We start from the raw sequence: 115,343 nt of genomic DNA, 5'->3' as shown, positions 1-115,343 counted from the left end.
GATCGTGAATCCGCTCATCTCGAACGATTCCCTTTTTACCGACATCATCACGCCCTGCTTCAAACTGTGGTTTGACAAGCGCAATGACATCCCCGCCCTCAGCTAAAATCGCCTTTAATGGCGGCAAAATCAATCTCAGTGAGATGAACGAGACATCGATGGTCGCAAAGCTCGGCTGAACAGGAAACATATCTGGCGTCGCATGACGGAAGTTGGTTTTTTCCATTGCCGTCACACGATCGTCCGACCGTAATTTCCAGTCCAGTTGATTGGAGCCGACATCCAGCGCATACATATGGGCAGCCCCGTTTTGTAAGGCACAATCCGTAAACCCGCCTGTCGAAGAACCGATATCAAGACCAGTCCGTCCGGATACATCGATATCGAATACCGCTAATGCTTTTTCCATCTTGTATCCACCGCGACCAACGTATGGCATGACTTGACCTTTGACCGTCAAATCGATGTCTGATTTTACTTTTTCACCGGCTTTCTCCAGCCGTTCCGTGCCACTGAATACAAGACCTGCCATAATGGTCCGTTTTGCTTTTTCACGTGTTTCACATAAACCGCGCTCGACGAGCAGAACGTCGAGGCGGATTTTTTTTACAGTTTCCATTAATCGTTACACACTCTGTTTCTTTCCTTGATTGACAAATGAGCGGACTTCTTCCGCAATTTGTCCAGGTAATAATCCGATTTCTTCTAACAATTCGTTGACACCGCCATGCTCGATATACCAATCCGGGATACCAAATCGTTTGACGCGCGGGAAAGCTTCCTGTTCATTGGCATGTTCGAGAACAGCTGAACCGAATCCGCCCTTGAGCACCGCTTCTTCAAGCGTTACGAGTGGAATACCTTCCGCGTATAATGCATTCAACATTTTTTCATCCAGTGGTTTGATCGTCCGGGCATTGATGACCCGTACCGATACATCCCCTTCTAGAAGTTCCGCAATTTTCAAGGCGTCCTGTACTTGTGGACCGAATGCCATGATGGCGACATCCGTTCCTTCGCGTTCGACGTCCCATGTATCAAGCGAAATTTCATGGAGTGTCTCATCCATCGGAACACCGATGCCTTCTCCGCGTGGGAAACGGACGGCAATCGGTCCTTCGTATTTAACAGCCGAATAGAGAAGGTGTTGCAGTTCATTCTCATCTTTCGCCATGACAATCCGGATATTCGGTACGTGACGCATGAAGGCGATATCAAAGACACCTTGGTGTGTTTCGCCGTCCGCACCGACGAGACCCGAACGGTCGATTGTGAACGTCACATCGAGGTTCTGGCGTGCGACGTCATGAACGAGTTGGTCGTATGCACGCTGGAAGAAGGTCGAATAAATCGAGACGACCGGCTTCATGCCTTGTGTTGCCTGACCGGCAGCAAATGTTACGGCATGTTGCTCCGCAATCCCGACATCAAACATCCGTTCCGGGAATTCTTTTTCAAAGCAGTCGAGTTTCGATCCGACACTCATCGCCGGTGTAATCAGAGTTAACTTATCATCCTCACGGGCCATCTTCGTCAACGTGTCTGCCACTGTGAACGAATAACTTGGTGCTTTTGATTTCCCTTTGATGACTTCGCCTGACTCGATCTTGTACGGTCCTAGACCGTGCCATGTGCCGATGCCGTCGTATTCAGCCGGACGGTAGCCTTTTCCTTTTTTCGTGATGACATGAAGCAGGACAGGCCCTTCTTCTTTCTTCACATAGTTCAGCTGTTCGATTAAGTCCGTTAAATCATGACCATCGACCGGTCCGTAATAATTAAAACCGAGTTCTTCAAAGAACATACCGGGAACGAGTGCTCCTTTGACCGCTTCTTTCAGCTTCTCGCCGCCTTTTTCAAGCTTTCCGCCGATTAACGGGATTTTTTTAATCAATGTTTCGAGCTCATCTTGCGCGTAACGGACTTTGCGCGAAGAACGGATTCTTCCTAACATCTGATGCATCGCCCCGACATTCGGTGCGATCGACATCTCGTTGTCGTTTAAGATGACGATGACGTTTTGTTGTTCCGCTCCGATATGGTTCAATGCTTCGAGTGCCATTCCGCCTGTCAACGCACCGTCCCCGATAATGGCGATCGCCCGGTCATCATTACCTTTTAGTTCATTCGACACAGCAATCCCCATCGCTGCCGAAAGTGAGGTCGAACTGTGGCCTGTTTCCCAGACGTCATGAACGCTCTCGTTACGTTTCGGGAATCCGCATAACCCTTTGTGTTGACGCAGCGTATCAAACTGACCTGCCCGTCCTGTCAAAATTTTATGCACGTATGCTTGGTGTCCGACATCCCAGACGAATTTATCGTTCGGACTGTCAAATTCGCGGTGAAGCGCCAATGTCAGTTCGACGACACCTAGATTCGGTGCTAAATGTCCACCTGTCGTTGCTAATTCTTCAATCAAAAAGCGTCGGATGTCACCTGCGAACAGTTCTAATTCCGAGACTGACATACGCTTTAAAAATGACGGATCCTGTATCTCTGTCAACTTCATACCTTACCGCCTCTTTCCCTTGCATTCTTATATGGTTTGTACCCTACATTGTACTAGAACAATCTTGCGAACGCCACATTCCCGGCGCATAAAAAAAAGACGGCTTACTACGCCGCCTCTCTTAATGGTCACGCTTGACGACGAAGTCGAGCAAATCCTTAAGCGGTGTCGCTTCGACGGAAAGAGCCTCGATTGCTTCATTCGCTGCCGTCACTTGGGCTGCAAGTGCCCTTTTCGCCCCGTCAAGACCCAACAGTTTCGGATAAGTTGCTTTGTCATTTCCTTCATCACTGCCAACCGGTTTCCCGATTTTGTCAGCATCTCCGGTCACATCCAGGATGTCGTCTTGAATTTGGAAAGCAATTCCGAGATGACGGCCGTACCGTTTCAACTGTTCGAGATCCTCATCTGCGACTCCGGCTAAAATGCCGCCTGCTTCGACTGCAAAAATCAACAAGGCTCCTGTTTTCCGGCGGTGAATCGATTCCAGTTCTTCCGCATCACTGATTCCTCCGCGCTCTCCAAGCATGTCATCCAGTTGACCGCCGACCATCCCGGCTGCACCCGCTGCTGCTGCGAGTCGCTCGAGTAATTTCACTTTAACTTCCGCTGCGGCCATCGTTTCGAGTAGACACGTAAAGGCATTCGTCAGTAACGCATCCCCTGCGAGAATGGCGGTCGCCTCATCGAATTCAATATGATTGGTCGGACGTCCGCGTCGCATATCATCATCGTCCATCGCCGGTAGATCATCATGAATCAAGGAATATGTATGAATCATCTCAAGCGCCGCCGCTGTTGCGTCACCCGTCTTACGATCGACGCCGTAAGCATCGAGGACAGCATAAATCAATGCCGGCCGGACACGTTTCCCCCCTGCATCAAGGGAATACAGCATCGCTTCCCGCAGACGATCCGGTGCTTCGAGACGGTTCATGAAAGTTTCCAGTGCTTGCTCCACCTGCGTTTTCCACTCTGTTAAGACAATCATTGTGATCCTCCTTTTTCACGTAACGTGCCATCTTGTTCCAAGATTTGATCGAGCCGTTTTTCTGCCGTCGACAGCTTTCCTTGACAGAGTGCCGTCAATTTCACGCCTTCCTCGTACAAATTCATCGCTTGCTCAAGCGGTGCTTCACCTGCCTCCAGTAGTTCGACGATTTCTTCCAACCGCTCTAAAGCGGCTTCAAAGGATTGTTCTGTTTCCATCTTCTTCATCCTCTCGTTTCGCTAGGATACTCCCGTCATGAAACTGAACCCGGAAGGTCTGATCTGACAATTCTGTTACGGAACGGACGAGTCGGCCGTCCTGCTCGACGTAAGTATACCCACGCAACATGACTTGCGTCGGGCTGACCGAGTCAAGGCGGGCAATCATTTGATGCAACCGGTCCTGCTTCGTGCGGAGGACGGTATGGATCCGTTCCAGCTGTTTCCGTGTCCGGACCAACTGGCGTCCTTGTTCCGCCAAACGTTCCTGCATCGCGATTCGGGCAAACCGGTTCACCTGATCCGTCAAGGCTTGTTGCTTCGACTGCAACACCTGTTTTCCAATCCGGTTCAGTCCCATCTCTGCCCGGTCCAACCGTTCCTGTTTCAAACCTAACAAGACACGAGGAGACTTCAAGCCGTAACTCGTTGCCAGCCGCTGGACTTGATCCTTACGTTCGGTGATGTACTGGGCGTAATGGCGCGTCAATCTCCGATTCAGTTCATTGAGACGCTTCGCAAGTTCCGCTGCTTCCGGCGTCACGAGTTCTGCTGCGGCAGTCGGCGTCGCCGCCCGGACATCTGCAACAAAATCCGCAATCGTAAAGTCTGTTTCGTGACCGACTGCTGACACGATCGGAATCCGCGACTGATGAATGGCTGTTACGACCGGCATTTCGTTAAACGCCCACAATTCCTCAATCGATCCGCCACCGCGACCGATGATCATCACGTCACATGCCTGATGTTCGTTCATCCATTCAATGGCACGGACGATTTGGGGTGCAGCCTCTTTCCCTTGAACGAGAACCGGCGCAAAAACAATAGCGGCTTGCGGATAACGGCGACGTAACGTCGTCGCGATATCATGAAGGGCGGCTCCCTTCGGCGAGGTTACGATGCCGATTTTTTGCGGGAAAGCCGGTAACGGCAGTTTCTGTTCCGCTTCAAACCATCCGCGGGCCTCGACATCCTCTTTTAGCTGGACATAGGCTTCGTAAAGGGCTCCTACACCGTCTTCCATCATCCGTTCGACGTAAAGCTGCATCTCACCCGATGCGACATAAACCGAAATCCGAGCCGTAATGATGACACGGGCTCCGTCCCGGATGTCCGTCTTGACACGACTGGCATCCCGGGCGAACATGACCGCTTTCATCCGCGACTGTTCATCTTTCAACGTAAAATAAAGGTGACCGGAAGAGTGTCGTTTAAAGTTCGACACTTCTCCCACCACCTGGACTTGTTGGAGCAACGAGTCGTTCTCGAGTTCCCGTTTCACATATTGGACGAGTTCGGAAACCTGGAGAGGATTCGTCATTTCGCTGCCTCGATCGTATTGTGAAGCAACATCGTGATCGTCATCGGCCCGACCCCACCAGGAACTGGTGTAATCATCGAGGCGACTTCTTTCACTGCTTCAAATTCGACATCTCCGACTAATTTTCCGTCGACCCGGTTGACACCGACGTCGATGACGACGGCTTCCGGCTTGACCATATCGGCAGTAATCAATTTCGGCACACCGACAGCGACAATCAGAATGTCCGCCTGACGGGTCATCGCACCGAGATCTGCCGTCTTCGAGTGACAATACGTCACGGTCGCTGATTCATTTAAAAACAGCATTCCGACCGGCTTACCGACGATTTGGCTTCGACCGACGACAACGACATGACGACCGGCAATCGGAACATTCATTTCCTTGACGAGATGCAAAATACCATTTGGTGTACATGGCAAGAAAGTAGGTTCACCGATCATCATTTTCCCGACCGAGACCGGATGGAAACCATCGACATCTTTTTCTGGAGCGATGGCGAAGATGACCTTACTCTCATCAATATGTTTTGGCAAAGGTAATTGAACGAGAATACCGTGTACGCTGGCATCGGCATTCAGCCGTTCAATCAAGTGAAGCAATTCCGATTCTTTTGTCTCTTCCGGTAATCGGATCAAATCGGAATCCATCCCAATCTCCTGCGCCGCTTTTTCTTTACCACGGACATACGATTGACTGGCTGGATCTTCTCCGATTAAGATGACGGTCAGTTTCGGTTGAATACGTTCTTCTTTCAGACGTGCGACTTCTTCTTTCAGTTTCAAACGATACGATTGTGCGACTTGTTTCCCATCGATTACGACTGCCATGATTTTGTCCACTCCCCCAAAAATATTCGCTTCACTCTTTGCCTGATCAAACTTCTCTGTTTTTAAGTTAGTTGCTTTGCGGGTTTTCTTTCAAACCGTTTTGTTCCACTTCTTGCGCTACTTTTCCGAGCACACCGTTGACGATTTTTGTTGCTTCTTCATCGGCAAAAGCTTTCGTTAATTCGATTGCTTCATTGATGGTTACCCGGACTGGAATCTTCGCTTCAAACAACAGTTCATACACCGCAAGACGAAGAATCGTCCGTTCGATGTTTCCGATACGCTCAAATGACCAGTTCACGAGCGCAGCACGCAGCTTTTGATCAATTTCCGGTTTGTTTGCTTCGACTCCTTCAACCAATCGTGTCACAAACGTATCATATTCTTTACCTTCTACTGCGAATTCAATGGCTTCTTGTGCAGACAGATCCGAGAGTTCCATTTGGAACAAAGACTGTACTGCCAGTTCGCGTGCCATATGTCTTTTCATCATGATTTTACGTGCTCCTTTTTTTATCGTTCTCAATCAATTAGTTTAGCACATTCTTTTTTCAAAAAACATAGAGAACGGCAAAAAGACGGGAGTTAAATACAATCGACTCCCGTCCACGATTACTTCACGATTTCTGCTTTTAGTTCACGTTCTGTAAATTTCGTCGTAAACGTTCCACGACGGAATACGGGATGTGCCAACACTTGTTGATGGAAAGGTATCGTTGTTTTGACACCTTCAATCCAAAACTCGGACAATGCCCGTTCCATCTTCGCACAGGCTTCTTCACGCGTTTCGGCATGAACGATCAGCTTAGCGACCATCGAGTCATAGTACGGAGGAATCATATACCCCGGATATACGGCACTATCAATCCGGACGCCCATTCCACCCGGTGCGACATATTGTGTGACGCGTCCGGCATGCGGACGGAAGTCATGATCAGGATCTTCGGCATTGATCCGGCATTCAATCGAATGACCACGGAATTCAATATCCTGCTGTTGAACAGCTAACGGGTGATCGAGTGCCACCTGGAGCTGTGCCTGAACAAGATCAAATCCTGTAATCATTTCCGTCACCGGATGTTCAACCTGGATTCGCGTATTCATTTCCATGAAGAAAAATTCTTCCGTTTCTTCCACAAAGATGAATTCGATCGTCCCGGCACCGGTGTAGTCAATCGCCTTCGCCGCTTTGACTGCCGCTTCGCCCATCTTCAGACGGGTTGCAGGGCTGACAGCAGGTGATGGTGCTTCCTCAATCAGCTTTTGCATCCGGCGTTGGACGGTACAATCCCGCTCCCCGAGATGGATCACGTTTCCGTGACGATCGGCGAGTACTTGAACTTCGACATGACGAAATTCTTCGATGAAACGCTCGAGATACACTTCACTGTTTCCAAACGCCTGCTTTGCCTCACGGCGTGTTTCATCCAGGCCGGTTACAAGTTCTTCTTGTGAACGGGCGACACGGATGCCTCGTCCGCCTCCACCGGCAGTCGCTTTGATGATGACCGGATAGCCGATCTCATCCCCCAATTGTAAGGCTTCCTCGTCCGTGACCGTACCGGCAGAACCGGGTACGACAGGTACGCCGCAGGCAATCATCGTTTGTTTTGCGACATCCTTGATTCCCATCTGACGGATAGCAGCCGATGTCGGTCCGACGAATTTGATGCCACATGCTTCACACATCTCGGCAAAATCAACATTCTCAGCCAGGAAACCGTATCCCGGGTGAATCATCGTGACGTTCCGATTAGTCGCGACCGCCAGGATATTCGTGACATTCAAGTAAGAAGCAGTCGAACTGACATCTCCGATACAATATGCTTCATCTGCTAAACGGACGTGCAAGGCATCCCGGTCCGCTGTCGAATAAACGGCGACCGTCTGAATGCCAAGTTCTTTTGCAGCTCGAATGATCCGGACTGCAATCTCGCCCCGGTTCGCGATTAAAAGTTTTTCCATTGCCATCACCCCGCTCAAGGACGAATCCGGAAGAGAGGTTGTCCGAATTCAACAAGGTCTCCATCTGCGACGAGAATCTCGACGACTGTTCCGGCTACTTCCGAGTTCAGATTATTAAATAGTTTCATTGCTTCTAAGACACAGACGACTTGACCGACTTCGATCTTGTCGCCGACTTTGACGAACGAAGGTTTGTCCGGATTCGGACGCGAATAAAACGTCCCGACCATCAATGCATTGATCGTTACCGTGTCGGCTTCAACGCTCTGTTCTTCCGGAGCTGGTTCTGCTGTGACTGTCGCAGCTTGCGGCGCCGGCGTTGCCACGCGGGCCGGTGCTTCGTGTGAGACCACGATATTATCATTTTGTTTTTTTAATTTTAACTTATACGTATCGGTTTCAAGAGAAAGTTCATTGACACTCGATTGGTCCAACATTTCGAGTACTTGCTTCAACTGATCGATTTTCATTTTTCTTCATCCCCTATCTCAACATTCACCTTTATTATTATACTTTAATATTATACCAGGTGCTAATGCCTACTCAAATACTAATATTAACTGGTCATACCAAAGGACGCAAGTTAAGACAAAAGGAAAAAACGCCCATCCGTCCAAGTCGAGGAGGAATAGGCGTTTCGAAAACTTGATTATCCGTTGTAACGCCCTGTGAAATCACCAGTACGTGTATCAACTGTTACTTTTTCTCCTGCTTCGATGAAGAGTGGTACATGGATAATATGTCCCGTTTCAACCGTTGCATTTTTCTTAACGTTTGAAGCTGTATCGCCTTTGACGCCCGGCTCTGCTTCAACAATCGTCATAACGATCGTGTTCGGCAATTCGATTCCGAGAACTTCACCGTTGTAGATCGCGATTTGAACTTCCATGTTTTCTAGAAGGAACGGGAGTGCCGCTTCAACTTGAGCCGTTGTCAATTCAAGTTGTTCGTATGATTCTGTATCCATGAAGACATATGTTTCCCCCATCGGATAGAGATATTGCATTTTGTTGCGTTCGATGTGGGCACGCTCGACACGTTCACCACCACGGAATGTCATCTCTTGAATGTTTCCGTTACGGATGTTACGCATTTTCGTCCGGACGAATGCTGCCCCTTTACCCGGTTTAACGTGTTGGAATTCAAGAACCTGCCAAATCATTCCGTCTGATGTTTTAATTGTAAGTCCTGTTTTTAAATCGTTTACTGATACCATGAAAAGTTCCTCCTAAATGTTGATCTTGCCGTTTTACAGTGTGATGAGTTCTTTTGGTGAAGACGAAAGAATTTCACGCCCTGACTCGGTGATCAAGACGTCATCTTCAATCCGACATCCTCCGACTTGCGGTACGTAAATGCCCGGTTCAACCGTCACGATCATCCCAGGTTGCAGTTTCGTTTCAGAACGGAATGACAATCCTGGTCCTTCATGTACTTCCAACCCGATTCCATGCCCCGTCGAATGACCGAAATATTCCCCATATCCTGCATCCTTGATGATGTCACGCGTCAAAGCGTCTGCTTCAATTCCAGTGATTCCCGGACGTAACCCGTCAACGCCTGCGAGCTGCGCTTTGAGAACTGTATCGTAAATCGTTTGTAACTCCGGACTGATCGGTCCGACGGCCACAGTACGCGTGATATCCGAAACATATCCGTTCAACAATGCACCGAAATCAAGCGTCACAAGTTCACCTGACTGGATTACTTTCGAACTGGCGACACCGTGTGGCAACGCTGAACGATATCCAGACGCAACAATCGTATCGAATGACGACGACGTCGCACCGTGTTTACGCATGAAGAACTCGAGTTCGTTCGAGACTTCAAGCTCTGTACGGCCAGCTTGAATATACGTCAAGATGTGGTGGAACGTCGCATCTGCTAAATCCACCGCTTCCTTAATCATCTTAATCTCTGACGAATCCTTAATCAAGCGTAGGTTTTCAACGATTCCAGTCGTCGGAACCAATTCCACGGAAGATGCTTGATCGAACGCTTCGAATGCGCCGAGTGTCATTGCATCTTTTTCAACGCCAACTGCACGCACACGGGCTCCAGCCATCAATTCGCCCATCGTTTCAGGGATCGACCGTTCAATTTGGACGATTTCCATTCCCTTCACTTGATCCGCCGCTTGTTCCGTGTAACGGAAATCCGTCACGAAATAAGCTTGTTCAGCCGTCACGAGACATGCACCGCTCGAACCGGTGAATCCAGAAATATATCGGATATTTTCTGCCTTCGTCACAAGAAGACCTGGTAAATCACGTTCTTTAAGAGCTGTTTGAAGTGCTTCAATACGATGTTTCATGTCTGTTTCCCCCTTTGATTATGTAGACGGTTGAATCAATGCTTCGATTGCGAGCAAGTAACCTGTCATCCCTAATCCGCTGATGACTCCTCGGCAAACCGGTGCAAGCATCGAATGATGCCGAAATGCTTCGCGTGCATGAACGTTTGATAAATGAACTTCAATCGTCGGTACATCGATTGCCGCGATCGCATCACGCAACGCAACACTCGTATGCGTGTAAGCCGCCGCATTGAAGACGATTCCGTCATATCCGCGCGCTCCGTGTAAATAGTCGATCAGTTCGCCTTCATGATTTGACTGGGCGAACTGAAAATCAACATCTTTAAAACGAGTCCTGACCAGACTTTCCAAATCCGATAATGTTTGCGTCCCATATGTATCCGGTTCCCGTGTCCCGAGCAAATTCAAGTTCGGTCCATTCAAGACTAAAATCTGCATTTCATCACCTCCAGATTGTCTCTATTATTGTATCATAAGTCGTTTTCCGCCTCCTAAATTTTCGACTGCTATTAACAGCTGAGCATAGTGTTTTTCTCCTAAATCGAGTAAAATGACGGTACACGATATTTTATTTGAAGATGGGATGCGTTGCTCTATGAAAACTGCTCAAGCGCCCGTCGGTGGACAAGCCATCGTCGAAGGGGTCATGTTCCAAAATGCCACACATGCCGTCTCAGCCATTCGTCGAAATGACGATACGATTGAAACGTTCGAACAAAAAAAACCGATCCGGCCACGAATCGCCGTCGGTAAAAAAATCCCGTTGATCCGCGGATTGTTTGCCTTAGTCGAATCGTCCGCGAACGGGGCAAGTCATATGAACTTTGCCAGTGACCGGTACGGGGTCAATCCGGGGGAAGAAGAGCCGGAAGAGGCTTCCCAAGGTCAACTGACGAAATGGCTTGGTGTCGCTGTCCTCGGTGTACTGTCGTTCTTTTTCGGAAAGCTGATGTTTACACTACTTCCGGCTTTTTTAGCTTCTCTGTTCAGTTACTTCCCGGCGCTGTCCGGTCATGTGATTCAAAATGTACTGGAAGCTGTAATCAAGTTGACGTTACTTTTCAGTTATCTTTATCTGATTTCCTTGACTCCGCTCGTCAAACGGCTGTTTCAATATCACGGTGCCGAACATAAAGTCATCAACTGTGTCGAAAGCGGAAGGCCATTGACGGTCGAAAACGTCCGGACCAGCAGTCGCCTGCATTACCGTTGCGGTTCAAGTTTCTTGATTTTCACCGTCATCGTCGGCTTTTTCGTTTATTTAATCGTCCCGACCGACCCGTTATGGTTACGTCTCGTTTGCCGGATTGCGTTACTTCCTGTCGTCATCGGTTTATCTTTCGAGGTTTTACAATTAACAAATAAAGCCCAAAATATTAAAGGTTTACGCGTCATCGCCTTGCCCGGCCTGTGGTTACAGTACTTGACGACAAAAGAACCGGATGATTCTCAGATCGAGGTTGCGATTTACGCGTTTGAAGCACTCGAAAAACAGGAACATAACCTACATGAGAATGCACTTGGTTAATTGATAACAGGGGTGATAATATGATTAGACAACGGATTGGTTCTACATTCGCACTTGTCGTGTTACTGTTTGCGTTCGTCGGCTTTGGATATAAGCTCGCCAATGATCCCGGTAGTCTGTTTTCACAATTACTGTTTTTTGCGATTACAGCTGGAATCATCTTCCTGCTGTTTAAATTTTTAACACGCAACAGCGTCAACAGCAGCACAAATTCTCAATATCGAAAATCTGTTGCGCAGTCTAAAAAAATGTACGCTAAAAACAATCCTTCACCCCGCCGGACCGATTTTAAGAAGAAGCCGGTTAAAACAACGAAAACGGCTGCTTCTAGTAAAGTCCGCCCCCTTCGCGACCGATCAAAAGCACCACATTTGACTGTCATCGAAGGAAAAAAAGGCAAAAAGAAAAAACGTGCTTTTTAAACAAATCAACAGTAGCTGTGCGCCTTCGAGGCACATAGCTACTGTTTTTTTAATCCGTTTCAACCCAACCCACATATGGCAGATTCCGATACTCCTCGGCACAATCAATACCATAACCAACCACAAAATAATCGGGAATCTCAAATCCGACATAATCGGCATCGAGCGGTACTTCTCGTCGTGCCGGCTTGTCGAGTAACGTACAAATTTTCAAGACACCTGGTTTATGCAGCTTCATGTGTTCACACAAGAAACTTAAGGTATGCCCGGTATCGATGATATCCTCGATGACGACGACGTATTTCCCTTCGACATCAAGATCCAAGTCCTTTTTCAACTGGACGCGTCCTGACGAGACGGTTTTGGCCCCGTACGATGAACAGGCAACCGTATCGATTTGGACACTACCTTTGATTTCACGCATTAAATCAGCAGCAAATACCATCGATCCTTTTAACACGACGACTAAAACAATTTGCCGTCCTGCCGCATCACGTTCAATTGCAACGGCAAGTTCTTTTACTTTGGCGGCAAGTTCTGACTCTGATACCAACTTTTCCTTAATCACGATTTCCATAACCGGATGGATCCCCATCCGTCACCCCCTTCGATGATTTCACGGTCAGTATAGCATATTCGATGCCGATTAACCGTACTATAACGATTTTTTATTATATATCGTTCGTCTTTTAAGAATTTCCATACAAAAAAACAAGTACACTTATTCTTCCGGGTGTACTTGCTGGTGTTTTTGAAATTCTTCTTGTAATTCAGGACGTTCGGCAAAAAATTGAATCATCCCGTTGATCTTATCGAGCGCTTCAATACTGATGTGATGTTCGATCCCTTCCACGTCTTTGTAGATCAATGATTCATCTACTCCGACCAGGCGCAGAAAATCTTCCAACAACGCATGCCGTTCGACAAGACGTTTTCCGATTTTCCGTCCTTTTGCCGTCAGCATCAATCCGCGGTACTTTTCGTAGACCAGATACTCTTCCCGGTCTAACTTCTGGACCATCTTCGTGACAGACGACGGATGAACGCCTAACAGCTCTGCAATATCGGACACACGGGCATATCCTTTTTCTTCAATCAACATATAAATCTGTTCTAAATAATCTTCCATACTCGGAGTCGGCACGACATCACCTTCCAATCCATCTCTTTAGCGCTTCCAGTTCCATTCTTCACTACGATACTTCTCTGCTAACCGTTCAATTTCCTGCCATTGGGTGCTGTTGAACTCCAGCGGTCTGAAGGTCAGTTGAAGTGCGTCTTCAAATCCTTTTACAAAGGCAAGGCGGACTTCTTCGAATGAAACGGAGCGTCCCGCCAACTCATTTAAGGCAACCGCTTTTCCGGCAAATCGCGCTTTCATTCGTTCACGCATCGTCTCATCTTCGTAAAGAAAGCAATCAAACAATTCCCCTTCATCCACTGACAGCGGAACGGAACCATGTTGCAACACGACTCCTTGATGCCGGACTTGTGCACTTCCGGCCACTTTTCGTTTCCCGACCGCAAGTTCGTAATACGATGCCGCATCAAAACAGACGGCAGACTTCGGTTTTCGTAATTCTTCTTTTTCTTCTTCTGTCATCGGAACCGAAAATTCAACGGGAATGCCTAAATGATGGTACCCTTTACGGATTCCTTCTGTCAGCATCCGGTAACTTTCAATGACGGTTTTCGGGACCCCTTCCATCTGTTCGGGAAGAATCACACTGTACGTCAATTCATCCGCATGCAGGACGGCCCGGCCGCCGGTCATCCGGCGAACGATCGGAATCCCCAGCGCCTCGATCCGGTTTCGGTCAATATCTTTGGTCGCCCGTTGAAAATGACCGACACTTAACCCTCTTGGTTCCCATGAATAAAAACGAAGTGTCGGTGCCACTTCGCCGCGACCGACAAAACCGATTAAAGCTTCATCAATTGCCATGTTTAATGCCGGTTCCATTCTTTCAGTCGTCAATACTTGCCACTCTCTGATCAAGTGAACACCCCCAGAAACGTTTCCGTATTAGTGTATCAGACCCTTTCTATCCTGCGCAACGACGAGTCGATTGCCGAAATCGATTTCGTTTACTATAATGGTAAAGATGTTATATGAACGAAGGGGTTGGAACTTAGATATGGAAATCAGTACAATCATCACGATCGTATTATGGGTGGCTTTGATCGCTTATATCATATGGCGCTTCATGCCGGTCAAAGGAATTACAAAACTTTCACAAGAAGAATTCCGGGCAAATTACCGGAAAGCACAAATCGTGGATGTCCGCGAGACACAGGAATTCAAAGGCGGACATATCATCGGAGCCCGTAACATACCGGTCAGTCAGATGAAAATGCGTGCTAAAGAATTACGCAAGGACATGCCGATCTATTTGTACTGCCAAGGCAACATGCGTTCGTCGCAAGCGGCCAAAGTCCTGAAAAAAGCAGGTTATACAAATCTGTATCAACTTAAAGGCGGCTTCAAGCAGTGGACTGGAAAAGTTAAACGCAGCTGATTCCTCTTATTTCATAACAAAAACCATCCCCGTCAACTGAGACGCGGGATGGTTTTTTGGTTTAAACGTGTACTTCTTGTTTCGGCTGATAACGTAAAATCGGCTTGCGGGCCGCTAATGTCTCATCCATTCGTTTAACGACCGTCGTATGCGGTGCGTTCAAGACGACGTCCGGTGTTTCTTCCACTTCTTTTGCGATCTGGAGCATCGCATCACAGAAGTCATCAAGCGTCTCTTTCGATTCGGTTTCCGTCGGTTCGATCATGATACACTCTTCGACATTCAACGGGAAGTAAATCGTCGGTGGATGATATCCGAAGTCAAGCAGACGTTTTGCGATATCGAGTGTCCGTACCCCAAGTGCTTTTTGACGACGGCCCGACAGGACAAATTCGTGTTTGCAATAGACGTCATAAGGGGCATCATATGCGCCTTTCAGACGTGCCAACATATAATTGGCATTCAAGACGGCTTCTTTTGAAACGCGGGCAAGTCCTGCGCCTCCCATTGTCCGGATATAACTGTAGGCCCGAACGTTGATACCGAAGTTTCCGTAGAACGGTTTGACACGTCCGATTGATTCCGGACGGTCGTAATCGAGTACAAAACCTTCTGCTGTCTTGGCAACAATCGGTTTTGGCAGATACGGAATCAAATCTTTTTTGACACCGACCGGACCTGAACCCGGACCGCCGCCGCCGTGAGGGCCCGTAAACGTCTTATGGAGATTCAAGTGGACGACATCAAAGCCCATGTCTCCCGGACGTGCAATTCCCATGATTGCATTTGAATTCGCGCCGTCATAGTACAGTTTTCCTCCGGCTTCATGGACCGCTTTCGCAATCTCAACGATATCCGACTCAAACAGACCGAGCGTATTCGGGTTCGTCAGCATCAATGCGGCCGTATCTTCCCCGACTTTACTCTTTAGGTCAGCTAGGTCAACTAATCCGCGCTCGTCAGATAAGACGGTCACCGTATCAAAACCAGCGACAGAAGCCGATGCCGGATTTGTTCCGTGGGCGGAGTCCGGGACGAGAACTTTCGTCCGTTTAAAATCACCCCGGGCATGGTGATAAGCTTTGATCAACATTAATCCCGTCCACTCACCATGCGCTCCCGCTGCCGGTTGCAACGTCACTTCGTCCATACCGGTAATGACCGCAAGTTTTTCTTGTAAATCGTACATCAGTCCGAGAGCCCCTTGAACGCTCTCAACCGGTTGCAACGGGTGGATATGGGCGAATCCAGGGAGACGTGCCATATCTTCATTGATTTTCGGATTGTATTTCATCGTACATGAACCAAGCGGATAGAAACCGGAATCGACCCCGTGATTTCGGTTCGAAAGCGCTGTATAGTGACGGACAAGATCGAGTTCGGACACTTCCGGCAACTCGACGTCTTCCTGGCGCAGCAAATGGGCAGGCAGTAATTCTTCCGCCGCTACTTCATCAACCGTCGGAAGCGGTAAACTGTAGGCGACACGACCGGCTTTTGAGATTTCAAAAATCAATGTCTGTTCACTAGTTTTATGCATGAGTCAGTCCTCCTAACGCAGTCACGAATTGATCCAATTCTTCTTTTGTCCGTAGTTCAGTCGCACAAACGAGCATTTGGTTGCTCCGGCTTTCGTCGAACGTACCAAGCGGCAGTCCACCGATGATCCCGGCTTGCAACAACTGTTTGCCGGCTTCTGTCGCATCAATTGGCAATTCCACCACAAATTCATTGAAGCTCGGACCGTCGTCCACGATGTGGAAGCCTGCTTGAATCAATGATTTTTTCAAGGCGTAGGCCGTCTGGAGGTTGCGGGTTGCCAGTTCACGGATTCCGCGTTTTCCCAGTGCACTCATTGCAATTGATGCAGCCAAAGCGTTTAAGGCCTGGTTCGAACAGATATTCGAAGTCGCTTTATCACGACGTATGTGTTGCTCACGTGCTTGTAACGTCAGGACGAACCCGCGTTTTCCGTCCTCATCGACTGTCTGACCGACAAGACGTCCCGGAATTTTTCGCATCAAGGCTTTTGTCGTCGTGAAGTATCCACATGTCGGTCCACCGAAGCTCTGCGGAATACCGAATGGTTGGCAGTCCCCGATCGTAATGTCGGCGCCGAGCTTACCAGGCGCCTCTAACAAACCGAGCGCAAGCGGATTGGCCGAGACAATGAATAGACCGCCTTTCGCATGTGTCGCGTCCGCCAGTGCCTGTAAGTCTTCGACACGTCCATAGAAGTTCGGATACTGTACGATGACGCAGGCGACATCCTCCAGTGCATCCAGGTTCGCAATCGCCGTTTCCCCATTCACGAGCGGCAGCGTCTCCACTTCAAGCCCGGGACCGTTTGCATATGTCCGTACGACATCGTGTGCTTCCGGATGGACACCATCCGAGAGAACGATTGTTTTTTTCTTCTTGTGGGCACAGGCAAGCATCGCCGCTTCAGCCAGTGCGGTGATCCCGTCATACATGGAAGAGTTCGCGACATCCATTCCTGTCAGTTCACAGATCATCGTTTGGTACTCGAAGATTGCCTGCAGCTCCCCTTGCGAAATTTCAGGCTGATACGGCGTGTACGCCGTGTAGAACTCAGACCGGAGTAACATATGGTTGACGACAGCCGGTGCATAGTGGTCATAAATGCCGGCACCGAGGAACGACGGGTACTGTTTCGTATTCATGTTTTGATCGGCAAGTTTCGAGAGCGTTCGAATCAAGTCAGTTTCCGGTAACGGAATGCCCACTTCTTCCAACGTCCCTTGGTCGCGTACACTTGCCGGAATATCGGCAAGCAGGTCTTCTATCGAGTCTGCACCAATCGTCTGTAACATTTCTTTTTCATCTTCTTGCGTCATCGGTAAATAACGAAAATCCATCTTTTATGTCCCCCTTATTTGCTCCGGCGATAGAATGGCGTATCAATTCGTTTTGCTGCCAGTTTTTTTCCGCGTACTTCGATTTCAAATGTTTCCTCGGTCGCATATTCCGTCGGCACAAGTGCTAACGCAATGGCTTTACCAATTGTCGGTGGTAATGTACCCGTCGTAACGAATCCGATAGTTTCCCCATTTACCAAAACAGGAGCATCTTGACGAGCGATCCCTTTATCCGTCAGTTCAAGACCAATCAATTGACGACGCGGTCCGTCTTCTTTCTGTTTCACCAAGACTTCCGATCCGACAAACGACTTCACTTGCGGTTTAACGGCAAATCCCATCCCTGCTTCAATCGGTGAAATCGTCGCTGATAACTCGTGTCCGTATAACGGCAGGCAGGCTTCAAATCGTAACGTATCCCGGGCACCCAGCCCACACGGTACGACATCCGCTTCCAATAACGCATTCCAGACCGCTGATGCGTCTGCTGACGGCATATACAATTCGAAGCCGTCTTCCCCTGTATAACCGCTGCGTGATACAAGCATCTCGACTCCAGCCAATTCTCCTTGCGCAAAGCGGAAAAATTTGATGTCTTCCAGCTTGAGTGCCGTCAGTTCCTGCAACACTTCAACAGCTTTTGGACCTTGAACGGCAATTTGACCGTAGGCATCCGATTGATTTTCAAGCAACACGTCCCCCGTCAGATACTGACGTAAGTGTGCTTCATCTTTCTCGATGTTGGATGCATTGACGACGAGCAGGTAATCCTGTTCGTCCAAACGATATACCAACAAATCGTCTACTGTCCCGCCGTCTTCTTGACATAAGACGTTGTATTGAGCCTGTCCGATCGCAATCTTCGAGATATCATTCGACAGCGTCTGTTGCAAAAACGCTAACGCATCTGATCCGGAAACAAATAACTCGCCCATATGGGATACATCAAACATCCCGACACGTTCCCGCACCGCTGTATGCTCTTCCTTGATGGATGAAAACAGAACTGGCATTTCAAACCCTGCAAAATCGACCATTTTCCCCGTTGGTGCAATGATGTCGAACAATGGCGTTCTCTTCAATGTCGTCTGACTCATACTTTTCCCCCTAATTACGAACATTTTCAATTCCTTTTCTCTTTATTGTTCAACTTTCAATTACATTCTACCAATTTCGAATCTTTTATTCTAGGTTTATTCGGAAATTGAACAAAAGGAAAGAGAGAAAGGACAAAGTCCCTTCTCTCCTATTGTTTCATATTCAGCCGATGAAAGCCATTTCAAAATGGTTTGAGTCCGGCAGTATGTTCAACTTCTGTTTTAAGACGTTGCCCTTCAGCAATGAGTTGACGTCCTCCTTGCTCGACACGCTTCCCTTCCGCGACCAAATGATCAATGTTTCCTTTAATTTGATCGATCCGGCTTGTCGTATGATCAATGCCCGTCTGCAACGTTTGTTGACGAATTGAAAAACGTTCCAGCAGTTGTTTGAGCACTGCCACATCTTTTGAAATTTTCTTCTTGTATAAGCTTAACCCGAAAATCACCAGACCGATGATGGCTAAGACGATAATTCCAAGATTGATCCAAATCATACATTCTCCTCCAGTATCGATTCAATTTCTTTTGCCAGTTCGCGGACGGTTTTTGTTCCGTCCAAGCGGATATTGGCCAACCGTGCGTAAACGGGACGCCGTCTCCGAAATAACTTTTCGACTGTCATCCGTGATTTGACAAGTGGACGGGATGGATCTGTCCTGATCCGATTCCAGACCAGATGGAACGGCGTATCAATCCAGATGATGAGTCCCGATTCTTGCATGAGCGTCCGATTTTCCAAACGCTCGATAATTCCGCCTCCCGTGATGACAATCTCTGCTTCGCTGTTCCGTAACAATTCGACTTCCCGATCCCGAAATCCTGTTTCGCCGTATTTTGCGAAGAAATCCGTAATCGAACCGTATTCCTGGACGAAGCGTTCATCCAGTTCCTCGACATCGTAACGTGTCTGAAGGTGACGTCCAATCGCTGTTTTACCAGTTCCCATAAAACCAATCAAATAAACCTTATCCATTCGAAACGACCGCCTCGATTCTCTGTCCGTTATCTAGTATCGCTTCCATTTTAAAGCCTTTATCTGTCCGTGTACAGATAACCCGGCCAATCGGATACCGAACGGTTTCATCTTGACGGCAGTCGTCCGTCGCGGCTCGTACCAGCGACTCGAGTTGTAACGCCTCTTTCTCCAGTTGAATCTGCTTGACCGCTTCATCCATCTGATGACAGCCTAACAAGATGGCCACACCTATCCCGAGCAGGAGTAACAAGGTTTGAATCAGGATGAACCCGTGTTCTTGCACTGAACGGTTCGTTGACGCTGATTGAGCTCGAAAATCAGCGTCCGTCCTTCCTGCCGGACCTGATAATGCGTTACATCGTGGGCATAAGTCAGTTCGCCTCCAAATTCTTTTTTTAATCGGATTTGATTTTGGACACGGACGAGCCGCCACTTGATCGGCTCCTCTTCCGGATCGACGTCCACGCCGTGAACCTCATCCCCCTGCTTCTCACAAGAAGTACTTCGCCACATCAGCCGTTCAATCGTATGAAAAAATAACTCTTCATCCATCCGTTGTTCCTGATGTGCGGTACTGACGATTTGTGTCATAGCAATCAGACTAATCAATAAGAGCGGGCTCAGCCAAAGGACCAACGAAATTTCGAGGAGTGTCGTTCCGGATTGAGCTCGCCAAACAGAGCCCCTCACTACACCACATCCCTTCCCGGATATCGTATCCCGTTCTTTTTTCTGCAATTTGATCGGATGCCATTTGATCGAGCCGCCGCGTTTCGACCAGCAATTGATTTTTCTGCTTTTGAACAGACAACACAGGATCGATTGCGAGTATCAGGAAAAACGCGATGGCAACCATTGACAAGACGACTTCAAGGAGTGTGAATCCCTGTTGCTGAACACTTATATTTTTCACGGTTTTCACCTCAATTTTTGAATCAGCATCTGATAGTTGCCGAGTAAAAATTTGATTTCAAATGCTTGTGTCGTCGATTGACAGACCCAGGTCGAGGCATACGTCGAATGATAACTTTTAAAATAAATGATCCGTCCGTTTGAAGGTACGACACAGGAATGCCCCGGTTGAAACGTCCGTTGCCATAACAGCCGGTCATTCGCCATGACCAAATAACCTTTCCCGTCATTTTTCCAACGAAGCTGCATCTGATTCTGGTCACTCGTTTTAGAATACTGAATCAGTCGAAGTGTTTGGATATCCTGCTCGAGTATTCCAATGTCCTGTTCCAACGTATACAAGGCCGGCCGCCGCTCAATGACGGTCGGCAACAGTAACACTAACAGGCATCCGATCATTACGAGGACAACCGTCATCTCAATTAATGTAAATCCGTCATTTGACTTTCGTAAGTTCCCCAGTCTTCGCATCATACGTATAGGTCTCCTGATCGCAAGCAAGCTCGTTCGGTTTTTCCGCCGTTCCTCGATTGATGGTTTGCAGTGATTCTGGATATTTTTTCTCCTTGGCATAGTAAAGATTTACTTCGGAACGGATGACACGGATGTTTGCTTCGCAACTGACTCCTTTCGCCTGATCTTTCCCGCTCGTCATCGTCGGAATCAATACGAGTAAAAGCAAAGAAATGATCAGCAGGACAGCTGCCATTTCGAGCAATGTAAACCCTCGTTGATTTTGAATAAACCGTTTCATTTAATCGACTCCTCGTCTCTTTAAAATGGAAGTTGCTGAATCGCGAGTTGGATCGGATAATACAGAATCAAGAATAGTGTGCCTGTCATCACGGTTAATCCTCCGTACAATGCCGGTTCAATCAGCAACAGTTTCTTTTCGACTTCTTCCTCAATCGATTCATGTAACAATGCTGCCTGTTCCAGTAATAAAGGGCCTAAATCACCACTTTCCCGTGCAATATGAACCAATCCGACAGTTTCAACATCAATGATGTTTTCATCCTGCATCGCTTCCGATAATGGTTGACCGCTTTTTTGACGGTGATGCAACATCTGGTACATCTGTTTCTTTTTACCGGTTTGCCCTTGTTCCAAGGCATGAAAAGCTTCTTCCAATGAAAATCCGGCATCGATGAAGGAGCCGACCTCGATTGTAAACAGATAGCTGTAATACAAACGAAGCATTTTTTGAATCATCTTCATCCGCAACAGTCGTTTTATCGGTATACGGCGGATCAGAAGAATCAGTCCGACCATCGTTGTCAGCGGAGCAAATGCCATGACGTATTTGGCGGAAGGATGAATGAGGGGACGGACGAACGGAGGTAAGGTAGCCGGATTCGACATCTCGAGCAGGGAAGGAAATACGTAGAGGGCATAAAACATGAATAGCAACAGCAGACTGACAGCCAAGACAATTGGATAACGGGCCATCTTCCAAAACTTCTTTTTCATCTGACTTTCAAGCTCAAGTAATCGGATGACTTGTCGTAAAATCATCAGCGGACGTTCCGTTTGATCTCCTACTCTAAGTAATTGTTGTAACGCGGTCGGCAGGTTTAACGGTTCGAGGGCAAACGAAAGCCGGTTGCCCTGTTGTAATCGTTCTTGAATCTCACGAATGACCGGAATAAGCAAAGGGTCTTCAAAACGAATCAGTATATCGAGTGCCTCTTTTGTTGAGATTCCTTTTGACAAGAGGCGATGGAATCGATTTAAGAACCGACCTTTGCTAGCGCTTGTAAGTTTTCGACGGTACAGCGCACGTTCCCCTCCTCCCGATATAGATGAATGATTTTTTTGCATACTGATAATTCTTCTTTCGTTATACCTAATGTCCTTAATCGCAGCATCGCCTCAGCAATCGATCCTGCATGTAGCGTAAACAACACGACATGACCGCTCAGTGCCGCATTGATGGTCAATCGTGCCGCTTCCGCCGTTCTCACCTCACCAAAAGCAATCCAGTCCGGATCAGCCCGGAGAATTTCTTCAAAGCACCGGGTCGCATCAAAACCAGCCTTCGCATTTAACTCCAGCTGTAAAATTCCCGGTACGCTGCATTCGATCGGATCTTCGACCGAAATAATCCGTTTCCCTTCCATCGAGGCCATCAACGAGTAAAGCATCGTCGTTTTCCCCGCTCCTGTCGTGCCCGAAATGATAATGCATCCATGTGTTTGTTGTTTCATCCAGATTAAATCGTCTTCAGGATCAAGCAAACCGGCCGCAACTTTGTCAGACACGACCGCCCGGTAAAATCGCCAGGACATGGCATCACCATATCGGCTCGGTAAGATGGAAACACGCATCCCGTTCTCTTCCAGAGGATAAAGACCGCTTTGAGGAATTCGTTCATTCTGTTCCTTTAGGTTGGCTTCATAGCGAACGTGACTGACGATCGACCGGTACTGGTCAATCGGTATCGAGGATTGTTCGTTTAACCCGCCATTCGCCCGACAGATGACTTGTGCCGTTTGGTCACCTGGAATAAAATGCACATCGGTCGCTCCAACCGTTTCAAATTGGTGAATCAATTGACTGATCTGTTCTCTCAACCCAACACCTCCTTAATCAAAAAATACAAAAAAAAAGAAGCCGAAACAAATCGGCTTCTTTAAGATACTTGGGCAATAATTCGGTTTTTACGTTTCGCAAGTGTCTCGAGTCCTGGTTTATCGTATCCGATTACAAGTTGTTTACCGTCAGTAATGATTGGACGGCGTAACAATTTTGGATTGTCACTCATCAAACGAAGTAGTTCGCTTAATTTCATGTCATCGACATCAATTCCCAAATCTTTAAATGCTTGGCTGCGTGTCGCCAGTAAACTTTCGATTCCATCTGTTGAAAGTTTAAGCAATTCCATCAACTCATCTACTGTTGGAGCATTTCTGAACAGATGACGTTCCTCTACATCAACATGTTCCTCTTTTAACCATGATTTCGTTTTACGACAAGATGTACAGCTTGGATACGTGAAAAATATCAACTCATTCGCCATTATTGCTCCTCCTCTCAAAATCTACGCTTTTCATTACAGAAACTATACCACGCATTCTTCCTTTTGTACACCTTTTGTACAACTATTGTACAAGTTTTTTTCAAACTTCATCTTTTGTTCACAGTTATTCCTTAACAAACACTAGAACATGATGGACGGATGATTGTTTGCTTGGTAAAATAAGTACGTATATTGACTATCTGTCGGATTTAGGGGGTTATATGAATGGGGAGAATGTACCGCGTACTCGGATTTTGGACTGGCATCATTGCAGTCATGGCATTTATCGGCGCTCTAGGTGGAGATGCCAGCTCAAGTGAACATACGGATTCATTTTTAGTTATGGGCTTCGTCTTCTTGGCACAAACAGTATTTTTTGCAGCATTAGGCTATCTTCGCCTAACTGAAAAAACGTATGTCTACATTTTTGCAGCGTACTTAACAGTATTCTTTATCGTCTTCACGTATTGGTCCAACTTCCAAATGTGAACAAAAATCCCTCGCCTTCGAATGAAGACGAGGGATTTTTTCATTTCTTCAGAAAAAAGGATTGTGCTTGATTTCCTGACGTAACGTCGTTTCCGGTCCATGTCCCGGATAAAATGTTGTATCGTGCGGTATTTCTGCAATGACACGATCGATGGACCGCATCAGTACGTCTTGATCGCCGCCTTCCAGGTCCGTTCGACCGACACTTCGTTTAAAAATCAGATCCCCTGCAAATGCAACCTGCTCTTTTTTAAAATAAAACGTCACACTGCCCGGTGAGTGTCCCGGTGTTTCCAAAACATGAAACTGAAACGGACCAATTTCCAAAGAACCGCTTACCAACAATTGTTCTGCCGGCTTCACCTTTAATGGCGGCATGTTGAACTTAATCGATCCATTCAGATTCGGATTCGACAACCATTTCGTTTCATTTGGATGAATGTATGCCGGAGCCGACGTAAAACGCCGCAACATATCGACACCGCCAATATGATCGAAGTGGGCATGTGTTAAAAGAATGGCTTCGACCTTAGCATCGCGTTTTTCAATTTCATCAAAAAAACGCATATCTTCCGTTCCCGGATCAATCACTAAACATTTTCCTTCTTTAAAAAGAAGATAGCCGTTTTCCGAAGCCATACCTGAAGTAATACTTACGATTTCCATCTCATCAAACTCCTTTGTTGATATTCTTCTCTACTATACACGAAATTGTCGAAAGTTCGTCGTCCCCCCTCTCGACTTTATTCGCTCAGTCGGCTAAACTAAAAAGTGAGATTTAAGTGAAATCTTCGTGAACTTCATAACGTGATTTTTAAGGGGGAATACGTCATGCATTTGGATCAACCAATCGGTTGGCTTTTCTTTATCGTTGCACTCGTCGGCGTGTGGGCCGTCTTGCGTTCACTTAAGAAACGTCAAATGTTTCCACTCGTATTTGCTGGACTGACTGTTATCTTATTCGGTTGGTTTGGTATTGCGACATTGATTTTCGGCGGAATTCCGTCATAATCATGGTTTACACAAAAAAGGTCAGCATTCCAAATCGGAGTGCTGACCTTTTTTGTAGCCTGACAGTGTGGAAGTAATACCTCAAAAAAAAGACGGGAACGATTACACATCGTCCCCGTCTTTTAAATTATTTAGAAGTTTGAAGGAAACGTAACAGATCACCATAGATGACTTTATCCGATAAACCGAGTTCTTTCTCAGACTGTTTGACGGACTCTTTACAGATAGCGCCGTCTTTCTCGTCTGTGACTTCTTCACCGGTCTTACGGTCATAACATGTCTCTTGCGTGTAGACTGTCTTATCCGTTACGACAGAACCGTCCCGGAACAACGCATAATCTTTATGTTCTTTCGAGAACAGATCCGTTCCGAACAATACTTCATCTTTGAAATCGTAACCGAGCAGATTTAACAACGTCGGCTTGATATCAATTTGACTTGCGACCTCATCGTGTTTGACACCTTTGTCTTGTCCAGGTAAGTGGATCAAGAACGGTACACGTTGTAATTGAGCAACATCATACGGTGTTAACTCGTCTTTTTTCAACAATTCCGCCATCGCAGCATTGTGATTCGTCGAGATTCCGTAATGATCACCGTATACCATGAAAATCGTATCATCCCAAGTGCCGTCTTTCTTTAATCCTTCGATGAACTTACCGAGCGCCATGTCTTGATAAGCGAGTGCTTGAACATAATGATTTAATGTCGTCGAACTCGTTTCAAGCGGCGGTACGAGTTCATCTTCCGGTTTGGGCATTTCAAACGGATAATGGTTCGTCAACGTGATGAACTTCGAGTAGAACGGGCGCGGAAGATCTTTCAGCATCGGTAACGATTGCTCAAAGAACTTATCGTCCAGTAAGCCCCACTCTGTTAAATCTTCCGGATTACCTAAATCGTAATCTGTTTCCGAGAAGAAACGGTCCACTCCGAAACTGTTGTAAACAATATCACGGTTCCAGAATGACTTGTTGTTTGCATGGAAAACAGCTGAATAATAACCGTCTTCTTTTAACATCTCAGGTGTGGCGCGGAATTCATTTTCTCCATTTGTAAAGAATGCGGATCCACGACCGAGTGGATAAATCGAGTTTTCCAAGATAAACTCGGCGTCCGATGTTTTTCCTTGTCCAGTATTGTGATAGAAATTATCCCAATAGTGCGAGTCTTTGATCAGTTTATTAAGGTTAGGTGTGACTTCCTGCCCATTCGGTGCTTTTAAGCCGACAGCAAACGATTGAGCTGACTCAAATGAAATCACGATGACGTTTTTCCCTTTATACTTCCCAAACATCGCCGGGTTCGGTTCAGCGTACTTAGAATCTACAAACCCTTGCACTTCAGAGAGCTCCGAGCTGTCCGCCATTGCTTTTTGTGCTGACGTTTTTGACTGGATCAACGCATCGTACATATGGAAGTTAAACGTCCCGATATTTTTAACGAGAAGCTCGCGGTCAAACGCACGTGTCAATAGTTCCGGCCGTTCTGTTTCAGCAAGTGCCAGGTTCCCAAGGAAAACGGCTGTTGCTGCGACGAAAGCGAGAATCGCACGTCCGCGTGATGCAATATTTTTCGACATATCCATTTTTCGAAGGAAGAATGGAAGAATCAACAAGTCACCGACAATCAGCAAATCTGCCCATGACAATAATGAAGTTAGTGAAGCGGATACTGTCTCTGCGTTCGATGTCTGGAACAGAACCGGTAATGTCAAATAGTCATTGAAGAAACGGAAGAAAATGATATCCGCATACAGAACAAGTGTCGCAACGACAAGAGTTCCGTAGATGAACCATTTTTGAACGTTTCCGCGGAAGAAGAAACTGAATCCAAACATAAACAGTGCCGAACTGATTGGATTGATCAGTAAGATGAATGCCTGGGCCGAATTGGTGACCGGCACATTAAAAAAGAGCGTATACGCCAAATATGTTTTTAACCAAATCAGAAGTGTCGCAATCCAAAAGAGCTTGTGCTCCTTATACGTACTGCGTACACCTTGACCCAGCTTTAGCCGCATACGCGACCAGATGCTTGAGTCTTGCTGCATAAAAACCTGCCTCCTAATATACGTGTGTCCTTTTTGATTGAACTTTTACACGTCTTACATGTCTTAATCTATTTATACCCGTATCACGTGAAAATTTTACGCTTACTTTTACAAAAATGCAACCGGAATCCGGTCGATACTTTACATTCACATACTTTTATTACGTTTGTAAATAAAAAAAAGATTCAAAATATCGAATCTTTTTTTTAAAACATTTACTTATTATTTTTTCAGAAACATTTGTTTCGCCAACCAAGCACAGCCGATGACACCTGCGTCATTACCCAGTTCAGCGATTTTGAAGGTCGTTGATCCGAAGACCCGCGGCAAAGCAAATCGCTTAAATGTCTCTTGTAATGGAGCCATCAGCGCCTCGCCTGCTTTTGAAACGCCGCCGCCAATGACGATGATTTCAGGATTAAAGCTGTTGGCTAAATTCGAAATGGCGAGTCCAAGGTGGAACGTTACTTCTTCCACGACCTCGTTCGCTACCGTATCCCCTTGCGAATACGCTTCAAACACATCTTTTGCCGTAACCGCTTTGATGTCGTTCAAAGAAGTGACCTGTCCTTTTCGTTTTTCAAGACCAAGCCGGGCGACACCTGTTGCGGAAGCAATCGTTTCCAAACACCCTTTACGACCGCAACCACACATGACACCACCTTCCGGCAACATTGTGATATGACCGATTTCACCGGCCATACCGACTGTACCGTGAACGATTTGACCGTTTGTGATCAATCCGCCTCCGACCCCGGTTCCGAGTGTAACGGCAAGCAGTTCTGTCGCTCCGCTTCCGGCCCCTTTCCACATCTCACCGATTGCTGCTGCGTTCGCGTCATTCTCGATCACTGCCGGTAATCCGGTTAAACGCTCGAATTCTCCGACGAGTTCGAAATTGTTCCAACCGATATTGACCGCTTTTTCGACGACACCCGTGTTAAAGTCGATGAATCCCGGTGCCCCGATTCCGGCTCCAACAAAATCTTCAACGCGTTTATTGCTTTGCTGGCATTTTTCAAAGAAAGAATGGGCGATGTCTCCCGGAATTTGTTCCCCATCATTTAAGATAACCGTTTCGATTTCCCATTTTTCCACGATAATTCCTTGTAAGTCTAAAATCGCCATCTTGACCGTCGTTCCGCCGATATCTACACCCAGTAACCACTTCATCGTCATAACTCCCTTATGATAAAAGATTCTTCCCTTTTATTTTAGCTGATTCATTCACCTGTGCAAAGGGTTGCACAATATTTTCATGATTTTCTCGATTGTTGCAACTCGTATGCCAAAATCACTTTTGCAGAATCATATTGTTTTTTCTCCAGTACACCCGCCTGCTCCAGCTCATCGAGTTCCAGCATCATCATCGCAATGTCCGATTCCCGGTCACCGAGATAAACGATTGTCCCGTATGATTTGAGCAATTGCTGGACGTCATAAAGTGTTTTCATCGTTCATCGGCTCCTTTACAAATGCGTCCAGTAAATCGTAGGTCGCTTGAAGTGACGTTTCATGTGTCCGCTCATAAGAATGACTCGATTCAATTCCAGGACCGAGTAAACCGTGTCGGACATCATGTCCGGCATGAACCGCTGCTGAAGCATCCGAGCTGTAATACGGATAGATATCCACTTTGTACGGAATCGAATGCTGTTGCGCTAAACGTGTGAACTGGTGACGTAAGGCAAGATCGTACGGACCTGAACCATCTTTTGCACAAATCGAAACCGTGTACTCATCCGAATGTTGTCCTTCTCCGAGTGCTCCCATATCGACTGCGATATATTCGGCGACATCTTCAGAAAAACCGGCATTACCTCCAAATCCAACTTCTTCATAGTTCGAAATCAGAATATGGACAGGATGTGGCAGCGTCAGGGTTTTCCATTTTTTGACGAGCTCCAGTAATAAAGCGACGGACGCTTTGTCATCAAGATGACGTGATTTGACGAATCCTGTCTCCGTATGGACGAATCGCGGATCGAACGTCACGATATCCCCTACTTCAATTCCGGAAACCCGCGTTTCTTCTGCCGTCGTCGAACGGATGTCAAGACGGACCTCGATATTCGTCGCGCTCCGCTCTTCCGTATTTGTCACACGTGACGTGTGGACGCTTGAATGATGGAACACGATCGTTCCGGAAACCGTCTGTCCGTCCATCTTGTGAACTAAACAGTTTTCCCCCTCAATTGCTGTCCAGGCATAGCCGCCGAGCTGCGAAAGACTGAGGCGCCCGGTCGGTAAGATTTCTTTTACCATTGCTCCTAGCGTATCGACATGCGCCGTTAACAGCCGGATTCGCGCCGACTCGCCCGGCAACATCGCAAGCAATGCCCCTTTTTCTAATTTTTTATATGAAATACCTTCTTCTTTGAACCGGTTTTCTACATATGTAAGTGCGTGAGCGGTGAATCCGGTCGGACTAGGAATCTCCACTAAGTCACGAATCGTCTGAACAACTGCCTGCATCTGTTCCACTCCTTTTCAAATGTTTTTTCCCTCTCTATGATACCAAAAGATGGAACAGGCGGATACTGATTCACCGCTTCAGCCGTCTGCCCTGTCAATAAAAAAAGTCGTAGAGTCAATGTAAATTGACTCTACGACTTTTCATACGTCTACGCATAGACGACAATCCGTCTTTCCATCAGACGTATTTCTTCATCCAAATATCATCCCGGTACGTCCCATCTTCCAATTTAACGGAATCCGGATCTTCCGCGTATACTTCGAATCCAAGTGATTCATACAGACTTTGCGCTGCCTCGTTACCGGAAAGTACCGCCAAAATGACTTGTTCGACATCAGGAAGTTGTTTTGCTTCTTCAATCAAAGCTTCCATCAAAGCACGACCCGTTCCGCCACGATAATCCGGTGAAACATATACGCCGGAAATCATCGCTTTATGCGACTCCCGTGATAATTCGAACGATTTGACCTGTCCGAACCCGAATAATTTTTCACCGTCAAATATTCCGAGCCATATTTCATCAGAATCCGGACCGCCTTCCAGTCCTTCTTGAACATCCTGAATCGGTGTTTGTTGTTCATCATCAAACGAATGACCAAACGCATCTGGATGATTTTTTAATCCTTCCAGTCGAAGACTCCAATACTGTTCTGCATCTTCTTTCGTTAACTTCCGAAATGTATACATGACTGTCTTTCTCCCCTTTATCAGAATTAGTCGAGAATACTCTCACCTCTAATTGTCTCAGGCGAAGCCCAGCGTAGGTGGGAGATGAATCGCCTTCGGGCAAGGCGTGTCTTACGACACGTCAATTGCCCGACACGTTCTCGGTTTGAAAACACTTAAAACCAGGAATAAATAATATGTCGTGTTCTTTAAAAACTGAAGGTATAAGGTTGTGACAGGAAGTTCGTCTGTCACGTAAAATCTTCAACGTTCACCTTGCGGATGACTGAAGTAGCGAAAACCAAGCAGAGTAGGCGTCCGCACAAAAGAAACTGGCAAGATTAAGATCCAACCGTCGGGACGACGGGGTTAGCCTGATAAATTTCCGACCAATAGGTTGGATAACTCAGGAATCCTTCACCTCTTAGCATAGCGTAGATGGAGATAGTTCAAGCGTTTTTACTATTGAATGCGATGCCATCAAAAACTCTTCTATCCTTTACATAACCTTTTTCTAGTAAAATAAAACCTAGTTTAATCGAGATTCTTCCATACAAAAAGATCAGTCCTTTTTGTATGGCTAAAATGGACTGATCTTTTCATTTCAGGCAGATCGAAAGCAACGGATGGAGCATTTGCCTTCCACTCAGCGAAGGACAGGTTCCATCGTTTGCCGTAACACTTCTGCTGAGTGATGGAATTTTTTCAATTCTTCTTCCGTTAAAGAAACTTCAATGATTTCCCGGACCCCTTGCCGGTTGATGATTGCCGGGACGCCGATATGAATCCCGGAAATTCCATACTGACCGTCGACGTGCGCACCGACCGTCAAAAGACAGTTCTCATTTCCAAGAATCGCCCGGACGATTCGAACGAGTCCAAGTCCGATTGCATAATACGTCGCACCTTTTCGTTCGATGATATGATAGGCTGCATCGCGGACATTGATATAAATCTGATCAAGATCCGCTTGCGAGTATCGGTCATCTTCCGCTAACAATTCATCAATCGTTTTACCATAGATCCGGGAGTTGCTCCAGGCTGCAAATTCGGTGTCCCCGTGCTCACCGAGAATATACGCATGGGCATTACGGGAATCGATGTGGAAGTATTCACCGAGCATTTGGCGTAAACGTGCCGTATCCAGAACCGTTCCTGAGCCAAAGACACGGGATTTCGGAAGACCGGAATATTTCCAAGCTAAGTGGGACATGATGTCAACCGGATTAGAGGCAACAACGATGATGCCATCAAAACCGGACTCCATGATTTGACGCACCATTTCTTTCATGATTAACGCATTTTTAGCAACAAGATCGAGTCGGGTTTCACCCGGTTTTTGTGGCGCGCCTGCTGTGATGACGATCACTTCCGCTTCTTTGCAGTCTGAATAATCCCCTGCCCAGATCCGCATCGGAGAAGAGCTGAATGGTGTTCCGTGATTTAAATCCATCGCTTCGCCTTCCGCTTTGGCTTTATTTACGTCGATGATAACCAATTCTTCACACAATCCTGCCGTTGACATCTGATAAGCAAAGCTTGAACCGACAGCCCCCGCCCCAATTAACGCTACACGTGTCACTTTCGCATGTAATTCCATCCTTTATATCCACCTTTCTGATAGGTAATTTAAAAGTTTGTTAACTACCTCACAATTAGATTGTAACATCTTTCACAAAGTTTAGGAATTAATGAAATCGTTCACATCTTGTCTAAATTGTGTCAATAATATCCTAACATAAGGAAAAATGACATCTTCCATTTCAACTTACCACATTCGATGCCCTATAAAACCAATCATTCCGGCTAACGTACTCGATAAAAAGTTGACGGCGTCATTCCCGAGCCATTTCCACCCTTTTAAATAAAGGGTCGGTTGGTTGTGGTGCCGGCGTTTCTCCGTTTCTTTCGAACAGACGACACACCGGAATTTCCGCTGGACCGTCCCCCCGAATACGGTATCAAGCAGACTACCTATGATGCCGCCTGCTGCGATCAATAGCCACGTCCCCGTTGGTAAATCAAACAACAGGTCTCCCGCTGTCGCAATAAATAGGGCGCCGACGATCGTTGCCGATGTCCCAAGAAACGAAACGGCACCGCTCGTCCCGGCCGGTACACGCCGTCCCGTAAACAGGAAAGGATCTTTTTTTGATAACGGACCGATTTCAGAAGCCCATGTGTCCGCATTGGATGCTGCAAGGACAACCAAAAATAAGACGAGAAACGACGTGTGTTCTGTCCAACTGAATCCTATGGAAGCTAATGCTGCGATGCCTCCATTTGCAAGAACCTGCCAGCCGTCACGCGGTCCATCTTTTTCGACAATTTGATCCACTGATTGTTTTCTTCGTTTCCCGAGTTTCGATAACAAACTGGAACTGCCAAAAAAGAGCATTAACATGACAAGTCCGGGGTATCCGAAACCAGCAAGGACAAGCGAACCGACGACCACCGTAAAGAGACTGCCGCTGACGGTCAATAGACGAAACCGGTAACCGATATATCCGAGCAGCAAACAAAATACGACACCGTATATTACCGACATACGATGACCTTAGACTCGGTTACGATTTTTTGGACCGGTTGATCAAACGGTTCCACCTCAAAATCAGAAACGAGCTGACAGTCAAACGTAACCGCTACCGTATGCCCCGGGTAGTCAGTTAATGCCCGGTCATAAAAACCGCCGCCCCATCCGATGCGGTATCCTGCACGTGTGAAAGCCCGTCCAGGAACAAGACAAAGATCGACTGAACGCAAAGATTGCTCGTTCGCCTGGTCATCCGGTTCACGAATACCCATCTTCGTTTCAATTAACGGACTGTTCGGTACGTATTCAAAAAATTTCATTTCCTGTTGTATGACTTTCGGAATGACTACCTGTTTTCCGAGTTGCCAGGCTTTTAAAATAATCGGATCCGTCGCACATTCATTACGAAACGACAGTGTGACAGCAATCGATTGAGCATTTTTCCACTCCGGTAATTCAAATAACTGATCATAAATCTGCTGTTGCTTTTGTTCCCGGTTTTCCAACCGGTTTAACTGATCGGTGATCCATCGCCGGATTTCCTGCTTTTCCATTCTGCCAATCCCCCTTATTCAACAAAAAAGCCATCACACAAGGTGACGGCTTCCATCTCAATTATTTTACTTCACGGTGAAGTGTGTGCTTACGGAGACGTGGGTTGTATTTCTTCAACTCAAGACGCTCTGGGTTGTTACGCTTGTTCTTCTTAGTGATATAAGTACGGTCACCAGTTTCAGTGCAAGCCAAAGTAATTTTAACGCGCATGGGATTCCCTCCTATCTAGCTCTCGATGTATCAAGTATTTTTGCTTTACATAAGGTTAAGCATACTCAAGTATCGTACCAAGAAAGGAAGTGAATTGCAACTGTTCATCCGTTCTTTTTTGGATTCATTATATGCTGGTATGGATTTTCAAGGTCCACCTGGAATGTACGCAGTTCTTTTGCGACATGATAATCCTGTTCGATCCCGTTTCTCGCTTCTTCTCGTTCGAGATAAATGACGTCCGAATGACGTAATGCTTCGCCTTCCAGTCGTTTGATTGCTACGACCAGTCCGCCTGTTCCTGACGGAGAACGTTCGCTTTCCAAGTCATACACGTTGCTTACAAGTGGCAATCCGTTCATTTCCGCAAACGATTGGGCTGCTGAAGCCGTCTCCATATTAAAGTTATGGACAAGACGGAACTCGACGATTTTATTCAACGCCTGCGCTTGACGCAAGACTGCCAAATTTAAGCCGGCCAATTGATTATACGTCTGAACAAGCGGTAGACCATTAACTTCGACAGAATAGACATGGATACCATCCTCATGTCGATAGCCCGTCGCGCCTGATGTGATGACGTACACATTTTCACCGGATGCAGCTAATCGTTTTGCGTATTCTGCAACCGGACGATTCGGATCATCATATTGAGTGGTCACAAGTAAAACGGCCTCACTGTTCCATGATGCTTCCCGTTGAACCGCCACGTAGTAATCGTGCGGCGTCAAGAAGACATCCGGTTCAATGTCTGTATCGGCGAGGAACGGGTATTCTGCATACCGTTCTTCCAACCAATCCAGTGTCAGCTCTTGTGCATCAAGGCGGCGTTCCGTCTCTTCAAAACGTTTGATGTGTTCACGGAAGCGGTTCGCTGCATACTGTGCTGTCGTCTGTCCGTCAAGAATAAACGGCCAGTCACTCGAAACGGCAAGCAGATACTCCCGAATCAATTGGCGTTTGGCTTTCACCGTCAGCTCATCTTGATGACGATTACGGGCAACGACACCTGCCAACCGTTTTTCAAGTTGATGCAGGTGACGGATCATCCAATCATTCCGCTCATTGATCCAGACGTCGGCATAACCTTTACGTCCCCATGTTCCCATGGCAATGTGAACCGTTTCAATATCCTGGAAGTGACGTTCTAAGAACATCGCCGGAGAAATCGACTCGATGCCGTAGTCTTCGAATCGTTCCATCGTTTTTCCGAGGAAGTCCGGCCCCTCGAACCACCAATGTCCGAATAACTCGGCATCGAATGGTGCCGTGACGAGGAACGGCGGGAAATCTTGTCCGCTCTGCTCATCTAAATGGTTCGCAAGTGCTTCCGCAAAATCGTTCGCATGGACATCCGTCCGTTTCCAGGCCCAATCACGGACATAATATTCTTTTTGGTCCGACTCGCCCGTTACCCGGTGAAGTTTTAAGCCCGTGTCGTAACGGAGTCCTTCCGGATGCATGAATTCAGCAATTTGATCCCATTCCCGGTCATAGGCGAGATCACGATAAAACTCACGGTAATCCGGGTGTCCCGGATAACCGATGACTGAACTCCAGATCCGGCCCGAGATGATTTGATCACGCGGGAATAAAGCGACACCATGCGGCGAATAAACCGGTGCTCCGATACCGTGTTTCGGCGTAGGATCGGCATTCAGGATCGAATGTTCGTCAACGAACGTGTAACGGATACCTTCTTCGTACATGATTTTATCAAGACCCGGCGTATATGCACATTCCGGCATCCATAGACCGGTCGGACGATAACCGTAATGGCGTTCAAAACAGTTTAACCCTGTCTGAATTTCAGAACGTGCCGCTTGTTCCGACAGCATGTGCGGACTGAATCCGTGTGTCGCGGTACAAGTCATCAATTCGAGATAACCTTGTTTCTTGTAATGGCGGAAAGCATGGTTTAAGTTACGCCCCCAGTGCTCGAACGTCACTTTTAAATCATGATAGCGTTCTTTGTAAAAGAGTAAGGCATCACGTTCCTCGTTCACCAACTCGCGTTGTAACTCCTGTTCAATCAATCGTAACGTATCGTCCAGATGCTCCACATAACGATCTTGAATGAGCGAGTCTGCCAACATCTCGATAACTGGTGGAGAGATACTGATCGTCCAGCCAAGCGGACGCTCCAAGCGGTCAATTTCCCATAGTAATGGAATATATGTTTCTGAAATGGCTTCGTACATCCATCTCTCTTCTAGACGATGGGCTTCCTGATGTCGGATGTATGGTAAATGGGCATGTAAAACAAGTGAAAAATAACCTTTGCGCATGTCTGTTCTTCCTCTCCTTCTGCTGTCTATCTATTTTCTTCAGCGAATCCGATCAAAATAGGAGTATGGACGTAATACTTCCACCCATTCCGGCTGCTCGACTTCTCCATACTGCCAGCGCGCGACGACTTCTGAAAAACGTCCGTCTACGACAGGCTCGTCACGTGGTGTCTCGACCGGTTTTGACCGGAGAACAGGAAGAAAATCACCGTCGATTGTTTGAATGCCCCATTCGATGATGTATGTAGTATTTGGCATCAACGGACGGACAAACCATGTATTCGTCATTTCCGGCAGTTCAAATTGATAAGAACGGTTGACTTCACCTTTTTCATAATCCCGCAACGTCACATCAATGATGCGCATTTCTTTCCGGAACGAGTCGAATGATGCATGGTAATGTGTCTCAAGCATCTTTCGGGACAATTCAGACAATTCCCAGTAGACATAGACCGCTGTCGGAGATTGGACGATTGCATGGATGATGTCATCTTCATAATGAGTCGCCATTCCAAACGCATCCCGCTCTAATGAAGGGACAGCTGTTAATGCAGGTACGATTTCATTTTGTTTCGGAGCACTCACGGTTACGCCTGCCTTCTTCTTTTTAGGTTTAGCGACCGGACTCGACTCTGTTGAAACTGCTTTATTTTCCGTTAATGACTTCCGGTATTTACTCCAGGCATATTTGACCTTACCTTCTGTCGATTCGATCTTTTCCGCAATTTGTTTGATTGTTAGTCCTTGTTCTTTTAATTTTATGATTTTTTCAAGCATTACCTATCACCTCTTTCTCTTTATTCACTTCTTTCTTATTCTACAAACTTGTTTCAAAATCCTTTACAAAAAAAGTAGGCCGAGGATTTCCCTCCAGCCTACTGTACTTAGCTATTTAAATCATAGTGCTTTCCTTTTGCCATGTAAATCAAATGCTCGCCGACGTTCGTTAAATGGTCACCCATCCGTTCGATGTACCGGCAAATATTCGTAAATTGCATGATTTCATCAACGACAACCGGTTGCAGGGACATATGCCGCATATATTGCCGCAATGCTTTGTACGTCGTGTCATCAATGATGTTATCGAGATCGGACAGGGCTTTTGCTTTTTCGATGTCACCGTCACGGTAGGCGACAATCGCGGTTTCCGTCATGTCGAGTAACGTTTCAAACGCTTCTTTTAATAACGAGATGTCAATGACGTAAGGGAACGTCTCGACACGCAAGACGGCTTTAGAAATGTTACCCGCGTAATCCGCGATCCGCTCCAAGTCGCTCGCGATTTTCATTGCTGTGACCAACCGTCGTAAATCGGTGGCGACCGGCTGTTGTTTCGCAATCAGTAAAATTGCATCATCGTTGATCTCCAGTTCGAGTGCATCGAGTTCATTATCATTTTCGATGACTTTAAGCGCAATCTCACGATCATATTTTTCGAGGGCTTCTGCCGTCGTTGCGATCTGTTGCATTGTCTTTCGGGCCAATAAAAATACTTTTTGATCAAGTACTGCCAGGTTTTCTCCAAAAATCGTCCGGTTCGCTGCCATTGAAAAGTTCCTCCTTGTTATCCGAATCGTCCTGAAATATAGTCTTCCGTCCGTTTGTCACTCGGATTTGAGAAAATACGATCCGTTTGGTCAAATTCAACGACTTCACCGTTCAAGAAGAATGCTGTTTTATCCGAGACACGTGCTGCTTGTTGCATGTTATGCGTCACAATGATGATCGAATAATCTTTTTTCAATTCCTGTACCAATTCTTCGACTTTCAACGTTGAGATCGGATCAAGTGCAGATGTCGGCTCATCCATCAAGATGACATCGGGTTCGATTGCCAGGCAACGGGCGATACAGAGACGTTGTTGTTGTCCGCCTGACAGTCCATAGGCGTTTTCGTTCAAGCGGTCTTTGACCTCATCCCAAATCGCTGCCCCGCGTAAACTGCGTTCAACAATCTCATCCAGGATTTTTTTATTTTTGACACCGTGGACACGCGGTCCGTATGCGATGTTGTCATAAATCGATTTTGGGAACGGGTTTGGTTGCTGGAAGACCATTCCGACCGATGTCCGCAATTCTTCGACTTCGTAATCCTTATCAAAGATATTACGGCCGTGGTATTCGATGACACCGTTCGTCCGTACGATCGGAACGAGTTCGACCATTCGGTTCAACGTTTTGATGAACGTCGATTTCCCGCATCCTGACGGTCCGATGATGGCCGTCACTTCATTTTGTTTAATGTCCAGATTAACATCTTTCAAAGCATGATCATCACCGTACCATAGGTTCAAATCATTGACACGGTATACACTTTGTCGCGCAGCTACTGGTTGATTCATTGTTTTTGCCCCTTCTTTGGCTGGTTTTGTCGTCAGCTTCGTATCCATCATCTGTGTTCCTCCTTCATGATTCAGAACGTAATTCGTTATATAGGTGTGATTAGTATCGTTTTGAAAAACGGTTGCGGATCCAAATCGCCAGTGAATTCATCGTCAAGAGGATGACCATCAGGATGATGATTCCGGCAGCAGCCAGACCTTGGAAGTCAGCTTGCGGACGGCTTGTCCAGTTGTAGATTTGAATCGGTAACGCTGTAAACTCTGAGAAAATCCCTTCCGGTGCACGGGCGATGAAGATGGCAGCTCCGACCATGATGAGTGGTGCCGTTTCTCCGATGGCACGCGAGACGGCAAGGATGATTCCCGTGATGACGCCCGGAAGCGACGCCGGTAAAACGACTTTAAACGTCGTTTGCCATTTCGAGGCTCCGAGGGCGAGTGACGCATGACGCATCGCTTGCGGCACCGCACGAATTGCTTCTTGCGATGAAACGATGACGACCGGCAAGCTCATCAGCGCAAGCGTTAATGCTCCGGCGATCAACGTCGAGCCGAAGCCCATGTTCCGGACAAAAAAGGTTAAGCCGAGTAATCCGAAAACAATCGACGGAACACCCGCCAAGTTTGAGATATTGACTTCGATGAACGATGTCATGCGGCCTTTTTTCGCATATTCTTCCAAATAAATCGCTGCTCCGACACCCAAGATGAAAATCATCGGAATGATCAGGAGCATTAGGAAAATCGATCCCATCAGCGCAGGATAGATTCCGGCACGATCCGGCCGGCGGGATGGTGCATTTTGTAGGAAGTCGAGTGATAACCAGGCCGCTCCGTCACGAATGACACCAAAGAGCAGAATACCAAGTACGACTAAACCGAATAACAGTCCAATTAAGAATACGACTTTCGTGACATTGTTTACGACAAGACGCTGGCTGATTGATTTTTTCACAGCAGCAGGATCAATAAACTTTTTCTGTACAGGTTGTTTTTCTGGTAAGGCCATCTTAGTACTCCTCTCTGAAACGACGCGTGATCCAGTTCGCGAGTAAGTTCATCAATAGAGTAAAGACGAACAACAACGTACCGACAGCGTAGATACTGTAATATTCAATCGTGCCATAACCGGCGTCACCGAGTGCAACTTGAACGATATAAGCCGTCATCGTCTGTACCGGCTCTAACGGATTTACTGCAGCCGTTGGGTTTGATCCACCTGCAATCGTCACGATCATCGTTTCACCGATTGCACGGGACATACCGAGAACGATTGAGGCAATGATTCCGGAAAGTGCTGCCGGAACTACGACTTTTAAAGCAACTTCGAGACGTGTGGAACCGAGTGCAAGCGCACCGTCACGAATTTTTTTCGGAACAGAACTCATTGCATCCTCTGAAATCGACGCAATCATCGGGATGATCATGATTCCGACAACGATTCCCGGACTTAATGCGTTATAAATCGCAAGACCCGGAATAAGTTTTACGAGTAACGGTGTGACAAACGTCAAGGCGAAGAATCCGAAAACGATTGTCGGAACGCCTGCTAAGACTTCAAGAATCGGTTTAAGAACACGACGGGCGCGTTCTGATGCATACTCACTCAAATAAATCGCAGAAGTGAGTCCGATCGGCACGGCAACTAGCATCGCAATCACGGTAATTTCAAGTGTTCCGACGACAAGCGGCCAAATTCCGTACTCCGGTTGAGAGTTCAGCGGGTACCAGCTTGTGCTGCCGAAGAATTCTTTAAACGAAACAACTTCAAAGAAGTGTTCTGTTTCAATAACTAACGTGAGAATGATGCCGATGGTCGTAACGACGGATACGAACGCACAGAGAAACAATACGATCGGCATAATACGTTCCATGATGTTTTTCATACTAAATTTTTGTTGTCGGTTCTTTTGGATCAGCTCGCGAACCGATTTGTTTGATGATGGATTCACCCTTCTTCGCTCCCTACTTCATCATACCTACATAAGAACGTGGCCCCAAAAAAGGGAGATTCCCCTTTTTTCGGGCCGTCCTCGTGTAATGATGGTTATTTCATTGCATCTTCGATGGCTTTTGTGTTTTCATCGTAACGATCTTGCGGCATTTTGATATAACCGACTTCTTCTGATAAGTCTCCAGCATTTTCATTTGTGAATTTAACGAAGTCCGCGACTTGTTTTTTGTCTTTCAACGACTTGTTGTTGACGTACGTATAAATTTCACGTGACAGCGGGTAAGAAAGATCTTGGATCGTTTCCGGTGTTGGATCGACTGCGTTTTTTCCTTCAGCCGAAAGCGGTACTTCTTTTAACTTATCTTTGTTTTCCGCGTAATAAGCGTATCCGAAGTAACCAATCGCACCTTTTGTTCCTTCGACTCCTTTGACAAGGACGTTGTCATCTTCTGAAAGCTGAACATCTTTACGCATATCTTTTTTCTCAAGAACTTTTTCTGAGAAGAAATCAAATGTTCCGGAATCTTTACCCGGGCTGAAGAATTTGATTGGTTCTGCTGGATAAGAAGAATCGACATCTTTCCATGTCTTCACATTCGGATCCAACCAGATTTTCTCTAACTGGTCGAGTGTCATTTCTTTGACCCATGTGTTCTCTTTACTGATTGCGACTGTTAATCCGTCGTAAGCAAGAGCTAATTTTGTGTATTCAATGCTATTTTTTTCAGCTTCTGCTGCTTCTTCTTCTTTAATTTCACGCGAGGCGTTTGAAAGGTCTGTTTCACCAACGACAAAACGTTTGAATCCGCCGCCAGTACCGGATACTCCGACCGTGACATCAACGTCTGGTTGTTCGATCGAATATTCTTCACCAACAGCTTCCATGATTGGGAAGACTGTTGAAGATCCATCAATAGCGATCTTTCCTGAAAGATCTGAAGAACTTGAAGAGCCGCCTTTGTCATTACCGCATGCCGCACCGACTACTGCGATTGAAGCTACCGTTGTGATAAGTGCTGTTTTTTTCATCCAAGACATGATTAATTTTCCTCCTCGAAGTATGTCGCTGGTCACGCTACGACTTTATATCCGTTTTCCTTACAAGACTTATACTACCGATGAACTATTAAACCAAAATGAATCCAACGTAAAAGAATTGTAAAGTCGTGTATTTCCGCGTTTACAAACTCAACTCCATTAGAAAAACAGGTCAATCCATACAAAAAAAAGCGAAGATGAGTTTCCTCACCTTCGCTTCACTAGTTAATTTGGCTTAGTCTGCCATGGAACGTCTTTCACATTAAAGTACGCTTTCACTAAATCATGACCAATTTTCGAGTTGACGGTTTCCTGCTCCATATATGGAAGGAACACGGCCCATGCCATCTCCGGATTGTCGTACGGTGCCCAGCCGACCAAGTTCGAGTTTAATGAACGAACCGGTTGTCCGCTGCCGTCCCGAAGCGCAATGCCGTCTTCGCCGTATACACTGACCTGAGCCGTTCCCGTTTTCGCTGCCGCATCAATGCCGGTTTGGGCGATGATTTTGGCTGTCCCGCGTTCCCCTTTGACAACGCGGTGGAATCCTTCGCGGACATGATCAATGTTCGCTTGACTGACTTCAATCCGGTTTAAATAGTTCGTTTTAAAGCTGTAATCGACTTTTTTCGTTTCGTCTTCAATCGAGTTCGAAGCCAAGACTTCTTTTAAGAAGTGCGGTTGCACCCGGTATCCGCCGTTTGCGAGTGTCGAAACATACTGCGCCACTTGAAGCGGTGTAAAAGCATCATACTGACCAATCACTCGGTCCATCAAGAGTGTGACACGGTCCGGCGTCCCTTGTACCCCTTTGGCTTCGTATGGCAAATCGATGCCTGTCGTCACACCGAGACCAAACTGACTGTAATAATTCTGCATGATCGCTGCCGCCGCATCGACGCTTGCACCGGCGACACCGTTACTCGGATATTTTGCCATCCGCATCGCAATGTTAAACATGTAGACGTTTGACGAACGCTCTAGTGCCGTTAAGTCCGTAATCGGTCCCATATTCACATACGATCCTTTTTTCGTACCACCAATCGTGATCGGTGCATCATTGATGACTTCGTTTTGACGGATAACGCCTTCTTCAAGTCCCATCGCGACCGTTGCCCCTTTAATCGTCGAACCGATTTGCAGGGAAGTCAACACGTTATTGATCGCAACATCACTGAATTTATTGGTTGCCGTATCGAGCTTTTGACCGGACATGGCCAAAATCTCACCGGTTTTCGGATTCATGACAACGGCATATCCTTCTTTCAGATAACCGCTTCCCATGCCGCGGCCCATCTTGATCGCCTGCTGCAGGATTTGATCAACTTGTTTGTTGTATTCTGCATCAACCGTTAAGACGAGGTCTTTTCCGGACTCGCCTTCTTCCCGGTTCGGCTCACCGACCGGTTCACCGTTAAACGTTTCATAGACATCGTATGCCGGTTTCCCGCGGAGCAGGTCTTCATACTGCTGTTCAAGGAATGACGTTCCGACCCGGTCATTTAAACTGTATCCTTTTGCTTTAAACTCCGCCTGCTGTTCAGCGGGAATTTTTGAGTACTTCCCGAAGATGTTCCGCAGCGTTCCTTCATACGGATAAGAACGTTCATAAAACGGCTCTACCGATACACCCTTTAAATCTTCAAGGTTCTCATCGATAATCGCCATTTCCTTGGCGCTCGCTCCTAATTTAACGAGCTGCGGGTCAAGCGCATAACCGACTTCCATGTTGTGTTTGATAGCGATGATTTCCATCGTCTTATCATCAAAGTCGATATCTTTTTTCGTAATCGTATCGAGACGGATTTGATCCTGTTCCGAAATCGACAGCTTGTTCTGCTTTTCCGCATCTGGATAACGTTTTTCTACCGCCTGCTTATAGCGTCGATCTGATTCTTCACCGTTAACGGCTACCCAGTAATCTTTCATGTCGCGTTCCGTTACTTTCCAATCGTCTTTCGGAAGATTGATAATCGCCGCAAGACGAGAGGCGATTTCAATCCGTTCGTCGACTTTCGTATTTTGGGAACGACGGTAGACAATTGAATATTTCGAAATCGTATCGACCAACAACCTTCCGTCCCGGTCATAAATCTTTCCGCGGGGAACTTCATATTTCGATGCAATCATTTCTGTCTTTTGAACTTCCCGTGAAATCTTTTCACCATTCACAATCTGGACGACACCTAAGCGAAAGATTAAAATCGCAAACAATAAAAATACTACAAAAAACATTAAGTTAAGGCGAAGCGGCAGATGATTCCGCCGTTTTCCCTTCACCGTGATTCGTTTCGCCATGGCGTACTCCCCTATCGTTCAAAAAGTCATCTTGTTTCATTATATAGAAGGAAACTTTCCATAACAACCTATCCCATCATTTTCCGCATTAAAAAAAACATCGATTCCCAGAACAGGAACCGATGTTTAATCTCACGATTATTTTGCGTCAGCGTAAAGTTTTGCCACGTGATCCCAGTCAACGACATTAAAGAATGCGTTGATGTAATCCGGACGACGGTTTTGATAGTTGAGGTAATACGCATGTTCCCAAACATCAAGTCCAAGAATCGGCGTTTTCCCTTCCATGACTGGTGTGTCTTGGTTTGGTGTTGAAACGACTGCTAATTTGCCGCCGTCAACGATGAGCCATGCCCAACCAGAACCGAAACGTGTTGTTGCTGCTTTTGTAAACTCATCTTTAAATGCATCAAATGAACCGAATGCTTCATCGATTGCTGTAGCGAGTTCTCCAGTTGGAGCTGCTCCGTCGTTCTTTTTCAAGAGTTTCCAGAAGAACGAGTGGTTCCAGTGACCGCCACCATTGTTACGGACAGCTGTTTGAATGTTTGCAGGAAGTGAATCAAGGTTTTGAAGTAATTCTTCAAGTGATTTCCCTTCGTGCTCTGACCCTTCAAGTGCTGCATTCACGTTCGTGACATACGTATTGTGGTGTTTAGAGTGGTGAATCTCCATCGTACGAGCATCGATATGTGGCTCTAGCGCATCATAAGCGTAGCCGAGTTCTGGTAATTCAAATTTTGACATTTTCATGTCCCCCTTTATCCTATTTTCGGAATTTCAGTACTCTTTAAGACTAGCAAAAATAGTTGGTCAGGCGCAAGCAATGACCCTCAGAAATTACTGTTCGTCGCGCGGGGCGAATACCGAGACACCGCCACCTGGAACCGGGAAGACACCGAAACCTTCTTCATCGATCACAACAGGCTCTTCTTGGTGATTTGTATAATCGAACCACTCTTCTCCGGCACGCGTTTCGCCGACGAACATCCGTTTTTCACACATATCCGCATTTGAGAGCAAGACGGCACATCCCGAGTTCGGGAATTCTTCGACACCGCGACGGACCCAGCCGACGCAATGTGCATCATCCATATAATCTTCCTGTTCTCCGTATGCTTTATGGTAACGTGTATACAGCAATGCATCGATCATCTCTTTTTTACCTTCGACCGGATGCGGTCCTTGGACACCGTAGTAGTCTCCATAAAAGACACACGGATAACCGTCTTTACGTAATAAAACAGAGGCGTAGGCATGTTGTTTGAACCAATCGTCAATCCACGACTCAAGCGATTCGCCCGGTTGGGAATCATGATTATCAACAAATGTCACGGCATTCGTCGGGTGGGATTCGACGAGTGTATCCGCAAACAATGTCGTCAAATCAAAATCCTGCCCTTGTTGCGACGCTTCATGGAATTTATAGTGAAGCGGCACATCAAATAAATCGATGGTATAATCGACACTGTCTAAAAATTGACGGCAATCATCTAAATCTGATTTCCAGAACTCACCGACCATATAAAAACCGTCCGGATCGTCTCCGATCATCGACTTCGCGAACTCGTTGACGAATTCGTAGTTGATGTGTTTGATGGCGTCCAATCGGAAACCTTGGCAATTGATTGTCTCTTTAAACCAGTTTCCCCAGTTGATCATCTCTTCCCGCACTTCCGGATGATTGTAATCAATGTTGGCGAACATCAAATAGTCATAGTTCCCGAATTCGTTGTCGACTTGATCGTTCCAATCTTTATTTTTACCGGAAATCTTAAAGACACCCGTTTTTTCTTCCCGTGCATCAAAATCTGTTCCATTAAAGAATTCATGTGTCCAGATGAAATCCGAGTATTTACCGTTTCGTCCCGGGAACGTAAACTTCGTCCAGGCCTCGATTTCAAACTCTTCTGAAATTTCTTTCGAACGGTCTTCCGGATGTACTTCCACGACGTTAATCGTTTCGAGCTCATCGGCTGCCGCTTTATGGTTCATGACGACATCGGCGTAAACGGCGATATCATTTTCATGTGCGACTTGAATGGCTTCGATCAACTCGTCTTTTGTTCCGTACTTCGTGCGGACTGTTCCTTTTTGGTCGAACTCTCCTAAATCATAGACATCGTAAATGCCATACCCTGTATCTTCATCTGATTGTCCCTTTGACGCTGGTGGAATCCAAACAGATGTGATGCCTGCAGCACGCAGTTCCGGCGCTCTCTCTTTCAAGCGTTGCCAATGCTTCCCATCATTCTCTACATGCCACTCAAAAAACTGCATCATCGTATGGTTACGTTCCATCTCTCTTCGCTCTCCCTTAAATTGCCATAGTATGAATATTATTGTATTAACATTATTACAATATCTTTAATATTCCCCAAGCAACCAAAAATAAACGCACACCCTAAAAAAAGAGTGTACGTTTATACAATGGACCCTGCAGGACTCGAACCTGCGACCGGACGGTTATGAGCCGTCAGCTCTAACCAGCTGAGCTAAGGGTCCTTAAGTAATAGTAGCGGCGGAGGGAGTCGAACCCACGACCTCACGGGTATGAACCGTACGCTCTAGCCAGCTGAGCTACACCGCCATGATGGTTAAAAACAACTAATATTAGATTACTAAAATCGATCTGAAATGTCAATAAATTATCTTAAAAAAACAAAGAGGAATTTCTTTTCAGAAATTCCTCTTCTCTCATATTTTCTTTCATGCCGTTCCGGAACGTTGTTCAAGCACCAAATCCGTAATGTTAACGGCATGATCCCCGATCCGTTCCAGGTTCGACAGCAAGTCAACAAAAATCATACCGGCTTGACCTGTACATTCGCCTGCATTCACCCGTAAGACATGATGCTTGCGGAAGGAACGTTCCAGTGAATCGAGTTTCCCTTCCAGTTCAAGCACTCGGCGTGCCAATGAAACATCATCCAGTTCGACTGCTTTAATGGCGGTCTCAACGATTTTTTGCGTCAGGATGTACATTTCATCCAATTCTTTTTTCGCTTTTTCAGTAAACGTAATCCGGTTAACGATCTGGAAATCGACCAACTCGATGACGTTTTCGACATGATCCCCGATCCGTTCAAAATCGTTGACGGCATGCATGAGCAGGGAATGATCATTCGATTCCCGCTCGGACAAGTCATGCGCGGCGACTTTAACAAGGTAGCTTGTCACTTCCGTATTCAGATGGTTGATCGCATACTCAATCTGACCGGCATCCGAAACATCCTTTTTATCGTGTGATTGCGTATAACGATGTGCTTTTTCAAGTGCGTCTTTCGAGAATTCTCCCATCCGCAACACTTCCAGTTTCGCCTGGCTTAACGCAAGTGACGACGACTGGTTCAGGATATTTTGATCGAGGTGGCGCGGTTTTGAATCGACGGTCGTATCCGTTCCAGGGACGACTTTTTGGACGAGCCATGCGATTTGCGCGATGAACCAGCATTGAATCAGCGTATTGACGACGTTAAACGTTCCGTGGGCAAAGGCAATCTGCATTTTCGGTTCCAAATCAAGTGCACCTGTGATCCACGTTATGAAACTTGAGAACAGCGGTAAAGCCAGCAAGAAGATGACTGTCCCGACGATGTTAAAGATGACGTGTGCGGCGGCTGTCCGTTTTGCCGCAATCGAAGCCCCGAGTGCCGCAAGGACTGCTGTGATTGTCGTCCCGATATTATCACCGAACAAGACCGGCAATGCCGCTTTGATATCGATCATTCCGCCGTCATACAATTCTTGTAATATCCCGATCGTCGCAGAGGATGATTGGACCAACATAGTAAAGACCGTTCCGACAAAAACACCGAGCAAAGGGCTATCCGACATCGATACCGTCAAATCACGAAACCATTCGCTTGATTCAAGCGGTGCCATTCCGTCTCCCATGAGCGTCAATCCATAAAAGAGCGCCCCGAAACCAAAGAAGATTTGACCGATGTATTGAATCCGTTCTTTATTGAAGAAGAAAATCAAGAACGCTCCGAGCGCAATCGCCGGAAGTGCCGCTTCCTTCACGTTAAAGCCGATGATAAAGGCAGTGATGGTCGTTCCGATGTTCGCCCCCATGACGACACCGATGGCTTGACGCAAGTTCATTAATCCGGCGCTGACCAGACCGACGACGATGACAGTTGTTCCGGATGATGACTGGATCAAGACCGTAACGACGATACCCGCTAAAATCCCGAGAAACGGGTTGGAGGTATATTTATCTAAAATGTACCGTAACCGGTCTCCCGCTGTTTTTTGAAGACCATCTCCCATATACTTAATACCGAATAGGAAAATACCGAGTCCACCGATAAAGGTGAAAATCATTTCCTGTAAATCATAGTTCATCTTGTCATCTCCTCATATAAAAAGTGGAATTGATTTGTTGTTAAGAATTCATTGTTTCAACCTCCCCTATTATGTAAAGGTCTGATGAACTTGTAAATAGTTTTTCACACATTCGATTGTTAAGGTTTTATTAATCTGTACCAAAACAGATAAACCCTTTAAAAAAAAAAGGTTTATAAATAATTTATTTGTTGTTATAAAACAGAAGAAAGAGTGATTGAATTGCATTTTTTAAGTCAACTACTTAATTACTTACAAACTACCTTAGTTCCAAATCGCGGTTTTTTAAAGACTCGTCTCGCTGATGTCTCCCTTTATTTTTGTGGATTAGCATGGATTTCCTTGTGGTCAACAATCATTGACAGCATCTTTCTCCAGCAGTCGATTCCGTTCATCATTTGGTTTATCCTGCACTTCATTTTTATCGCAATCGCGATTTTGTTGTACCTGTTATCCGTTTCCTATCTGAATCGCTGGTTCATTCAGTGGATTTTGCCAAGACCATGGGCGTTTCGCCAAGTATTTCCTTATACGGTCGCCGCAAACATCTGGACCTTTCCAATCGGTGTTTTTCTGTATCAGTTCGGCTATCCGACTTTAGGAGTTGTCTTCATCATTGCCGGGCACTTGATTTATTCGTTAACCCCGCTCCTGCTTGCCCGACTAAAGAAAAAATCATCCCGTCCGTCTTCTTGAAACTAGATGGATGAATCTGTTGAAGGAAAAAAACGTCCATCCGGCGACGGATTGACTTTCCACTATTCGTGTTAAACAATTGTAAATGTTCAATTTTCGTTCTTGTTTCTCGATTTTTAGGGAATAGTTCGATATGATAGTACAAGTAGTCACAAACAATCTGGCGTTATGCCACAAAAGGAGATTTTCGATATGCCGAAAATGGTCCATCGCTCTAAGACTCGTCCCGTTCGTGTTGGGGACCTTGTCATTGGTGGAAATAATGAAGTCATCATCCAAAGTATGACGACAACAAAAACACACGACGTCGAAGCGACTGTCGCTGAAATTTTACGCCTTGAAGAAGCAGGATGCCAAATCGTCCGCGTTGCTTGTCCAGAAGAACGTGATGCGCTAGCACTTGCAGAAATCAAGAGCCGGATCAACATCCCGCTTGTCGTAGATATTCATTTCAACTATAAACTTGCGCTCATGGCAATTGAGGCGGGTGTTGATAAAATCCGAATCAACCCGGGTAACATCGGACGCCGCGAGAAAGTCGAAGCGGTCGTTACCGCAGCAAAGGCGAAAAACATTCCAATTCGAATTGGTGTTAACGCCGGTTCACTTGAAAAACACATTCTTGAGAAATATGGTTATCCGACAGCTCGTGGGATGGTCGAAAGTGCTTTGCACCACATTAAGATTCTTGAGGATCTCGATTTCCACGATATCATCGTTTCCTTGAAAGCATCTGACGTTCAATTAGCGCTTGAAGCATATCAACTCGCTTCCGAGTCGTTTGATTATCCGTTGCACGTCGGAATCACGGAATCTGGTCCTTTACGGACAGGTTCTTTAAAATCAGCTGCCGGTCTCGGAGCGATTCTATCACGCGGTATCGGGAATACAGTCCGTGTCTCTCTTTCTGCCGATCCGGTCGAAGAAGTCAAAGTTGCAAAAGAAGTCTTGAAATCATTTGGTCTTGCTGCCAACGCAGCAACATTGATTTCGTGCCCGACATGCGGACGGATTGAAATCGATTTAATGGCGATTGCAGCAGAAATCGAAGATTATATCGATAAAATTCAAGTTAACATTAAAGTTGCAGTTCTCGGTTGTGCCGTTAACGGTCCCGGGGAAGCCCGTGAAGCCGATATCGGAATTGCCGGTGCCCGTAACGAAGGATTGTTATTCCGTCACGGGGAAATCATTCGTAAAGTTCCGGAAGCAACGATGGTCGAAGAATTGAAAAAAGAAATCGATGCGATCGTTCTTGAAAAAGAAGCGGAAAAAGAAGCCGCAAAAGCAAGCCAAGCTTAAGTCAAAAGAGCCCTCTTCCCGGAGCGGCTCTTTTTTTCGTCTCCGCATTTCGATTATGTTATACTAGTGGCAGAAAATTTATAGAATGTTGGTGATGTAAGTGAAAATCGGAATTGATATTGATGGAACAATCACTCATCCTTCTTCGTGCTTTAACTATATGAACAAATATCTCGGAACATCGATTGATTTTGAGATGGCCTCTGAATACGAACTTCATACCTATACGGATATGCAGCAAATCGAGTTTTGGGAATTCATGGTCAAATCGGGTCATGAACTCGGCATCTACCGTGAATCCATCCCGCAAGAACTTGTCAAACAGCACCTGTGGGATTTAAGAAAACAATATGATCTCCATTACGTGACGGCCCGGTCAGAAATCGTTCGTCCCGTAACGGAAGAATGGATTAAACAGCATGAGTTACCGCTCGATTCGCTGATCATGACCGGCTCACACGACAAAGTCCAAGTCGTCCGTGATTTGTCACTTGATCTCTTCATGGAGGATCGTCTCGAAAATGCGATTCAAATTGCAGAAGACACATCGATTCCCGTCATTTTGTTTGATGCGCCTTATAATCGTCGTCCCGTCCCTGAAAATATCGTCCGTGTCTCTTCCTGGAATGAGGCCGTTCAACAAATTCATAAATTTGCCCCAATTCGCTGAAACAATAAAAGCGGAAACGACATTATTCTGTCGTTTCCGCTTTTTTAGTTTCCAGTAAACAGATGATTTCTTCGAGAAGAACCGGTTTTGCAAAAAAATAACCTTGGAATAAATGAATTCCGATGTCTTTTGCAATTTGTACCTCTTCTCCCGTCTCAACCCCTTCGACGATACATTCCACATGCATCGATTGACTCAACTGAAAAATCGACTCTAAAATCGACTGTCTTTTTTCAGACTCTTCGACTTGTTCAATGAATTGTTTTGGTACTTTAAGCTGACGAAGCGGCAATAACCGTTCCAGAACATGATACGAAGCATGTCCTGTCCCGAAATCATCCAATGAGACCGGGAAATTCAATGTCTTAATCCGGCGTAATGCCCGGAGAATCGGTTGGCTTTCAAAATCCAAAGACTGGCTTTCAGTAATTTCAATTTTAATCTGCTTCGGCTTCAAACTGTATTTCAGCAGCATCCGCTCAATAAACGGCATAAACGACTCATCCGTCAATTGCCGCGGAGATACGTTGACCGACAGACTAAACTCTTCCGGAACGAGACCAATCAGCCGTTTTCTTGTTTTACATCCTTCTTCGAAAACCCACTCGCCCAACCGGATGATCAAGTCACTCTTTTCTGCGATTGGAATGAAAACCGTCGGACGTTCTGCTCCCGGAATGGTCGTATTCCAGCGCATCAAGGCCTCTAATCCAATGAAACGGTCCTGATTGGAATCATACTGCAATTGGTAGACCAGGTAAAAATCATGATTTACATCCGCTCGCGACAATGCTTTGGCGGCTTCAACGCGAAGCGATTGTTCTTTGCGCCATTCTTGATTCAGGCACATCACTTTTGCCGAATCCCGGATACTTTCCGGAAAGGCAGAGGTGATCTGGTGAATCCGTTTTGTCATACTGAGTTGATCGACTTCCCCGTCATCGATGACAATATAGAGATTAACATAAATTTGATGGTTTTCGACCTGGTACGGAGCAGACATACGTTGACTGAGACGTGTCATTTCCTCCTCACACGATACGCCGGGCGGTTTCTCCATGACGACCATCAGCGTTCCGCCTTCAACTCGCACGATCGTCAAATAAGGAGGTAATAATGTTTTCAGACGTTCGATACAATCAATTAAGACCTGTTGCTGAATTTCCTCTCCAAAATATCGTGCGAGTTCATGGTAGTTTTCCAGATGAACACCGACCAGTAACAGATTCTTCTGATCCACATGCAGAAATCGTTCTTCCAGTCCGCGGACATTAAGCAGTTGCGTCTGTAAATCGTGGCGGGCCGACTCATGCAATTGATCTGCCAGTTGTTGCAGGCGACTGAGATTACGAAGATGCAGATGATTGATGATCAAAGCGATACAGATGGCAATCCCGATCATCCCGAGCCTCGCGTAATGATCTGTCGGATCAATCTCCACAAGAATCGTATCTGAGCGCACCATGATGAATACGTTCGTCGCGACGATGAGGACAATGGCATACCAAATCATGATCCGGTCATAGGCAATCAAGGCGATCATTAAAAATAAAAAACAACTGGCCCAGACGGTGACTGAGGCATAAGGTAACATACTGATTGAAGCGAACGGAATACTCAGTAACATGACGGACAGAAAGTGTGATTTATGATGAGCTGTCAACCGACTGCGGCTGATCAAAAAGGTTATGATTCCAATAGAAAGCAAAACAGCCACAGTCGTCAACTGATTTAAATAGGCATTTCGAATGGTATGATCCGTCGTCCCTAAAAAAATCAGGGCGCCGACGCTCATTAAGAACAACGCAAAATTTCCGATCCAACGCTGTTGATTACGGACAATCTCATCTACTGTTTTAACAGGCATCTGTCTCCTCCTTTCTTAAGATTAGACTGTTTAGCCATTCGGCATCACTTCATCATACTCCTGCTCTTCCTCTGCCAGCAATTATTCTTTTAACAAAAGAGATCTACTTCTTTACAATTGAAGAAATAGACCTCTTTGCTCAGTTCTTTACTCGTCCAAGTTGATCAATCACATCTGTCGCCACGATACTGCTTGGATGAAGCTGTTGTTCGACCTGCTTGGATGCTTGGGCGTACCAGGATGCACCAAGTGCAATCAACTGTTCAACCGGGATGTGTTTAAAGTATTCTTTTTGACCAAGCAGACTTGTGAGGATACCAAACAGCGTATCGCCACTGCCTCCTTTCGCCAACCCGCTGGATGCTCCGTTGATCACGTAACCACCGCCCTCTGGTGTTGCAATGAGAATCACATGGGCTTTCAAGACGACGATCACTTGATGCAAGACCGCATATTCGCTTGCCTGTCCGAATAAGTCATCCTGGATTTCCCGGACAGTCCGTTTCGTCATCCGTGCAAATTCTCCGATATGTGGCGTGACGACAATCTCCGCCTTCCGTTCCGGATAGCTGTCGCGAATCAATGCCCCGGCATCAAGAACTACCGGAATGTCTTGTGCAAATAAGAGCTCGATCCAATCGGAAATCGAATCTGAAGTCAATCCGGGGCCGATTCCCGCGACATTCACCTGATCGAGCATCTCTTGAATGGCTGTCGTTGTCTGATTGAGAACCATCGCTTCCGGTGCGTTCATGATGAGTCCGACTTGTGCTGTCGGAACCGTTGCAACTTGTAATTTCCCGACTCCAGATCGTAATGCTGCGCGGGCAGCCAGTTGAATCGAACCGGGCATCGTCTCGCTTCCGCCAATCAACAGTGCCGTTCCGTATGTACCTTTATGACCGTACGGATCACGGGTCAATAACGGCGCAATCGATTCGGACATCAGTTGCCATCCCCCAAAAGCCGGCAATCCCAAATCGATCTTCTCCAGCTTCCCAAAGAACGGAGCCGTCTTCAACAAGAAGGCGGATCGCTTAAAGGCATGAAGTGAAAAAGTCACATCAGCCCGGATCGCTTGTCCGGAAAACCCGTTCGTTTGATCGGACGGAATGCCGCTCGGTATATCGATCGCGTATAATTTTGCTCCTTGTTGTTTTTGTTCACGGACCCAGTCAAATACATCATGGATCGATTTCGTCAGTCGGGATCCGTCAAATCCGGTTCCAAAGATACCATCGACGATTACGTCGTATTGTCCGCAGACTGCCTCCGTTGCGAGTCCGAAGTTTTCTGCATAGTGCTGATGCAGATGAGCCGTCGCGGTTTTCACCTCGCCGAACGGCGCATGCATCGTCACGTCGTACCCGTCCCGGACGAGTTCACGGCCAATCACGTAACCGTCTCCCCCATTATTTCCTGTCCCGCACATCACCAGAATCCGCTCTTCCCTCGTATGCCTGTTCTTGATTCGCTTTGCGATTTCACTACCCGCTCGTTCCATTAATACTTCCAGCGGTAAACCGGATGTCTTTGCCCATTCATCAATTTGGCGAGCTTCTTGTGCATCATAAATCATTTTCATCACCTCTGTTCGTCCTATTCCCGTTTTGTTTCATTTCAAGCCGGGACGAATCAAGAGATTTTCAGCAAAAAGAGAGGGCCGGATGCGATCCGCCCCTCTCCTTTATCAGTTGTCGCTTTCGTTACACTCTTCAAACGCATCCCGCTTATTTCTGACAAGCGGCACAGCGTCCGTAAATTTCAAACTTATGATCCTCGACCTCAAAACCAGAGTCCTTAATCGGCGAAACCCATTCCATCGGACAGACATCTAGTGTCTCCGTCTTGCCGCATGTCCGGCAGATCAGGTGATGGTGATGATGACCCGACTGACAGGCGGCTCGAAATTTCATTTCCCCGTCGAGTTCCGTCGTCTCCAAAATATCGATTGCCGCAAAATCATTTAAATTCCGGTAAATCGTATCGTAGCTGAGTGAAGGATGCGATACACGCAACTCCTCCGCCACTTCCCGTGCACTGACATAACGGTTGGCTTCAAACAGGTAGGCCAATAAATCGAGACGTTTGGGCGTCATTTTGAAACCGGATGCCTTCATCCGTTCACGCGCTTGTTCGATGTTTTTTTTCATGCAATTTCCCTCCGATCCAAAACCGTTCAATCACCATAATGAGAATAAGTTCTGCGACCGCCAGCATGACAATCATACCGCCCGGCGCTAAATCAAATTGATACGCCAGAATCAAGCCGGCAACTGTTGCCACTTCTCCAAACACGATGGCATAAAAAATCGTCGCTTTAAAACTTTTGGCAAGTCGAAGTGCTGCCGCAACCGGTAAGGTGATCAAACTGGATACCAGCAAAATCCCGACGACCCGCATACTAATCGCAATTACCAAAGCAACAACGATCATAAACAGAATATGCACCAACCGAAGACGAATTCCGGAAACGCGTGCCTGTTCCTCGTCAAATGATAAGAATAATAACTCTTTATAAAAGGCAATTACAAATAAAATGACGACACCTGTGACAATCAAAATCGTATAGACATCCGTCAAGGTGACAGCGGAGACCGTTCCGAATAAAAAGGACACAAGGTCCATCGAAAAGCCGTTTGCCAGGCTGATAAAAATCGCACCGAGTCCCATCCCCGTCGCCATGATGATCGGAATGGCAAGCTCTTGAAAATGTTTATACTTCGCGCGAAGCCAATCAATCGTCAACGCCGCGATGACCGATGTCACGATCCCGAGGTAAAGCGGATTCAAATCAGCAAGACTCGCCACCATCCCGGATATTAGCAGGCTGAGGGCAATTCCGGCCAGGGTGACGTGTGATAACGCATCCGCAATTAAACTCATCCGCCGGACGACGACAAATGAACCGATCAACGGAGCCGTAAAACCGATCAGGACAGCCGCGACAAGTGCATATTGCAGAAACTTCAATGTCATGAATGCTTCAATCACTGGACGACCTCCCCTTCGTGTATCAGTACACGCCCCGGAACCGGATACAAGGACCGAATCGTCTGTTCATCCAGTTCCCAGTATTCTTTAATACCACAATTACAACCGAGCCGTCCGTCGACGAGATGAATCACATCCGTCACCAGCTTGCTGACAAAGTGGATATCATGTGTCACAAGAACAAACGTCCGTTTGTTATCACGCCGCAGTTCTTCCAGGATTTCATAAAACTCTTTGACGTACCGCTGATCGACTCCGACCGTCGGTTCATCCAGTATCATCAGATCTGGATCATTAACGAGCGCACGGGCGATAAAGACCCGCTGTTGCTGACCGCCGGATAAGTCACCGACTTTCGAATCACGCCGATCCCACATACCGACGGTTTCAAGCGCCGTCCTTACTTTTTGGCGATCCTGTTTTGTCACGCGCCGAAATAATCCTTTTTTCGCATACAGCCCCATCTCGACGACTTCAGCGACCGTGACCGGAAACCCTGAATTAAACGATGCCGCTTTTTGTGAAACATAACTGATGCGCCACCAGTCACTGAAGGCCGCTTGATCTTGCCCAAACAACCGGATCGTTCCCTTCGGTTTTAATAAGCCGAGCATACACTTGATCAACGTCGATTTCCCGGAGCCATTTTCACCGACGATGGCGAGGAATTGCCCTTGTTGCACATTAAACGTCACTTCGTTTAAAACGCGCCGGTCCGGATAATCATATGTCAGTTGTTTGATTTCAATAATTGGTTCTGTAATTGGTTCGGTCATGTCTATTCTCTCCTTCCGTCTCGTGTTAAAACGGAATAATTACGTCTTATCAACTGTCTTATTATAGCGCCAGCCCCCCCTGCGTTGCAACCTATGTAACTTTTTTGTGAATAGACGGTTTTCCGGAGATGCACAAGGTACAATAAAAGGATACAAGCTGTCGTTTTCAGAATCCCCGATTCGGGAAAAGATGGATTGAGTACTCAAAGGGGGCGGTTTTGTTTTGAAAAATGAGTTAGCAGTCATCGATATCGGTTCCAACTCGATCCGGTATGTCATTTTCCATCCAATCGATTCCGGTCGATATATTGAAAAAATCAACGTCAAGGTCGTCGCTCGACTCTCCGCTCATATTGATGCGGAAGGTGCTCTCGATTCTGTCGGAATCCGCTTGCTCTGTGAAACACTGCAGCGTTTTCACGAAATCGGTATTACGCATCATGTCGAAGAAACGATTTGTGTGGCGACAGCCGCGATCCGGAATGCAAGTAACCGGCAGGACATCGTTCATGCTGTCGAACAGGAGACGCCCTTTACGATGCGGGTGCTGTCCGATGAGCAGGAAGCTTATTACGGCTATTTCGCCATCATCAACTCTACTTTCCTAACCGACGGGTATTCTGTCGACATCGGTGGCGGCTCCATGGAAGTCACGTTAATTGAGAACCGGGAAATGATTGCCTATCACAGTTTTCCTTTTGGTGCGGTCACACTGACGCGGCAATTCCTTTCCGGAGAGACCATGACATCTGGTGAACAAAAGAAGCTGATTAAATTCTTGCGGGAACAATTCGATGAAATTCCATGGTTGAAAAACAAAAAACTTCCTTTAATCGGTGTCGGCGGATCGGCTCGAAACTTTGTCCGCATTCATCAATCTACACTCGACTATCCTCTGCATGGTATCCACCAATACCAAGTCCGATCGAAAGAGTTGGGGAAATTGATTGATGAGCTCGAAGACAAAGCCCCTAAACAGTTAATGAAAGTCGAAGGATTATCTAAGGACCGGGTTGACATCTTCTTACCTGCATTAATCGCAATTCATGAACTGGCACTACATATCGAGGCAGAACAGTTCGTGATGAGTAATTACGGGTTACGGGAAGGCCTTGTCTACGAATATGATTTACACGAACAGGAACAGCGGCGGATCGAGAATGTACGCGAAGAAAGTCTGTACCAGCTGGAAAGTGATTACAAAGTCAACCGTGACCGGATGAACTATCTCGGAACGATCGCTAAATCAATTTACCGGCAACTGGTCACACTCGATATCATTCCGAACCGGGCGGCTGACTTACGATTACTCGATTCCGCCAGCCGCTTACTTTACTGCGGACAGTACATCAATCCGGATACCCGTTCCAACCAAACATTTTACCTTTTGACCAATACCGATTTAAAAGGAATGACGCATAAAGACCGGTTAGCTCTGGCACTCGTCAGTTCCTATTCTTCTTCGAAACGGATACAGCAACTCTTAAAACCGTTTAAGGACTGGTTTACGGATAAATCAATCGAACGGTTTGACTTACTCGGATCAATTCTCAAACTGACAGAAGCACTTGATGTGACAGAACGCCGCGCCGTCGACAGTCTTGAAATCGCACTTGAAAAAGACAAAAAAGATCTTCGGATCATTCTCGATACCGGTGATCATGATTATGGTTTCGAAGTCGAAAAAGCAGAAAAACAAAAAAAACATCTGGAGCGTATCATTGATCGGTCCATTCAGTTTGACAATAAAGGAGGCGGCCTTACGTGAAGATAGACTCCCCTGAGTTTTTTAACAACCGGGAAATCAGCTGGTTACAATTTAATGAACGTGTCTTAGGCGAAGTGACCGATACACGAAATCCCTTGATGGAACGATTTAAGTTTTTAGGTATCTTCAGTTCCAATTTGGATGAATTTTATATGGTTCGTGTCGGTGGATTAAAGGATGAGGTACTGGCAGGATTCAATAAACCGGAAAATAAACAACAGCTGACACCGAAACAACAGTTACGTGCCATCGCGACGAAAACAAAAGAGCTTGTCGATCAACAATACGAAGCCTTTAAAGATGTCACTCAAGCATTAAAGGCCGAAGGTATCTCTTTTCTGAAGCATGACGAGTTAAATGAAATGCAGTCAGAATATGTCAAAACCTTTTTCAGAGAACAGGTTTTTCCGGTTCTGACGCCGGTCGCCGTCGATGCGTATCGACCATTCCCGATGCTGTCTTCCAAATCATTGAATATCGCAACGGCTCTCGAAGCGGAAGACGGTTCCAAACGGAATCTGGCGCTTGTTCAGGTTCCGGCCGTCCTCCCGCGTTTCGTCGATTTACCCGTCGATGATGAAGAAACAACCGCTGTGATCTTACTCGAAGATGTCATCATTTCCTTTATCGATTCTTTGTTCAAAGGATATCACGTCCTGTCTGCGATGCCGTTTCGAATTACACGGAACGCGGATTTACCATTCCATGAAGAAGGAACGCATGATTTATTGAAGTTGATTGAAAAAGAATTGAAGAAACGGCGCTGGGGAGTCGGAATCCGGCTTGAGATCCAGAAGAATGCCATCAATACGAACTTGCTCAATATGTTACGTGATGTCCTCGACCTACAGGACCGGGACATCTATGCTGTCGATGGTCCGATCGATTTGACATTCGCTTTCGCTTTTTACAGCCAGATCGGTGTCGAGTATGACCATTTGATTTATCAGACAATCATGCCTGTCGAACCGCCGGCACTGGAGAAGTCCAAAAAACTATTTGATCAAATTCTGCAACAGGATTATTTGTTGCACCACCCTTACCATACGTTTGATCCAATCGTCCGCCTGATTGTTCAAGCCGCCAATGATCCCAATGTCTTGGCAATCAAACAAACGCTGTACCGCGTATCAGGAGATTCTCCGATTATTAAAGCATTGAAGACTGCTGCAGAAAACGGGAAACAGGTCACTGTCCTCGTCGAATTGAAAGCACGGTTTGACGAAGCCAAAAATATCGAGTGGGCGAAACAGTTGGAAAAAGCAGGTGCTCACGTCATTTACGGTTACAGCGATTTAAAGACCCATTCCAAAATCACATTAATCGTCCGATTACAGGAAGGCCGGATTCAGCGGTTCGTCCATCTCGGAACAGGTAATTACAATGACTCTACGGCTAAACTGTACACTGATATCGGTCTTTTGACGGCAAAGGAACAAATTGCAGAAGATGCGACAAATTTCTTTAACTGGTTATCCGGTTATGGGGAGCAACCTGAATGGAATGCCCTTCATACGTCACCGAACTCGATGCTCGAGAAATTTTTATCCTTGATTGATGAAGAAATCAAATATCATAAAAAACACGGTAACGGTCGAATCGTTGCTAAAATGAACAGTTTGACGGAAAAAGACATTATCGTGAAACTGTATCAAGCATCTCGGGCCGGGGTCAGAATTGAATTGATTGTACGTGGCGTCTGCTGCCTTCGTCCTCAAATCAAAGGCGTCTCGGAAAATATCCGGGTCACGTCCGTTGTCGATCGTTATTTGGAACATTCCCGTATCTTTTACTTCCATCATAACGGCGATGATTTGATTTATTGTTCCAGTGCCGACTGGATGACACGCAATATGCGGAAACGGATTGAAATCCTTTTCCCAATCGCGGATGAAGAACAGAAAAACTATATCAAGGATTGTTTGGCATTAACGATGGCGGACAACGTCAAAGCACGGGAACAAGACGACTCCGGTAACTATCATTACGTAACAAAAGGTAAACAGGAATGTGAATCACAAATTCTCATTCAGCTTTATACGAATGGGAAGCTAAAAGCAAAACCGTCCTTTGAACATCCGCTTGAGCAAAAATGGACACCGGTCGAACGTGCGGAAGAAAAGATCACCTTTGACCCGACTACTAGTAAAAAATAATCGTTGTTTAACGTCAGACATCTTCATATAATAATCTTGTAAGCGTTTTTTCATATGAAGAAAGGACTGGACCTCATGCTTCAACAAATTTTATTATCATTGCTAGCTGGTATCATCTGTGGTGTTGTCTTTACCGCTCTTAAATTACCAATCCCCGCTCCACCTGTTTTTCCGGCGATCGTCGGGATTTTTGGTGTCTTTCTCGGAATGAAGGTATTTTTATTCCTTGCGGATCGTTGGCCGTTTTAATGAATGGATTTATCTGATATCTATAAAAAGAGCGTTTTCCTTCTCGGCAAGAGAAGAAAAACGCTTTTTTTATTTCTTTAATGCTTCGGCAATGACTTTGTCCCAATTGACATCATCGCATGCGGTTTGACACGTCGGTTCCACTTCACACGTCGCACATTTGCCTTTTTTCGCTTTTTTCGTGAAACGGATTAATGAGAAACCGGCATATCCAAAGACAAGCAGACCAATTAAAATATCAATTCCATGCATCCTGCTTTCCTCCCTTTATGAAAACCCGAGTGCGTGCCCCGTTTGATAAATCAAAAATGAAATACTGTAAGCAACAAATAAGCCATACAGACTGGCAATCCACGTCCATTTTGCGCTGCCGACTTCCCGACGGATGACGGCTACCGTCGCAAGACACGGTACATAAAGCAAAACGAATGCCATAAAACTATAGGCACTGAGCGGTGTGAACTGACCGGCCAACTGCCGGCCGAGTTCCGATTCGTTGACGGCATAAATAATCGCCATCGTCGAAACCACTACTTCTTTTGCCAGGAACCCTGTAATCAAAGCAGCTCCTGCCTGCCATGTTCCGAATCCAAGCGGAATCAGTAACATAGCAATCAGACCACCGATCATCGCAAGAAAGCTGTCATTCATATTAACGTTAAAACCACCCGGACCGGTATAAGCGAGCAACCAGATGACGACTGATCCTCCAAAAATGAATGTTCCTGCTTTACGGACAAATCCTTTTCCTTTTTGCCACGTGCTGCGCCATAGTGTCAATCCTTGCGGCACACGGTACGGCGGTTGTTCCACTAAAAACAAGCTGGTCGCTTCTTCAGCTGCCAGAACCTTCGAAAATACTTTTGCTGCAAGCAAGGCTAAAACGATTCCCAGAATATAAAGTGACAAAACAATCATCGCTTGATTACTTGCAAAAAAACTTCCGGCGAACACGGCATAAATCGGCAAACGAGCCGAACATGACATGAACGGTGAAATGAATATCGTCACGAGTCGTTCACGTTCTTCTTCTACAGACCGTGCTGCCATGATACCGGGAACATTACACCCGAATCCAATGATCATCGGGATAAAACTTTTCCCGTTCAATCCGACCATCTGCATGAAACGGTCCATGACGATGGCGACACGCGCCATGTAGCCCGAGTCTTCCAAAAACGAGATAAAGAAAAACAGAACAAAGATTTGCGGAACGAAGACCAGGACACCCCCGACACCTGCGATGACACCATCAATCAACAAGTCCTGAATGAATCCGGATGCACCAAGTTGTGTCAGAACAAAGACGACTCCCGTCGAAATCGGTCCTTCGATAAACGCTCCCAATAAATCGGAGAGCGGGGCCCCCATCCAGTTAAATGTCACATGAAACAGCACGTATAGGACAGCAAAGAAAATCGGCAATCCGAGAATCGGATGGGTGACGACGGCGTCAATCCGGTCCGTCCATGTCTTACGGTCTGATTTCTCTTCGACGACCGAACCGGCACGAATCGCAACGGCCCAGTTTCGCCGACACTCTGTAATATGAGCATGGATGAATCGCCCAAGCTGACGTTCCAGTTCTTTTCGCACTTCGATGATTCGAGGGGATTTCTTCTCCAAATATTCTACGAAGACACGATTTCCCGCTAAATACTGAACAGCCATCCAGCGTTCCTGTTCTTGTAAATCGGCGATTTCGATGATCGCCGTAATCGCCTGTTCCGTTTTCTGTCCGTAATCAATTCGTAACGGCGTATATTTTTTTGCCGCTTCAGGAATCGATGACAGCAAAACTTCACAGCCGTCTCCCGTCCGCGCGACAATCGGAAACACATCGACACCGAGTTCCTTCGCTAGTGCTTCAGCATCAATCGTCGTACCGCGAGTACGGGCGACATCCATCATATTCAGCCCGATTTGAATCGGCTTTCCAATTTCCAAAAGTTGAGCCGTCAATTGCAAATTCCGTTCCAACTGTGACGCATCAATGATGTTGATCATGCCGTCAAACGACTCTTCCATCAAGAAACGTGCCACGACGGCTTCATCTGCAGATAACGGATCTAAGTCATAGACACCGGGCATATCAATCAATTGTCCACGGTTTCCATGTAATTTCCCGACTTTTTTATCGACCGTCACACCGGACCAGTTTCCGACATGGGCATATGACCCGGTCAAACGGTTAAACAAGGAGGTTTTACCGGTATTCGGATTTCCGAGTAATGCGATTTTTTGTGTCATGGTAAGAACACCCCGATGTTTTTCGCATCACTTTTGCGAATCGCAATCATTTGGTGATGGTCCCGTTGTTCTATTGTCAAAGGACCCTGAAAGCTGGCTCGTCTTCTGACGACGATGGGACATCCTTCATAAAATCCGAGAGCAAGCAGTCGTCTCCGGAGTCGGTCTTCTATTTTATTTAAATCTGTCATCACTACAGGTTTACCAATCGGAATCATTGCTAAATCAGTCATGCCTTTTCCCCCAGTTACTCCATTTTCAGTTACTCCATTTTCACTGATAATAATTATCAGTCTTGATTATATCATGGAGACGCTCTCTAAAAAACAGTAAGCACCTCAAGAAAACCCACTGAGGCACTTACTGTTCAGGTAAGGCATGATCTGACGTTGCGGCAACGTCTTCCCTTTTTTCAATTCCTTGATGCGCGAGCCGATGACACGTCGGGCAAAGTGTCTTGAAGTGTCCGTGATACTCATGCCATTCGAGAATCGATCGTTGTGTGTTTCCACACATCTCACAACACGCCTTTAGCGGCTCAAGATGATTTCGCTCGCGAAAACGTTCCATCCGGCGATTTTTTGCTTGATCAATCGTTGTCACATCTGATTCAAAATGACCGGCTTGCCAGGCTTCCACCAACCGTTGTCTGACTTTAAGGTCCGTTTGTCCGGGATTTACCTGTAATCCCGCTAAAGGCGATCCTAACAGTGGATGTCGTAAATCCACGCTGATTAAATCCAGGCAGGCATACGTGCGTTCTTGTTCATCCGCTTCTGTTAACCAATGAGGATCTGCCGGTCGTGTTGTGTATTCACTGAACAAAACTTCGGCATACGCAACGATTCCATTTTTCGTCGCCAAAAAGACTTCTTCCCCTTCTGCTAGCTCCGCCGGTAAATAAAACGGTTCTTTCGTTTCGTAATATAAGACGACCGCTTGACGTAAGGCAAATTCAGATTCTTCAATGACTAATAGATGGCACACGCGGCAGACACCTCTCTCGTTTAAATGGATGTACCGATCAGCGGCAAACGCCACTCGGCATCAAAGTTTCCGGAACGTAACATGGCAATCTCTTCACGATACGGTGCGACTTTCTTTCTCGGATCCAGTCCGATATAAGGTGTTTCGAGAATTTTTGGTAAGTGTGCTAAATCTCGGTGATGGACAATCCGATGCAACGGATCAAAACCGATTTCACCAAACCCGATATTTTCGTGGCGGTCTTTTTTAGCGCCGCGGATATTTTTCGAGTCGTTGACATGAATCACACCGAGACGATTGATGCCAACAATCCGGTCAAATGATTCCAAGACTCCGTCGAGGTCATGGATCAGGTCATAACCGGCATCATGGACGTGACACGTATCGAGACAGACGGACAGACGGTCGTTGTGCGTGACACCCGCAATGATTGCTGCAATTTCTTCGAACGTCTTCCCGATTTCTGAACCTTTTCCGGCCATCGTCTCAAGAGCGATTTTGACTTTTTCGTCTCCCGTTAATACTTCATTGAGGCCTTCAATGATTCGTTTGATTCCGACTTCTTCTCCGGCACCTACGTGTGCGCCGGGGTGCAACACGATATGTTTTGCTTTTTCGAGTGCTTCCGCCCGTCGGATTTCTTCTCCTAAAAACGAAACGGCCAATTCAAACGTTTCCGGCTTCGTCGTATTACCTAAATTGATGATATATGGTGCATGGACGACGATTTCTTCAATCCCGTTTTCTTCCATGTGCAGTAAGGCTTCCGGAATCCGCAAATCCGAGATGGGTTTCCGTCGTGTATTTTGAGGTGCTCCTGTATAGACCATCATAGTTGTTGCGCCGTAAGAGGCTGCTTCTTCACTCGCACCGAGTAACATTTTTTTGCCTGAAAGCGATACATGTGAACCGATTTTCATTAAAAATTCCACCCTTCTTCTGCTTCTAGTGTACCAAATGTCGAAAAAAACAAGAACCTTTAGCGATACTAAAAAACAAAGTCCACGAATGACATCGCAGACTTTGTTCAAACCGTTCAGCTTCAACTTGAACGCCGAAAACGGATTATTTGTTTTTACTTGCGTTTGCTTTACGTTCAGCGCGTCCGATTCCACGTTGTTCCTTGATCCGTTCGCGTTTTGCTGTTTCTTTCAGTTTATATTGGTGTTTCTTTTTGTAGCCTGGTTTGACACGTTTTTTCGCTTTTGCCGCTTCACCGGATAAACGGCTGTGGGCTGTTTTCGAAACGGCTGTCTTCATGTGTGGTTTAGCACGACGGCGTTCTTTCACTTCGCTGACTTGACCACTCTTGACATCAACGTTGATGAACTCGATGCCGCGGTCTTCGAGACGGTTGATCGAACCATTTTCGTGATCTTCAAATAAAGTGTAAGCCAATCCGTCCTGATCGACACGACCCGTCCGACCGACACGGTGAACGTAGAAGTCGAGATCTTTCGGAATCCCGTGGTTGATGACGTGGGAAACGCCTGAGATATCGATACCACGAGCAGCGAGATCCGTTACGATGACGTACTGATATTTCGCTTCGTTGATTTCTTTGATGGCTTGTTTCCGACGGCGGGCCGGTAAGTCACCATGAAGCGAACCGACGTTGAGTCCCGCTTCAAGGAAGAGAGCTTCGAGTTCGATTGCTTCCGTTTTTGTGTTCGTAAAGACGAGACAGATATACGGATTAAGAGCTTTCGCCAGTTTCAACGTCAAATCAGAACGATCGCGGTGTTTGACCGGAACCGTATGATGAACGATTTTTTTCGCCGTCTGTTGTTTTGGATCGACGTGTGCATAACGCGGATTGTTCATGTACTTTTTCAGGAACGGTTGCAGTTTTTCCGGAATCGTCGCAGAGAAGACCATCATCTGTAACTTCTCAGGAAGTGCTTGAGCAATCCGGTCGACTTCCGGCAAGAATCCCATATCAAGCATCTGATCCGCTTCATCGATGATGTAGTGTTTGACGAAGTGTGGTTTCAAAGCTTGCTCTTTAAAGAGATCCAAAATTCGTCCCGGTGTTCCGATGACGATTTGCGGTGAGACTTTGACACGGCCGATTTGACGTTCACGGTCCATGCCGCCTGTGATCAGGCTTGTCTTGATGTAATCCGGTTGTTTGACGAGGATCGATTTCAATTCCTCGTGAATTTGCCAAGCCAGTTCGCGCGTTGGTGCAACGATGATGGCTTGCATTTCCTGAAGCTCCGGATTGACATTTTGGACGATCGGCAAGAGGAACGATAATGTTTTCCCTGTCCCTGTCTGTGATTGTCCAATGATATCCCGCCCTTTGAGCGCTGCCGGAATGATCCGGGATTGAATATCGGTTGGTTTTTTAATACGTGCGTCTTCGAGTGCTTCGACGACGAACGGGTGCAAATCGAAATGGCTGAATCCATTCATATTTGTCACCATCCTTTCTCTACTCTTTAACAATTAAAGGCGAATCGTCCGCCTTCACCATCTATTTCTTTAGTTCAACATGGGTATTGGTCTACTACCGTCATACAAATATGAATACGTATAGAAACGATCGGGAATTTTTTTGTTTTTCGTATGAAGCTTCAACGCGCTGAAGGCGACTTTCATCATCTCTTCAGCGGACTGGACGACTGTTGCGTCCATCGATTTCATGTCAACAGCTTCTAATATAGCACGATTCCCATCGATTCCGACAACTATTTTTCCGGAAATCTTTGCTTTTTTCAATGCTTCGAGGACACCCATCGCAATATCGTCATTGTGACAGTAGACTGCATCAAACGGAATTCCGGAGTCAATTACTTGCCGCATGACACGTTCGGATGTGACCGGATCGTAGTTTCCGCTGACCGAATCGACGATGGAAAGTGTCGGCTCATTTTCGATTCCTTTCAAGAATCCCCGGTGTCGTTCGTTTGTCGTATAGACATTTGCCGTACCTGTAATTTCAACGATACGCCCCGTTGATCGACCGGTCTGCTTAATCAACTCATTCTTAATATAGGAAGCCAGTTGTTCTCCGATCATTTGATTATTGGAGGTAATCGAACTGACGACCGCATCCGAGCGAATCATGCGATCGATCGCAAATACAGGAATCCCTGCTTTCTTAGCTTCTTCAATCGCACTTCCGATATAAACATCATCGAGTGTCGTGATGAAGATGGCATCGACCTTCAAATGAACGAACTCTAAAATCTGTTCCCGTTCACTGATTCGGGAATTTTGTGACGTCGCTACTAGTGCTTCATATTTATTTGCTTTCGCTTCCGCTTTAAAGGCATTGATCAACCGCTGTGCAAATTCATGTTTGTCGTTAACAATCGTAAATCCAACGATATTCCGTTTAGGACTGGTTTCCTTTTGGACAAATAGATTGGAAATGACGAGGACGGATGCAATCCAAATGATTAAGACCAACAACCAGGACTTATTGAACCTCATGCCTGCTCCTCCCGTCTCGGGAAAAAGAGTTGTACGGTCGTACCGACGCCCATCTTGCTGTCGACTTCGATTCGCCCGTTATGCTGACGGACGATTTGATTGGACATGAACAACCCTAACCCGTTGCCATTAATCTTCGACGTATTGAACGCCTGACCGAGCATCTGAATCTGATATTCGTCCATTCCGACACCATTATCCTGGACGATAAACACAAACTGATCCGGATAGACATGAAGGTGAACGTGACAAATTCCGTCCGTTCCTTTTGATTCGACGGCATCCAGTGCGTTTCCGATACAATTCGATAACACTTGCAACAATCCGTTTTCCGAAGCATACAACGGCGGCATATGTGCCGGTGTATAAATCTTACAGTCCACTTCGTAAGGGTGCGATTTCGATTCGAGGATAAACGTTAACTTTTCCATCATTTTTTTCATATCAATCTGTGCCATCGCCAGCGTCGTTTTATCATTTTTGGATAAATCGAGCATCGTCTGGATCAACTGATTGGCTCGGTCCAGTTCGGACAAGGCGATATTCATCATATCCGGATTATTTTGTTTTTCTTCCGACAGCAGTTGCAACGCCATCTTGACCGGTGTCAACGGGTTGCGGATTTCATGCGCAATTCCTGCGGCCAGTTGTCCGAGTGAGGCCAGTTTCTCCTGATGTAAGATAACCTGTTGCTGACTCAACTGTTCAACCCGCGCATGTTCCATCCGTTGCGCATACTCGTTGTAGGCGGAAACCAACGTCTTGATTTCATTGGAACCGGATCGCTCCAAAGTGATCGGTTGAGGCGTAGTACTTTTTTCGATTTTTTGAACAAGTTCCAATAGAGGTGCGGTCAGTTGACGGGACATCAAATACCCGACAATCAGACTCAGGACCAGCGTGAGTGCCGCAATGACCAAATATTGTTGCCGCGTCGTATACACCGGTTCATAAAAGACACTCCGAGGTGTCCGTACTAATATCTTCCAATCCGTCACTTTCAAATCACGTGCGAAATAGTACATATCTTTATTCGTACTAAAGATTTCGTATGGCTTTGTACTTTTAAAAGCCCGGTCAACCACACTTTGACTCAACAGACGCTCTTGATCGGTCACAAGATTTTTCGAGGTTGCGAGCGGCTCTCCCTGACTGTTGAATAAATAAGCCATCGTATCATCATCAAATGATTCCAGTGAGTTGCGGAAAACGATGGAATTCATGAGACTGAGTCCGCCGCCGAAGACCCCGACCCGCTCATTGCCGTTTCGAACAGAAACATACATATACGTCAGAGAATCGTTCGCTATGTCATACCGCGGACTCATATGAAAATCCGTGCTCGTCAAAGCTTGTGAAAAAGAATCATCCCGGCGAATATCCGCATCCGGAATACGCCGGTCTTCACTCGAAAACCAGGTGATTTTATCCGTTTTACGGTCATAATAAAAGAAACTCTTAAATCCGGTATCGATATCCAGCAAATTCGTATCACGGATGGCTCGATCAAGATTGTCCATATTCGTGACATTTAATTGAAGGCTCATAATTTTTTCATGTAAGTTCCCGACGCTGTCTCGTAATGCATTACTTGAGACTTCGACACTTTTTTCACTCTGTTTTTCTGTCTGCTGTTCGACTCGCGAAATCGTGACACGGTCTGCTGTAAAGGCAAGTGCCGAGATGACAAGACAAATAATAATAAATAAAACAGCCGTGATTTGGAAAAAATAGGACCGCATCATCTTTTTCGTCTCCATCTTTTCACCCCTCCCTTATTTCTAGACAACTCAATTAGTATATCATGATATTCTCTTTCGGCAGACTCCTCTATTTTCATTCAACTTGAATCAATGGTACACTCTAAATAATCATTCTTTCCATACAAAAGGAGAATTTAGACTATGCTTGTTAAAAAAATCAGTCCCCGTGGTTATTGTTACGGTGTTGTTGATGCAATGAAGCTTGCTCAACAAGCTGCACTAAACGATAACTTGCCACGACCAATTCATATCCTGGGCATGATTGTCCATAATGCACACGTCACGCGTGAATTCGAACGGATGGGTGTGTTGACCGTAGACGGTCCCGACCGCTTGGAAGCACTCGAAACCATCAAAGAAGGAACCGTCATCTTTACAGCACACGGGATTTCGCCGGCTGTCTATGCCCGCGCTGCCGAGAAAAAACTGACTGTCGTCGATGCGACGTGTCCGGACGTCACCCGGACACATGACTTGATCCGCAGTGTCGTCGCGGATGATTATGAAGTCATTTATGTCGGCAAACACGGTCACCCGGAACCGGAAGGCGCCGTTGGTGTCGCGCCGGAACATGTTCACTTGATTGAAAAAGTCGAAGACATCGAAGCGTTGCCGGCTCACCTGGCCGACAAAAAAATCATCGTGACGAACCAAACGACGATGAGCCAATGGGACGTTCAGGCATTAATGGAACACGTCCGTAAAAAGTATCCGCACGTCGAAGTACACAATGAAATTTGTAATGCGACGCAAGTCCGGCAGGAAGCTGTTGCCGAACAAGCCGGTGATTGCGATCTCGTCATCGTCGTCGGCGATCCGCGTTCCAACAACTCGAATCGCTTGGCACAAGTTTCATTCGATATTGCCGCAACGCCGGCTCACCGGATCGGTGATTTAACGGAACTCGATCTATCGTGGCTCGACGGAGTCAACCAGGTCGGTGTAACGTCTGGTGCTTCAACGCCGACGCCGATCACTAAAAAAGTCATCGACTTCTTACAACAGTATGATCCTGCCGATATCAGCACACATGATAAGACGCCATTCCTCGAACTGCGCCGTATCTTACCAAAAGTTAAAATTCTTTAAAAAAAGATTCCCGACCGTATTTGACGGTCGGGAATCTTTTTTCATAGGAATTGAAACGGATTTGTATTCGTCTCTGACACAAACAATTCGACATCTTTGATGTTCTGTTTTTCAAACCGTTCTGTCAGCAGGTCAACGACACCCTGTTTCATGACCGACTCGACATGGTGGCCGGGATCAACTACGGCAAGCCCGAGTGCCATTGCATCGTGTGCGACATGGAAATATAAATCACCCGTCACCAATACATCTGCTCCGGCAAAGGCTGCCGTCGAAACATATTTATTGCCGTCTCCTCCTAATACTGCCACTTTTTGAACCAATCGATTCTCATCCCCGACAAACCGTAAGTTCTCGACGCCAAAAGCTGATCGTACCTGCTCGGCAAACGTCTTCAACGGAACAGCTTCTTCTAACCGGCCAATCCGTCCGAGTCCGAGAGACGGAGCTGTAAGCTCTTGACGTATCACGTCATACGCAACTTCCTCATACGGATGAGCTTGTTTCATTGCCCGAATGACCTGCTTTTGGTTTAATTCCGTGACAATCGTTTCAATCCGCACTTCTTTGACATGTTCTAGTTGGCCCGGTTGTCCTACATACGGATTCGCTTCCGCCGTTGCTTTAAATTGTCCGGTTCCCGTCGTATGGAACTGACAATCGCTGTATGCTCCGATATGGCCTGCTCCTGCTCGCCCTAACGCTTTCGAGACCTCTTCCACGGCAGATTCAGGAACGAAGACAACGAGTTTATAGAGGGTGTTTTCGAATGACGGAACGAGAACCGTTGTATCCGTGAGTCCTAATGCCGTTGCCATCAGATCATTCACGCCGCCTTGTGTGACATCCAGGTTTGTATGGGCGGCGTAGACAGCGATGTCGTGTTTGATACATTTCATGACGATACGACCCGCTGCTGATTGATCTGTCACTTTTGGTAATTTGCTAAAAATCGGCGGATGATGGGCAATGATCAAATCGATTTGTTTTTCAATTGCTTCGTCCACGACAGATTCAAGCACATCTAACGTAACAAGGACCCGCTTGACCTTTTTGTTAAGTGTTCCAATTTGTAAGCCAATCGGATCGCCTTCAAAGGCAAATTTTTTCGGCGCAAATGTCTCAAATTGTTCGATGACTTGTTGACCGTTTGCCATCAGTTCGTCACCTCTTTCATTTTTTCAATCAGCCGTTCGATGTTCGCCATTTTCTCCTGTAAGACGTCCGAATCATTTCCGCGTTGCATCTGTTCCAAGATGTATTGCCGCTTTTGCTGTTCCGTCTGCCACTTTTCAATAAATGCCGGTGCTTTTTCCCGTGTCAATTGCGGACCAAAATACAATTCCCAGTCCCGCTGTTCGCTATCGTCCGAATATAAAGATTCTTCTCCTTTTTCTGCGACAAGAATTTCATAAATTTTCTCATTTTCTTTAACAATTGCTTCCGAAAGCAGAGCATAGCCGTTCGCGAGCAACCATTTCCGTACATCGACCGCATCAACATTCGGTTGGAGAATCAGCCGTTCTTCTCCGGATAAGTGATTTTTACCTTCTTCCAAAATCGAAGCAATCAACGTACCGCCCATTCCGGCAATCGTTACCGCCGTCACTTCTCCCGGTGTCAAGACCGTCAGACCACTCCCAAGGCGGACATCGATTTTATCTTCCAATTGGACAAGCGCAACCTGTCCTTGCGCCGCTTCCATCGGTCCGACGTTGACTTCACCGGCAATCGCGCGTTCAATCAAGTTTTGTTGGAGACAGTAGCAAGGCACAAAAGCATGATCGGATCCGATGTCCGCGAGTACCGCCCCTTGTGGAATATAAGATACAACCTTTTGTAAACGTTGATCGAGTATGACGTTCGTTTGCATGTCTTTCATCCTTCCTGATTCATGTTCTCATTTAAAAATAGCGGACTTGGCGAAAAAAAGAAACCGTCGACTTGATTAAAATCACCACAAAAAAACATCCATCTCGGAGAAGAGACGGATGTTGATTCGCTTATTTCTTTGCAGCAAGCCATTTTGCTAAAGCAGCAGCTTCTTCGTCGTTCGCAAGACCGCCAGGCATTTGCCCTTTACCGTTCATAGCGATTTCTTTAATTTCTTCTTCTTTCAGCTTCGAACCGATCTTTGTTAAGTTCGGACCGACTCCACCTTCAAGATTTCCACCGTGGCATCCGGTACATCCTTTAGATGCAAACAGATCTTCCGGCTTCATTTCAGCTGTTGATGGACCTTTTTCAGCTTGTTTTACCTGATCGACCCCAAAGTATGACAATGAAATCATGGCGATGATGGCGATGATCGCAATCGATGCGAACGGTACTAACGGATTACGCATTTGGATTCCCCCCCATATTCTATACCCAACCAAGTTGGTGACTGAATGGTATTCCCCGTTACTATTCTACTGTAAAAAAAACAGAGAAGGAAGAAAAAAACAAAACTTTTTCTCCCTTCTCACTAAAATTTCATATTTTCTTCACACTTTGAATTAATCGAGGAAATCTTTTAGACGTTTTGAACGACTTGGATGACGTAATTTCCGTAACGCTTTCGCCTCAATCTGACGAATCCGTTCACGTGTAACGCCAAATACTTTCCCGACTTCTTCAAGTGTCCGCGTCCGACCATCGTCTAGACCAAAACGAAGGCGCAAGACATTTTCTTCACGGTCCGTCAACGTATCGAGGACATCTTCAAGCTGTTCTTTTAACAACTCATACGCAGCCGCATCTTGAGGAGCTGTCGCATCTTGGTCTTCAATGAAGTCTCCGAGATGTGAATCGTCCTCTTCCCCGATTGGTGTCTCGAGCGATACCGGTTCTTGTGCAATCTTCAAAATCTCGCGTACTTTTTCCGGTGTGATTTCCATTTCTTTCGAAATCTCTTCCGGAGTCGGTTCACGTCCTAAATCCTGAAGTAACTGACGTTGGACACGGATCAGTTTGTTGATCGTTTCAACCATATGAACCGGAATCCGGATCGTCCGTGCTTGGTCGGCAATTGCACGTGTGATTGCCTGACGAATCCACCAGGTCGCATACGTCGAGAATTTATAGCCTTTTGTATAGTCAAACTTTTCAACTGCTTTGATCAGTCCCATGTTTCCTTCTTGGATCAAATCAAGGAACAGCATGCCGCGACCGACATAACGCTTCGCAATCGAAACGACAAGGCGTAAGTTCGCTTCCGCTAAACGCTTCTTGGCTTCTTCATCATTCTGTTCGATTCGTTTTGCGAGTTCGACTTCATCTTCTGCATTCAACAGATCGACACGGCCGATTTCTTTCAAGTACATCCGGACCGGGTCATTAATTTTGACGCCCGGTGGGACCGAAAGATCGTTTAAATCCGCTTCTTCCTTGTCATCACCCGTTCCGTCATTGTTGACCTTGATGCCTTCAGTTTCGAGCAGTTGAAGGAATTCTTCGAATTGTTGTGCATCCATCGATTCAAACGAACTGAGTTTATCCTCGATTTTTTGATGCGATAGTTCACCATTCTTGTGTCCGAGCGCGATTAGTTCATCCTTCGCGAGACGGAGTATTTCTGCTTCTGATCTTGCTTTTTCTGCCATCGAACCATACACTCCTTCCACATCATGCAACAGGTCATCGATCTTTCAAACGCCGTTTCCGTTCGATGATCGCCTGCATTAGCTCCGCTTGAGCACGGATATCTGTTTGTTGACTTAACTGTGACTTTTCTTCGTCCAGCGTCCGTCGTTGTCGTTCATTTTGAACGGCACGAATATAATGACTCAATAAATCCGGATCGTATTCCGGCATTAACATAAACTCTAGATCCGCCACGATCCGCTGAAGCGATGCATCGTGGAGCATCGTCAGGAAACGATCGGGATCCGCTGGGGTGTTTGTTCCGTAAAATTCATATAGTTTCCCTGCAATCAACTGATGAGCCGGATCATTAAACGCCACACCAAGCTGATCACGTACCTCAAGACCCACTTCCTCGGAACGAATCATATAAGCAAGCAGAAAACGTTCAGCTCGTTTCCAATTCGAGAAGGTCCGGTCTTGAGGAGAAGAGGTCACGACTTGCGTCTCTTGCCGCCGCTCTTGTTTCGGTTTAGCTTGTTGCAGTTGCAACGGCTTAACTTGCGACAACAGGGATTCTTTCGACAAGTGAAACTCTTCCGCCAGTTTCCCTAAATAGATATCGCGTAACAATGGATTGGACGTTCGACCAATCTCCTCAAGCATAGTTTCAATATAACGGACCCGTTCTCCTTCTAATCGAAGGTTTTTTCCTTGGCGAAAATAAAAAGATTTGAATTCAAGGCTTGAAATCCGTTCCTGCTCGATGACACGAAGAAAGGTCTCTTCCGATTGTGCGCCGATAAAAGAATCGGGGTCTTCTCCATCCGGAAGACGAATCACAGAACAATCGACCGCAACATCCTCTAATAAGCGTAATGCTTTTAGTGTCGCGGCACGTCCCGCTTTGTCTCCGTCATAACAAACTATGACTTCATCGACGATTCTCCCTAAATTTTGAGCATGTACAGGAGTCAGTGCCGTCCCGAGAGAAGCTACCGTATAGGGTATACCCGCTTGAGCGACACGTACAACATCTAAATTCCCTTCCACCAACACAACTTGCTTATTTTTTCGCATGGCACCACGCGCCTGTGCGAAACCAAACAGCAATTCGCTTTTATTAAAAAGAGGGGTTTCCGCTGTATTGACATATTTCGGGTCTCTTCCGTCAATGGAGCGACCACTGAATCCAACAATCGTGCCATCACGATCTGAAATTGGAAATACGACCCGTCCGTTGAATCGATCGCGGTAATCGCCATCTCTGCCTATAGAAATCAGTCCTGCTTCGACCATCTCATCCAAGTCGAAGTTACGCCGTGCCAATGAATCCACCGTAAACCGGTCTTGATCCGGTGCGTAACCGAGTTTAAACTCCCGCATCGCGGATTCTTGGATGCCCCGCTGTTCAAGGTATTCTCTTCCGGCGTCACCAGCGGCTGTCTGCAACATGACTTCATGGTACAGATCCGCCACAATCCGATGCGCTTCCCGCATTCGGTATTTCTTTTCCTGATCGGGTGTTGACTCCGTTTGATCAGACCGTTCAAATTCCGGTAACTTGATGTCTGTTCGATCCGCCAGCTTGACGACCGCTTCCGGAAAACTCATCCCTTCCGTCTCCATGACAAAAGTAATGGCGTTTCCACCCGCTCCACATCCGAAACAATAATACATGCCTTTATCCGGAGAAACAGAAAAAGAAGGGGATTTTTCAGAGTGAAATGGACATAACCCTGAATAACGATTCCCTTGTTTTTTTAATTCTACACGTTCTGATATCAATTCAACGATATCCGTTGCTTGTCGGACTTGGTCAACCAATTCGTCAGGAAGCCGTTTCAATTGGTCACCTCTCCTTTCGAACGTTTATATACATATACCCGCAATGAAACGGAACGAATACTCGTTCCGTTTCATTAGAAAATTTGCATCATCTCATTAAGCAGCTAGATTAGTATACTACGTGAAACCATACTTTACTAGTCATGTGATTTGCCGGAAATTCCTGTCAAAATGAGATTCGCCGTTTCCTCAACCGCTTTGTTCGTCACATCGATGACTTGACAGCCGATCCGGTCATACAGTTTTTTCGCATAATCGAGTTCACGGTTGATTCGATCCATCTGTGCGTACGCCGCTTCCGGTTTCAGTCCAAGCGACCGCAGCCGTTCCATCCGGATATCAATCAACTTCTCTGGAGAAATCAATAATCCAAAACATTTTTCTTTTGGAATATCAAACAGTTCTTCCGGTGGAATCGATTCCGGAACGAGCGGTACATTCGCCACTTTATACCGTTTCAGCGCCAAGTACTGAGAGAGCGGAGTCTTCGAGGTGCGTGATACACCAATCAGAACGATATCCGCCCGTTTGATGCCGCGCGGATCGCGACCGTCATCATATTTCACGGCAAATTCAACGGCTTCAATTTTCCGGAAATACTCTTCATCCAACCGATAAATCAGTCCCGGTTCTTCTTTCGGCTGCATCCCGAGACGCCCCTCCATCGTATCCAGTAACGGTCCGAGTAAATCGATTGCCTTAACTTGATGGGCTTGTGCTGTTTCCGCAAGAAGCCGGCGATGGGTGGCATGAACGATCGTGTAGACGATTGTCGCCTGCTCTTCTTTTGCATGTAACACTAAATCGTAAATGACCTGATCGTCGTCCACGAATGGAATCCGGACCGTTTCAATCGCTTGCTCCGGAAACTGGATCGCTGCTGCCCGTACGACCAGTTCACACGTCTCACCGACCGAGTCACTCACTACATAAATACGTTGTCTCATCTGCGAACCTCCTCTTAAAGTTCTTCATCTCGTGTCAACGCGACCAATACTTTCGTCATGTTCGTCTTTGTCATCCGTCCGACGACTTTTAAGATCCCGTCGACCTGTTCGACGACCGGCATGGAATCGATCTGTTTTTCGATGAGTTTCATCCCTGCTCCAATCAACGTCTCTGATTTCTCACAAACCGTCAGATTCGGCATCCGTGTCATGATGATGTTAACCGGTAACGAGTCCAACTCCTGATTCCCGATTGCCGCCCGTAAAAAATCTTTACGTGACAGGACACCGACTAACGCATGATCTTTTCCGACGACGAACAACGAACCGACGTCTTCGAGGAACAAATGGACGATCGCATCATAAACCATCATCCCTTCATGAATGACTTTCGCAGAAGACATGAATTCGCCAACGGTCAACGTATCCAATTTTTCATGTAACATGGAGGTATTTTTTTTACCGACATACATATAACCGACGCGTGGACGTGCTTCCAGCATTCCAGTCATCGTCAAAATGGATAAGTCCGGACGCAGGGTCGCCCGTGTCAAGGAGAGTTCAGATGCAATCTGCTCTCCTGTGATCGGACCGTTTTCTTTGACGATTTGGAGTATTTTTTTCTGCCGTTCATTTAACTTCATCGGCTCATCCGTCCTTTATTCACACTAAAGTGAGTGCATTGAATCGTGCGACTTGTTCGATTGCCGTCGCAAATCGTTTCATCTCGCTGAGACGATTCGTGCGAACTGCTTCGTCATCCGCCATGATCATCGTTCCGTCAAAATAAGCCGTGATGGCCGGAACACTCGATTCAAGGACTTGAATCGCCTGGTCATAGTCAGAAGCTTGTACAGCGGCTTCGACTTTCGGAATCAGTTGCTCGATTTGTTCATGCAAGTCACGTTCGGCATCATTTTCAAAGAGCGCCGGGTTTACTGCAACAACCGTTTCGGCTTTTTTCGAGATGTTTAAGACACGGCTGAGTTGCTCCACGGTCTTCTTAAAGGTTGGTTGTTGTGTGGCCTGTTCAAGCATCGATGCCCGTTTTTCATTGGCTTCGACCGTCAGCTTCGGATCAAGAGCCGCTTCGATGACATCATGACGATATCCTTTTTCCGACAGGCGGAACTTCAAACGCTGATTAAAGAAGTCTTCCATTGCTGCTTTAACTGTTTCTGCATCTGCTTGATAAAGACCTGCTTTTAATTGAGCAGATACGACGAAATCAATCAGTTCCGACAACGTCATCTCAATCTGACGGTCCGAAAGAATCTGAACGATTCCTTGTGCCTGACGGCGTAAGGCATACGGATCAGCAGAACCGCTTGGAATCATACCGACACCGAAGAAGCCGCCCACACTGTCCATTTTGTCAAGAACCGCTAATACCGTACCGGTTGGTGTGCTTGGACTTTCATCTCCGGCAAAGCGCGGTAAGTAGTGTTCCCGGATTGCTGCCGCGACTTCAACGTCTTCGCCTTTCATGTTGGCGTAACGTTCGCCCATCATCCCTTGCAGTTCTGTAAATTCATATACCATCTGGCTGACGAGATCGAATTTATAAATCGTTCCCGCCCGCTCGACTTTCGTCGAATCGGCATTAAATCGTTCCGCCAACTGTAAAGCCATCTCACGCACACGACGAACTTTTTCACCTGTCGTTCCAAGTTTTTCATGGAAGACGATTTTATCAAGTCGCGCTGCCTGGGCATCGATGTCGGCTTTTTTATCTTCTTCATAGAAGAACTGGGCATCGGCAAGACGTGCCCGGATGACTTTCTCATTTCCGCGGGCCACATTCTCGATATGTGTCGCATTCCCGTTACGGACCGTAACGAAATAATGGAGTAACGTCCCGTCTTTTTTAACCGGGAAGTAACGCTGGTGTTCCTTCATCGTCGTAATGAGGACTTCTTCCGGAAGTTCGAGATAAGCTTCGTCAAATGCTCCGAATAATGCTGTCGGGTATTCGACGAGATTCGTGACTTCTTCAAGCAACGCCGGATCAATCGGGACTTCAAAGCCTTCTTGTTCACTGAGCTGTTGAATTTGCTCTTCAATCAGCTGACGACGCTGTTCATAACTGGCGATGACATGTTCTCCCGCCAGCGCTTCGACGTAGGCGTTCGGTCGTAAAATCGTAATATCCTGTCCGAGGAAACGGTGTCCGCGTGACGTCCGCCCGGTTGCCACATCTGCCACTTCAAACGGAATTACTTGATCGTCCAGTAAGGCGATCATCCAACGAATCGGACGCATGTAGCGTAACGATTGTGTGCTCCAACGCATGTTTTTCGGGAACGACATCGCTTCGACGATTTGTTTCAATCCCGGCAGAAGTGTTGCTGTTTCTTGTCCCGACTCTTTGCGGGTCGCGAAGATATACTCCACACCCTTTTCTTCTTGAAGGAACAGATCATCCGTTGTCAAACCTTTACCGCGCGCAAATCCTTGTGCGGCTTTTGTCCAGTTGCCGTCTTCATCCTGAGCAATCCGCTTCGCCGGTCCTTTGAGCGTCTCTTCTAAGTCCGTCTGACGTTCAGACATTCCGGTTACGAGAACGGCTAAACGACGTGGAGTTGAAAACGACTCAATCGTATCGAACGTAATGCGTGCTTCATTTAAAAATGTCGTCACACGTTCTTTTAATTGTGTCTCGGATTGTAAGACAAAACGGGCCGGCATTTCTTCAAGACCGATTTCAAGTAATAACTCATGCATGCGATTCACCAGCTTTCGATTTAATCAATGGGAAGCCTAGACGTTCCCGTTCTTCGATGAAGCTTTGCGCACAACGGCGCGACATGTTCCGGACGCGGTGAATGAACCCAGTCCGTTCCGTAACGGAAATCGCTCCTTTGGCATCCAGCAGATTAAACGTATGAGAACATTTTAAGATGTAGTCATACGCTGGGAAGACCAGGTTCTCATCGAGTGCCCGGTTCGCTTCTTTTTCATACTGATCGAACAATGTGAACAAGAGATCGACATCCGATGTCTCAAACGTGTACTTCGAATGTTCGAATTCCGGTTGATAGAAAATATCGCCGTATTTAAAGCCGTCTGTCCAAACCAAATCAAAGACACTTTCGACATCCTGGATATACGACGCGAGGCGTTCGATTCCGTATGTGATTTCAACGGCAATCGGATTACATTCAATCCCACCGACTTGTTGGAAGTATGTGAACTGTGTAATTTCCATTCCGTTTAACCAGACTTCCCATCCGAGTCCGGCTGCACCGAACGTCGGGTTTTCCCAGTTGTCTTCAACGAAACGAATATCATGTTCAAGCGGATTAATCCCGAGCAGTTCAAGACTTTGTAAGTACAGCTCCTGAATGTTGTCCGGCGACGGCTTCATGATGACTTGGAACTGGTGATGTTGATACAAACGGTTCGGGTTTTCCCCGTAACGTCCATCCGCCGGACGGCGTGATGGTTCTGTATAACAGACGTTCCATGGTTCTGGTCCAAGACTCCGTAAAAATGTCATCGGATTCATTGTTCCGGCACCTTTCTCGACGTCATAGGCCTGCATCGTCAAGCACCCTTGCTCAGCCCAAAATTTTTGCAGTGTTAAGATCATTTCCTGTACTGTCATCTTCAAGACTTCCACCTCCAAATTTATGCGGGAACGCAAAAACGTCCCTATGTACAACAAGGTTGTACATAGGGACGAGACGAGCCCGCGGTTCCACCCTACTTGCATGCGTCCGCATGCCACTCTTTGATCAGGAACACTCAAAAATGCCGTTCACACCTGCTTCATTTCCGGCTCGCACTATCCCGAAATCGCTTGACTGAACATCAGGTGTTACTCCTTTTTCTCATCGTGTTCGTTTAGTTAGTTCTTCCGCACTTATTCTACCGAACGTACGGCGTATCTGTCAATCGTCTCCAAGATTCAGCAATTGATCGAGAACCCGTTTTGAACGGAGGCGGAGTCCGCTGTACCGTTCCATGTAGGCATCCATGATTTGACGCAACAAACGTTTCGTCTCCGGCTTCACATCGACTGTCCCGATCCGGGAAAAATCATACACAGAAAAAACATACAGCATCTTGGCCACGGATTCCGTCAAAGAAACAGCATGTTCATCTTCCTGACGGTGTCGTCTGCAAAGCAAACCACCGTGGTTCAATGAGAAGGCGAACGGTGCTTCCACACTGCCGCAAACCGTACAGCCGTTTAAGTGCGGTGCGATTCCCAGATGACGCAGTAAGCGGAGTTCCACTATAAAGGACACGACATCCGGATCGAGCCCTTCATCCATTGCCTCAAGACCATCGACGAACAAATCATACAGTGCCGGTTGCGGCACCCGTTCATCAAGTGCTTTGTCCGCCAGTTCAAGGAGGTACATCGCATAAGCCATCAAAAAGACGTCCTGACGAATCTTTGAATACCCTGTGATGACATCTGCTGATTTCAATTGACCGAGACCCCGCGAACGCGGGTAGACATAAATCGCTCGGACGAACGGCTGGCTCGCTGCGTTAAAACGGCTGCCGGGTTTTTTAGCACCACGGGCCATGACGGCGAGCTTGCCATATTCACGCGTTAACAGTGTAATGATTTTATTCGATTCACCATACACGACCGTCCGTAAAACAAGCCCTTCCGCCTTATCAATCATCGCTTAATACTCGTCGTCGCGGAATCCAAGTTCACGCAATTGACCGGCTTTATTGCGCCAGTCTTTTTGAACTTTCACCCACAGGTTCAAGTAAACTTTCGTTCCGAGTAACATCTCGATATCCGTCCGGGCTTCTGAACCGATTTCTTTTAACAGGGCACCGCGTTTTCCGATGATGATTCCTTTTTGTGAATCCCGTTCGATCAAAATGGTTGCGTGAATATCGACCATATTGCCATCTTCACGTGTCTTGATTTGATCAATCGCGACAGCAATCGAGTGCGGTACTTCGTCACGTGTCTTTTGCAGGACTTTCTCCCGAATCATTTCTGAAATGATGAAACGTTCCGGGTGATCAGTGATCTGATCCGCCGGATAATACATCGGACCTTCCGGTAAAATCTTCGAGATTTCTTGTAGCAATGGTTCGACGTTATTACCTTGAAGAGCAGAAATCGGAACGACTGCTGCGAAGTTCAATTCATTTTGATACGATTCGATGATCGGCGGAATATCATTCGGATGAATCAAGTCGACCTTGTTCATGACAAGGATGATCGGTGTATCCAAATCCTTTAACTTCTCAATGATGAATTCGTCGCCTTTTCCTTTCGGCTCCGTCACATTGATCATAAAGAGAATCGCGTCGACTTCGCGTAACGCATTCGTCGCGACTTTCATCATGAAGTCTCCGAGTTTATGTTTCGGTTTATGAATTCCCGGTGTATCGATGAAAATCGTTTGCACGTCATCTGTCGTATAGACACCTTGAATCTTATTCCGTGTCGTTTGTGGCTTATCCGACATGATGGCGATTTTTTGTCCGATAACTCGGTTTAAGAACGTCGATTTCCCAACGTTTGGACGACCGATAATCGAAACGAATCCTGATTTAAATCCTTCTTTAAACATGAAGATCTCCCTTCGTAAATGCACCCGGTAAGAGCGCACCAACCGTCGTTTCCGTGACGTCACCCGTCAGGTTCGTTAAGTAAACCGGCATATCCGCGTCACACATTTCAAACAATACTTGACGGCATTGGCCGCACGGTGCGACAGGTCCTTCTGTATCGGCTACGACAGCCATCGCTGCGTACTCCCGTGCATCTTGTGCCCACGCTGAGAAGATTGCTGTCCGCTCAGCACAGTTGCAAAGACCATATGCTGCATTTTCGATATTACAGCCATGGAAAACCTGTCCGTCTTTCGTGAGCAGAGCTGCTCCGACTTGGAACTTTGAATATGGAACATACGCTTTTTCGCGTGCGATTTTAGCTTGTTCGAGTAATTGTTCTGTTTTCATGTCATTTTTCCCCTTTTAGGAACGGTATTGGCCTAAAAAAGGCCGGATTCTTATTGTACCAAATATGGAACGAAGATGCATAGTGCAATCGCAACTGATGTAAGCGCCAACACAAGAACTGCTCCGCTTGCGATATCCTTTGCCGCTTTTGCAAGCGGGTGCCATTCTTCCGTAACGAGATCGACAGTCCGCTCAAAGGCGGTATTGAACATTTCCGCACTTAGAACCGCACCGATCGTTAAACATAAAATCGCCCGTTCCATCCATGTCAGCGGTAAATACAGGGCAACCGCCAAGACAATCAGTCCAATCGTAAAATGGACTTTCATATGCCGTTCTTCCTTCACCGCCTGACGAATCCCGTTCATCGCATGGGTGAAAGGTAACCACCACGTCTTCACAATTTTCCTCGGTACAGTTCAAAGTGATGCAGGATTTCCTCCTGACGCTTCGTCATGATGTCTTCATCTGCTTTTTCGATATGGTCGTAACCGAGAAGATGCAGGAAGCCGTGAACAGCGAGAAATCCAAGTTCCCGTTCAAAATGATTCCCGTATTCCGCAGCCTGCTCACGGCAGCGTTCCACTGAAATGATCAGATCGCCGAGAACAACAGGCTCATCTTCAAGCAATTCAAAATCAATCTCGTCTTCTCCGAGCTCATCCATCGCAAACGAGATGACATCCGTCGCTTGATCTTTCCCGCGCCATTCCCGATTGATTTGCTGAATCTCATCATTCGTCACGAACGTGACGGATAGCTCACTGTTTGCTTCAATCTTTTCTTCTGTTGCCGTATAGACTAAAATCGCTTCCACTAATTTCAGTTGTTCTTCCGTCAACAATTTGCCTTCATCAGTCATGTAAATATTCATTTGAGTTCCTCTTTCTTTAATTCAGGATATTCAATCCGTTCATGGAATAACCCGGATAACGTATGGCAGGCACTCTCACCGACCCGGTAAATATCACGTGTCGTCATTTCACAGTCCGAAAATTGATCGTCGAGCAGTTTTTCACGGATGATTTTTTTGACCAGTTCCTGAATCCCTGATTCCGTTGGAGACTTCATGGACCGGACCGCCGCCTCGATGGAATCGACAATCATGATCACGGCCGCTTCACGTGTTTGCGGTTTCGGGCCTGAGTACCGGAAGTCCGCTTCATTGACTTCCCCTTGTTCTGTTGCCTTGACGTAAAAATAACGGAGTAAGGACGTTCCGTGATGTTCCCGGCAAATATCGACAATAACACTCGGTATTTTTGCTTCTTCAAGCAATTCCACGCCGTCATCGGTATGGGCAAGAATGACTCGGGCGGATTCGGGCGGCGTCAGACGGTCATGCGGATTGAGACCATGCTGATTTTCAATGAAATAGAGCGGACGCCGCGTTTTTCCTAAATCATGATAATATGCACCGACCCGTGCGAGCAAGCCGTCAGCGCCGATTGCTTCACATGCCGTCTCGGCAAGATTCGCGACCATCATGCTGTGATGATAGGTTCCTGGAGCCTCGACCAATAATTTTTTCAGCAGAGGATGGGTCGGATTTAATAATTCCAACAAACGTGTCGGGGCTAAAATACCGAACGTCATCTCAAGGAACGGCAATAATCCGATTGCCAAGATGGCACTGAAAACACCGCTGGCAACGGCAAATCCTATTAAAACCGCCGTCTCTTTTACTTCCAACTGTCCACTGCGCATGAGTACAAAAGCGAGGAAAACAGCTACGTTCGCTAAAGCAATCGTCAAACTGCTGACGAAAATCCGCCGGCGTGACAAGCTCGAACGCAGGAAGTAGGTCGCCACCAGTCCACCGACCAATAAGTAAATCGCAATGTTAAAACTGAAATTCTGATTCGTGCTGTAGAAAAAAGTTCCTGCCAGTGCCATGAACAGGGTACTCGATAATGCAATCCGCTCATTTAATAAGTTGCGTAACACTAATGCCGAAAATGCTGTCGGCGTAAGCAAATAAAGCGCCGGATTGATATCATCCGCCAAGAAGGCCATTCCGTACGTCACGACGAGTTGCAAAATAACAACTAAATAAACCAAACTGAATAATTTCACTTTACCCATCTTTGCATAACGTAAGTTGGAGCGACTGATGAATCCAAATAACAGCAACGTCATCAGCGCACTGACAATCAACGTTCCGAACAGAGGCTTCAGTGATTGACGATCAGAAATCAGACCAACGAGTTGCAATTGGCGGTAGGCATCCTGGGAAATGACTTCCCCCCGTTTGACGATGACTTCTCCTTCGGAAATCAAGACCGGCTCCACCTTATCACTTGTTTGCTTCCGCAACTGTTCTGTTTTCGCTGGATCGTAAACATAATTCGTCACGATTAATTGATCCGTCAATGTTTTTCCGACAGCCTTCATTGAAAACGACAAGGCAGACCGTTCAATATCGAGCCGCGCATTTTCCCGTGCTTCCGCCACTTCACCGCCATCGGAAGAAATCCGTTGACGCATCGCTTCCTCAATCGCTGTGATTACGACATCGCGTGTCGTCGTCCGTACAGACGAAGAGGATGTCGCAAGCAATCGTAATTCATCGTCTTGCAGTAAATCTGCAGCTTCCGTTCCGCGAAGACGTTGTTTGATCTGACCGATGTCTTCTGCTTTTTTGATTCCTTTGAGACTTGCAAAAAGCTGTTCGACTTTATCAATTTGTTGTGCCGCGTATTCCTGCTTAATCGTATACTGACTGTCAATCGCGGCTACCGTGTTTTCCTTTAGTAACCGGGTTGCTTCTCGATCCTCCATCGTCAACGGCGATCGAATATCTTCTTCTGCAATCGAAAATGGAGCTGCTGCCAAGGCTTCAGGCCGGACGCTGACATACATCATCGTCGACACGATGATGTAAAATGTCAGTGTCAGCAGACTGATCCACATACCTACTCTGCGCATCCGCTCGTCTCCTTTCCACTTCAAGACTCACCTGTTGCGCTTTACTCGAGTTCTTGACTGTACGCATCAATGATTTTCCGAACAAGTGGATGCCGGACGACATCAGCCGAGCTAAAGTGTTCAAAATGAATTCCCCGGACATGTCCAAGAAGATTCAGCGCTTCTTGTAAACCGGACGCTTTTCCGCGCGGTAAATCGACTTGCGTCAAATCACCCGTGACAATCATCTTCGAGTGAAAACCGAGTCGCGTCAAAAACATTTTCATTTGTTCTCTTGTCGTATTTTGAGCTTCATCCAAAATGACAAACGCGTGTTCAAGCGTCCGTCCGCGCATATAAGCGAGCGGCGCAATTTCAATCACGCCCCGCTCCAGCAAACGGGCTGTGTGTTCCACGCCGAGCACGTCATGTAGTGCATCATAGAGCGGACGTAAATACGGATCAACTTTTTCCTTCAAGTCTCCCGGCAAAAACCCAAGATTCTCCCCTGCTTCAACAGCAGGTCGTGTTAAAACCAAACGTTTGACGTAACCTTCTTTTAAGGCCTTTGCCGCCATGACGACCGCCAAATAGGTCTTGCCGGTTCCGGCCGGTCCGATCCCGAACGTCAAATCGCACTTTTCAATTCCCCGGACATAACGGGCTTGTCCCAGTGTTTTGGCCCGGAGCGGTTTCCCTTTATGGTTCGTATGAATGACCGTATCGTATAATTCGAGCAATTCATCGACCCGGTCTTGTCGTGCCAGTTGAATGGCGCTTGTTGCGTCACGTTCCGTCAAGACGGCTCCCCGATCAACCAGTTGTTTTAAGACACCGACGACCTGTTTCGCTAACACGACAGACCGTTCTTCTTCTGCCTGCGCCAACAATTCATCACCGCGGTGGGTGAGTTGGACTTCAAGCTCCGCTTCCATCGTTTTTAGTACGGCATCGTTCGGTCCTACGAATGCTTGAATCTGTTCTGAATTCGAAAATACGAATGGGATTCTTTCATTGAATATCACGTTATGATTGGCCTCCTAATGATGGATAACAGTACGTCATCTCTACAAATCTGTTCTAGTCCACTTTATCATTTAAGCAGAATAGATGGAAAGAAAAACCCATCCTTTAAGCGTGTTTTCCTCATTTTAACTGCTTCTTTTACCTGACCGAACATGCTTCGGATTTTTTCCTGCTGCGTATCTAAAAAAAAGGTCAGCTCTCATTGTAAACGAGAGCCAACCTTTACTTTAACGATGTGGAGATTTTGAAGACCGTTTCGAAACCGGCGGACCCAGGACTTCACTCCAGATCATCGCCTGGCGAATTTCTTCTTGTGACGTCTGCATTCCTTTTTTCCGGTTACGTCGTTTGCCAATTTCACCGCTCGCAATACTGCCTGTTATCTGGCCAATGTTTGATTTAGACTGTTTTTGTGCTTTCACACGATCCCGTTCATCCAAACGCTGTTGCAATTCGGTTCGTTGATGCTTAACCGGTTGCTCCGGCTTTGACTGCTTCCGTTTAATCGAAGGTGGCACATCCCGATCTTCCGGAAGTCGTGTTTCCACTTGGTCAACCATTTTCTTGACATAGTCCCCAAATTCTTTTGAAGGGACACGTGTCGTCGAGCTGGACTTTTTCTGATCAGACGCCTTCGAGATAACCGAAATCACACCAAAGGCAACCATCAGTCCGACCCAAATTAAGCTCCCCATCTAAATCACCCTTTTATTGTGTGTCGTTCGGCGAAGATTGACCACCAATCGCTTGACGCATCTTCGTATCAGCCGTCACGTTCAAATAGTTGGCGTAATCCATTACGCTGAAGTTGCCGTCACGTAATGCCTCGGCAATCGCAAGTGGAACTTCCGCTTCTGCCGCAACGACTTTCGCACGCATTTCTTCGACACGTGATTTCATCTCTTGTTCGCTTGCAATCGCCATCGCCCGACGTTCTTCCGCTTTCGCTTGGGCGATGTTTTTGTCAGCTTCCGCCTGATCCGTCTGAAGCACGGCACCGATATTTTTGCCGATATCGACGTCCGCGATATCGATCGAGAGGATTTCGAATGCTGTTCCTGAATCAAGTCCTTTTGCGAGGACCGTCCGGGAAATCATTTCCGGATTTTCAAGGACTTCTTTTTGATCTTGACATGAACCGATCGTCGAGATGACACCCTCACCAACACGGGCGATGACGGTTTCTTCCCCTGCACCACCGACAAGACGGTCGATGTTGGCACGTACGGTAATCCGTGCTTTTGCTTTCACTTCAATCCCGTTCATGGCAACACCGGCAATGAATGGGGTTTCGATGACTTTCGGGTTAACGGACATCTGGACGGCTTCAAGCACGTTCCGACCTGCTAAATCAATGGCTGCCGCACGTTCGAAACTGAGTTCGATGTTGGCACGGTGTGCCGCAATCAAGGCGTTAACGACACGGTCGACGTTACCACCGGCAAGATAGTGACTTTCCAATTGGTTTGTATTGAGGTTGATGCCGGCTTTGACTGCTTTAATCAACGGATTAACAATTTTTGACGGTGTAACACGACGAAGCCGCATTCCGACCAATGTAAAGATAGAGACACGGACTCCGGCTGCAAGTGAACTGATCCAGAGCGGGATCGGGACAAGTGTAAAGAAGATAGCGAGGAAAATAAGTATTCCTCCCGTTATGAGTAGAACGGTCAATAGTTCGGGTGTCATGTGAGTGACTCCTCCTTCGTTTTTTGGACTCGGACGATGACTCGTCCGTGTGTGACGTCTTGCACGACGACTTGCTCGCCGGAATTAATGAAATTGCCTTCCGTGACCGCATCGACGCGATTCCCATCAATTTCAATCGTTCCTGCCGGGCGAAGCTGCGTTAAACTGATTCCGACCTTGCCACGCAGTTGTTCTTTATCTTGATGAGAAAGATATCCTTTTTCCGACGATGTGGAATCTGTCAAAATCAAACCTCGCCATAATAATGATTGATTTGATTTGATCCGGCGATATGCCCAAAATCCGGCAGCGAGTGATAAAAAGACTGCCAAACCGACCGCTAGACCGACTTGACCGACCGTCGCACCTGCCATGATCAAACTGGCAAGGACTGCACCGATGCCAAGGACACCGAATATGCCAAACCCTGTCACGAATATTTCGACCAGCAACATGAGGACACCGATCATGAAGACCGCTAAAATCATCCCTAAGCTAAAAGACATTACTTCGTTCACCCCTTTTTCATCAGAATCAGACGACAACATGTTTCATCTTTCTGAACATGGCTCATTGTTACTTTTATTATATACGCTTTCATCTGAGAAAAGGTTTCATAACTTTTACCAATTTTCGAATTTTTCCGATTTTATCTCATGAAAAAAAGGCATCCCGGAGGACGCCTTTCAAAACGGGTTAATGTAGTTGTTGTTTAACAAGGCGATTAATTAGAGCACCGTCCGCTTTACCCTTAAGTTGCGGCATGACGACACCCATTACTTTCCCCATATCAGAAGGAGCTGAGGCACCCGTCTTCGCAATGGCTGCGTTGACGATTTCCTGAACTTCTTCTTCCGAAAGTTGTTTTGGCATATAAGCTTCGAGCACGATTATCTCTGCTTGAATCTTCTCGACGAGGTCGTGACGATCAGCGCGTTCGAATTCTCGGAGGGAGTCGTTGCGCTGTTTCATCTCACGTGAGAGTATAGTTAGCTCTTCCTCATCAGTTAATTCTTGCTTACCGAGTTTAATCGCTTCATTTTGCAGGGACGACTTCACCATCCGAATCGTCGTAAGACGATCTTTCTCACGCGAACGCATGGCTTCCTTCATATCCACTGTCAAACGCTCTTGAAGACTCATGAGGATACACCCTCTCTTACGTTAGAACTTCTTACGCTTACGCGCAGCCTCCGATTTAAGCTTACGTTTTACACTTGGCTTTTCGTAGTGTTTACGTTTACGAACTTCAGCAAGCGTACCATCTTTTGAAACACCACGTTTGAAGCGACGAAGTGCGTCTTCAAGTGATTCATTTTTACGTACACGAGTTTCCACTAGTTTTCCCTCCCTCCGATATTACCGACTAAAGGAAACGTGTCAGACACGTCATACAACATTATAGTAGGAATATACAAAATGGTCAATAGTTGATTAACCGGTTTTGCTTCACTCCTGATATGTTCCTCTTTGTTCTTTTCTATAGTCTCATGTTGCTTCCGTATTTACAACAAATTCATGATTATTCAACGAAAAAATTCGAAATATTTTGTAAGCGTTTTCTAATTTTTCATGAAATGTTTTGTCAAAATGGGGAATGATGTGTCAAAATAGACACAGTTATCTGAAAAAGGAGTTGTTCTGATATGAAAGAAGCCAAACGAATTATTTTCGGATTGATTCTCGGAGTCATCCTCGGAATCATTCTCGCTTTGTTACCAGACAAATCGATCTATGAAGGATTGAATAAGTATGCACTTCAACCAATCGGAACGATTTTCTTCAACCTGATTAAGATGCTCGTCGTCCCGATCGTCTTCTTCTCGATCTCCCTTGGTGTCATGGGACTCGGAAATCCAAAAGAACTGGGTCGCGTCGGCGGAAAAGCCATTACATATTTCATGACGACGACCGCTGTCGCCATCGTCATCGCTCTTGGTTTGTCATTACTGATCAAACCGGGTACGTTCGGGAACTTTGCGACAGACAACTTGAAGTATGATCAAGGCAACTTACCGGATACGAGTTTGATCAATACGATCGTCGGGATGTTCCCGACCAATCCGATCACGTCGATGGCAGAAGGCAATATGCTGCAAATTATCGTCTTCAGTGTCTTCATCGGTTTCGGGATCACATTCCTCGGCAACAAGGTCTCGACATTACGTTCATTCATCGAACAGGGAAATGATTTGATGACATATTTGATCGGACTTGTCATGAAGATGGCCCCGCTCGGCGCATTTGCATTGATTGCTTCCGCCGTCGGTGCACAAGGGTTTGATTCCTTAAAGGCAATGGGGCTCTACATGGCAGTCGCTATCCTGGCTTTGATCGTCCACTCCCTGTTGACGTACGGTTCGACCGTCTCACTGATCGGAAAAAATGAATCCGTTTTTCTTCTTCAAAAAGTTTGCGCCGGTCATGCTGTTCGCCTTCTCGACTTCGTCGTCGAATGCAACGCTACCGGTCGCGATGCAGACTGCACAGCGTGAACTGAAAGTACCGCGTTCCGTCTCAAGTTTCGTCCAACCGCTCGGCGCGACGATCAACATGGATGGTACAGCGATCATGCAGGGAGTCGCAACGGTCTTTATCGCTCAAGTTTATGATATCAGCTTGTCTCCGGCACAACTGGCAACCGTCGTCCTGACTGCCGTTCTCGCGTCCGTCGGAACAGCCGGCGTACCGGGTGTCGGGCTTGTCATGCTGACGATGGTGCTTCAGTCCGTCAATCTGCCTGTCGAAGGGATTGCCTTAATCATCGGGGTTGATCGTCTGCTTGATATGATGCGGACTGCGGTCAATATCACAGGTGACGCCGCTTGTGCAGTCATTGTCGCCAAATCAGAAGAAGGTAACCTGAGTGAAGAAGAGGAAGAAGACGAGCGTTACGCTTAACGTTTCCTCGATAAAAAAACGCGTCGCCTCCGTGAATCATTCACAGGGGCGGCGCGTTTTTGTGTTGATTATTTTTTTAAGACATACGAGCTGAGCGGATCAACCGTCACACTGCCCGAGACTTTTTTCAGTGTTTTCATTCCGGCGGTTTTCCCGTCGACGATGACACTCCATGTTCCTTTTGGTAACGTCATCTTGACAGCTTGACGTTTCGCATTATGAACGACGTAAAGATCCGTTTTTTGTTGGGGGGCATCGTCTGATAATTGATACGCCACCACTTGCTCCGGTACATCTTTAAACGTCAGGTAACGTCGGATGTCTTTTGCTGTCCCTAAATGAAGAACAGGGTTCGCTTTACGGACTTGAATCAGTCCTTTCATGTAATCGACGTCGGCTTGACGGTCCATTTTGCGTTTCCAGTCGAGCTGGTTGACAGCATCCGGTGATTTGTATGAATTATGATCGCCGCCTTTTGTCCGCATGAAATCTTGACCGGCATGAATAAATGTCGTGCCTTGTGAAGTCAGCAGAATGCTTGACGCCAAGCGGTGCATCTTGGTTTTCGTCGCATCCGTATCATTCGGATTCGTTAAGTTCAGCTTGTCCCACAGCGTGTGGTTATCGTGAGCTTCGACATACGTGATTGCTTGGTTCGGTTCTGCTGCGAAGCCGGTGATGTCTTTGTTGTACGCAATCTCACCGACGATTCCGCGTTTGATCCGTGTTTCAAGACCTGTTTTCCCGTTGATGAAACCGGCATCCGTGTCTTCAAAGACACTTCCTTTCAGTGCATCACGCAAGTTATCGTTGAAGTGAGCGATACCCGGCATCTGTTTGGCATTCGTCTGGTTGGCTTTGTCGGCTTCCGGAAGCGGTGTTCCGAGACTCCAGCCTTCTCCGAAGACAAGGATTGACGGATCAATTTTTGTCGTCGTTTTTTTGACGGCATTCATCGTCTTCACGTCATGAATCCCCATTAAATCAAATCGGAATCCGTCCCAACGGTATTCTTTTGCCCAGTAGCCGACAGAATCGACAATCAGTTTATGCATCATTTTCCGTTCAGAAGCGGTATCGTTTCCGACACCTGTGCCGTTGGCGAGATCACCGCCTTCCGTATAACGGTAGTAGTAACCCGGCACGATTTTATCGAGGTTTGATGCTTTCGCGTCAAACATATGATTGTAGACCACATCCATGACGGCGCGGAGTCCGTTATCATGTAGCCCTTGAATCATTTGTTTCATTTCTTTGATCCGGACTTTCGGATCGTACGGATTCGTTGAATAAGAGCCTTCCGGTGCATTGTAGTTTTTCGGATCATATCCCCAGTTGTATGTTTTGAGCGGATTCGTCTCGTCGACAGAAGCCGTATTGAAATCATAGACTGGAATGAACTGGACATGTGTGATGCCGAGCTCCTTCAAATGATCGAGTCCCGTTTTCGTCTTTGTTTTCTTACCGTCTTTCATCAGACGTGTTCCCGGCTTGACGACACCAAGATACTTCCCTTTTTGCTCGATACCTGAATCATACGTATCTCCCGTGACGTCAAACATCGACAGGTCACGGACGTGTGTCTCGTAAATGATGGCGTCTGTCGCTTGTTTCAGCGGCATTTTTGTTTTTGTCCAGCGTTTCGGGTTCGTCTCTCTCAAATCGACGACGACGCCTTGATCTCCGTTGACCGCCACAGCTGTCGTGTACGGATCGACGGCCCGTGTCGTTTCTTTGGCGTGCTTGACTTCATAGGTGTAGCCTGTTCCGTCGAGGTCACCATTGACTGTGATGCTGAAGACACCGCGGTCACCGCGGACCATCTTCACTTCACGGACGATATCCTTCGTTGTGGCTGCTTGTTTTTTCGGCAATTTGTAAAGTTCCAGTTCAACGGACTGCGCAGTCGGTGCCCAGACGCGGAATGTCGTTTTGCCTTTTTGATACGCCGTACCGAGTTTACCGTCGTACGCATATTTTTTGTCAAAAGCATCAGACCGCAATACTTTTCCTGCTTCTAAAATCCCTTCCCCGAATACCGGGTGTGAGACCGTGACGACATTTGCTAAATCAATATCCGACGCGACAGTCACGTGTAACGTCTTCGCGTCCACTTGTGTGACAACCGGATTGACCAGACCTTTGAATGTCAGCGTTTTTACATCTTCTGCTGCGATCGGTGAATTCGTTTTTAATGTCATCGTCTTAAAATCGTCTGCCAGGAAACTAGTAAACTTTGGTGTCCGATCGATATCCGGTTGGCTGTAATAAACGGTTTGATCGCCTTCAATCAACCAGATATCCTTGGCTCCCGCGTAGTAAAAACGATCAGCCCCGTCTTTTTCCGACCATCCTTCGATGTGAGGAATGATTCCGACGAGACGTTCTTTCGTCGTATTCGTCAAGGTGACGTTTGCTACAGCTCCAAACGCATCTTGTCCGTCAAATTCAAATCGTTTTCCGTCCTGCGCATTCGGCCATGCCCACACCCCGTACTTGTCGTAGTCATTGTCATAGCGGTAATAATGAATGTTCGTGTTGACGGACTCAACGTCACTGCCGCCTGTTGGATTGACCGGTGAAACGTCTTTGCTGCCTGATTCAATCCAGACTTCCGCCACACCGTCTTTGATCATGTCTTTTGTAATGAAGCGGTCGTTTTCTGACCCCGCATCTTTGTTCCAGGAATCATCGCGGACGATAAAACCGATTTTTTCCGGCTGATCCACCGGAAATTCGTAAGCGGCAATTTTCCCGTATGCATCTTGTCCGTTAAAGGCATGTGCTTTATTCGGGAAGTAATCCGGTCCATTTGCCCATAACCAGAGATTCCAATCTTTTGGTGCTGTTTTATCTTCCTTGTAGTGAATGATGACGAGTGTCGACTTCCCTTTTTCCAGTGCCAAACCGTTTACCGGGAATAAACTAAAGATCAGTGCAAACGTTAGCACAACTGCACAGACTGATTTCCATCGATTCATGCTATATCCTCCTTGGATTTATGTAATCGTTTTCATTTCCATTCTCCATTCGTTCGACTTATCTGTCAAAGCTTATTTTAGTTCACTAAAGAAAATAAGACTTTTGGACCAACAGCGACAAATAACAATAAAAAAAGAGAATGGCATGTCCGCCACCCTCCCACTGCTCATTTTGCTTGTTGATCCGTAATTTCATGGATTGTTTGTTTCGTGGCTTGCATCGAGTGATCCGAAGCAAAGAAGTACCAGACTCCGTCACTGGCGATATACCCTTCTCCTTCAAGTTTCAGCGGCTTCAACCGCTCGAATCCCGGCTGATTTTCCTGTGTGAGTTGGGCTGCTTCGGAAAACGTGATGTTTGTATTGAAATTGTTTTTCAGGACCCGGCTGACCTCTTCTAAGTTCGTCAGGATATCCGGTCCGGCAAGTTTCATACCGACGGCTTCAAGTACCTGACGTTGCCGGATTTGCCGGCCCATATCACCGAGCGGATCCTGCTTTCGCATTCGCGTGTATCCGCTCGCCTCGAGTCCGTCCAGTTTGATTTCCCCTTCCGCATAGTCCTTTTGTAAGCGTCGATCGTTCCAACTAAATGCGGACGGGTTATCCACGGTGACTCCGCCGACGGCATCCACAAGTTCAATCAGACCTTCCATATTGATTTTGGCATAGTACGGAATCTTGACATCAAATGTCTGTTCGACGGTTTCAATCGTCTCTTCCACCCCGCCATACGCATAGGTATGATTGATTTTCGTCTTTGCCCCATCTTTTAGTGTCACCTGCATGTCCCGTGGAATGGACAGCGACGTCGCCTGTTTTGTTTTCGGGTTAAACGATAATAACATGATCGCATCCGCCCGCCCCGGATCGTTTTTCCGTTCATCGACGCCAATCAGCAAGACATTGGCCGGTCGCATCGTTTCAAGCGGGAGCTTCTCTTTTCCTTTCAGCGGTGTAATGAAACCATCTGCTGTTTGTTGCAAGCGCAAAAAAGCATATCCTGTCGTGCCGCTCGCAATCAGGATGACGGCCAGTAACAAGGCACTGATCATACGCCAGCCGACCGAGGGCCGTTTTTTTCTTACACGTGATCTCACGGGGATACCTCCTATAGTTTCTGCTGATACGTCTTCATCAGTCCGGCAATATTGGAATTGTGTAAAAAGAGAACCGCATCAACGTTCTGTTGCTTCGCGAACTCGGAAGCATCAAAGTCTTTGTTGACGTACCGGACATCCACCACTTCGAGATTTGCGCTCCTCGCGAGAAACGGCAGGACGGGATTGGCAAACGAGTCCTTAAGGACAAGTAATTTAGGACCCTTCGTCTTTGAAGTCATCGATAAAATTCCATGATTACCGCGCATGAACACTTCATATCGATCGGCATAATCGCCCTCTTCCTTAATGAATTTTTCATCAATCAACGGCTGTCCGCATGTGTTGTCATAACAGACATCGATTCCTTTAAACTGATCCGCACCATAGTATTCAATCGTGTCACCTGTGCTTGCATATGCCAGTGTCGTCTTGCGTGCAAGGGATCCGAAGTACGGATGTTCCGAAGACCGTTTCGACCCGGGGTTCACTTCGACCTTTTTTAAGGCCGGTTCTGTTTTTCCGATGGTCCGCACAATCTCGTCATATGCTTGATAGGCACCGTCTATATTCCAGTGATGATCCGTTTTAAAATAATCGGACAACTGTAAACGGTCCAGTGAAATTGATGTGATGCCCGCTTTTGTAAAGCCGGCCTGCATCGTCTTATGCCGCTGTATTGCATTCGACGCGACATAATCCGGAATGATTCCATCGCGTTCCGCGACGACGGTTTTCGACGGTGCCAGGGCAAAGTAGACCGGACGGTCGACCTCTTGCGTGAACTGTCGGAAAGCGTCCGGGACGATCGGTTGCGCCGCTTGACTCGGCTCAATCAAGTAACCGTCTTCTGCCGTATAAATGCCGTTACGGAACGGTTGCCGAAGGACATTTTTTGATAATCGGGCCTGCATTTCAACAAACGTACCTCGAATCAGTAATTGATCAGTGAAATAACTTTCCATCTTCACCATGTCGTCACCCGAAATCACGCCTTGGACGGTCGGTTTGACCGCCTGTGCAAGGGCTCGATTTTCCAGTTGGGAACTGACGCGGTCTTCCCGAAGGATTGTCCCCGCGCCAATCGCCATCAAGATGACGAAAAAACTGATCGTCGTCAGCCACATCATCTTCCGTTCAAAGGATGAGGACGGTTGACCGTCCGCTTTCGGCTTTAATTTGCGTTCGATTGGTTGTGCCATGTCGTCTTCTCCTTTCTAGAAACGGAAATAAATAAAGGGATTAAATGTACTTGCGACGAGTGCCGATGTTGCGAGGAACAACAAGACCATCGCGTATCCATATTGCATCGTCTGTCCGACTTTGCCCGATGATTCGACAAATCGTTCACCGATCCGTTTTGGAATCGGGGTCGCAGCAAGACACGACAGCGCTAAAATGACACCATTTTGGACGAGCTGATAACTCGCTCGGTCATCCCACAGCACATCCGGGACGAACATCGCTTGAATGTACGTAATCGCTTCCGGGAACGTTTCCGCCCGGAAAAAGACCCACCCGACCAAAACGAGCACCAGTGTCCATACCGTTGCGAACACGGGAACCCGCGCCAATAATTTCCCGAGAAATGCTTTTTCGAGCATGATCCAGATTCCGTAGTAGACGCCCCAAGCAACAAACGTCCAGCTTGCGCCGTGCCAAAGTCCGGTCAATATCCAGACGATTCCGAGATTGCGATACTGTTTCCATGGCGACACCCGGTTTCCTCCAAGAGGAATGTAAACATAATCCCGGAACCAAGAGCCTAAAGAAATATGCCACCGGCGCCAAAATTCAGAGACTGATTTTGAGATATACGGATAGTTAAAGTTTTCAAGAAAATGAAAGCCAAACATCAACCCCAGTCCAATCGCCATGTCACTGTATCCGGAAAAATCAAAATAAATTTGCAGAGCATAGGCGATGATTCCAATCCAGGCGAGACCCATCGACAGATCTTTCATGTTAAAGATCGTATCCGCGACTTGTCCGCATCCATTCGCTAAAATCAATTTTTTGGATAAACCGATGATAAAGCGACGGACACCTTGTGCAAATTCAGGCAAGGTTTCCCGCCGGTGGTTGATTTCGTCCGCAACCGTCTCATAGCGGACAATCGGACCGGCAATCAACTGCGGAAACAACGCGATGTACAAAGCAAGATTGAGCGGGTTTTTTTGGACCTGTCCCGCTTGACGATACACATCGATGACATAACTCATCGCTTGGAACGTAAAGAAGGAAATTCCGATTGGTAAAACGACTTCCGGGACAAACAGCGTCGTTTGAAACGTCTCGTTGATTGACGTCACAAAAAAACCGCTGTATTTAAACCAGCCGAGCAATCCCAGATTGACGACAATCATACTGAACATGATCCATTTGACACCGATTCGTGTCCGGTACGCGTGGACGGCCAAGGCAAACAGGTAGTTGATCAAAATGCTCGTCAACATCAATAGGACGAATCTCGGTTCACCCCAGGCATAAAAGAAAAGGCTCGCTACCAAGAGCCAGCCGTTCCGAAACGTGCGTGGCAACAAGTGGTAGACAAGCAACACGAACGGTAAAAATAGAAATAAAAAAATCGTCGAACTAAATAACATGATAGGATTCCTCCTGCTTGATCGGAACAAGCCGGTTGACGTGTAACGCTGTCAACCGAACCCGCCTGTCCCCTTCGAGTAGAAACTTGAATGCAATTTTAAAATAGTCGGCGCCTTTGACTCGTTTCAGTTGTAAGGAACACGTTGTTTTTCCGTTTACCGTCAGCCATTCCGTCTCGGAATGCATCCGTTTTTTTTGCCCGTACTGCATCTTGAACATCTGAACGTCGCATGACGTTTCCGCTTCCAGTTCGCACGTCAATGTGACGGACTCGGCCTGTCCAAAAGAAGCGTCGGCACGATACAACTTCGAGGGAGGATATTGAAAGCCCTGATCAAACAATTGAATGTACAGCTTATCGGTCGGATCCGCCTGTTGAAAATCGAACCAAACACCGTCCGCATCTTCTTCGAGCAGAATCTTATCCCGGTCCCCTTGCGGAAAAAACTGATAACTTGCCAGTTCCAGTGGACGTGAACTCATACCGGTACCTCGCTTAAAATCGCATCAACAATACGTTCTGCCGCATGACCGTCTCCGTATGGATTCGCCGCTTGTGCCATCGCGTCATAAGCCCCTTGATCCGTCAGTAACAGATGACCCGTTTCATAAATACGTTCCGGATCCGTCCCGACAAGCTTCAACGTACCGGCCGCGACACCTTCCGGACGTTCGGTCGTATCACGCAAGACGAGGACCGGCACGCCAAGCGAAGGTGCTTCTTCTTGAATACCGCCAGAATCCGTCAAAATCAGTGTCGCCCGGGCTGCCAAGTTATGAAAATCAAAGACATCGAGCGGTTCAATCAATCGGATGCGCGGATGATCGTTCAACTGTTCCGCTGCCTCGAGGACAATCGGATTCGGATGGACCGGATAGACGATTTCAATATCCGGATGACTGTCCGCCAATCGTTCGACGGCATCAAAAATTTGCGATAATTGCAAGTGATTTTCGCGTCGGTGAACGGTCAACAAAACCAGTTTCCGTCCGCTTGCTGTAAGATCCGTCAACACCGGGTGCGTGTAGTCTTTCGAAACCGTTGTTTTTAACGCGTCGATGACTGTATTTCCCGTCACGATAATCGGACTCTGTTTGTTCTCGAGCCGTAGATTTTCTGCTGCCTGATCGGTCGGTGCAAAATGGTAATCAGCGAGTACACCCGTCAATTGACGATTCATCTCTTCCGGGAATGGGGCATACTTCTGATACGTCCGTAAGCCGGCTTCGACATGACCAACCAGAATCTGTTGGTAAAAAGCCGCAAGTGAAGCCGCGAATGTCGTTGTCGTATCCCCATGGACCAACACCAAATCCGGTTGCTCTTTTTCCAAGACACGACGCATCGCATTTAAAATCCGTGCCGTCATCTCTTCGAGTGTCTGACGTGGACGCATCAAGTCTAAATCATGGTCGGGAACGATCTGAAACAGTTCAAGGACTTGATCGAGCATTTCCCGGTGTTGTGCCGTCACGACGACGATCGGTTTGACCCCTTCTCGTTTTTCCAATGCTTTGACGACAGGCGCCATCTTGATGGCTTCCGGTCTCGTTCCGAACACTAGCATGATTCGTTTCATTCGTTCCATCCCCTATCCGTTATTCATGACGACAATTCAATCGTTTCACCGCGTGCCGAACGCTCGATTTCATCACTTCGTCCTGTTCTTTTTTTCATGACATAATGTGCAGCTTGTTTTTTCGTCAGCTGCTTGTACCAATATAAATATTTGTTATACTCCGCCATCGTTTCCGCTGTCGGTCCAAACATCCGAACTTCTCCATACTCGAGCCAAAGGATTTTTGTACAAAAACTTTTGACTTGATTCAAGGAATGGCTGACAAAAAAGATCGTTTTTCCTTGGTCGCGAAACTCCCGCATCTTATCGAGACATTTTTCCGTAAAGGTCTGGTCACCGACCGACAGCGCCTCATCAATGATCAGGATATCCGGATTGATATTAATTGAGATGGCAAAACCAAGACGCGCCCGCATCCCGCTTGAATATGTTTTGACGGGTTGATCGATGAAATCTCCGATGTCCGCAAACTCCAGAATTTCCGGTGTAATCGCCTGGATCTGTTTTTTGGTCAGCCCCATCATCAATCCTTTTAATTCGATGTTGTCCCGTCCGGTCAGCTGATTATTGAGACCACTGGAAATCGCGATTAATGCCGATTTACCGCCAAGCGTCACACGACCGTATGTCGGCGGCGTGACGTTGGCGAGCAGATGCGACAAAGTCGACTTCCCACTCCCGTTGATTCCGACCACACCGACGATTTCGCCTTGTTCGACGGAGAACGAGATATTTTTTAAAGCATAAAACGGTTTACCGCTGACTTTACCGAACAACACTTCTTTTAATTTATCAATTGGTCGGGCATACAAGACGTAGCGTTTTGAAACATTCTCGAATACGACGTGACTCATGTTTTTTCCTCCTAGACATAATCAATGAAGTACCGCCGGAACCGCAGATGAACTGCTGCTCCTACCACTAACAAAACGGACGTCACAGTCCAGAAGTAGACTCCATACCAGACGTGATCGAGCAGATAACCGGTCCCAATCAATGCCGAGCGGTATCCTTCGATCAAATAGACGAGAGGATTGATCATCAACAACGTCTTAAACAGACTGTGATCCGGCGGAATCCACATGATGGGCGTCAAATACATCAACATCCGGATCGCCGAAGTCACCATGTTTTGGACATCCCGAATCATCGTTGCCAGAGCAGACAACAAAAGTGAGACGGCATAGAGAAAAATCACACCCGCCGGGACGATATACAACAATTCAAACGTATGCCAGCCCGGAAAATAACCGAATGCCATTCCGAGAACAATCGTCAAGGCAATCATTGCGACATGGCGGTAAAATTGCGCCAAGATGACATAGGCCGGGATCGTACTGAGCGGAAAGTGCATTTTCGAAACAAGGGCGACCCGACCGTAAATCGATCGTGAGCCGCTTGGAATCGTACTGCCGATGAAAAACCAGGCAATTAGTCCACTGACCAACCAAAAGACGAATGGAATCCCGTCGACCGGATTTCCGCCACGGATTCCGAAACCGAACACGACCCAGTAAACGCCAATCTGCAGGAGCGGCGTCATGATTTCCCAGAACCATCCGAGATATTGCATGCTGTATTGACTTTTTGTTTCATAAAGCGAAAGGCGAAAGATCAGATAAAAATGATCTTTCAGCTCTTTCCCGATTGTACCGACCCCGTTCATATCGCCTTCGCATCCACTTCCGTCGTTTGATACGTATGCAGGTTACCAAAGTTCAGGACCGTGATGTCCTCAAGCGGTTGAACGATTCCTTTTGTATCAAACAAGACCGGTGTCCGCATCTGATTCGCAAGACGCCGTGAGTCAAACTGTTTAAACTCGTCATGGTCGACGAGCACCAGTGCCAGGTCCGCACCTTGGATCGCATCAATCTCATCGACAAGCTCAAAGCGTGACGAAATCGAACGTTCGACGTGTGAATCACAGACTGCTACATCCATGCCGCGGTCAATCAGTTGCTCGATGACATCGACAGCCGGACTTTCACGCATGTCGTCGACGTTCCCTTTGTATGTGACGCCGAACACTGCGATTTTGGGCCGGACGTGAGACGCAACTAGGCGCTCTGCCTGTTCAGCGACGAAGTGCGGCATGTTGACGTTTGTTTCCCGTGCCGTATGAATGATCCGGGCAAGGGACGGTGCCTTAGCAACGATGAAGTATGGATCCACCGCAAGACAGTGTCCGCCGACACCCGGTCCCGGATGATGTAGATTAACACGCGGGTGCATGTTCGCCATCTCGATTACGTCGAGCACGTTGATCTCGAGTTTGTGACACACTTGCGTCAGTTCATTGGCTAGGGCGATGTTGACATCGCGGAACGTGTTTTCCATCAATTTCGACATCTCTGCCGTCTTCGCATCCGTCTTGACGATTTCGCCCTGAACGAATGTTTTATATACCGCTGCACCTGCATCCGCGCAAGCCAATGTCAATCCGCCGACAATCCGGTTATTGTGAATGAGTTCATGTAAGATTTGTCCCGGAAGCACCCGCTCCGGACAATGAACGACGAAGACGTCTTGACCAATGACGAACCCGGCTGCTTCAATCAATGGTCGGACATGATCATCCATCGTCCGCGGAGCGATTGTTGATTCGACGATGATGACGTTGCCTTTTTGAACGTGCGGCAACATATTCTGAACAGCTGACAGGACATACTTCAAGTCACACGATTTATAGGTGTCATTTAAATTCGGTGTCGGAACAGCAATTAAAAAGACATCTGCGGGTTCCGGTGTCAGTGTTGCCCGAAACTTTCCGTTTGCGACGACACGCTTGATGACATCTTCAAGTCCCGGTTCTTCAATATGAATGTCTCCCGCATTCAACATCTTAACGATGCGCGGGTCGATGTCGACCCCGACGACGTCCGTTCCGTGATCTGCAAACATGGCTGAAGAAGGTAATCCAATATATCCGAGTCCGATTGTACAAAGTTTCATTTTGTCATTCCTCCATCTAGTTACGAGTTAGTCCTTCACGTCAGCAAATTACCGACTGTGTCGTGGCTGTAACTAGACCATAACGACAATTGCTTGTGTTTCCAATGGTTCTAACCATCTCTTAAACCATTCTTCACAGACCTTACATTCAAGGCGTTTCCTGTACTTTTTGTAAAGCTTGTAAATAATCAACAAACATTCATCGCATTCGGCAAACAAACAACCGAATCCGGTCACTTCCGCTGTTTCCTGTCGTGGATTTGCCTGCATCTGTCTTGTTCCATCTTCATTCAGTGTTTAATTACTTCGTTATTTCACGGTAAACGTCCAATAAATGATGTTTTTCTTTATCCCAGTTGTATTTCCGGCGTGCCTGCTTTGTCCGTTCTTTCATCGCCTGACGCAAGCCGTCTTCCTCAACGATTTGGTTCACGGCGACAGCGATCGCTTCCGGGGATTCAACGTCAACGAGTAAGCCGACGCCTTCCGTTTCGACGACACGCCGAATTTCCGGTAAATCCGACGCAACGACCGGCACGAGTGCCGCCATGTATTCAAACAGCTTATTCGAAGAAGCCGAATAGTGATTAAAGCAGATGTTTTGCAGAACTTGAAAACCGACCGTCGCAGCCGCCGTATAACTCGGCAGTTGATCAAGCGGTACTTTATCAATAAAATGGATCCGCTCCCGTTCCGGGGACTGTGCCGCCAACTCCTGGAGCCGCGGTTTGATTTTTCCGTCTCCAACAAACAGCAAAGTCCCACGCCGGACAAACGGCATCGCTTCAATCAGTCGCTCAAGTCCCCGCCCTTCCTGAATACCGCCTTGGTACAGCAAAATGGGTTCGTCCTCCTTGATGCCGATTTCTTGATGTACGGATCGCGGTTGTGGTACTTCTTCGTGATAAAACGGATAATTATGCAGGACAGCCGGCCATTCGCCATAAAGTGATGCGTGGTAGTCTGCCCGTGTGTCATTTTCAACCATCGTTCGATCAACAAACCGTAACAAGTAACGCTCAAACAACCCCTGTCCTTTTCCGTAACCTGTCCGGTCGGTCTGCACTTCATGCGAATCGTAAACGATCTTCGCCCCTCTTGCGGAAAAAATCGCTTGAGGCAACGTGTTTAAATCGTTCGCATGCATGATATCGTACGTGTGTTTGCGAGCCGCCCGCGTCATGCGGATGATTCCAAAGCTGTTGTACAGTGCATAGCGGACAAACCGGCTTTTCTGTAAGAGAAACAGTAGCACCAAGACCGGAATCAGCCATGGAAACAGCAAGAACACGCCTGCGCCGGCCATCAGCGTAAGAGGATTACGCTTCCGGATCCGGCGCAGCACGGATTCAAGTGGAGGTGTCCGATCGATTCGAAGAATCTGAAAACCTGCCTGGTGTCGTTCGAGTTTCGGCAAGCTCCCATCATTCAGGCAATACAGATCAACGTGATACCCGGCTTCCGAAAGCGCCGTACATTCCCGTAAAACACGTGCATCGTTCGTAAACGTATTCCAAACAAACATTCCAATCCGCTTCATTTACTCACCCCTAATACTCGAAGATCGGTTTGACGAATCGCCTCAAACAACCGCTCTTGATTTTGTTCCCAGTCAAAGTGCGCCTGGACATACTTCACACCGGACTGCCCCATGGCGCTGCGTGCTTCGGGATGTTCAGCCAAGTACCGGATATGCTTGACGATCTTTTCACGACTCCGCTCGCGGGAGACAAAACCCGCTCCCGCATCTTCGATGACTTTGGCGGCATGCCCCGAAACGGCTCCGACAATCGCACACCCCATCGCCATGTAGTCGATGATTTTTCCGGGTGTCACCGTGTCGAACGCTGTACTCTCGACCAACGTTGCAAAGGCGATGTCACTCTTCGCCAATTGTTTCAGCGCATCCCATCGTGGCATCGCGTTCATGAAGTGAATGTTCGTCAGTCCCCGCTCGAGAACATGGGCTTCGAATTTTTCCTTGTGATACCCGTATCCGACGACATGGAATTCAATGTGTTTATCCTCTTTTAGTTGTTCCGCGACATCAAGTAGTAAAAAAACATCCTGCGCCAGACCGATGTTGCCGGTGTAGACGACACGGACCTGCTCCGATACTTTCCGCCGTTTAATCAACCATTCATTTTCCTCAATCGAATTCGGGATGTAGTGAATCTTTTCTGGTGCAATCCCTTTCTTTTCGATATACGAACGAAACCCTTCACTGTTGATGACGATTTGATCGGCTTGGCGGTACATCCATTTTTCCAGCCAATAGAGTGGCGCAAGCAACAACCGTGATTTCGTAATCCCGACTCCGACCAGTGATTCCGGCCATAAGTCGCGAACGTCCAGAATCAGCGGTGCTTTTTTCAGGTGTTTGGCAACGACTCCGACAAGACCCATGAAGATCGACGGCGTCGTCGCATAGATGTAAGCGTATTGTTTAGTATCGTGCCGTACTTCCTGGACTGCCAGGACAAATTGTTCAATGAACAAACGGAGTCTGCGCCATAAATTCGTCGTCGCCCGAAGATCACGTGGTTGAATTCGGGTGATCTTCGCAGCATCCAGACTCGGCTCGTCCCAAAACATGGCATCCGTATACAGTTCAGCTGTCGGATAGAGTGGTTCCGACGTCAAGACGTGGACCTCACTCCCCTGTTGCTCCATCCGTTTGAAGATATTTTTCATCCGGTTCGCAGCACTCCCGATCTCCGGATAAAAATTTTGGCAAATCATCAGAACGTTCATCGTCTCCGGGCCCGTCGTTTCTTTACCTTTCGTCTGAACTTCCAGTAACGGATGACGATTTTTCCGAGCTTTGAATTTGCGAGTGACCGGTACTTTGATTTCCATTCTGCATTCGCCTCCAAGACATCCAGATTCGACACAAGCGCCCCTTCGTATCGCGCGAGCACCATTTGATACTGTTGCGTCAGCAACTCAATTTCGTCTTCCTTCTCTGCGAGTTGCCGCGTGAGCTGATCCCGCTCTGACACCAACTCCGCTTGTTCCTGTTCGATGTCCTGCTGTTTTTGCTGCTTCAATTCCCACTTTTTATTCAGTTGCTTCAAGCGGACGATTTCAGTAAGATGCAACCGTTCAACCGCTTCAAAAGCTGTTTCGAGCCAACTGACTTCTTGTTCCGTTACCGGGCGTGACGGTTGTTTCTCCGGATGAAGCGTCAACGTCACACCGAGCCATTTATCGATGCGTTCCAACTGCTCAATCGTCCCGTATGGTGTCAATTGTTCCAGCAGATGCTGTAAATAATACGTCCGTTTATGATCGGCATAATCGTTCACACCGAATGGAACGGTCACGACGAGCCGACCACCGGGTTTTAAGAACGCACAGGCTTTTTCGACAAACCGCTCCGGTTCCCCGATATGTTCTAAGACTTCCGTCATCAATACCGTGTCGAATCGTTGGGACGTTTGGAAGGTCATCAGATTGGCTTCTTCCAATTGAATCAATTCTTGAACGGAGTGTGCTTCTTCTCTTAGTGCCGCCGTCGCTTCCACGATTGCTTCCGGCGAGACATCGATACCGACTACCTGCTTGCCTTCGCGCCCGAGCAAAATCGGAACCAGTCCACCGGAACAGCCGATATCGAGAATTTGACTGCCTTTTGTTTCCCGGACGATCCAGTGGACCCGAGACCGGACCTTTTTCCCGAATGCGACGCCGAGTTGATCATAATAAGCGGCCCGAATTTCATCTTTCGGTCGCATCATCTGTTTTGTCTGCATCATCTGACCTCCTCCAGTAACAATGTTTGAATCGCATCCGTCCGTTTCATGTCCGCCAACTCCACGAATTGACGGATCAGCGGGTTCGTCAGGTTCATTGGTTCATAAAAAGCAACAATCATACGCAGTAATGCGACACTCGGGGCAAAATCCTTGTCGCTGCAATACCAAAGCTTCACTAAATACCAGTGTTCAAAGAAATGCTCAAAACGTGTTGTCTTATACGCATCGAGCACACCGTAACGGGCAAATTTCTCTGCCCGTGCCTTTTCCCGGACAACACTTCGTTCGAAGAAACGAACCGTCAAGGAGTTGACGGTTGAACCGGCAACCGCGGCATAGTAATAATGGATGACACGATTTACGAGCAAGACACGATTTGCGTGCAACATCATCTCTTGGAAAAACAGGGAATCTTGTCCGACGGCACCTACCACCTGCTCCAGCTGATGTTCCTGCAGAAAACGTCGGTTGACGACCAGCGCCTGAATACTTTGAACGGAAAAGCGATTTTCCAATAAGTAGGCTTTCGGTTGATCACACACCGTCCGTCCTTGTTTACGAATCTTCGGCAACGCAATGATGCTTGTTTTTTCCGCCAGTTTCTTCATGTGGCCGACAGCAAAGTCGAGTGTCGGATCTTGATCCAACTCAGCCAACAGTTCGGCATACCGGTCACTCAAGACTTCATTATCAGGATCAAGGAAAGCGATCCGTTCCGAGCGCGCCAGTTCCACCCCTTTGTTGCGCGGACGTGACGCACTGCCGCTGCCGCCCGTCGGAAACAGATAGGTCACGACATTCCCGTGACGTCGTGCCAGGCGGTCAATCGCTTGGCGGGTGAATCGATCCGTCGATCCATCGTCGACCAAGATAATTTCCGACTCTTCAAACCGATCCATCCGTTTGAGGCTGGCAAAACATTTATACGTCAAATGCCTGCCATTGTTGAAGATCGGGACGATGACAGACAGCACAGGAGCCTTGACCATTGCGGTGCCACCACCTTCGTTCCACTCCAGCGCGTCCAGGAACAACGTCTCTCCCTCAATCTTTCCTTCGGAGAACTGCTCATACGGGAACGCTTCACGCCAAATCATGGCGTTCACTGTCGACCCTTCCGCTTCCCGGATTACAAAATGAGCTTCTTCAGTCCGCGTTTTGCGGGTGATTGACACATCACTGTATTTGAACCCGTTCACCAAATCTTCCAAGTAGTACTCTCCGTATGATTCAGCCCCGTCGAGCACAGTGACGAGATCGGCTGAGACATAAAGCGCTCCGGTCAACTCTGATTCGTGACAAATTACATCAGCGGTGATTGATTGACGTGCGAGCAGTTGTTCAAGTTCCGGCGTCGCATTGCGTAAGACGACGAGAAGCGTCCGTTTGACCGGCGGCATGTCCAGTTGCAGAAGCCGCGTCAATTGATCAATCCGGTCATAGACCGTATGCAACGACATGACAGAACGAATGCCTTCAGCCCGGAGTCGATCAATCTCCTCTTGTGTCGTCCGCTCTAGAATCGCCTGTACTTCTTGGTGGTCATGGATGGTAAAGACGTTCGGGAAATCGTTATTGACGGCGATACTGTAGTTCGACAAAATCAGATTGCCGAGCGCTTGTGATTCATAGACCCGACGCGCACACATCGTCTTGCTGTACTTGATACTGTTTAGATTCAACACCCAGTCATAACATTTACTGACCTGTTGCAATGCGTCATAGGGAATCGCAGGAGCCACACGCGGGACGTAACGTTCCGGAAAATGATAGTCCGGTAGGTTTAACTGATAGTTGCGGTCAACGATATCGAGTGTATGATCTGAGCGTAAGACACCATCAAATAACATCTCCGTATCTTTGACACGCTCCGGATATTTCGCCATCCAGCTGCCGGCAAACAGCACGTGTTTTTTGCGGCTTCTCGTCGCTCCGACCGGATTGTGGATGATCGGATTAACACCAAACGACGTTGCTTCAATCCGGTCGTGTCCACAGAGTACTTGGTATTCCGGAATCATCGCTTCGTCTGATGTTAAAATATAGTCGGCAACTTTCGCCAGATCACTGAACCGGTCAAAATTGCTCGGGTCTTCCGTCGACTGGAAGACGACCGGGATTCCTTTTGCTTTCACCTGTTCCATCATGTCGAGCAAACGCTGCCGTTTTTTAGAAGTCGGCGTCGCGACTCCTTTCCAATCATCACCGTGCAGACCTTTCCAGGACGTGACGACAAGAAAGAGATCAATCGGCTTTTCAAAGACGTCCGTAAACGTTGCCGGATTAACATAATGTAAATGTAACGCGTCCTGATAGTAGGCATGCATGAACTCTGAGCACACGATCGCCACCTCAAGCGGGCGGCGTTCATAATAACGTGAACCGCCCGTCACAGGGATGTCTTCGTACGCAATCTCTTTCAGCAACTCTCTGTTGCTGTCCTGATGGTAACGCTTCGTTTTGGCTTCGAGTGGGGATGACTTAGGGCGAACCGTCGTTTTCATCCGCAAGACCTCGAGTTGTTTTAGACCCTCGATGGACGCACGGTTTGCTGCCGGTGCGGATTGGATTCGCTTCTGTTCAGTCCGCACCCAGTTTAATTGTTCAATGATACTTTTTTTCCACTTTTGTTCACTCACACGTATACACCCTTCCTTCATTCATCTCTGTTTCAGTCTACGAGACCAGTTCAAAGAGGACTTAAAGGTCATGCAAGGTTTTTGTAAAGAGTTGATGAAGCAATTGTCCTTTTTCCTTACATTCACCATCAAATGAAGAGGAGTTTGCGTGGAGTCGAGTTTGTTCGTATCTTGTTTTGCTACAAAACCTCAATCTCATCAAAGTGTCCGTTTCGTTTTTAGAATCGATAATTCGGGTACATATAAAATATCGAATACAAGGGGGATAAACACTCATGATGGATAAAAAACAAGATACACCAAACGAAACAGCGGATGTCGGCTTACATCCGGATCCAGAACCAGCCAAAACATCTGATCCGGGAATCAAACCGGCCGAAACACAGCATCCGGATCCTGATGTCGAAGAATTAAAAAAAGATCCTGCTGATCAATAAATTCAAGCACAAAAAAGGTGTTGCTCTCCGCTCAGGAAAGCAACACCTTTTTGACGTACTCTTATAATTTGACCAACAGTTTTCCCGTGTTCGACCCGTCAAACAGACCAAGAAAGGCGTCCGGGACTTGTTCAAACCCTTCAAATATCGTTTCTTCGTACTTCAACTCACCATTGCTGACCCATTTACCAAGTTGTTCCGCTGCTTCTTTAAACCGTTTGCCATAGTCTCCGACCAAGAAACCTTGCATCCGTGCGCGCGCAATGATCAATTTCGATTGGACCCGTGGACCTAAATCCGCCTGTTCGTTATAGCCGGAAATCGCCCCACAGACTGGAATACGGGCAAAAGGATTCAATCGATCAAGAACGGCATCCCCGATTGCACCGCCTACATTTTCAAAGTAGACATCGATCCCGTCCGGACAAGTCCGATCTAAGGCTTCGCCGATCTGCTCCGTTTTGTAATTGATGACTTCATCAAATCCAAGTTCCTCTTTTAGATACTGAATCTTTTCAGCACTTCCAGCAATCCCGACGACTCGTGCGCCTTTAATTTTAGCGATTTGACCAACAATTGATCCAACGGCTCCTGCTGCTGCCGAGACGACGACCGTTTCGCCAGATTGCGGGTTCCCGATGTCGAGCAGACCGAAGTAAGCGGTCATACCTGTCATTCCGAGCACACCCAGTGCCGTTGAGACAGGCGCCAATGTTGCATCGATTTTACGGACTTGTTTTGCATCGACCACGGATTTCGTCGCCCAGTCGAGCATTCCGACAACGGTGTCACCCACTGTTAACAGATCACTTGTTGATTCAACGACCCGCGCGACGACACCACCTTGGATGGGTGCATCCAGGTCGAATGGTTGCGAGTAAGAACGTGCATCATTCATTCGCCCGCGCATATAAGGATCGACTGAGATATAGAGCGTCTCTACTAAAACTTGATCCGCTTTTAAGGCGTCCAATTCGATCGTCTCATAACGGAACGTGTCCCGTGTTGGACGTCCCTCTGGTCTGCTGGCTAATACGATTTGTTGTTCTGACATAACTGTTCCCTCCCCGATTTTTTACCTCTCCACTCTAGCAGTCCTTTTGTTTCAGTGCGAATAGTTTGCTTTTATTTTTTCAGAAAATTCCATTTTCTGCTTGACGTTTTGAACGCTCTTTCGTATGATTAAACACAATTCATCACTTTTATACTGTTATGCATAAAAGCGATACATAAGGAGTGAATTTAGTTGAATACGACCTTAAAACGTTTTGACCGCCAATTCGGTGTCCATGTCTTAAACGGACTCAGTATCGGCATCTTAGTTGCTCTTATCCCGGGAGCGTTGCTTGGTGAACTTGCCAAAGCCTTGCTTCCCTATTTTTCTCCTGCGCAACATATCATCGACTCGACTGCTCTTGCGATGCGGCTCTTGCCGATGGTCATCGGTGTCGCCGTTGCCATGCAGTTCAAGGCAACCCCGATTGAAGCGACCTCGATTGGTCTTGCGACTGTCGTCGGATCCGGTGTCGCAAACCGAACCGAGACCGCCGGTTACTTATTCATCGGAACCGGTGATGTCATCAATGCCGGATTGACAGCCGCAGTCGCAACTGCCCTCGTCATCTGGCTCGGAAGTCGTTTTAAGACGTATACGGTTCTCGTCATTCCAACCTTAATCATCGTCGGAGCCGGCGGAATCGGTGTCCTGACCTATCCGTTTGTCACGAAGATCACGGCCACGATCGGTCAAGTGATTACACACTTTACCGTTCTTCAACCGGTGTTGATGGGCATTGCCTTAGCCGTTACTTTTTCGGTCCTCATCGTATCACCGCTTTCGACGGTCGGGATTGCAACAGCCATCAGTTTATCCGGTGTTGCAGCAGGAGCCGCTAACCTTGGTGTTTGTGCGGCAGGTTTCGGACTCGCGATTGCCGGGTGGCAGGCCAATTCCCGCGGCACGTCCATCGCTCATTTTTTAGGATCTCCTAAAATTCAAATGGCGAATTTCATTCGCAATCCGATCATGATTCTGCCCGTCATGTGCAGTGCCGCCGTACTTGGCGGACTCGCAGGTGTACTCGGTATTCAAGGGACCCCCTTCAGTGCCGGATTCGGTATGTCGGGTCTGATTGGTCCAATCAATGCGCTTCACTTGATGGCAGGAGGATGGACGTGGATCAATATTTCGCTTGTCTTCGGACTGTTTATTGTTTTGCCGGTGATCCTGTGTCTTCTGTTCCATCAGCTCTTCCGCCGTTTTCGTCCTTGGACGAATCACGAGCAGTACCGACTTGATTTTGATTAACAAAAAAAAAACAAGCAGACGCTGACTCATCAGCGCTACTTGTTTTTTTGCTCATTCCGTTATACAAACTTCAACAAATCAAGCGGTGTCTCCAGCTGATGGTCAGCCGTCTTCCATTCTTGTTCTGTTCCAAAACCGAAGCAACAAATCGCTACCGGCATATTTTGTAGTCTGGCCGCCTCAACGTCCGACGAACGGTCGCCGACCATCAGATAGTCGACCTCGCTAAACTCTTCACGATGTGCGGCTAAAATGTCTGCTTTTTGTTTCCCGTTCACCGACTCCAAACATTTTGGACTTGTAAAATAAGATCGAATGTTTTGGCTGTCGAGAACAAGATTTAAATAATGTACCCCGCAATTGCTTGCTGTTGATACGATATGTCCCTGATTCGTCAATTGTTCCAATAATTCTCGAATGCCATCAAACAGAACATCTTGATTCTGCATCGTTTGCTCCAAGTGATGATGACGTTTTCTACGAATCTCTTTAATGTCGTTTTCAGAAGCATCCGGGATTGCTTTTCTCCAAAAAGCATTACCCGCCAAACCATAACTCGACTGGACACTTGCTTTGGATGGTTTGACCAGATGCGGCATATCTTCCATCGCAAGATGAATTGCCTCTGTCATCTGATCGGTCGAGTCGATCAATGTACCGTCAATATCAAATAAAATCACTGCCATGTGAACACTCCTCTATTTTTTAGATATACTTTGTTTTTTCATGAGCGTTTTTTTTCGGAAATACAGATAACCTGCACCAAATACGATGAGACCGATTATCCAGGGAAGGTAATGGTGGAATTCAGGATGCCGCCCCATCATGCCATGTCCAAGTTTCTTTCCGCCCCAGATAAAAAAAGTGGACCACATAAAAAAAGAAATCGTCGTCGCAATCGTAAAAGTGAGACGCGAGACACCGGTCAACCCTGCCCCTATCGCAAATCCCATCCGCCACATCGGTGACAGCAATAAGATGAAACGACCGCGCGTATCCATTTGACGTTGGAATCGCACCATCTTCGTTTCAGAAATACGAAACCATCTAAAAATTCGTTTTAGTAAACGGTCACTTCCGAGACGCCCGATTGTAAAGAAAATATTTTGACTGATCACAAAACTCATGACGGCCACGATCAACATGACAATCAGGTTAAACTCCGTTGTGTGGACCAGATAGCCTGCATACGCAAGCGGCACTTCACTCGGTAAAAAGGGAAACATCAAACTCAACATGATTCCAAAATAACCGTATGATTCAATCCATGAATGCCAAGCCATTCCATACCTCCTTCCCAAAAAAGTTTCTCTGCTTCTAGTGTAACGAACTTTCAAGGACGCGTACAGAAATGACGTTTTTGTTTCCTGCAAAACAAGAGCTAGTTTCGATTGACCGCAAGTACATGAAACGAGGACTTTCATCCAAACGAAAACAGAAGGCGGATTCAAAATCCACCTTCTGTTTTATATGAGGACCAACTGTCTCAGTCCGGTTGTCTCATGAAATTAGTAAGCATCTTCACTTTGAAGCGGCTGCGTACTTGCTTTTTGTTGCTCATCCTGCCAATCACTGAATCGTGTCAACTCTTCGAAAATCGTTTTCGTCACGAACAGGATGATGGCGATATCATCCGCAAATCCGAAACCTAACACAAAGTCCGGCACTAAATCGATCGGTGAAACGAGATAAATCAAGGCCCCGATTACTTTCAAAATCGTCGTCCTGCGAATATTTCGGTATTCACCGGATTGATAGGCACGAACCATATCGATAAATAAACGGACGGGAGAAAAAACGATCGATAGCGTCGAATTCTTATTTATTTTTTCACTTGCACGTCGTAACATTGAATTTGTTTTTTTAGGTTGATTGATATACGCTTTAGCTTCATCTGCATATTTTTCTTGTTCTGTTTCGAGCTTTTGATTTGATAAATCCATCAAAAATCCCCCATTCAACATAATAGTAGCGTTAGCTACCTTTTATGTTCCCTAATGCCTATCTGGATAATCCTTTCTTCAAGGATACAATATGTTTTAATCGATTCATTTTCGGCTATCTGATTATAGCAGTCTACCCAACTACACATTCCCCAGGAGGAATTTACAATGAACCATATCAATCATACTGTCATCATCACAGGTGCCGCCAATGGCATTGGAGCAACGCTTGCCAAGACTTATACCAAAGAAGGCGCCACCGTCATTCTTGCCGACATTGATCAAATGACCGGTGACGATCTTGCGGCAGAAATCGAAGCTGACGGCGGGACCGCTTACTTTTATCATCTAGATGTCCAGGATGAAAAAGATGTCAACCTGCTGATTGATAAAGCCATTGAGCATACCGGCCGGATCGATATCGTGATTAACAATGCCGGCATCATGGTGCGCAAGTCGTTACTTGAATTAGAGCTTGAGGAATGGGACCGTGTCCAACATACCAATCTGCGGAGCATCTTTTTAACGACAAAAGCCGCGGCGCCTTATTTGAAGAAAAACCCAGCAGGCGGACGGATTGTCAATCTGGCCTCCACCCGCGCGTTCATGTCCGAGCCGGATACGGAATCTTACGCGGCTACCAAAGGCGGCATTGTCGCGTTGACGCATGCTTTAGCCGTTTCTTTAGGACCCGATCGGATTTTAGTTAATGCGATTGCACCCGGTTGGATTGAAACCGGAAATTACCATGAACTTTCACCGGAAGACCACAGCCAGCATCCGGCTGGACGAGTCGGAAAACCGGAAGATGTTGCCCGGGCTGCTTTGTTTTTAACGAATACCGATAACGACTTCTTAACGGGAGAAACGTTGGTTCTTGACGGCGGAATGACACGAAAAATGATCTACGAAGAATAAATTAAAACTAATTTGTATATCCTGTTTCTTGATTCATTAAACCCTTACTTTTATTCCTCTTCTTCATATTACAAAAACATATCAGCTCTTTTTTAGAAGTGAATCCTTGGATTCACTTTTTTTATTGTGTCTTCTTTCGCGGATTATCAACGGTTCTCTCACTTTTTTGAAAGTGTCTAAAAAATAATTTACATAAAGAATCTCGATCACCTGATAATTTCCATATAATATTTTTAACGAAACTGTAACGGTGATTCCCGTCATTTCTTGTTAGAGTAGAACAAGTAACATTTCAGAATATGTATCTGAATTCAGGAAGGAAGGAATGATTGATTCAACTATGAAATCATCTTTAAAACAAACACTCGGTCTCTCACTGATGACGATGACCTTACTTTTCAGCCCACTTGTCCACCCCGTCGGTGCAGCAAGTTCTTATAAGGAAAAACAGCAGCAAAATCAACAACAGCAGTCCAAGCAAAAGCAAGCCCTCTCGAAAAAGACCACCCAACTGTCCAAAGCACAGCAAAAAGTCTATGCGCTCGATCAACAGATTAATGGACTGACGTTGCAGGTCGTCGAAAACCAACAAAAAATTGATCAAAACCGTCAGCAGATTAAACGATTGGAACAAAAAATCGATGCCTTACGCGAAAAAATCAGCAAGCAGGAAAAAATGCTCGGAGATCGTTTAGCTGTCCGACAAGCAAAAGCAGATGACGATCCATTTCTCGAGGCTGTTTTTGGCGCTAAAGATGTCGGAGATATGATCAGCCGTTTTAATGCTTTTAATACGATTGCCGAAAGCGATGCTTCTTTATTAAAAGATTACGAACAAAACAAACATCAATTGGCACTGGCTCAAAAAGAATTGAAACAAACACGTATTGATTTGGTTGAGGATCGTACTCTTCTAAAAAAGAAACAGCGTGAATTAAAAGCAGAAAAGATTAAACGAACGGCCTTACTGAATCGATTAAAATCAGAAAAACGTTCCATCGAAACTAACATCTTGAGCTTAAAAGATGCTGCCGCTCAACTGAAGGCGCAGGAAGCTGCTGCCCGTTCAGCCGCTCGAGCTGCACGATTAGCCGAAAAACAAGCAGCCGCGCAATCGGCGCAACCTGCTTCTGTTACAAAAGCAAGCACAAAAGTCCTTTCAAAAGCGACAGGCAAGTTCATCAAACCGGCTGCTGGTTCCATTTCACAAGGAATGGGCGCTGCCAGTGGAAGTAACGGATACGCGTACCATAACGGGATTGACTTTGCCGGACCACTGAACTCCCCGGTCGTTGCTTCCGCAAGCGGAACCGTCATCCTGGCAAGCTCCGGCGGGCCTTACGGTAATCACGTCTATCTCTCGCACAACATCGGTGGAAAAACGTATACGACCGTTTATGCGCATATGAATTCTCTGACCGTCAAACAAGGTCAACAGGTGAAACAGGGACAACAAATCGGTAACCTTGGCAGTACCGGAAACTCAACCGGTCCCCACCTTCACTTT

General features: G+C 46.8%; 116 protein-coding genes, 2 tRNA genes and 1 pseudogene (2 of these 119 running past the window's edge). 17 read left to right on the top strand and 102 right to left on the bottom strand.

Annotation, left to right across the window (positions count from 1 at the left end):
- The 12 genes from EXIG_RS04880 to aroQ all read right to left on the bottom strand — a co-directional run.
- Positions 1–619, bottom strand: the 5' portion of a protein-coding gene (locus EXIG_RS04880; protein ID WP_012369813.1) for a TlyA family RNA methyltransferase. Its footprint begins 188 nt before the window's first position; 619 of the gene's 807 nt are visible here — the first part of the coding sequence; the start codon lies at positions 617–619; its stop codon lies off the left edge, out of view.
- Between the two features lie 6 nt (positions 620–625).
- Positions 626–2,512 (bottom strand): 1-deoxy-D-xylulose-5-phosphate synthase, encoded by a 1,887-nt coding sequence (gene dxs, locus EXIG_RS04875; RefSeq protein ID WP_012369812.1) that lies wholly within the window; start codon positions 2,510–2,512, stop codon positions 626–628.
- 121 nt (positions 2,513–2,633) lie between these two features.
- Positions 2,634–3,503, bottom strand: a complete 870-nt coding sequence (locus tag EXIG_RS04870) for a polyprenyl synthetase family protein (protein WP_012369811.1) — start codon at positions 3,501–3,503, stop codon at positions 2,634–2,636.
- Positions 3,500–3,721, bottom strand: a complete 222-nt coding sequence (gene xseB, locus EXIG_RS04865) for an exodeoxyribonuclease VII small subunit (protein ID WP_012369810.1) — start codon at positions 3,719–3,721, stop codon at positions 3,500–3,502. Before xseB ends, EXIG_RS04870 begins: the two co-directional genes overlap by 4 nt.
- Positions 3,699–5,042 (bottom strand): exodeoxyribonuclease VII large subunit, encoded by a 1,344-nt coding sequence (gene xseA, locus EXIG_RS04860; protein WP_012369809.1) that lies wholly within the window; start codon positions 5,040–5,042, stop codon positions 3,699–3,701. The genes xseB and xseA overlap by 23 nt, the downstream gene beginning before the upstream one ends.
- Entirely contained in the window at positions 5,039–5,872 is an 834-nt protein-coding gene (gene folD / locus EXIG_RS04855) for a bifunctional methylenetetrahydrofolate dehydrogenase/methenyltetrahydrofolate cyclohydrolase FolD (protein ID WP_012369808.1), read from the bottom strand. The genes xseA and folD overlap by 4 nt, the downstream gene beginning before the upstream one ends.
- Before the next feature lie 67 nt (positions 5,873–5,939).
- Entirely contained in the window at positions 5,940–6,365 is a 426-nt protein-coding gene (gene nusB / locus EXIG_RS04850; RefSeq protein WP_012369807.1) for a transcription antitermination factor NusB, read from the bottom strand.
- A 119-nt stretch (positions 6,366–6,484) separates the two neighbouring features.
- Positions 6,485–7,837: an acetyl-CoA carboxylase biotin carboxylase subunit gene (accC, locus tag EXIG_RS04845; RefSeq protein ID WP_041261513.1), complete on the bottom strand. Its 1,353-nt coding sequence runs from the start codon at positions 7,835–7,837 to the stop codon at positions 6,485–6,487.
- A gap of 14 nt (positions 7,838–7,851) precedes the next feature.
- Complete coding sequence (gene accB / locus EXIG_RS04840; protein WP_012369805.1) at positions 7,852–8,307, bottom strand: acetyl-CoA carboxylase biotin carboxyl carrier protein; 456 nt, start codon at positions 8,305–8,307, stop codon at positions 7,852–7,854.
- Positions 8,308–8,486: 179 nt separating this feature from the next.
- A complete protein-coding gene (gene efp / locus EXIG_RS04835) occupies positions 8,487–9,053 on the bottom strand; it encodes an elongation factor P (protein ID WP_012369804.1) in 567 nt (188 codons plus the stop codon).
- 33 nt (positions 9,054–9,086) lie between these two features.
- Positions 9,087–10,151 carry a M24 family metallopeptidase gene (locus EXIG_RS04830; protein ID WP_012369803.1) on the bottom strand — a complete coding sequence of 355 codons (1,065 nt, stop codon included), beginning with the start codon at positions 10,149–10,151 and terminating at the stop codon, positions 9,087–9,089.
- Between the two features lie 18 nt (positions 10,152–10,169).
- On the bottom strand, positions 10,170–10,592 hold the full coding sequence (gene aroQ / locus EXIG_RS04825; RefSeq protein WP_012369802.1) for a type II 3-dehydroquinate dehydratase: 423 nt from the start codon (positions 10,590–10,592) through the stop codon (positions 10,170–10,172).
- Between the two features lie 157 nt (positions 10,593–10,749).
- Here aroQ and EXIG_RS04820 point away from each other — a divergent pair, with 157 nt between their 5' ends.
- Positions 10,750–11,682, top strand: a complete 933-nt coding sequence (locus tag EXIG_RS04820) for a DUF1385 domain-containing protein (protein ID WP_012369801.1) — start codon at positions 10,750–10,752, stop codon at positions 11,680–11,682.
- Between the two features lie 20 nt (positions 11,683–11,702).
- Positions 11,703–12,104 (top strand): SA1362 family protein, encoded by a 402-nt coding sequence (locus EXIG_RS04815; protein WP_012369800.1) that lies wholly within the window; start codon positions 11,703–11,705, stop codon positions 12,102–12,104.
- Positions 12,105–12,153: 49 nt separating this feature from the next.
- Here EXIG_RS04815 and hpt read toward each other — a convergent pair whose 3' ends face one another.
- From hpt to EXIG_RS04800, 3 genes are all read right to left on the bottom strand, one after another.
- Positions 12,154–12,681, bottom strand: a complete 528-nt coding sequence (gene hpt / locus EXIG_RS04810; protein WP_041261847.1) for a hypoxanthine phosphoribosyltransferase — start codon at positions 12,679–12,681, stop codon at positions 12,154–12,156.
- Positions 12,682–12,825: 144 nt separating this feature from the next.
- A complete protein-coding gene (mntR, locus tag EXIG_RS04805) occupies positions 12,826–13,248 on the bottom strand; it encodes a transcriptional regulator MntR (RefSeq protein ID WP_012369798.1) in 423 nt (140 codons plus the stop codon).
- Positions 13,249–13,272: 24 nt separating this feature from the next.
- A complete protein-coding gene (locus EXIG_RS04800) occupies positions 13,273–14,103 on the bottom strand; it encodes an octanoyltransferase LipM (RefSeq protein ID WP_012369797.1) in 831 nt (276 codons plus the stop codon).
- A 139-nt stretch (positions 14,104–14,242) separates the two neighbouring features.
- Here EXIG_RS04800 and EXIG_RS04795 point away from each other — a divergent pair, with 139 nt between their 5' ends.
- Positions 14,243–14,623 (top strand): rhodanese-like domain-containing protein, encoded by a 381-nt coding sequence (locus EXIG_RS04795; protein WP_012369796.1) that lies wholly within the window; start codon positions 14,243–14,245, stop codon positions 14,621–14,623.
- 61 nt (positions 14,624–14,684) lie between these two features.
- Here EXIG_RS04795 and gcvPB read toward each other — a convergent pair whose 3' ends face one another.
- The 13 genes from gcvPB to EXIG_RS04730 form a co-directional block, all read right to left on the bottom strand.
- Complete coding sequence (gcvPB, locus tag EXIG_RS04790; RefSeq protein WP_012369795.1) at positions 14,685–16,163, bottom strand: aminomethyl-transferring glycine dehydrogenase subunit GcvPB; 1,479 nt, start codon at positions 16,161–16,163, stop codon at positions 14,685–14,687.
- A complete protein-coding gene (gene gcvPA, locus EXIG_RS04785; RefSeq protein WP_012369794.1) occupies positions 16,156–17,502 on the bottom strand; it encodes an aminomethyl-transferring glycine dehydrogenase subunit GcvPA in 1,347 nt (448 codons plus the stop codon). The genes gcvPB and gcvPA overlap by 8 nt, the downstream gene beginning before the upstream one ends.
- 14 nt (positions 17,503–17,516) lie before the next feature.
- A complete protein-coding gene (gene gcvT, locus EXIG_RS04780) occupies positions 17,517–18,599 on the bottom strand; it encodes a glycine cleavage system aminomethyltransferase GcvT (RefSeq protein WP_012369793.1) in 1,083 nt (360 codons plus the stop codon).
- 182 nt (positions 18,600–18,781) lie between these two features.
- A complete protein-coding gene (locus tag EXIG_RS04775; RefSeq protein ID WP_012369792.1) occupies positions 18,782–19,096 on the bottom strand; it encodes a hypothetical protein in 315 nt (104 codons plus the stop codon).
- Positions 19,093–19,575 carry a shikimate kinase gene (locus EXIG_RS04770; protein ID WP_012369791.1) on the bottom strand — a complete coding sequence of 161 codons (483 nt, stop codon included), beginning with the start codon at positions 19,573–19,575 and terminating at the stop codon, positions 19,093–19,095. The genes EXIG_RS04775 and EXIG_RS04770 overlap by 4 nt, the downstream gene beginning before the upstream one ends.
- Complete coding sequence (locus EXIG_RS04765; RefSeq protein ID WP_234944578.1) at positions 19,568–19,804, bottom strand: hypothetical protein; 237 nt, start codon at positions 19,802–19,804, stop codon at positions 19,568–19,570. The genes EXIG_RS04770 and EXIG_RS04765 overlap by 8 nt, the downstream gene beginning before the upstream one ends.
- Positions 19,805–19,836: 32 nt before the next feature.
- Positions 19,837–20,169, bottom strand: coding sequence for a hypothetical protein (locus EXIG_RS04760; RefSeq protein ID WP_234944577.1), 333 nt, complete (start codon positions 20,167–20,169; stop codon positions 19,837–19,839).
- Between the two features lie 10 nt (positions 20,170–20,179).
- Positions 20,180–20,491, bottom strand: coding sequence for a PulJ/GspJ family protein (locus tag EXIG_RS04755; protein WP_012369788.1), 312 nt, complete (start codon positions 20,489–20,491; stop codon positions 20,180–20,182).
- 5 nt (positions 20,492–20,496) lie between these two features.
- On the bottom strand, positions 20,497–20,964 hold the full coding sequence (locus EXIG_RS04750) for a prepilin-type N-terminal cleavage/methylation domain-containing protein (protein WP_012369787.1): 468 nt from the start codon (positions 20,962–20,964) through the stop codon (positions 20,497–20,499).
- Positions 20,927–21,244 carry a competence type IV pilus major pilin ComGC gene (locus tag EXIG_RS15565; protein ID WP_012369786.1) on the bottom strand — a complete coding sequence of 106 codons (318 nt, stop codon included), beginning with the start codon at positions 21,242–21,244 and terminating at the stop codon, positions 20,927–20,929. The genes EXIG_RS04750 and EXIG_RS15565 overlap by 38 nt, the downstream gene beginning before the upstream one ends.
- A 20-nt stretch (positions 21,245–21,264) precedes the next feature.
- Entirely contained in the window at positions 21,265–22,203 is a 939-nt protein-coding gene (locus tag EXIG_RS04740; protein WP_012369785.1) for a type II secretion system F family protein, read from the bottom strand.
- Positions 22,204–22,220: 17 nt separating this feature from the next.
- Positions 22,221–23,063, bottom strand: coding sequence for an ATPase, T2SS/T4P/T4SS family (locus tag EXIG_RS04735; RefSeq protein WP_012369784.1), 843 nt, complete (start codon positions 23,061–23,063; stop codon positions 22,221–22,223).
- A gap of 59 nt (positions 23,064–23,122) precedes the next feature.
- Positions 23,123–23,509 carry a Spx/MgsR family RNA polymerase-binding regulatory protein gene (locus EXIG_RS04730; RefSeq protein WP_012369783.1) on the bottom strand — a complete coding sequence of 129 codons (387 nt, stop codon included), beginning with the start codon at positions 23,507–23,509 and terminating at the stop codon, positions 23,123–23,125.
- 225 nt (positions 23,510–23,734) lie between these two features.
- Here EXIG_RS04730 and EXIG_RS04725 point away from each other — a divergent pair, with 225 nt between their 5' ends.
- Complete coding sequence (locus tag EXIG_RS04725) at positions 23,735–23,998, top strand: DUF2626 family protein (RefSeq protein WP_012369782.1); 264 nt, start codon at positions 23,735–23,737, stop codon at positions 23,996–23,998.
- Positions 23,999–24,046: 48 nt separating this feature from the next.
- Here EXIG_RS04725 and EXIG_RS04720 read toward each other — a convergent pair whose 3' ends face one another.
- On the bottom strand, positions 24,047–24,664 hold the full coding sequence (locus EXIG_RS04720) for an MBL fold metallo-hydrolase (protein ID WP_012369781.1): 618 nt from the start codon (positions 24,662–24,664) through the stop codon (positions 24,047–24,049).
- Positions 24,665–24,829: 165 nt separating this feature from the next.
- Here EXIG_RS04720 and EXIG_RS04715 point away from each other — a divergent pair, with 165 nt between their 5' ends.
- Positions 24,830–25,009 (top strand): DUF2759 domain-containing protein, encoded by a 180-nt coding sequence (locus EXIG_RS04715; RefSeq protein WP_012369780.1) that lies wholly within the window; start codon positions 24,830–24,832, stop codon positions 25,007–25,009.
- A gap of 127 nt (positions 25,010–25,136) precedes the next feature.
- Here EXIG_RS04715 and EXIG_RS04710 read toward each other — a convergent pair whose 3' ends face one another.
- The 22 genes from EXIG_RS04710 to EXIG_RS04605 form a co-directional block, all read right to left on the bottom strand.
- A complete protein-coding gene (locus EXIG_RS04710) occupies positions 25,137–27,062 on the bottom strand; it encodes an LTA synthase family protein (RefSeq protein ID WP_012369779.1) in 1,926 nt (641 codons plus the stop codon).
- A gap of 222 nt (positions 27,063–27,284) precedes the next feature.
- Positions 27,285–28,241, bottom strand: coding sequence for an ROK family glucokinase (locus tag EXIG_RS04705; RefSeq protein ID WP_041261510.1), 957 nt, complete (start codon positions 28,239–28,241; stop codon positions 27,285–27,287).
- 77 nt (positions 28,242–28,318) lie between these two features.
- Positions 28,319–28,516, bottom strand: a complete 198-nt coding sequence (locus EXIG_RS04700) for a YqgQ family protein (RefSeq protein ID WP_012369777.1) — start codon at positions 28,514–28,516, stop codon at positions 28,319–28,321.
- Positions 28,500–29,537: a M42 family metallopeptidase gene (locus tag EXIG_RS04695; RefSeq protein WP_012369776.1), complete on the bottom strand. Its 1,038-nt coding sequence runs from the start codon at positions 29,535–29,537 to the stop codon at positions 28,500–28,502. Before EXIG_RS04695 ends, EXIG_RS04700 begins: the two co-directional genes overlap by 17 nt.
- 178 nt (positions 29,538–29,715) lie before the next feature.
- Positions 29,716–30,225, bottom strand: coding sequence for a GNAT family N-acetyltransferase (locus EXIG_RS04690; protein ID WP_012369775.1), 510 nt, complete (start codon positions 30,223–30,225; stop codon positions 29,716–29,718).
- 625 nt (positions 30,226–30,850) lie between these two features.
- Entirely contained in the window at positions 30,851–31,804 is a 954-nt protein-coding gene (locus EXIG_RS04685; RefSeq protein ID WP_012369774.1) for an L-lactate dehydrogenase, read from the bottom strand.
- Positions 31,805–31,972: 168 nt separating this feature from the next.
- On the bottom strand, positions 31,973–32,752 hold the full coding sequence (locus EXIG_RS04680; protein WP_012369773.1) for a DUF92 domain-containing protein: 780 nt from the start codon (positions 32,750–32,752) through the stop codon (positions 31,973–31,975).
- A complete protein-coding gene (locus tag EXIG_RS04675) occupies positions 32,743–33,291 on the bottom strand; it encodes a 5-formyltetrahydrofolate cyclo-ligase (protein ID WP_012369772.1) in 549 nt (182 codons plus the stop codon). The genes EXIG_RS04680 and EXIG_RS04675 overlap by 10 nt, the downstream gene beginning before the upstream one ends.
- A gap of 61 nt (positions 33,292–33,352) precedes the next feature.
- Positions 33,353–33,502, bottom strand: coding sequence for a 50S ribosomal protein L33 (gene rpmG, locus EXIG_RS04670; RefSeq protein WP_012369771.1), 150 nt, complete (start codon positions 33,500–33,502; stop codon positions 33,353–33,355).
- Between the two features lie 104 nt (positions 33,503–33,606).
- Positions 33,607–35,790 carry a 1,4-alpha-glucan branching protein domain-containing protein gene (locus EXIG_RS04665; protein ID WP_012369770.1) on the bottom strand — a complete coding sequence of 728 codons (2,184 nt, stop codon included), beginning with the start codon at positions 35,788–35,790 and terminating at the stop codon, positions 33,607–33,609.
- Between the two features lie 39 nt (positions 35,791–35,829).
- On the bottom strand, positions 35,830–36,567 hold the full coding sequence (locus EXIG_RS04660; RefSeq protein ID WP_012369769.1) for a DUF4912 domain-containing protein: 738 nt from the start codon (positions 36,565–36,567) through the stop codon (positions 35,830–35,832).
- Positions 36,568–36,674: 107 nt separating this feature from the next.
- Positions 36,675–37,337 carry a phosphate signaling complex protein PhoU gene (phoU, locus tag EXIG_RS04655; RefSeq protein ID WP_012369768.1) on the bottom strand — a complete coding sequence of 221 codons (663 nt, stop codon included), beginning with the start codon at positions 37,335–37,337 and terminating at the stop codon, positions 36,675–36,677.
- Between the two features lie 17 nt (positions 37,338–37,354).
- Complete coding sequence (gene pstB, locus EXIG_RS04650; RefSeq protein ID WP_051524104.1) at positions 37,355–38,131, bottom strand: phosphate ABC transporter ATP-binding protein PstB; 777 nt, start codon at positions 38,129–38,131, stop codon at positions 37,355–37,357.
- 100 nt (positions 38,132–38,231) lie between these two features.
- Entirely contained in the window at positions 38,232–39,140 is a 909-nt protein-coding gene (gene pstA / locus EXIG_RS04645) for a phosphate ABC transporter permease PstA (protein WP_012369766.1), read from the bottom strand.
- A gap of 1 nt (position 39,141) precedes the next feature.
- Entirely contained in the window at positions 39,142–40,083 is a 942-nt protein-coding gene (gene pstC, locus EXIG_RS04640; RefSeq protein WP_012369765.1) for a phosphate ABC transporter permease subunit PstC, read from the bottom strand.
- A 95-nt stretch (positions 40,084–40,178) separates the two neighbouring features.
- Positions 40,179–41,123, bottom strand: coding sequence for a PstS family phosphate ABC transporter substrate-binding protein (locus EXIG_RS04635; protein WP_012369764.1), 945 nt, complete (start codon positions 41,121–41,123; stop codon positions 40,179–40,181).
- A gap of 225 nt (positions 41,124–41,348) precedes the next feature.
- Positions 41,349–43,421 carry a peptidoglycan D,D-transpeptidase FtsI family protein gene (locus EXIG_RS04630; RefSeq protein WP_012369763.1) on the bottom strand — a complete coding sequence of 691 codons (2,073 nt, stop codon included), beginning with the start codon at positions 43,419–43,421 and terminating at the stop codon, positions 41,349–41,351.
- 138 nt (positions 43,422–43,559) lie between these two features.
- Positions 43,560–44,168 carry a superoxide dismutase gene (locus EXIG_RS04625; protein ID WP_012369762.1) on the bottom strand — a complete coding sequence of 203 codons (609 nt, stop codon included), beginning with the start codon at positions 44,166–44,168 and terminating at the stop codon, positions 43,560–43,562.
- A gap of 93 nt (positions 44,169–44,261) precedes the next feature.
- Positions 44,262–45,722 (bottom strand): alpha-amylase, encoded by a 1,461-nt coding sequence (locus EXIG_RS04620; RefSeq protein ID WP_012369761.1) that lies wholly within the window; start codon positions 45,720–45,722, stop codon positions 44,262–44,264.
- A gap of 130 nt (positions 45,723–45,852) precedes the next feature.
- Positions 45,853–45,926: transfer RNA gene (locus EXIG_RS04615), tRNA-Ile, on the bottom strand.
- Positions 45,927–45,937: 11 nt separating this feature from the next.
- A tRNA-Met gene (locus tag EXIG_RS04610) sits at positions 45,938–46,011 on the bottom strand.
- 119 nt (positions 46,012–46,130) lie between these two features.
- A complete protein-coding gene (locus tag EXIG_RS04605; RefSeq protein ID WP_012369760.1) occupies positions 46,131–47,771 on the bottom strand; it encodes a Na/Pi cotransporter family protein in 1,641 nt (546 codons plus the stop codon).
- Positions 47,772–48,113: 342 nt separating this feature from the next.
- Between EXIG_RS04605 and EXIG_RS04600 the strand changes: the two genes are divergently transcribed.
- The 3 genes from EXIG_RS04600 (at position 48,114) to EXIG_RS04590 (ending at position 50,439) form a co-directional block, all read left to right on the top strand.
- The gene (locus EXIG_RS04600) at positions 48,114–48,467 is read left to right on the top strand and encodes a hypothetical protein (RefSeq protein ID WP_234944576.1); all 354 of its coding nucleotides are present in this window, start codon (positions 48,114–48,116) and stop codon (positions 48,465–48,467) included.
- A 192-nt stretch (positions 48,468–48,659) separates the two neighbouring features.
- The gene (gene ispG / locus EXIG_RS04595) at positions 48,660–49,769 is read left to right on the top strand and encodes a flavodoxin-dependent (E)-4-hydroxy-3-methylbut-2-enyl-diphosphate synthase (protein ID WP_012369758.1); all 1,110 of its coding nucleotides are present in this window, start codon (positions 48,660–48,662) and stop codon (positions 49,767–49,769) included.
- A 100-nt stretch (positions 49,770–49,869) separates the two neighbouring features.
- On the top strand, positions 49,870–50,439 hold the full coding sequence (locus EXIG_RS04590) for a 5' nucleotidase, NT5C type (protein WP_081432737.1): 570 nt from the start codon (positions 49,870–49,872) through the stop codon (positions 50,437–50,439).
- A 22-nt stretch (positions 50,440–50,461) separates the two neighbouring features.
- Here the strand turns inward: EXIG_RS04590 and EXIG_RS04585 are convergent, their stop codons facing one another.
- The 5 genes from EXIG_RS04585 to EXIG_RS04565 all read right to left on the bottom strand — a co-directional run bounded on the left by EXIG_RS04585 (position 50,462) and on the right by EXIG_RS04565 (position 56,076).
- Positions 50,462–52,306 carry a GGDEF domain-containing phosphodiesterase gene (locus tag EXIG_RS04585; RefSeq protein WP_012369756.1) on the bottom strand — a complete coding sequence of 615 codons (1,845 nt, stop codon included), beginning with the start codon at positions 52,304–52,306 and terminating at the stop codon, positions 50,462–50,464.
- A 139-nt stretch (positions 52,307–52,445) separates the two neighbouring features.
- Positions 52,446–53,891, bottom strand: coding sequence for an NAD(P)H-hydrate dehydratase (locus tag EXIG_RS04580; protein WP_148206597.1), 1,446 nt, complete (start codon positions 53,889–53,891; stop codon positions 52,446–52,448).
- 145 nt (positions 53,892–54,036) lie between these two features.
- A complete protein-coding gene (locus EXIG_RS04575) occupies positions 54,037–54,459 on the bottom strand; it encodes a Fur family transcriptional regulator (protein ID WP_012369754.1) in 423 nt (140 codons plus the stop codon).
- Positions 54,431–55,300 carry a metal ABC transporter permease gene (locus EXIG_RS04570; RefSeq protein WP_012369753.1) on the bottom strand — a complete coding sequence of 290 codons (870 nt, stop codon included), beginning with the start codon at positions 55,298–55,300 and terminating at the stop codon, positions 54,431–54,433. Before EXIG_RS04570 ends, EXIG_RS04575 begins: the two co-directional genes overlap by 29 nt.
- The gene (locus EXIG_RS04565; protein WP_012369752.1) at positions 55,297–56,076 is read right to left on the bottom strand and encodes a metal ABC transporter ATP-binding protein; all 780 of its coding nucleotides are present in this window, start codon (positions 56,074–56,076) and stop codon (positions 55,297–55,299) included. Before EXIG_RS04565 ends, EXIG_RS04570 begins: the two co-directional genes overlap by 4 nt.
- Before the next feature lie 223 nt (positions 56,077–56,299).
- Between EXIG_RS04565 and EXIG_RS04560 the strand changes: the two genes are divergently transcribed.
- The 3 genes from EXIG_RS04560 to EXIG_RS04550 all read left to right on the top strand — a co-directional run bounded on the left by EXIG_RS04560 (position 56,300) and on the right by EXIG_RS04550 (position 60,249).
- A complete protein-coding gene (locus tag EXIG_RS04560) occupies positions 56,300–57,844 on the top strand; it encodes a Ppx/GppA family phosphatase (RefSeq protein ID WP_012369751.1) in 1,545 nt (514 codons plus the stop codon).
- A complete protein-coding gene (locus EXIG_RS04555; protein WP_012369750.1) occupies positions 57,841–60,000 on the top strand; it encodes an RNA degradosome polyphosphate kinase in 2,160 nt (719 codons plus the stop codon). The genes EXIG_RS04560 and EXIG_RS04555 overlap by 4 nt, the downstream gene beginning before the upstream one ends.
- A 75-nt stretch (positions 60,001–60,075) precedes the next feature.
- A complete protein-coding gene (locus tag EXIG_RS04550; RefSeq protein WP_012369749.1) occupies positions 60,076–60,249 on the top strand; it encodes a XapX domain-containing protein in 174 nt (57 codons plus the stop codon).
- Between the two features lie 69 nt (positions 60,250–60,318).
- Here the strand turns inward: EXIG_RS04550 and EXIG_RS04545 are convergent, their stop codons facing one another.
- From EXIG_RS04545 to EXIG_RS04510, 8 genes are all read right to left on the bottom strand, one after another.
- Positions 60,319–60,501: a FeoB-associated Cys-rich membrane protein gene (locus tag EXIG_RS04545; RefSeq protein ID WP_012369748.1), complete on the bottom strand. Its 183-nt coding sequence runs from the start codon at positions 60,499–60,501 to the stop codon at positions 60,319–60,321.
- Between the two features lie 15 nt (positions 60,502–60,516).
- Complete coding sequence (feoB, locus tag EXIG_RS04540) at positions 60,517–62,499, bottom strand: ferrous iron transport protein B (protein WP_012369747.1); 1,983 nt, start codon at positions 62,497–62,499, stop codon at positions 60,517–60,519.
- On the bottom strand, positions 62,496–62,732 hold the full coding sequence (locus EXIG_RS04535; RefSeq protein ID WP_012369746.1) for a FeoA family protein: 237 nt from the start codon (positions 62,730–62,732) through the stop codon (positions 62,496–62,498). Before EXIG_RS04535 ends, feoB begins: the two co-directional genes overlap by 4 nt.
- 127 nt (positions 62,733–62,859) lie before the next feature.
- Positions 62,860–63,486, bottom strand: a complete 627-nt coding sequence (locus tag EXIG_RS04530) for a hypothetical protein (RefSeq protein ID WP_012369745.1) — start codon at positions 63,484–63,486, stop codon at positions 62,860–62,862.
- A gap of 20 nt (positions 63,487–63,506) precedes the next feature.
- Complete coding sequence (locus EXIG_RS04525; RefSeq protein ID WP_012369744.1) at positions 63,507–64,406, bottom strand: deoxyribonuclease IV; 900 nt, start codon at positions 64,404–64,406, stop codon at positions 63,507–63,509.
- Positions 64,407–64,551: 145 nt separating this feature from the next.
- Positions 64,552–65,904, bottom strand: a complete 1,353-nt coding sequence (locus tag EXIG_RS04520; RefSeq protein ID WP_012369743.1) for a DEAD/DEAH box helicase — start codon at positions 65,902–65,904, stop codon at positions 64,552–64,554.
- A gap of 69 nt (positions 65,905–65,973) precedes the next feature.
- Complete coding sequence (locus EXIG_RS04515) at positions 65,974–66,927, bottom strand: sugar ABC transporter substrate-binding protein (protein ID WP_012369742.1); 954 nt, start codon at positions 66,925–66,927, stop codon at positions 65,974–65,976.
- Positions 66,924–68,687 (bottom strand): sensor histidine kinase, encoded by a 1,764-nt coding sequence (locus EXIG_RS04510; protein ID WP_012369741.1) that lies wholly within the window; start codon positions 68,685–68,687, stop codon positions 66,924–66,926. Before EXIG_RS04510 ends, EXIG_RS04515 begins: the two co-directional genes overlap by 4 nt.
- A gap of 144 nt (positions 68,688–68,831) precedes the next feature.
- On the opposite strand from EXIG_RS04510, the gene EXIG_RS04505 reads away from it, so the two are divergent.
- Entirely contained in the window at positions 68,832–69,779 is a 948-nt protein-coding gene (locus tag EXIG_RS04505; RefSeq protein ID WP_012369740.1) for a 4-hydroxy-3-methylbut-2-enyl diphosphate reductase, read from the top strand.
- A 41-nt stretch (positions 69,780–69,820) separates the two neighbouring features.
- Here EXIG_RS04505 and EXIG_RS04500 read toward each other — a convergent pair whose 3' ends face one another.
- From EXIG_RS04500 to rpsU, 21 genes are all read right to left on the bottom strand, one after another.
- Positions 69,821–70,936, bottom strand: a complete 1,116-nt coding sequence (locus tag EXIG_RS04500) for a Nif3-like dinuclear metal center hexameric protein (RefSeq protein ID WP_012369739.1) — start codon at positions 70,934–70,936, stop codon at positions 69,821–69,823.
- The gene (locus EXIG_RS04495) at positions 70,936–71,652 is read right to left on the bottom strand and encodes a tRNA (adenine(22)-N(1))-methyltransferase (RefSeq protein WP_012369738.1); all 717 of its coding nucleotides are present in this window, start codon (positions 71,650–71,652) and stop codon (positions 70,936–70,938) included. The genes EXIG_RS04500 and EXIG_RS04495 overlap by 1 nt, the downstream gene beginning before the upstream one ends.
- Positions 71,653–71,782: 130 nt before the next feature.
- A complete protein-coding gene (gene cccA / locus EXIG_RS04490; protein ID WP_012369737.1) occupies positions 71,783–72,124 on the bottom strand; it encodes a cytochrome c550 in 342 nt (113 codons plus the stop codon).
- A gap of 153 nt (positions 72,125–72,277) precedes the next feature.
- Positions 72,278–73,363 (bottom strand): RNA polymerase sigma factor RpoD, encoded by a 1,086-nt coding sequence (gene rpoD / locus EXIG_RS04485; protein ID WP_012369736.1) that lies wholly within the window; start codon positions 73,361–73,363, stop codon positions 72,278–72,280.
- A 34-nt stretch (positions 73,364–73,397) separates the two neighbouring features.
- Positions 73,398–75,191: a DNA primase gene (gene dnaG, locus EXIG_RS04480; RefSeq protein WP_012369735.1), complete on the bottom strand. Its 1,794-nt coding sequence runs from the start codon at positions 75,189–75,191 to the stop codon at positions 73,398–73,400.
- Between the two features lie 137 nt (positions 75,192–75,328).
- A complete protein-coding gene (locus EXIG_RS04475) occupies positions 75,329–76,138 on the bottom strand; it encodes a pyruvate, water dikinase regulatory protein (protein WP_012369734.1) in 810 nt (269 codons plus the stop codon).
- 14 nt (positions 76,139–76,152) lie between these two features.
- Positions 76,153–76,782, bottom strand: a complete 630-nt coding sequence (ccpN, locus tag EXIG_RS04470) for a transcriptional regulator CcpN (RefSeq protein ID WP_012369733.1) — start codon at positions 76,780–76,782, stop codon at positions 76,153–76,155.
- A gap of 19 nt (positions 76,783–76,801) precedes the next feature.
- The gene (glyS, locus tag EXIG_RS04465; protein WP_012369732.1) at positions 76,802–78,862 is read right to left on the bottom strand and encodes a glycine--tRNA ligase subunit beta; all 2,061 of its coding nucleotides are present in this window, start codon (positions 78,860–78,862) and stop codon (positions 76,802–76,804) included.
- Positions 78,855–79,745: a glycine--tRNA ligase subunit alpha gene (gene glyQ / locus EXIG_RS04460; RefSeq protein ID WP_012369731.1), complete on the bottom strand. Its 891-nt coding sequence runs from the start codon at positions 79,743–79,745 to the stop codon at positions 78,855–78,857. The genes glyS and glyQ overlap by 8 nt, the downstream gene beginning before the upstream one ends.
- Before the next feature lie 286 nt (positions 79,746–80,031).
- Positions 80,032–80,781 carry a DNA repair protein RecO gene (recO, locus tag EXIG_RS04455; RefSeq protein ID WP_012369730.1) on the bottom strand — a complete coding sequence of 250 codons (750 nt, stop codon included), beginning with the start codon at positions 80,779–80,781 and terminating at the stop codon, positions 80,032–80,034.
- A gap of 3 nt (positions 80,782–80,784) precedes the next feature.
- The gene (gene era / locus EXIG_RS04450) at positions 80,785–81,693 is read right to left on the bottom strand and encodes a GTPase Era (protein ID WP_012369729.1); all 909 of its coding nucleotides are present in this window, start codon (positions 81,691–81,693) and stop codon (positions 80,785–80,787) included.
- Positions 81,686–82,084 (bottom strand): cytidine deaminase, encoded by a 399-nt coding sequence (locus EXIG_RS04445; protein WP_012369728.1) that lies wholly within the window; start codon positions 82,082–82,084, stop codon positions 81,686–81,688. Before EXIG_RS04445 ends, era begins: the two co-directional genes overlap by 8 nt.
- Positions 82,085–82,134: 50 nt before the next feature.
- On the bottom strand, positions 82,135–82,485 hold the full coding sequence (locus tag EXIG_RS04440) for a diacylglycerol kinase family protein (RefSeq protein ID WP_012369727.1): 351 nt from the start codon (positions 82,483–82,485) through the stop codon (positions 82,135–82,137).
- Positions 82,482–82,958, bottom strand: coding sequence for an rRNA maturation RNase YbeY (gene ybeY, locus EXIG_RS04435; protein ID WP_012369726.1), 477 nt, complete (start codon positions 82,956–82,958; stop codon positions 82,482–82,484). The genes EXIG_RS04440 and ybeY overlap by 4 nt, the downstream gene beginning before the upstream one ends.
- Entirely contained in the window at positions 82,955–85,012 is a 2,058-nt protein-coding gene (locus EXIG_RS04430) for an HD family phosphohydrolase (protein WP_012369725.1), read from the bottom strand. Before EXIG_RS04430 ends, ybeY begins: the two co-directional genes overlap by 4 nt.
- Positions 85,013–85,053: 41 nt before the next feature.
- Complete coding sequence (locus EXIG_RS04425) at positions 85,054–86,016, bottom strand: PhoH family protein (protein WP_012369724.1); 963 nt, start codon at positions 86,014–86,016, stop codon at positions 85,054–85,056.
- Between the two features lie 228 nt (positions 86,017–86,244).
- Complete coding sequence (locus EXIG_RS04420; RefSeq protein WP_012369723.1) at positions 86,245–86,712, bottom strand: hypothetical protein; 468 nt, start codon at positions 86,710–86,712, stop codon at positions 86,245–86,247.
- A gap of 13 nt (positions 86,713–86,725) precedes the next feature.
- The gene (floA, locus tag EXIG_RS04415) at positions 86,726–87,709 is read right to left on the bottom strand and encodes a flotillin-like protein FloA (RefSeq protein ID WP_012369722.1); all 984 of its coding nucleotides are present in this window, start codon (positions 87,707–87,709) and stop codon (positions 86,726–86,728) included.
- Positions 87,706–88,215 (bottom strand): NfeD family protein, encoded by a 510-nt coding sequence (locus tag EXIG_RS04410; protein ID WP_012369721.1) that lies wholly within the window; start codon positions 88,213–88,215, stop codon positions 87,706–87,708. The genes floA and EXIG_RS04410 overlap by 4 nt, the downstream gene beginning before the upstream one ends.
- 190 nt (positions 88,216–88,405) lie before the next feature.
- Positions 88,406–88,852, bottom strand: a complete 447-nt coding sequence (locus tag EXIG_RS04405) for a GatB/YqeY domain-containing protein (protein ID WP_012369720.1) — start codon at positions 88,850–88,852, stop codon at positions 88,406–88,408.
- 21 nt (positions 88,853–88,873) lie between these two features.
- Positions 88,874–89,047: a 30S ribosomal protein S21 gene (rpsU, locus tag EXIG_RS04400; protein ID WP_012369719.1), complete on the bottom strand. Its 174-nt coding sequence runs from the start codon at positions 89,045–89,047 to the stop codon at positions 88,874–88,876.
- A 308-nt stretch (positions 89,048–89,355) separates the two neighbouring features.
- On the opposite strand from rpsU, the pseudogene EXIG_RS04395 reads away from it, so the two are divergent.
- A pseudogene (locus tag EXIG_RS04395) lies at positions 89,356–90,610 on the top strand (dicarboxylate/amino acid:cation symporter).
- A 68-nt stretch (positions 90,611–90,678) separates the two neighbouring features.
- Here EXIG_RS04395 and pulA read toward each other — a convergent pair.
- The 13 genes from pulA to EXIG_RS04325 all read right to left on the bottom strand — a co-directional run bounded on the left by pulA (position 90,679) and on the right by EXIG_RS04325 (position 108,230).
- The gene (gene pulA, locus EXIG_RS04390; protein WP_012369718.1) at positions 90,679–93,591 is read right to left on the bottom strand and encodes a type I pullulanase; all 2,913 of its coding nucleotides are present in this window, start codon (positions 93,589–93,591) and stop codon (positions 90,679–90,681) included.
- A gap of 167 nt (positions 93,592–93,758) precedes the next feature.
- The gene (locus EXIG_RS04385) at positions 93,759–94,691 is read right to left on the bottom strand and encodes an LCP family protein (protein ID WP_012369717.1); all 933 of its coding nucleotides are present in this window, start codon (positions 94,689–94,691) and stop codon (positions 93,759–93,761) included.
- An 11-nt stretch (positions 94,692–94,702) separates the two neighbouring features.
- On the bottom strand, positions 94,703–95,893 hold the full coding sequence (locus EXIG_RS04380) for a DHHW family protein (protein WP_012369716.1): 1,191 nt from the start codon (positions 95,891–95,893) through the stop codon (positions 94,703–94,705).
- A 15-nt stretch (positions 95,894–95,908) separates the two neighbouring features.
- The gene (locus EXIG_RS04375; protein WP_012369715.1) at positions 95,909–97,297 is read right to left on the bottom strand and encodes an MBOAT family O-acyltransferase; all 1,389 of its coding nucleotides are present in this window, start codon (positions 97,295–97,297) and stop codon (positions 95,909–95,911) included.
- The gene (locus EXIG_RS04370) at positions 97,287–97,781 is read right to left on the bottom strand and encodes a hypothetical protein (RefSeq protein ID WP_012369714.1); all 495 of its coding nucleotides are present in this window, start codon (positions 97,779–97,781) and stop codon (positions 97,287–97,289) included. Before EXIG_RS04370 ends, EXIG_RS04375 begins: the two co-directional genes overlap by 11 nt.
- The gene (gene wecB / locus EXIG_RS04365; RefSeq protein ID WP_041261503.1) at positions 97,778–98,878 is read right to left on the bottom strand and encodes a non-hydrolyzing UDP-N-acetylglucosamine 2-epimerase; all 1,101 of its coding nucleotides are present in this window, start codon (positions 98,876–98,878) and stop codon (positions 97,778–97,780) included. Before wecB ends, EXIG_RS04370 begins: the two co-directional genes overlap by 4 nt.
- A gap of 23 nt (positions 98,879–98,901) precedes the next feature.
- A complete protein-coding gene (gene tagH, locus EXIG_RS04360; RefSeq protein WP_012369712.1) occupies positions 98,902–99,732 on the bottom strand; it encodes a teichoic acids export ABC transporter ATP-binding subunit TagH in 831 nt (276 codons plus the stop codon).
- A gap of 11 nt (positions 99,733–99,743) precedes the next feature.
- Complete coding sequence (locus EXIG_RS04355; RefSeq protein WP_012369711.1) at positions 99,744–100,544, bottom strand: ABC transporter permease; 801 nt, start codon at positions 100,542–100,544, stop codon at positions 99,744–99,746.
- Entirely contained in the window at positions 100,541–101,833 is a 1,293-nt protein-coding gene (locus EXIG_RS04350) for a nucleotide sugar dehydrogenase (protein ID WP_012369710.1), read from the bottom strand. The genes EXIG_RS04355 and EXIG_RS04350 overlap by 4 nt, the downstream gene beginning before the upstream one ends.
- 301 nt (positions 101,834–102,134) lie before the next feature.
- The gene (locus EXIG_RS04340; protein ID WP_234944575.1) at positions 102,135–103,358 is read right to left on the bottom strand and encodes a glycosyltransferase; all 1,224 of its coding nucleotides are present in this window, start codon (positions 103,356–103,358) and stop codon (positions 102,135–102,137) included.
- Positions 103,359–103,369: 11 nt separating this feature from the next.
- A complete protein-coding gene (locus EXIG_RS04335) occupies positions 103,370–104,692 on the bottom strand; it encodes a glycosyltransferase family 4 protein (RefSeq protein ID WP_234944574.1) in 1,323 nt (440 codons plus the stop codon).
- Complete coding sequence (locus tag EXIG_RS04330; protein WP_012369706.1) at positions 104,584–105,588, bottom strand: methyltransferase domain-containing protein; 1,005 nt, start codon at positions 105,586–105,588, stop codon at positions 104,584–104,586. Before EXIG_RS04330 ends, EXIG_RS04335 begins: the two co-directional genes overlap by 109 nt.
- Positions 105,588–108,230 (bottom strand): glycosyltransferase, encoded by a 2,643-nt coding sequence (locus EXIG_RS04325; protein ID WP_012369705.1) that lies wholly within the window; start codon positions 108,228–108,230, stop codon positions 105,588–105,590. Before EXIG_RS04325 ends, EXIG_RS04330 begins: the two co-directional genes overlap by 1 nt.
- Before the next feature lie 275 nt (positions 108,231–108,505).
- Here EXIG_RS04325 and EXIG_RS15880 point away from each other — a divergent pair, with 275 nt between their 5' ends.
- On the top strand, positions 108,506–108,667 hold the full coding sequence (locus tag EXIG_RS15880; protein ID WP_012369704.1) for a hypothetical protein: 162 nt from the start codon (positions 108,506–108,508) through the stop codon (positions 108,665–108,667).
- 61 nt (positions 108,668–108,728) lie between these two features.
- Here EXIG_RS15880 and EXIG_RS04320 read toward each other — a convergent pair whose 3' ends face one another.
- A complete protein-coding gene (locus tag EXIG_RS04320) occupies positions 108,729–109,721 on the bottom strand; it encodes an NADP-dependent oxidoreductase (RefSeq protein WP_012369703.1) in 993 nt (330 codons plus the stop codon).
- Between the two features lie 192 nt (positions 109,722–109,913).
- On the opposite strand from EXIG_RS04320, the gene EXIG_RS04315 reads away from it, so the two are divergent.
- Positions 109,914–110,975, top strand: coding sequence for a PTS sugar transporter subunit IIC (locus EXIG_RS04315; protein ID WP_012369702.1), 1,062 nt, complete (start codon positions 109,914–109,916; stop codon positions 110,973–110,975).
- A gap of 59 nt (positions 110,976–111,034) precedes the next feature.
- Here the strand turns inward: EXIG_RS04315 and EXIG_RS04310 are convergent, their stop codons facing one another.
- From EXIG_RS04310 to EXIG_RS04300, 3 genes are all read right to left on the bottom strand, one after another.
- A complete protein-coding gene (locus tag EXIG_RS04310) occupies positions 111,035–111,661 on the bottom strand; it encodes an HAD family hydrolase (protein ID WP_012369701.1) in 627 nt (208 codons plus the stop codon).
- Positions 111,662–111,673: 12 nt separating this feature from the next.
- Complete coding sequence (locus EXIG_RS04305; RefSeq protein WP_012369700.1) at positions 111,674–112,258, bottom strand: DedA family protein; 585 nt, start codon at positions 112,256–112,258, stop codon at positions 111,674–111,676.
- Positions 112,259–112,483: 225 nt separating this feature from the next.
- Positions 112,484–112,918: a YkvA family protein gene (locus EXIG_RS04300; protein ID WP_012369699.1), complete on the bottom strand. Its 435-nt coding sequence runs from the start codon at positions 112,916–112,918 to the stop codon at positions 112,484–112,486.
- Positions 112,919–113,086: 168 nt separating this feature from the next.
- On the opposite strand from EXIG_RS04300, the gene EXIG_RS04295 reads away from it, so the two are divergent.
- Together EXIG_RS04295 and EXIG_RS16215 are read left to right on the top strand one after the other, a co-directional pair.
- Entirely contained in the window at positions 113,087–113,836 is a 750-nt protein-coding gene (locus tag EXIG_RS04295) for an SDR family NAD(P)-dependent oxidoreductase (protein ID WP_012369698.1), read from the top strand.
- A 325-nt stretch (positions 113,837–114,161) separates the two neighbouring features.
- A protein-coding gene (locus tag EXIG_RS16215; RefSeq protein WP_012369697.1) for a murein hydrolase activator EnvC family protein crosses the window boundary here: on the top strand, positions 114,162–115,343 show its 5' portion. The gene runs 75 nt beyond the window's last position; only the first 1,182 of its 1,257 coding nucleotides appear in the window; the start codon lies at positions 114,162–114,164; its stop codon lies beyond the right edge, outside the window.

The sequence above is a fragment of the Exiguobacterium artemiae 255-15 genome (genome assembly GCF_000019905.1).
Taxonomy (GTDB): domain Bacteria; phylum Bacillota; class Bacilli; order Exiguobacteriales; family Exiguobacteriaceae; genus Exiguobacterium_A; species Exiguobacterium_A artemiae.
Note: the sequence above shows the minus strand (reverse complement) of the source record. Positions and strands in the feature narration are given on the sequence as shown.

Excerpts from the sequence above, each read along its gene's own strand:
- dxs (WP_012369812.1), bottom strand. The coding sequence starts at position 2,512 with ATGAAGTTGACAGAGATACAGGATCCGTCATTTTTAAAGCGTATGTCA.
- EXIG_RS04870 (WP_012369811.1), bottom strand. The coding sequence starts at position 3,503 with ATGATTGTCTTAACAGAGTGGAAAACGCAGGTGGAGCAAGCACTGGAA.
- xseB (WP_012369810.1), bottom strand. The coding sequence starts at position 3,721 with ATGGAAACAGAACAATCCTTTGAAGCCGCTTTAGAGCGGTTGGAAGAA.
- xseA (WP_012369809.1), bottom strand. The coding sequence starts at position 5,042 with ATGACGAATCCTCTCCAGGTTTCCGAACTCGTCCAATATGTGAAACGG.
- folD (WP_012369808.1), bottom strand. The coding sequence starts at position 5,872 with ATGGCAGTCGTAATCGATGGGAAACAAGTCGCACAATCGTATCGTTTG.
- nusB (WP_012369807.1), bottom strand. The coding sequence starts at position 6,365 with ATGATGAAAAGACATATGGCACGCGAACTGGCAGTACAGTCTTTGTTC.
- accC (WP_041261513.1), bottom strand. The coding sequence starts at position 7,837 with ATGGAAAAACTTTTAATCGCGAACCGGGGCGAGATTGCAGTCCGGATC.
- accB (WP_012369805.1), bottom strand. The coding sequence starts at position 8,307 with ATGAAAATCGATCAGTTGAAGCAAGTACTCGAAATGTTGGACCAATCG.
- efp (WP_012369804.1), bottom strand. The coding sequence starts at position 9,053 with ATGGTATCAGTAAACGATTTAAAAACAGGACTTACAATTAAAACATCA.
- EXIG_RS04830 (WP_012369803.1), bottom strand. The coding sequence starts at position 10,151 with ATGAAACATCGTATTGAAGCACTTCAAACAGCTCTTAAAGAACGTGAT.
- aroQ (WP_012369802.1), bottom strand. The coding sequence starts at position 10,592 with ATGCAGATTTTAGTCTTGAATGGACCGAACTTGAATTTGCTCGGGACA.
- EXIG_RS04820 (WP_012369801.1), top strand. The coding sequence starts at position 10,750 with ATGAAAACTGCTCAAGCGCCCGTCGGTGGACAAGCCATCGTCGAAGGG.
- EXIG_RS04815 (WP_012369800.1), top strand. The coding sequence starts at position 11,703 with ATGATTAGACAACGGATTGGTTCTACATTCGCACTTGTCGTGTTACTG.
- hpt (WP_041261847.1), bottom strand. The coding sequence starts at position 12,681 with ATGGAAATCGTGATTAAGGAAAAGTTGGTATCAGAGTCAGAACTTGCC.
- EXIG_RS04795 (WP_012369796.1), top strand. The coding sequence starts at position 14,243 with ATGGAAATCAGTACAATCATCACGATCGTATTATGGGTGGCTTTGATC.
- gcvPB (WP_012369795.1), bottom strand. The coding sequence starts at position 16,163 with ATGCATAAAACTAGTGAACAGACATTGATTTTTGAAATCTCAAAAGCC.
- gcvPA (WP_012369794.1), bottom strand. The coding sequence starts at position 17,502 with ATGGATTTTCGTTATTTACCGATGACGCAAGAAGATGAAAAAGAAATG.
- gcvT (WP_012369793.1), bottom strand. The coding sequence starts at position 18,599 with ATGAGTCAGACGACATTGAAGAGAACGCCATTGTTCGACATCATTGCA.
- EXIG_RS04775 (WP_012369792.1), bottom strand. The coding sequence starts at position 19,096 with ATGATTTGGATCAATCTTGGAATTATCGTCTTAGCCATCATCGGTCTG.
- EXIG_RS04770 (WP_012369791.1), bottom strand. The coding sequence starts at position 19,575 with ATGGATAAGGTTTATTTGATTGGTTTTATGGGAACTGGTAAAACAGCG.
- EXIG_RS04760 (WP_234944577.1), bottom strand. The coding sequence starts at position 20,169 with ATGACACAAATCGTCAGTACCGCACATCAGGAACAACGGATGGATGAA.
- EXIG_RS04750 (WP_012369787.1), bottom strand. The coding sequence starts at position 20,964 with ATGATGCGAAGACTGGGGAACTTACGAAAGTCAAATGACGGATTTACA.
- EXIG_RS15565 (WP_012369786.1), bottom strand. The coding sequence starts at position 21,244 with ATGAAACGGTTTATTCAAAATCAACGAGGGTTTACATTGCTCGAAATG.
- EXIG_RS04730 (WP_012369783.1), bottom strand. The coding sequence starts at position 23,509 with ATGGCGAATGAGTTGATATTTTTCACGTATCCAAGCTGTACATCTTGT.
- EXIG_RS04725 (WP_012369782.1), top strand. The coding sequence starts at position 23,735 with ATGGGGAGAATGTACCGCGTACTCGGATTTTGGACTGGCATCATTGCA.
- EXIG_RS04720 (WP_012369781.1), bottom strand. The coding sequence starts at position 24,664 with ATGGAAATCGTAAGTATTACTTCAGGTATGGCTTCGGAAAACGGCTAT.
- EXIG_RS04715 (WP_012369780.1), top strand. The coding sequence starts at position 24,830 with ATGCATTTGGATCAACCAATCGGTTGGCTTTTCTTTATCGTTGCACTC.
- EXIG_RS04710 (WP_012369779.1), bottom strand. The coding sequence starts at position 27,062 with ATGCAGCAAGACTCAAGCATCTGGTCGCGTATGCGGCTAAAGCTGGGT.
- EXIG_RS04705 (WP_041261510.1), bottom strand. The coding sequence starts at position 28,241 with ATGACGATGAAGTGGTTACTGGGTGTAGATATCGGCGGAACGACGGTC.
- EXIG_RS04700 (WP_012369777.1), bottom strand. The coding sequence starts at position 28,516 with ATGAAAACACTTTATGACGTCCAGCAATTGCTCAAATCATACGGGACA.
- EXIG_RS04695 (WP_012369776.1), bottom strand. The coding sequence starts at position 29,537 with ATGCAGGCAGTTGTTCAGACGATTCGTGACTTAGTGGAGATTCCTAGT.
- EXIG_RS04690 (WP_012369775.1), bottom strand. The coding sequence starts at position 30,225 with ATGTATACATTTCGGAAGTTAACGAAAGAAGATGCAGAACAGTATTGG.
- EXIG_RS04685 (WP_012369774.1), bottom strand. The coding sequence starts at position 31,804 with ATGGAATTACATGCGAAAGTGACACGTGTAGCGTTAATTGGGGCGGGG.
- EXIG_RS04680 (WP_012369773.1), bottom strand. The coding sequence starts at position 32,752 with ATGTCGGTAATATACGGTGTCGTATTTTGTTTGCTGCTCGGATATATC.
- EXIG_RS04675 (WP_012369772.1), bottom strand. The coding sequence starts at position 33,291 with ATGGAAAAGCAGGAAATCCGGCGATGGATCACCGATCAGTTAAACCGG.
- rpmG (WP_012369771.1), bottom strand. The coding sequence starts at position 33,502 with ATGCGCGTTAAAATTACTTTGGCTTGCACTGAAACTGGTGACCGTACT.
- EXIG_RS04665 (WP_012369770.1), bottom strand. The coding sequence starts at position 35,790 with ATGCGCAAAGGTTATTTTTCACTTGTTTTACATGCCCATTTACCATAC.
- EXIG_RS04660 (WP_012369769.1), bottom strand. The coding sequence starts at position 36,567 with ATGCTTGAAAAAATCATAAAATTAAAAGAACAAGGACTAACAATCAAA.
- phoU (WP_012369768.1), bottom strand. The coding sequence starts at position 37,337 with ATGGCAGCGAACCGGACGATTTTTGGAGAAAACCTGGCAGTACTTGAT.
- pstB (WP_051524104.1), bottom strand. The coding sequence starts at position 38,131 with ATGAATCAACCAGTAGCTGCGCGACAAAGTGTATACCGTGTCAATGAT.
- pstA (WP_012369766.1), bottom strand. The coding sequence starts at position 39,140 with ATGGCCTTACCAGAAAAACAACCTGTACAGAAAAAGTTTATTGATCCT.
- EXIG_RS04635 (WP_012369764.1), bottom strand. The coding sequence starts at position 41,123 with ATGTCTTGGATGAAAAAAACAGCACTTATCACAACGGTAGCTTCAATC.
- EXIG_RS04630 (WP_012369763.1), bottom strand. The coding sequence starts at position 43,421 with ATGGCGAAACGAATCACGGTGAAGGGAAAACGGCGGAATCATCTGCCG.
- EXIG_RS04625 (WP_012369762.1), bottom strand. The coding sequence starts at position 44,168 with ATGTCAAAATTTGAATTACCAGAACTCGGCTACGCTTATGATGCGCTA.
- EXIG_RS04620 (WP_012369761.1), bottom strand. The coding sequence starts at position 45,722 with ATGGAACGTAACCATACGATGATGCAGTTTTTTGAGTGGCATGTAGAG.
- EXIG_RS04605 (WP_012369760.1), bottom strand. The coding sequence starts at position 47,771 with ATGAACTATGATTTACAGGAAATGATTTTCACCTTTATCGGTGGACTC.
- ispG (WP_012369758.1), top strand. The coding sequence starts at position 48,660 with ATGCCGAAAATGGTCCATCGCTCTAAGACTCGTCCCGTTCGTGTTGGG.
- EXIG_RS04585 (WP_012369756.1), bottom strand. The coding sequence starts at position 52,306 with ATGCCTGTTAAAACAGTAGATGAGATTGTCCGTAATCAACAGCGTTGG.
- EXIG_RS04580 (WP_148206597.1), bottom strand. The coding sequence starts at position 53,891 with ATGAAAATGATTTATGATGCACAAGAAGCTCGCCAAATTGATGAATGG.
- EXIG_RS04575 (WP_012369754.1), bottom strand. The coding sequence starts at position 54,459 with ATGAAAAAAAACATCGAACAAGCGCGTGAACGGATGAAGGCATCCGGT.
- EXIG_RS04565 (WP_012369752.1), bottom strand. The coding sequence starts at position 56,076 with ATGACCGAACCAATTACAGAACCAATTATTGAAATCAAACAACTGACA.
- EXIG_RS04550 (WP_012369749.1), top strand. The coding sequence starts at position 60,076 with ATGCTTCAACAAATTTTATTATCATTGCTAGCTGGTATCATCTGTGGT.
- EXIG_RS04545 (WP_012369748.1), bottom strand. The coding sequence starts at position 60,501 with ATGCATGGAATTGATATTTTAATTGGTCTGCTTGTCTTTGGATATGCC.
- feoB (WP_012369747.1), bottom strand. The coding sequence starts at position 62,499 with ATGACACAAAAAATCGCATTACTCGGAAATCCGAATACCGGTAAAACC.
- EXIG_RS04535 (WP_012369746.1), bottom strand. The coding sequence starts at position 62,732 with ATGACTGATTTAGCAATGATTCCGATTGGTAAACCTGTAGTGATGACA.
- EXIG_RS04525 (WP_012369744.1), bottom strand. The coding sequence starts at position 64,406 with ATGAAAATCGGTTCACATGTATCGCTTTCAGGCAAAAAAATGTTACTC.
- EXIG_RS04520 (WP_012369743.1), bottom strand. The coding sequence starts at position 65,904 with ATGAATGGATTCAGCCATTTCGATTTGCACCCGTTCGTCGTCGAAGCA.
- EXIG_RS04515 (WP_012369742.1), bottom strand. The coding sequence starts at position 66,927 with ATGAGGTTCAATAAGTCCTGGTTGTTGGTCTTAATCATTTGGATTGCA.
- EXIG_RS04510 (WP_012369741.1), bottom strand. The coding sequence starts at position 68,687 with ATGGAGACGAAAAAGATGATGCGGTCCTATTTTTTCCAAATCACGGCT.
- EXIG_RS04505 (WP_012369740.1), top strand. The coding sequence starts at position 68,832 with ATGCTTGTTAAAAAAATCAGTCCCCGTGGTTATTGTTACGGTGTTGTT.
- EXIG_RS04500 (WP_012369739.1), bottom strand. The coding sequence starts at position 70,936 with ATGGCAAACGGTCAACAAGTCATCGAACAATTTGAGACATTTGCGCCG.
- EXIG_RS04495 (WP_012369738.1), bottom strand. The coding sequence starts at position 71,652 with ATGCAAACGAACGTCATACTCGATCAACGTTTACAAAAGGTTGTATCT.
- cccA (WP_012369737.1), bottom strand. The coding sequence starts at position 72,124 with ATGCGTAATCCGTTAGTACCGTTCGCATCGATTGCGATCATCGCCATC.
- rpoD (WP_012369736.1), bottom strand. The coding sequence starts at position 73,363 with ATGGCAGAAAAAGCAAGATCAGAAGCAGAAATACTCCGTCTCGCGAAG.
- EXIG_RS04475 (WP_012369734.1), bottom strand. The coding sequence starts at position 76,138 with ATGAGACAACGTATTTATGTAGTGAGTGACTCGGTCGGTGAGACGTGT.
- ccpN (WP_012369733.1), bottom strand. The coding sequence starts at position 76,782 with ATGAAGTTAAATGAACGGCAGAAAAAAATACTCCAAATCGTCAAAGAA.
- glyS (WP_012369732.1), bottom strand. The coding sequence starts at position 78,862 with ATGCATGAGTTATTACTTGAAATCGGTCTTGAAGAAATGCCGGCCCGT.
- glyQ (WP_012369731.1), bottom strand. The coding sequence starts at position 79,745 with ATGACAGTACAGGAAATGATCTTAACACTGCAAAAATTTTGGGCTGAG.
- recO (WP_012369730.1), bottom strand. The coding sequence starts at position 80,781 with ATGATTGATAAGGCGGAAGGGCTTGTTTTACGGACGGTCGTGTATGGT.
- era (WP_012369729.1), bottom strand. The coding sequence starts at position 81,693 with ATGTTTAAAGAAGGATTTAAATCAGGATTCGTTTCGATTATCGGTCGT.
- EXIG_RS04445 (WP_012369728.1), bottom strand. The coding sequence starts at position 82,084 with ATGAAAACAGAACAATTACTCGAACAAGCTAAAATCGCACGCGAAAAA.
- ybeY (WP_012369726.1), bottom strand. The coding sequence starts at position 82,958 with ATGAATATTTACATGACTGATGAAGGCAAATTGTTGACGGAAGAACAA.
- EXIG_RS04430 (WP_012369725.1), bottom strand. The coding sequence starts at position 85,012 with ATGCGCAGAGTAGGTATGTGGATCAGTCTGCTGACACTGACATTTTAC.
- EXIG_RS04420 (WP_012369723.1), bottom strand. The coding sequence starts at position 86,712 with ATGGGGAGCTTAATTTGGGTCGGACTGATGGTTGCCTTTGGTGTGATT.
- floA (WP_012369722.1), bottom strand. The coding sequence starts at position 87,709 with ATGACACCCGAACTATTGACCGTTCTACTCATAACGGGAGGAATACTT.
- EXIG_RS04410 (WP_012369721.1), bottom strand. The coding sequence starts at position 88,215 with ATGTCTTTTAGCTTAGGGATGATTTTAGCGGTCTTCATGATCGGTGTC.
- EXIG_RS04405 (WP_012369720.1), bottom strand. The coding sequence starts at position 88,852 with ATGAGTCTTCAAGAGCGTTTGACAGTGGATATGAAGGAAGCCATGCGT.
- pulA (WP_012369718.1), bottom strand. The coding sequence starts at position 93,591 with ATGAATCGATGGAAATCAGTCTGTGCAGTTGTGCTAACGTTTGCACTG.
- EXIG_RS04380 (WP_012369716.1), bottom strand. The coding sequence starts at position 95,893 with ATGGCACAACCAATCGAACGCAAATTAAAGCCGAAAGCGGACGGTCAA.
- EXIG_RS04375 (WP_012369715.1), bottom strand. The coding sequence starts at position 97,297 with ATGTTATTTAGTTCGACGATTTTTTTATTTCTATTTTTACCGTTCGTG.
- EXIG_RS04370 (WP_012369714.1), bottom strand. The coding sequence starts at position 97,781 with ATGAGTTCACGTCCACTGGAACTGGCAAGTTATCAGTTTTTTCCGCAA.
- wecB (WP_041261503.1), bottom strand. The coding sequence starts at position 98,878 with ATGAAACGAATCATGCTAGTGTTCGGAACGAGACCGGAAGCCATCAAG.
- tagH (WP_012369712.1), bottom strand. The coding sequence starts at position 99,732 with ATGAGTCACGTCGTATTCGAGAATGTTTCAAAACGCTACGTCTTGTAT.
- EXIG_RS04355 (WP_012369711.1), bottom strand. The coding sequence starts at position 100,544 with ATGAACGGGGTCGGTACAATCGGGAAAGAGCTGAAAGATCATTTTTAT.
- EXIG_RS04350 (WP_012369710.1), bottom strand. The coding sequence starts at position 101,833 with ATGAAACTTTGTACAATCGGACTCGGATATATTGGATTACCTTCTTCA.
- EXIG_RS04340 (WP_234944575.1), bottom strand. The coding sequence starts at position 103,358 with ATGTTTGTTTGGAATACGTTTACGAACGATGCACGTGTTTTACGGGAA.
- EXIG_RS04335 (WP_234944574.1), bottom strand. The coding sequence starts at position 104,692 with ATGGAAATCAAAGTACCGGTCACTCGCAAATTCAAAGCTCGGAAAAAT.
- EXIG_RS04330 (WP_012369706.1), bottom strand. The coding sequence starts at position 105,588 with ATGCAGACAAAACAGATGATGCGACCGAAAGATGAAATTCGGGCCGCT.
- EXIG_RS15880 (WP_012369704.1), top strand. The coding sequence starts at position 108,506 with ATGATGGATAAAAAACAAGATACACCAAACGAAACAGCGGATGTCGGC.
- EXIG_RS04320 (WP_012369703.1), bottom strand. The coding sequence starts at position 109,721 with ATGTCAGAACAACAAATCGTATTAGCCAGCAGACCAGAGGGACGTCCA.
- EXIG_RS04310 (WP_012369701.1), bottom strand. The coding sequence starts at position 111,661 with ATGGCAGTGATTTTATTTGATATTGACGGTACATTGATCGACTCGACC.
- EXIG_RS04305 (WP_012369700.1), bottom strand. The coding sequence starts at position 112,258 with ATGGCTTGGCATTCATGGATTGAATCATACGGTTATTTTGGAATCATG.
- EXIG_RS04300 (WP_012369699.1), bottom strand. The coding sequence starts at position 112,918 with ATGGATTTATCAAATCAAAAGCTCGAAACAGAACAAGAAAAATATGCA.
- EXIG_RS04295 (WP_012369698.1), top strand. The coding sequence starts at position 113,087 with ATGAACCATATCAATCATACTGTCATCATCACAGGTGCCGCCAATGGC.